This window comes from Microbacterium sp. Leaf320 (assembly GCF_001423485.1).
Taxonomy (GTDB): domain Bacteria; phylum Actinomycetota; class Actinomycetes; order Actinomycetales; family Microbacteriaceae; genus Microbacterium.
In genome coordinates this window covers 571023-685634 of sequence record NZ_LMOD01000001.1, presented here as the reverse complement: position 1 = coordinate 685634, position 114612 = coordinate 571023, and the positions used below count along the sequence as shown (strand labels likewise).

108 protein-coding genes and 1 tRNA gene (2 of these 109 running past the window's edge) are annotated in these 114612 nt (G+C 67.9%); 35 read left to right on the top strand and 74 right to left on the bottom strand.

The window, feature by feature from the left end; all coding sequences use genetic code 11:
- The 3 genes in view from ASF63_RS03190 to ASF63_RS03180 are tightly spaced (each overlapping or abutting the next) and all read right to left on the bottom strand, a layout consistent with a single transcriptional unit that may run on beyond the window.
- Positions 1-141, bottom strand: partial view of an SDR family NAD(P)-dependent oxidoreductase gene (locus ASF63_RS03190; RefSeq protein ID WP_056509464.1) — the start only. 621 nt of this gene lie to the left of the window's left edge; only the first 141 of its 762 coding nucleotides appear in the window; it begins with the start codon at positions 139-141; the stop codon falls past the left edge of the window.
- Positions 141-617 carry a dihydrofolate reductase gene (locus ASF63_RS03185; RefSeq protein ID WP_056509461.1) on the bottom strand — a complete coding sequence of 159 codons (477 nt, stop codon included), beginning with the start codon at positions 615-617 and terminating at the stop codon, positions 141-143. Before ASF63_RS03185 ends, ASF63_RS03190 begins: the two co-directional genes overlap by 1 nt.
- Positions 614-1423 carry a thymidylate synthase gene (locus tag ASF63_RS03180; protein ID WP_056509455.1) on the bottom strand — a complete coding sequence of 270 codons (810 nt, stop codon included), beginning with the start codon at positions 1421-1423 and terminating at the stop codon, positions 614-616. The genes ASF63_RS03185 and ASF63_RS03180 overlap by 4 nt, the downstream gene beginning before the upstream one ends.
- A 96-nt stretch (positions 1424-1519) precedes the next feature.
- On the opposite strand from ASF63_RS03180, the gene ASF63_RS03175 reads away from it, so the two are divergent.
- The 3 genes from ASF63_RS03175 (at position 1520) to ASF63_RS03165 (ending at position 3031) form a co-directional block, all read left to right on the top strand.
- Entirely contained in the window at positions 1520-1933 is a 414-nt protein-coding gene (locus ASF63_RS03175; protein WP_056509452.1) for a thioredoxin family protein, read from the top strand.
- A 22-nt stretch (positions 1934-1955) separates the two neighbouring features.
- The gene (locus ASF63_RS03170; RefSeq protein ID WP_056509448.1) at positions 1956-2522 is read left to right on the top strand and encodes a DUF4395 domain-containing protein; all 567 of its coding nucleotides are present in this window, start codon (positions 1956-1958) and stop codon (positions 2520-2522) included.
- Between the two features lie 83 nt (positions 2523-2605).
- Positions 2606-3031, top strand: a complete 426-nt coding sequence (locus ASF63_RS03165) for an OsmC family peroxiredoxin (protein ID WP_056509444.1) — start codon at positions 2606-2608, stop codon at positions 3029-3031.
- A gap of 6 nt (positions 3032-3037) precedes the next feature.
- Here the strand turns inward: ASF63_RS03165 and ASF63_RS03160 are convergent, their stop codons facing one another.
- From ASF63_RS03160 to ASF63_RS03140, 5 genes are all read right to left on the bottom strand, one after another.
- Positions 3038-3472: a hypothetical protein gene (locus ASF63_RS03160; protein ID WP_056509441.1), complete on the bottom strand. Its 435-nt coding sequence runs from the start codon at positions 3470-3472 to the stop codon at positions 3038-3040.
- Positions 3472-4212, bottom strand: coding sequence for a 4-hydroxy-tetrahydrodipicolinate reductase (dapB, locus tag ASF63_RS03155; RefSeq protein ID WP_056509438.1), 741 nt, complete (start codon positions 4210-4212; stop codon positions 3472-3474). Before dapB ends, ASF63_RS03160 begins: the two co-directional genes overlap by 1 nt.
- 59 nt (positions 4213-4271) lie before the next feature.
- Positions 4272-4874, bottom strand: coding sequence for a histidine phosphatase family protein (locus tag ASF63_RS03150; protein ID WP_056509436.1), 603 nt, complete (start codon positions 4872-4874; stop codon positions 4272-4274).
- Between the two features lie 80 nt (positions 4875-4954).
- On the bottom strand, positions 4955-5983 hold the full coding sequence (locus ASF63_RS03145) for an aldo/keto reductase (protein ID WP_056509433.1): 1029 nt from the start codon (positions 5981-5983) through the stop codon (positions 4955-4957).
- A 217-nt stretch (positions 5984-6200) separates the two neighbouring features.
- Positions 6201-8477 (bottom strand): polyribonucleotide nucleotidyltransferase, encoded by a 2277-nt coding sequence (locus ASF63_RS03140; protein WP_056509429.1) that lies wholly within the window; start codon positions 8475-8477, stop codon positions 6201-6203.
- Between the two features lie 363 nt (positions 8478-8840).
- Here ASF63_RS03140 and ASF63_RS03135 point away from each other — a divergent pair, with 363 nt between their 5' ends.
- Complete coding sequence (locus ASF63_RS03135; protein WP_056509426.1) at positions 8841-10151, top strand: UDP-glucose dehydrogenase family protein; 1311 nt, start codon at positions 8841-8843, stop codon at positions 10149-10151.
- A 72-nt stretch (positions 10152-10223) separates the two neighbouring features.
- On the opposite strand, the gene ASF63_RS03130 is transcribed toward ASF63_RS03135, so the two are convergent.
- Entirely contained in the window at positions 10224-12149 is a 1926-nt protein-coding gene (locus tag ASF63_RS03130; protein WP_235560677.1) for a GDSL-type esterase/lipase family protein, read from the bottom strand.
- Positions 12150-12303: 154 nt separating this feature from the next.
- On the opposite strand from ASF63_RS03130, the gene ASF63_RS03125 reads away from it, so the two are divergent.
- Together ASF63_RS03125 and ASF63_RS19210 are read left to right on the top strand one after the other, a co-directional pair.
- Positions 12304-12873: a DedA family protein gene (locus ASF63_RS03125; RefSeq protein ID WP_235560676.1), complete on the top strand. Its 570-nt coding sequence runs from the start codon at positions 12304-12306 to the stop codon at positions 12871-12873.
- 40 nt (positions 12874-12913) lie between these two features.
- Positions 12914-13090, top strand: a complete 177-nt coding sequence (locus ASF63_RS19210; RefSeq protein WP_091232420.1) for a DUF5302 domain-containing protein — start codon at positions 12914-12916, stop codon at positions 13088-13090.
- A 63-nt stretch (positions 13091-13153) separates the two neighbouring features.
- On the opposite strand, the gene ASF63_RS03120 is transcribed toward ASF63_RS19210, so the two are convergent.
- A complete protein-coding gene (locus ASF63_RS03120) occupies positions 13154-14593 on the bottom strand; it encodes a cation:dicarboxylate symporter family transporter (RefSeq protein ID WP_056510193.1) in 1440 nt (479 codons plus the stop codon).
- Positions 14594-14754: 161 nt separating this feature from the next.
- On the opposite strand from ASF63_RS03120, the gene ASF63_RS03115 reads away from it, so the two are divergent.
- Complete coding sequence (locus ASF63_RS03115; protein ID WP_056510191.1) at positions 14755-16035, top strand: ATP-binding protein; 1281 nt, start codon at positions 14755-14757, stop codon at positions 16033-16035.
- On the top strand, positions 16032-16730 hold the full coding sequence (locus tag ASF63_RS03110) for a response regulator (RefSeq protein WP_056509420.1): 699 nt from the start codon (positions 16032-16034) through the stop codon (positions 16728-16730). Before ASF63_RS03115 ends, ASF63_RS03110 begins: the two co-directional genes overlap by 4 nt.
- A 95-nt stretch (positions 16731-16825) precedes the next feature.
- Here the strand turns inward: ASF63_RS03110 and ASF63_RS03105 are convergent, their stop codons facing one another.
- From ASF63_RS03105 to ASF63_RS03095, 3 genes are all read right to left on the bottom strand, one after another.
- Complete coding sequence (locus tag ASF63_RS03105) at positions 16826-18178, bottom strand: FAD-binding oxidoreductase (protein WP_056509416.1); 1353 nt, start codon at positions 18176-18178, stop codon at positions 16826-16828.
- Between the two features lie 80 nt (positions 18179-18258).
- Entirely contained in the window at positions 18259-18903 is a 645-nt protein-coding gene (locus tag ASF63_RS03100) for an FMN reductase (protein WP_056509413.1), read from the bottom strand.
- Between the two features lies 1 nt (position 18904).
- Positions 18905-20128, bottom strand: coding sequence for an LLM class flavin-dependent oxidoreductase (locus tag ASF63_RS03095; protein ID WP_056308149.1), 1224 nt, complete (start codon positions 20126-20128; stop codon positions 18905-18907).
- A gap of 108 nt (positions 20129-20236) precedes the next feature.
- Between ASF63_RS03095 and ASF63_RS03090 the strand changes: the two genes are divergently transcribed.
- Positions 20237-21394: an acyltransferase family protein gene (locus ASF63_RS03090; RefSeq protein ID WP_082477796.1), complete on the top strand. Its 1158-nt coding sequence runs from the start codon at positions 20237-20239 to the stop codon at positions 21392-21394.
- Positions 21391-22254 (top strand): serine hydrolase domain-containing protein, encoded by an 864-nt coding sequence (locus ASF63_RS03085; protein ID WP_056509411.1) that lies wholly within the window; start codon positions 21391-21393, stop codon positions 22252-22254. The genes ASF63_RS03090 and ASF63_RS03085 overlap by 4 nt, the downstream gene beginning before the upstream one ends.
- A gap of 13 nt (positions 22255-22267) precedes the next feature.
- On the opposite strand, the gene efeB is transcribed toward ASF63_RS03085, so the two are convergent.
- From efeB to efeU, 3 genes are read right to left on the bottom strand one after another with little or no spacing between them, the layout of a single operon-like run.
- A complete protein-coding gene (efeB, locus tag ASF63_RS03080; RefSeq protein ID WP_235560695.1) occupies positions 22268-23557 on the bottom strand; it encodes an iron uptake transporter deferrochelatase/peroxidase subunit in 1290 nt (429 codons plus the stop codon).
- Between the two features lie 46 nt (positions 23558-23603).
- A complete protein-coding gene (gene efeO / locus ASF63_RS03075) occupies positions 23604-24836 on the bottom strand; it encodes an iron uptake system protein EfeO (RefSeq protein WP_056509405.1) in 1233 nt (410 codons plus the stop codon).
- Positions 24833-25783: an iron uptake transporter permease EfeU gene (gene efeU, locus ASF63_RS03070; protein ID WP_056509400.1), complete on the bottom strand. Its 951-nt coding sequence runs from the start codon at positions 25781-25783 to the stop codon at positions 24833-24835. Before efeU ends, efeO begins: the two co-directional genes overlap by 4 nt.
- 156 nt (positions 25784-25939) lie before the next feature.
- Between efeU and ASF63_RS03065 the strand changes: the two genes are divergently transcribed.
- The gene (locus ASF63_RS03065; protein ID WP_056509394.1) at positions 25940-26944 is read left to right on the top strand and encodes an isopenicillin N synthase family dioxygenase; all 1005 of its coding nucleotides are present in this window, start codon (positions 25940-25942) and stop codon (positions 26942-26944) included.
- Positions 26945-26988: 44 nt separating this feature from the next.
- Here the strand turns inward: ASF63_RS03065 and ASF63_RS03060 are convergent, their stop codons facing one another.
- The 3 genes from ASF63_RS03060 to rpsO form a co-directional block, all read right to left on the bottom strand.
- Complete coding sequence (locus ASF63_RS03060; protein WP_235560675.1) at positions 26989-27300, bottom strand: transcriptional regulator; 312 nt, start codon at positions 27298-27300, stop codon at positions 26989-26991.
- A 10-nt stretch (positions 27301-27310) separates the two neighbouring features.
- Complete coding sequence (locus ASF63_RS03055; RefSeq protein WP_056509389.1) at positions 27311-28171, bottom strand: hypothetical protein; 861 nt, start codon at positions 28169-28171, stop codon at positions 27311-27313.
- 155 nt (positions 28172-28326) lie between these two features.
- Entirely contained in the window at positions 28327-28596 is a 270-nt protein-coding gene (gene rpsO, locus ASF63_RS03050; protein WP_017203073.1) for a 30S ribosomal protein S15, read from the bottom strand.
- 185 nt (positions 28597-28781) lie between these two features.
- Here rpsO and ASF63_RS03045 point away from each other — a divergent pair, with 185 nt between their 5' ends.
- The gene (locus ASF63_RS03045) at positions 28782-30074 is read left to right on the top strand and encodes an MFS transporter (protein ID WP_056509386.1); all 1293 of its coding nucleotides are present in this window, start codon (positions 28782-28784) and stop codon (positions 30072-30074) included.
- 30 nt (positions 30075-30104) lie between these two features.
- Here the strand turns inward: ASF63_RS03045 and ASF63_RS03040 are convergent, their stop codons facing one another.
- From ASF63_RS03040 to ASF63_RS03025, 4 genes are all read right to left on the bottom strand, one after another.
- The gene (locus tag ASF63_RS03040; protein ID WP_056308168.1) at positions 30105-30659 is read right to left on the bottom strand and encodes a YceI family protein; all 555 of its coding nucleotides are present in this window, start codon (positions 30657-30659) and stop codon (positions 30105-30107) included.
- A 182-nt stretch (positions 30660-30841) separates the two neighbouring features.
- Positions 30842-31210 carry an FKBP-type peptidyl-prolyl cis-trans isomerase gene (locus tag ASF63_RS03035; protein ID WP_056308170.1) on the bottom strand — a complete coding sequence of 123 codons (369 nt, stop codon included), beginning with the start codon at positions 31208-31210 and terminating at the stop codon, positions 30842-30844.
- A 232-nt stretch (positions 31211-31442) separates the two neighbouring features.
- On the bottom strand, positions 31443-32144 hold the full coding sequence (locus tag ASF63_RS03030) for an alpha/beta fold hydrolase (protein ID WP_056509384.1): 702 nt from the start codon (positions 32142-32144) through the stop codon (positions 31443-31445).
- Positions 32145-32159: 15 nt separating this feature from the next.
- Positions 32160-33617 (bottom strand): PrsW family intramembrane metalloprotease, encoded by a 1458-nt coding sequence (locus tag ASF63_RS03025; protein WP_200933959.1) that lies wholly within the window; start codon positions 33615-33617, stop codon positions 32160-32162.
- Positions 33618-33706: 89 nt separating this feature from the next.
- Here ASF63_RS03025 and ASF63_RS03020 point away from each other — a divergent pair, with 89 nt between their 5' ends.
- Entirely contained in the window at positions 33707-34576 is an 870-nt protein-coding gene (locus ASF63_RS03020; RefSeq protein WP_056509382.1) for a fumarylacetoacetate hydrolase family protein, read from the top strand.
- Positions 34577-34642: 66 nt separating this feature from the next.
- Here ASF63_RS03020 and ASF63_RS03015 read toward each other — a convergent pair whose 3' ends face one another.
- Positions 34643-36103, bottom strand: a complete 1461-nt coding sequence (locus ASF63_RS03015) for an aspartate ammonia-lyase (RefSeq protein WP_056509379.1) — start codon at positions 36101-36103, stop codon at positions 34643-34645.
- 93 nt (positions 36104-36196) lie between these two features.
- A complete protein-coding gene (locus ASF63_RS03010; RefSeq protein ID WP_056509375.1) occupies positions 36197-37111 on the bottom strand; it encodes a metallophosphoesterase in 915 nt (304 codons plus the stop codon).
- A gap of 81 nt (positions 37112-37192) precedes the next feature.
- On the opposite strand from ASF63_RS03010, the gene ASF63_RS03005 reads away from it, so the two are divergent.
- Positions 37193-37759, top strand: a complete 567-nt coding sequence (locus tag ASF63_RS03005) for a TetR/AcrR family transcriptional regulator (RefSeq protein WP_056509372.1) — start codon at positions 37193-37195, stop codon at positions 37757-37759.
- Between the two features lie 24 nt (positions 37760-37783).
- On the opposite strand, the gene ASF63_RS03000 is transcribed toward ASF63_RS03005, so the two are convergent.
- Together ASF63_RS03000 and ASF63_RS02995 are read right to left on the bottom strand one after the other, a co-directional pair.
- Positions 37784-38119, bottom strand: coding sequence for a hypothetical protein (locus ASF63_RS03000; RefSeq protein WP_056509369.1), 336 nt, complete (start codon positions 38117-38119; stop codon positions 37784-37786).
- On the bottom strand, positions 38116-39501 hold the full coding sequence (locus tag ASF63_RS02995) for an inorganic phosphate transporter (protein ID WP_056509366.1): 1386 nt from the start codon (positions 39499-39501) through the stop codon (positions 38116-38118). The genes ASF63_RS03000 and ASF63_RS02995 overlap by 4 nt, the downstream gene beginning before the upstream one ends.
- A gap of 156 nt (positions 39502-39657) precedes the next feature.
- Between ASF63_RS02995 and ASF63_RS02990 the strand changes: the two genes are divergently transcribed.
- Entirely contained in the window at positions 39658-41757 is a 2100-nt protein-coding gene (locus ASF63_RS02990; RefSeq protein ID WP_056510186.1) for a S9 family peptidase, read from the top strand.
- Between the two features lie 73 nt (positions 41758-41830).
- Here ASF63_RS02990 and ASF63_RS02985 read toward each other — a convergent pair whose 3' ends face one another.
- The 6 genes from ASF63_RS02985 to truB all read right to left on the bottom strand — a co-directional run bounded on the left by ASF63_RS02985 (position 41831) and on the right by truB (position 48132).
- Positions 41831-42859 carry an ATP-dependent 6-phosphofructokinase gene (locus ASF63_RS02985; RefSeq protein WP_056509363.1) on the bottom strand — a complete coding sequence of 343 codons (1029 nt, stop codon included), beginning with the start codon at positions 42857-42859 and terminating at the stop codon, positions 41831-41833.
- Between the two features lie 223 nt (positions 42860-43082).
- Positions 43083-45227, bottom strand: coding sequence for a DEAD/DEAH box helicase (locus ASF63_RS02980; RefSeq protein ID WP_056509360.1), 2145 nt, complete (start codon positions 45225-45227; stop codon positions 43083-43085).
- Between the two features lie 208 nt (positions 45228-45435).
- Positions 45436-46389, bottom strand: a complete 954-nt coding sequence (locus ASF63_RS02975) for a bifunctional riboflavin kinase/FAD synthetase (protein WP_056509357.1) — start codon at positions 46387-46389, stop codon at positions 45436-45438.
- A complete protein-coding gene (locus ASF63_RS02970) occupies positions 46386-46832 on the bottom strand; it encodes a hypothetical protein (RefSeq protein ID WP_235560674.1) in 447 nt (148 codons plus the stop codon). The genes ASF63_RS02975 and ASF63_RS02970 overlap by 4 nt, the downstream gene beginning before the upstream one ends.
- A 41-nt stretch (positions 46833-46873) precedes the next feature.
- The gene (locus ASF63_RS02965; RefSeq protein WP_056509350.1) at positions 46874-47242 is read right to left on the bottom strand and encodes a hypothetical protein; all 369 of its coding nucleotides are present in this window, start codon (positions 47240-47242) and stop codon (positions 46874-46876) included.
- Positions 47239-48132, bottom strand: coding sequence for a tRNA pseudouridine(55) synthase TruB (truB, locus tag ASF63_RS02960; protein ID WP_056509346.1), 894 nt, complete (start codon positions 48130-48132; stop codon positions 47239-47241). The genes ASF63_RS02965 and truB overlap by 4 nt, the downstream gene beginning before the upstream one ends.
- 109 nt (positions 48133-48241) lie before the next feature.
- On the opposite strand from truB, the gene ASF63_RS02955 reads away from it, so the two are divergent.
- Positions 48242-49108 (top strand): A/G-specific adenine glycosylase, encoded by an 867-nt coding sequence (locus ASF63_RS02955; protein WP_056509343.1) that lies wholly within the window; start codon positions 48242-48244, stop codon positions 49106-49108.
- 10 nt (positions 49109-49118) lie between these two features.
- On the opposite strand, the gene ASF63_RS02950 is transcribed toward ASF63_RS02955, so the two are convergent.
- The 5 genes from ASF63_RS02950 to nusA form a co-directional block, all read right to left on the bottom strand.
- Entirely contained in the window at positions 49119-51080 is a 1962-nt protein-coding gene (locus ASF63_RS02950) for a helix-turn-helix transcriptional regulator (RefSeq protein ID WP_056509340.1), read from the bottom strand.
- Positions 51081-51384: 304 nt separating this feature from the next.
- Positions 51385-51819 carry a 30S ribosome-binding factor RbfA gene (rbfA, locus tag ASF63_RS02945; protein WP_056308204.1) on the bottom strand — a complete coding sequence of 145 codons (435 nt, stop codon included), beginning with the start codon at positions 51817-51819 and terminating at the stop codon, positions 51385-51387.
- Positions 51820-51894: 75 nt separating this feature from the next.
- Positions 51895-54726, bottom strand: a complete 2832-nt coding sequence (infB, locus tag ASF63_RS02940; RefSeq protein WP_056509335.1) for a translation initiation factor IF-2 — start codon at positions 54724-54726, stop codon at positions 51895-51897.
- Positions 54727-54821: 95 nt separating this feature from the next.
- Positions 54822-55061 (bottom strand): YlxR family protein, encoded by a 240-nt coding sequence (locus tag ASF63_RS18735; protein ID WP_235560694.1) that lies wholly within the window; start codon positions 55059-55061, stop codon positions 54822-54824.
- 74 nt (positions 55062-55135) lie between these two features.
- Positions 55136-56119 (bottom strand): transcription termination factor NusA, encoded by a 984-nt coding sequence (nusA, locus tag ASF63_RS02935; RefSeq protein ID WP_056509334.1) that lies wholly within the window; start codon positions 56117-56119, stop codon positions 55136-55138.
- 131 nt (positions 56120-56250) lie between these two features.
- Here nusA and ASF63_RS02930 point away from each other — a divergent pair, with 131 nt between their 5' ends.
- A complete protein-coding gene (locus ASF63_RS02930) occupies positions 56251-57606 on the top strand; it encodes a flavin monoamine oxidase family protein (RefSeq protein ID WP_082477792.1) in 1356 nt (451 codons plus the stop codon).
- On the opposite strand, the gene ASF63_RS02925 is transcribed toward ASF63_RS02930, so the two are convergent.
- Positions 57575-58615, bottom strand: coding sequence for a TIGR00730 family Rossman fold protein (locus ASF63_RS02925; RefSeq protein WP_056509332.1), 1041 nt, complete (start codon positions 58613-58615; stop codon positions 57575-57577). The genes ASF63_RS02930 and ASF63_RS02925 overlap by 32 nt on opposite strands.
- A 118-nt stretch (positions 58616-58733) precedes the next feature.
- Between ASF63_RS02925 and ASF63_RS02920 the strand changes: the two genes are divergently transcribed.
- A complete protein-coding gene (locus ASF63_RS02920) occupies positions 58734-59237 on the top strand; it encodes a pyridoxamine 5'-phosphate oxidase family protein (RefSeq protein ID WP_056509328.1) in 504 nt (167 codons plus the stop codon).
- A gap of 67 nt (positions 59238-59304) precedes the next feature.
- Here the strand turns inward: ASF63_RS02920 and ASF63_RS02915 are convergent, their stop codons facing one another.
- Both ASF63_RS02915 and ASF63_RS02910 read right to left on the bottom strand, forming a co-directional pair.
- A complete protein-coding gene (locus ASF63_RS02915; RefSeq protein ID WP_056509326.1) occupies positions 59305-61062 on the bottom strand; it encodes a proline--tRNA ligase in 1758 nt (585 codons plus the stop codon).
- 43 nt (positions 61063-61105) lie between these two features.
- Entirely contained in the window at positions 61106-61876 is a 771-nt protein-coding gene (locus ASF63_RS02910; protein ID WP_056509323.1) for an isocitrate lyase/PEP mutase family protein, read from the bottom strand.
- 218 nt (positions 61877-62094) lie between these two features.
- Between ASF63_RS02910 and ASF63_RS02905 the strand changes: the two genes are divergently transcribed.
- The 4 genes from ASF63_RS02905 (at position 62095) to ASF63_RS02885 (ending at position 66657) form a co-directional block, all read left to right on the top strand.
- Complete coding sequence (locus ASF63_RS02905) at positions 62095-63402, top strand: HNH endonuclease signature motif containing protein (protein ID WP_056509321.1); 1308 nt, start codon at positions 62095-62097, stop codon at positions 63400-63402.
- A gap of 170 nt (positions 63403-63572) precedes the next feature.
- Positions 63573-64988: an RNB domain-containing ribonuclease gene (locus ASF63_RS02900; RefSeq protein ID WP_056509318.1), complete on the top strand. Its 1416-nt coding sequence runs from the start codon at positions 63573-63575 to the stop codon at positions 64986-64988.
- Positions 64989-65006: 18 nt separating this feature from the next.
- Entirely contained in the window at positions 65007-65915 is a 909-nt protein-coding gene (locus ASF63_RS19275) for an NUDIX domain-containing protein (protein WP_200933958.1), read from the top strand.
- 49 nt (positions 65916-65964) lie between these two features.
- Positions 65965-66657, top strand: coding sequence for a nucleotidyltransferase domain-containing protein (locus ASF63_RS02885; RefSeq protein ID WP_162238868.1), 693 nt, complete (start codon positions 65965-65967; stop codon positions 66655-66657).
- 23 nt (positions 66658-66680) lie between these two features.
- Here the strand turns inward: ASF63_RS02885 and ASF63_RS02880 are convergent, their stop codons facing one another.
- The 3 genes from ASF63_RS02880 to ispG are packed head-to-tail and all read right to left on the bottom strand — an operon-like array spanning position 66681 to position 69115.
- On the bottom strand, positions 66681-67547 hold the full coding sequence (locus ASF63_RS02880; protein WP_056509312.1) for a hypothetical protein: 867 nt from the start codon (positions 67545-67547) through the stop codon (positions 66681-66683).
- A gap of 60 nt (positions 67548-67607) precedes the next feature.
- A complete protein-coding gene (locus tag ASF63_RS02875; RefSeq protein WP_056509309.1) occupies positions 67608-67946 on the bottom strand; it encodes a nuclear transport factor 2 family protein in 339 nt (112 codons plus the stop codon).
- Between the two features lie 17 nt (positions 67947-67963).
- Entirely contained in the window at positions 67964-69115 is a 1152-nt protein-coding gene (gene ispG, locus ASF63_RS02870; protein ID WP_200933957.1) for a flavodoxin-dependent (E)-4-hydroxy-3-methylbut-2-enyl-diphosphate synthase, read from the bottom strand.
- Between the two features lie 230 nt (positions 69116-69345).
- Between ispG and ASF63_RS02865 the strand changes: the two genes are divergently transcribed.
- Positions 69346-71229, top strand: coding sequence for a chorismate-binding protein (locus ASF63_RS02865; RefSeq protein WP_056509303.1), 1884 nt, complete (start codon positions 69346-69348; stop codon positions 71227-71229).
- 56 nt (positions 71230-71285) lie between these two features.
- On the opposite strand, the gene ASF63_RS02860 is transcribed toward ASF63_RS02865, so the two are convergent.
- On the bottom strand, positions 71286-72602 hold the full coding sequence (locus tag ASF63_RS02860; protein ID WP_157534215.1) for a M50 family metallopeptidase: 1317 nt from the start codon (positions 72600-72602) through the stop codon (positions 71286-71288).
- 82 nt (positions 72603-72684) lie between these two features.
- Here ASF63_RS02860 and ASF63_RS02855 point away from each other — a divergent pair, with 82 nt between their 5' ends.
- The 3 genes from ASF63_RS02855 (at position 72685) to ASF63_RS02845 (ending at position 75780) form a co-directional block, all read left to right on the top strand.
- Positions 72685-73257 (top strand): hypothetical protein, encoded by a 573-nt coding sequence (locus ASF63_RS02855; protein ID WP_056509301.1) that lies wholly within the window; start codon positions 72685-72687, stop codon positions 73255-73257.
- Positions 73258-73348: 91 nt separating this feature from the next.
- Entirely contained in the window at positions 73349-74068 is a 720-nt protein-coding gene (locus ASF63_RS02850; RefSeq protein WP_056509298.1) for a YcnI family protein, read from the top strand.
- An 89-nt stretch (positions 74069-74157) separates the two neighbouring features.
- Positions 74158-75780 (top strand): Mur ligase family protein, encoded by a 1623-nt coding sequence (locus tag ASF63_RS02845; RefSeq protein WP_056509295.1) that lies wholly within the window; start codon positions 74158-74160, stop codon positions 75778-75780.
- A 42-nt stretch (positions 75781-75822) separates the two neighbouring features.
- Here ASF63_RS02845 and dxr read toward each other — a convergent pair whose 3' ends face one another.
- Positions 75823-76905 carry a 1-deoxy-D-xylulose-5-phosphate reductoisomerase gene (gene dxr / locus ASF63_RS02840; protein ID WP_056509292.1) on the bottom strand — a complete coding sequence of 361 codons (1083 nt, stop codon included), beginning with the start codon at positions 76903-76905 and terminating at the stop codon, positions 75823-75825.
- 37 nt (positions 76906-76942) lie between these two features.
- Positions 76943-77926, bottom strand: a complete 984-nt coding sequence (locus ASF63_RS02835) for an FKBP-type peptidyl-prolyl cis-trans isomerase (RefSeq protein WP_056509289.1) — start codon at positions 77924-77926, stop codon at positions 76943-76945.
- A 123-nt stretch (positions 77927-78049) separates the two neighbouring features.
- Here ASF63_RS02835 and ASF63_RS02830 point away from each other — a divergent pair, with 123 nt between their 5' ends.
- Positions 78050-78829, top strand: coding sequence for a lysophospholipid acyltransferase family protein (locus ASF63_RS02830; RefSeq protein ID WP_056509287.1), 780 nt, complete (start codon positions 78050-78052; stop codon positions 78827-78829).
- Positions 78830-78916: 87 nt separating this feature from the next.
- Here the strand turns inward: ASF63_RS02830 and ASF63_RS02825 are convergent, their stop codons facing one another.
- Positions 78917-79408 (bottom strand): OsmC family protein, encoded by a 492-nt coding sequence (locus ASF63_RS02825; protein WP_056510178.1) that lies wholly within the window; start codon positions 79406-79408, stop codon positions 78917-78919.
- Positions 79409-79493: 85 nt separating this feature from the next.
- Here ASF63_RS02825 and ASF63_RS02820 point away from each other — a divergent pair, with 85 nt between their 5' ends.
- A complete protein-coding gene (locus ASF63_RS02820; protein ID WP_056509284.1) occupies positions 79494-80489 on the top strand; it encodes an asparaginase in 996 nt (331 codons plus the stop codon).
- Positions 80490-80558: 69 nt separating this feature from the next.
- Here ASF63_RS02820 and ASF63_RS02815 read toward each other — a convergent pair whose 3' ends face one another.
- The 16 genes from ASF63_RS02815 to prmC all read right to left on the bottom strand — a co-directional run bounded on the left by ASF63_RS02815 (position 80559) and on the right by prmC (position 96466).
- The gene (locus ASF63_RS02815) at positions 80559-83324 is read right to left on the bottom strand and encodes an FtsK/SpoIIIE domain-containing protein (protein WP_056509281.1); all 2766 of its coding nucleotides are present in this window, start codon (positions 83322-83324) and stop codon (positions 80559-80561) included.
- Positions 83325-83382: 58 nt separating this feature from the next.
- Positions 83383-84180, bottom strand: a complete 798-nt coding sequence (locus ASF63_RS02810) for a PP2C family protein-serine/threonine phosphatase (protein ID WP_056509278.1) — start codon at positions 84178-84180, stop codon at positions 83383-83385.
- A 248-nt stretch (positions 84181-84428) separates the two neighbouring features.
- Positions 84429-85238, bottom strand: coding sequence for a DUF5684 domain-containing protein (locus tag ASF63_RS02805; protein ID WP_157534214.1), 810 nt, complete (start codon positions 85236-85238; stop codon positions 84429-84431).
- A gap of 116 nt (positions 85239-85354) precedes the next feature.
- Positions 85355-86101 carry a YaaA family protein gene (locus ASF63_RS02800; protein WP_056509276.1) on the bottom strand — a complete coding sequence of 249 codons (747 nt, stop codon included), beginning with the start codon at positions 86099-86101 and terminating at the stop codon, positions 85355-85357.
- Between the two features lie 76 nt (positions 86102-86177).
- Positions 86178-86438: a F0F1 ATP synthase subunit epsilon gene (locus tag ASF63_RS02795; RefSeq protein ID WP_056308253.1), complete on the bottom strand. Its 261-nt coding sequence runs from the start codon at positions 86436-86438 to the stop codon at positions 86178-86180.
- A 2-nt stretch (positions 86439-86440) separates the two neighbouring features.
- Entirely contained in the window at positions 86441-87895 is a 1455-nt protein-coding gene (gene atpD / locus ASF63_RS02790) for a F0F1 ATP synthase subunit beta (RefSeq protein WP_045255375.1), read from the bottom strand.
- Between the two features lie 21 nt (positions 87896-87916).
- Complete coding sequence (locus ASF63_RS02785) at positions 87917-88816, bottom strand: F0F1 ATP synthase subunit gamma (protein ID WP_053095762.1); 900 nt, start codon at positions 88814-88816, stop codon at positions 87917-87919.
- 20 nt (positions 88817-88836) lie between these two features.
- A complete protein-coding gene (atpA, locus tag ASF63_RS02780) occupies positions 88837-90477 on the bottom strand; it encodes a F0F1 ATP synthase subunit alpha (protein WP_056509274.1) in 1641 nt (546 codons plus the stop codon).
- Between the two features lie 47 nt (positions 90478-90524).
- Positions 90525-91313: a F0F1 ATP synthase subunit delta gene (locus tag ASF63_RS02775; protein WP_056509271.1), complete on the bottom strand. Its 789-nt coding sequence runs from the start codon at positions 91311-91313 to the stop codon at positions 90525-90527.
- On the bottom strand, positions 91313-91867 hold the full coding sequence (locus ASF63_RS02770) for a F0F1 ATP synthase subunit B (protein ID WP_056509268.1): 555 nt from the start codon (positions 91865-91867) through the stop codon (positions 91313-91315). The genes ASF63_RS02775 and ASF63_RS02770 overlap by 1 nt, the downstream gene beginning before the upstream one ends.
- Before the next feature lie 27 nt (positions 91868-91894).
- Positions 91895-92131, bottom strand: a complete 237-nt coding sequence (gene atpE / locus ASF63_RS02765; protein ID WP_017203132.1) for an ATP synthase F0 subunit C — start codon at positions 92129-92131, stop codon at positions 91895-91897.
- A 43-nt stretch (positions 92132-92174) separates the two neighbouring features.
- Entirely contained in the window at positions 92175-92963 is a 789-nt protein-coding gene (gene atpB / locus ASF63_RS02760; protein WP_056509265.1) for a F0F1 ATP synthase subunit A, read from the bottom strand.
- 146 nt (positions 92964-93109) lie between these two features.
- A complete protein-coding gene (locus ASF63_RS02755; RefSeq protein ID WP_056509262.1) occupies positions 93110-93685 on the bottom strand; it encodes a hypothetical protein in 576 nt (191 codons plus the stop codon).
- Positions 93682-94854 carry an MraY family glycosyltransferase gene (locus ASF63_RS02750; RefSeq protein WP_056509259.1) on the bottom strand — a complete coding sequence of 391 codons (1173 nt, stop codon included), beginning with the start codon at positions 94852-94854 and terminating at the stop codon, positions 93682-93684. The genes ASF63_RS02755 and ASF63_RS02750 overlap by 4 nt, the downstream gene beginning before the upstream one ends.
- Positions 94851-95558, bottom strand: coding sequence for an L-threonylcarbamoyladenylate synthase (locus tag ASF63_RS02745; protein ID WP_056509255.1), 708 nt, complete (start codon positions 95556-95558; stop codon positions 94851-94853). The genes ASF63_RS02750 and ASF63_RS02745 overlap by 4 nt, the downstream gene beginning before the upstream one ends.
- A 47-nt stretch (positions 95559-95605) precedes the next feature.
- On the bottom strand, positions 95606-96466 hold the full coding sequence (gene prmC / locus ASF63_RS02740; RefSeq protein WP_056510176.1) for a peptide chain release factor N(5)-glutamine methyltransferase: 861 nt from the start codon (positions 96464-96466) through the stop codon (positions 95606-95608).
- 101 nt (positions 96467-96567) lie between these two features.
- Here prmC and cysK point away from each other — a divergent pair, with 101 nt between their 5' ends.
- Together cysK and epsC are read left to right on the top strand one after the other, a co-directional pair.
- Positions 96568-97506 (top strand): cysteine synthase A, encoded by a 939-nt coding sequence (gene cysK / locus ASF63_RS02735; protein ID WP_056509250.1) that lies wholly within the window; start codon positions 96568-96570, stop codon positions 97504-97506.
- A gap of 8 nt (positions 97507-97514) precedes the next feature.
- A complete protein-coding gene (epsC, locus tag ASF63_RS02730; protein WP_056509247.1) occupies positions 97515-98084 on the top strand; it encodes a serine O-acetyltransferase EpsC in 570 nt (189 codons plus the stop codon).
- 28 nt (positions 98085-98112) lie between these two features.
- Here the strand turns inward: epsC and ASF63_RS02725 are convergent, their stop codons facing one another.
- Together ASF63_RS02725 and ASF63_RS02720 are read right to left on the bottom strand one after the other, a co-directional pair.
- Positions 98113-98514 carry a phage holin family protein gene (locus ASF63_RS02725; protein ID WP_056509243.1) on the bottom strand — a complete coding sequence of 134 codons (402 nt, stop codon included), beginning with the start codon at positions 98512-98514 and terminating at the stop codon, positions 98113-98115.
- Positions 98515-98638: 124 nt separating this feature from the next.
- A complete protein-coding gene (locus ASF63_RS02720) occupies positions 98639-100183 on the bottom strand; it encodes a CitMHS family transporter (protein ID WP_056509240.1) in 1545 nt (514 codons plus the stop codon).
- Positions 100184-100328: 145 nt separating this feature from the next.
- Between ASF63_RS02720 and ASF63_RS02715 the strand changes: the two genes are divergently transcribed.
- Both ASF63_RS02715 and ASF63_RS02710 read left to right on the top strand, forming a co-directional pair.
- The gene (locus ASF63_RS02715) at positions 100329-101984 is read left to right on the top strand and encodes a sensor histidine kinase (protein WP_082477789.1); all 1656 of its coding nucleotides are present in this window, start codon (positions 100329-100331) and stop codon (positions 101982-101984) included.
- Positions 101981-102634 (top strand): response regulator, encoded by a 654-nt coding sequence (locus tag ASF63_RS02710; protein ID WP_056509237.1) that lies wholly within the window; start codon positions 101981-101983, stop codon positions 102632-102634. The genes ASF63_RS02715 and ASF63_RS02710 overlap by 4 nt, the downstream gene beginning before the upstream one ends.
- An 80-nt stretch (positions 102635-102714) precedes the next feature.
- Here the strand turns inward: ASF63_RS02710 and prfA are convergent, their stop codons facing one another.
- From prfA to lysA, 5 genes are all read right to left on the bottom strand, one after another.
- A complete protein-coding gene (gene prfA / locus ASF63_RS02705) occupies positions 102715-103794 on the bottom strand; it encodes a peptide chain release factor 1 (RefSeq protein ID WP_056509235.1) in 1080 nt (359 codons plus the stop codon).
- A gap of 11 nt (positions 103795-103805) precedes the next feature.
- A complete protein-coding gene (gene rho / locus ASF63_RS02700) occupies positions 103806-105791 on the bottom strand; it encodes a transcription termination factor Rho (RefSeq protein ID WP_056509232.1) in 1986 nt (661 codons plus the stop codon).
- Between the two features lie 196 nt (positions 105792-105987).
- Positions 105988-106923 (bottom strand): homoserine kinase, encoded by a 936-nt coding sequence (gene thrB, locus ASF63_RS02695; protein WP_056509229.1) that lies wholly within the window; start codon positions 106921-106923, stop codon positions 105988-105990.
- Positions 106920-108227, bottom strand: a complete 1308-nt coding sequence (locus tag ASF63_RS02690) for a homoserine dehydrogenase (protein ID WP_056308286.1) — start codon at positions 108225-108227, stop codon at positions 106920-106922. The genes thrB and ASF63_RS02690 overlap by 4 nt, the downstream gene beginning before the upstream one ends.
- Positions 108228-108291: 64 nt before the next feature.
- A complete protein-coding gene (lysA, locus tag ASF63_RS02685; protein WP_056509226.1) occupies positions 108292-109701 on the bottom strand; it encodes a diaminopimelate decarboxylase in 1410 nt (469 codons plus the stop codon).
- Between the two features lie 149 nt (positions 109702-109850).
- Between lysA and ASF63_RS02680 the strand changes: the two genes are divergently transcribed.
- Entirely contained in the window at positions 109851-110906 is a 1056-nt protein-coding gene (locus ASF63_RS02680) for a YhjD/YihY/BrkB family envelope integrity protein (RefSeq protein WP_056509225.1), read from the top strand.
- 2 nt (positions 110907-110908) lie between these two features.
- Here the strand turns inward: ASF63_RS02680 and ASF63_RS02675 are convergent, their stop codons facing one another.
- Positions 110909-111760 (bottom strand): DUF2993 domain-containing protein, encoded by an 852-nt coding sequence (locus tag ASF63_RS02675; RefSeq protein ID WP_056509222.1) that lies wholly within the window; start codon positions 111758-111760, stop codon positions 110909-110911.
- Between the two features lie 37 nt (positions 111761-111797).
- Positions 111798-113462 (bottom strand): arginine--tRNA ligase, encoded by a 1665-nt coding sequence (argS, locus tag ASF63_RS02670; RefSeq protein ID WP_056509220.1) that lies wholly within the window; start codon positions 113460-113462, stop codon positions 111798-111800.
- 70 nt (positions 113463-113532) lie between these two features.
- On the opposite strand from argS, the gene ASF63_RS02665 reads away from it, so the two are divergent.
- Both ASF63_RS02665 and ASF63_RS02660 read left to right on the top strand, forming a co-directional pair.
- Positions 113533-114342: an SGNH/GDSL hydrolase family protein gene (locus ASF63_RS02665; protein ID WP_056509217.1), complete on the top strand. Its 810-nt coding sequence runs from the start codon at positions 113533-113535 to the stop codon at positions 114340-114342.
- Positions 114343-114358: 16 nt separating this feature from the next.
- Positions 114359-114431, top strand: a tRNA-Arg gene (locus tag ASF63_RS02660).
- A gap of 85 nt (positions 114432-114516) precedes the next feature.
- On the opposite strand, the gene ASF63_RS02655 is transcribed toward ASF63_RS02660, so the two are convergent.
- On the bottom strand, positions 114517-114612 hold the 3' end of the coding sequence (locus ASF63_RS02655; RefSeq protein WP_235560673.1) for a hypothetical protein. Its footprint extends 1284 nt past the window's final position; only the last 96 of its 1380 coding nucleotides appear in the window; the start codon falls outside the window, past its right edge; its stop codon occupies positions 114517-114519.

The window sequence follows — 114612 nt, the reverse complement described above, 5'->3', positions numbered from 1 at the left end:
GCTGCGCAGTTCCGCCGCGACGCTCTCGAGAGCATCCGCCGACCGGGCGACCAGCACGAGGTCGGCGCGACGACGCGCGAGCTGACGCGCGAACTCGACGCCGAGCCCGGCGCTCGCTCCCGTGATGAGTGCGGTGGGCATCAGCGCTCGTATCCCAGGAAGCGGAAGCGGACTCCCGAGCGGGAGGTCTGCCACTCCCCCTCATCGACCAGACGCCACCCGGCCTTCGACGGGGCGTAGGCATCGCCCGCGACGTCGAGGTCGAGCTCGGTGACCTCGAGACGGTCGGCGTCGGCGATCACGAGTCGGAAGATCTCGGCTCCGCCGATGATCCAGACCTTCTCATGGCCCCGCACGGCATCGGTCACCGTTGCGGCTCGTCTGACACCGTCTTCCGCCCAATCCTGCTGGCGCGTGATGACGATGTTCTCGCGGCCGGGGAGCGGGCGGAACCGCTCAGGCAAGGAGTCCCAGGTCTTGCGCCCCATGATCACCGGCGCGCCGAGCGTCTTCTCCTTGAAGTGCGCGAGATCTTCAGGGACGCTCCACGGCATACCGCCTTCGGCGCCGATGACCCCGCCCTGCGCTTCGGCCCAGATCAGGCCGACCCAGGTCACACCGCCACCGCCGCCCGGATCGGGGCGTGGTGCTGGTAGTCCTCGACGATGAAGTCGTCGAAGGCGTAGTCGAAGACCGACTCCGGCTTCCTCGCGAAGCGCAGCGACGGGTAGGGGTACGCATCGCGACTGAGCTGCTCGCGCACCTGGTCGAGGTGGTTGTCATAGATGTGGCAGTCGCCACCCGTCCAGACGAAGTCCCCCGGCTCGAGCCCGACCTGCTGCGCCACCATCAGCGTCAGGAGGGCATAGGACGCGATATTGAACGGGACGCCGAGGAACAGATCTGCGCTGCGCTGGTAGAGCTGGCACGAGAGCTTGCCGTCAGCCACGTAGAACTGGAAGAGCGCATGACACGGGGCGAGTGCCATGTCGGGGATGTCCGCGGGGTTCCACGCCGAGACGATCAGGCGTCGGGAGTCGGGAGCCTTGCGGATCTGATCGATCACGTCGCTCAGCTGGTCGATGCTCTCTCCGTCTGGCGTCGGCCAGGACCGCCACTGCACGCCGTAGACGGGTCCGAGATCGCCCGAGGCATCGGCCCACTCGTCCCAGATCGTGACGCCGTTGTCCTGGAGCCATTTGACGTTGGAGTCGCCCCTGAGGAACCAGAGCAGCTCGTAGGCGATGGACTTGAAGTGCACGCGCTTGGTCGTGATCAGCGGGAAGCCCTGCGAGAGATCGAAGCGGATCTGCCTGCCGAAGACGCTGGTGGTCCCCGTGCCGGTGCGATCCGATTTGTGCGTGCCGGACTCCAGAACGTCGCGGAGCAGGTCTTCATACGGCGTCGGGACGGCTGCGCTCATGTCTGCCAGACTACCCGCCCACGAGGATCGAGAGTCCGTTCGTCACGATGCGACACATCGGCCCAAGCGTGTTGGAGCGGCCCGTATCCTCTATCCATGTCTCCCGGAATCGCCCTCGCCGTGATCGGGGCGCTCCTCGTGATCGCCGCCGTCGTCGGGATCGTGCTTCGACTTCTCGACGGACGGCGTCGAGGAGGAGGGCACCTCCGTTTCGATCCCGCCGATGCGGACGCCGATCGGCTCGGCTCGCGCGCCACGCTCGTGCAGTTCAGCACCGAGATGTGCGCGCGCTGCCCCCAGGTGCGCAGGATGCTGTCGAGCTACGTCGCAGACGCCGACGGCCTGCATCACCTCGAGGTCGACCTCACGCATCGACCCGACCTGTCGGCGCGGTACAAGGTCCTGCAGACCCCGACGACGTTCATCGTGGACGGCTCCGGTGCCGTCCGCGCACGATTCCATGGCGTGCCGCATCGCCACTCACTCACCGAGGCACTGTCCGCCGTCTGAGGCGGGAACGACTGGAGCAGAGATGACCACTCCCGCTGGTATCGACCCCCGTGGGCCGCGTTTCGCCGCGACGATCACGACGGTGCTGCTGCTCGCCGCGACGTTCCTCGGTCTCATCGGCATCTCGACGGCGCGGTCCTTCGGATGGTTCGCCTACCAACCGCTCGCGGCGGCGGGCGCTGCCTCCGACACGTGGGCGATCGTCGCAGCATCGCCGGCCCAGCGCGCACTCGATCCGGGCTTCCTGCTCACGGTCGTGATCGCCCTGCTCTTCTTCTGGAGCGTGATCTCCCCCGCGACGGCTCCGTGGGGCGTCGTGTTCCGGCGGTTCGTCCGGCCACGACTCGCCCCGCCCACCGAGCTGGAGGATCCTCGCCCCCCGCGCTTCGCGCAGGGCGTGGGCCTCTTCGTCGTCACGATCGGACTCGCACTGCACCTGATCGGTGTGCCGTGGGCGCTGCCGATCGCGACGGCCGCCGCATTCATCGCCGCCTTCCTCAACGCCGCGTTCTCGTTCTGCCTCGGCTGCCAGATCTACCTGCTTCTGCAGCGTGCCGGCCTTCTCGGACGGACGCCCTCCGCGGCCTGAGCGCTGTTCCGCCCGACGCGCCCGGTCGATAGGCTGGCTCCACACGCGAGCGCACATCCCGCGGCGCGAGAACCGGAGGAATCATGCCCGTCACCAGTGAAGCCACCACCACCTGGACCGGATCCCTCGCGGAGGGCTCGGGCACTGTCGCATTCTCCTCGTCGAAGCTCGGCACCTTCCCGATCAACTGGAAGGCCCGCAGCGAGGGCAGCGACACCACCACCACCCCGGAGGAGCTGATCGCCGCGGCTCACGCCTCGTGCTTCAGCATGGCCCTCTCGCACGCTCTCTCCGAGAACGGCACCCCGCCGGAGCGCGTCAACACCAGCGCGTCGGTCACCTTCAAACCGGGCGTCGGAATCACCGGAAGCCACCTCAACGTCAACGCGGTCGTTCCCGGCCTCACACCCGAGGCGTTCCAGACGATCGCGGCCGAGGCCAAGGTCGGCTGCCCCGTGTCTCAGGCTCTCGCCGGCATCGAGATCACTCTCGAGGCCACCCTCGCCTGAGTCGGATCAGCCCCGCGCGATGCGGATCGCCTCACGGATGCTGGCGCGGGCGTCCTTGCGACGCCCCGCCGCATCCTGCACGACACCCAAGCGGTAGCGTGCCCGCCAGTCCCCCGGCGCCGAATCCGCAGCCGCGGTGTACCGCTGGATCATCGGATCGGCGTCCGCGCGGGCGATCCTCCCGCTGGGCGTGAGCTCGGTCTCAGCCTCCGGCATGCCGCCCTCGGCATCCAGCTCGCGCCCCAGCCGATCGGCCGCGAACCCGAACTGCATCTCGCGCACGAGAGCCCACGCGCCGATCGGGGCGAGCACGATGAGCGCGATCCCCATCCCGATCGATACTGGCGTTCCGACCGCGAAGAACATCACGGCCAACCAGATCGCGACGGCCAGATAGACGAGAAGAGCCGCGCCCATCAGGCCTACGCCGATTCGCGACATCACGAACGGACGCCGATGTCGATCATGCTCTCGAGACCGACGAAGACGCCGGTGGCACTCGCTGCGAAAGGGACGGCGAGACGGATGCCCGGAGCGTAAGCGAGGGCGGGGTCCACGGTGTCGTGCGTGAACGTCAGCGACTCTCCGGGCCCGGAGAGGATGACCTCCTGCTTGGCGATGACGCCGGGGCGACGAAGGGAATGGATCGGCACGCTGCCGACCTGCTGGCCCCGGGCACGCTGGTCCGCATGCGGGGCACTGACCGGTCCCTGCTCGGTGCGTGCAGCCGCGATCAACTCAGCGGTGCGGACCGCCGTGCCGCTCGGTGAATCGACCTTGGCCTCGTGGTGCGCCTCGACGATCTCGGCGGATCCGAAGAACGGTGCCGCCGCAGCGGCGAGAGCGGAGCCGAGCACGGACCCCAGCGAGAAGTTCGGGATGAAGACGATGCCGGTGCCGGCATTCTCGACGAGCGGCCGCACGAGGGCGATGCGCTCCGATGACCAGCCGGAGGTGGCCACGAGGACATTGATCTGTCGTTCGACTGCTGCCCGCACCACATCGACGCTCACCTGAGGCGTGGTCGCATCGATCACCAGCGCCGCGCCATCCAGTTCGGCGAGGTCGCTTCTGGAGGTGAGCACGCGACTCACCTCGAAACCCTCGAGCTCATCGATCACCGCGTGGATGATAGAGCCGAGCTTTCCGGTGCCGCCGACGAGTGCTACCTGCGTGGTCATGCCTTCAGTCTATTTCGCAGGTGCTCGCCGACCTTCGCGGCGGGCCGCCTATTGCCCAATCAGACCGGCATGGTATCGGGGATGCCCGTTCTGAGCTCGACCGGGAGGTGCCCGGTGTCGTTGTGGGTGAGCAGGGTCCACGGACGCCCCTGCTTCTGCGCGATGACGGTCAGACCGCAGTGCGCCTGATTGAGGGTCATCCACCGCCACTCGGGAGCGCCGAGCACCTCGCGGACGAACCACGAGATCACGAAGTTGTGTGTGATGAGCACCTCGTGCACGTCACCCGGCTTGCGCACGAGGAACTCGTTGACGGCGTCGAACATCTGGGCGCGACCCGCATCGAGCTCCGCCTCGGTGATCGAGCCGAAGAACGGTTCGTAGGCTGCTGGGGTCTCATCGGTCATACCGGTGGGCACGCAGTCGAACAGCAGGGCGGTCGGCGCGGGGTCGACGGACGGGAGCCGGGCGGCGATCGCTCGCGCCGTCTCGTTCGCACGCAGCAGAGGCGAATGCCAGACCGCATCGAGAGGGAGCCCGGAGAGCCGGTCCGCGATCAGCTCTGCCTGACGCTGGCCCCGTGGCGACAGGGGTCCGTCAGCGAGACCGTGCTCGGCGTCCTGATGTTCACCATGTCGGACCAGATATATGTAATGCGTCACAAACTCGCTCGCTTCATCGACAGCGCTTGCCGGGATTCACTCCACCCTATGCCAGGTCTCTGACAGGGGCGTTACGACGCTCAGTTGCCGGCGCGAGTGAGTTCGGCGACCTGTGTGCGCGAGAGCGAGACGCCCGCACCCTGCATGAGTTCATCGACATGATCGGTCGCGAACGTGTTGACGATCGGCGCCGCGATGGTGCGCTGAGCGAGCAGCCAGGCGATCGAGACGGCGGCGACCGGCACCTCGAGCTCGGTGGCCACCTGGTCGAGAGCTCGGAGGATCTTGGTCCCCCGACGGTTGAGATGACCGCGGAGCTGCTCGCCGCGCACGCCTCTCGAGGTCAGTGCCTTGCTGCGATGCCGTCCGGAGAGGAACCCGTGCTCGAGGGCATGCGACGGAGTGACGGCAAGGCTCTGCGCACCCGCCACGAGTCTCAGATCGCCCTCGAACGGCTGCCGACGGATGAGGTTGTACGGAGAGTCGATCACCTCGATGCGCGGGTATCCGGCGGAGGCGAGGATGCGCGCCTCGACGAGTCGCTCGGGTGCGAATCCGAACGCACCGAGGGCGCCGATCTTGCCTGCATCGACCATCCACTCGACGGTCGCGAGCGTGTCTTCGAGGTTCGTCGTCTTGTCGAGGGTCGCGTCGAGGTAGAGCACATCGATGCGATCGACTCCCAGCCGCGTCAGCGACCCCTCGACCGCGCGCACGAGGTTGACGGAGCCGAGACCGGGGTTGTCGGCGTGCGCGCCGATGCGGACACTGAGCACGGCGCGTTCGCGCTGTCCGCGCGACTGCAGCCACTGGCCGATGATGTGCTCGCTGCGTCCGCCCGAGAAGCCATCTGCCGTGTGGATCGCGTTGCCGCCGAACTCCACGTAGCGGTCGAGGATCCCATGACTCGTCTCGAGATCGACGTTCCAGCCGAACTCCGCCGCGCCGAGCATGAGCGGGAAGGTGTCGAGGCCGGTCTCTCCGAGCGGGACGCGGATGCTCTCCCCTATTCCGGGTCCGACGATCGGGATGGGAGCGGACGGGTGCTCTGCCGCGCCCTGCTGCGCGCGTTCGGGCGACGTACCTGCGCCTACGCTGAACAACCGCATATCCTCACCCCCGCGTCAGTCGGTGCGTACCGACCTGCGTCACTGCCTGTAATTGCACCCCCCGGTGCGTACTTCGAGAGTAAGCGACATCCGCCAACTCCCCGACCAATCCGTGGAACGGCGCAAGAACTTCCCATAACGGTTTGGTCACATCGGATACGACGAAGCCCGGGCCATCCCTGAGGACAGACCCGGGCCTCGTATCGAAGCGCTCCGATTACTCGGCTGCGGCCTCTTCAGCAGGAGCTGCGTCCGCGGCGGGAGCGTCGTCGAGCACGGGCTCGAGCGAGAGCTTGCCGCGGTCGTCGATCTTCGTGATCTTCACGAGGATCTTCTGACCGACAGACAGCACGTCGTCGACGTTCTCGACACGCTTGCCACCGGCGAGCTTGCGCACCTCGGTGACGTGCAGCAGGCCGTCCTTGCCCGGGAGCAGCGAGACGAACGCACCGAACGTCGCGATCTTCACGACGGTTCCGAGGAACTGCTCGCCCACCTCGGGGTTGGTCGGGTTGGCGATCGCGTTGACCTGGGCACGTGCGGCCTCGGCCGAGGGGCCGTCGGTCGCGCCGATGTAGACGGTGCCGTCCTCCTCGATGGAGATCTGAGCGCCGGTCTCGTCCTGGATCGCGTTGATCGTCTTGCCCTTCGGGCCGATCAGCTCACCGATCTTGTCGACCGGGATCTGCACGCTGATGACGCGAGGCGCAGTCGGCGCCATCTCGTCAGGAGCGTCGATCGCGGCGTTCAGGACGTTGAGGATCGTCAGACGCGCGTCGCGGGCCTGGGTCAGCGCGCCTGCGAGCACCGACGACGGAATGCCGTCGAGCTTCGTGTCGAGCTGGATCGCCGTGACGAATTCGTTGGTACCGGCGACCTTGAAGTCCATGTCACCGAGCGCGTCCTCGGCGCCGAGGATGTCGGTGAGGGCGGCGTAGCGCGTCTCACCGTTGACCTCGTCGGAGACGAGACCCATCGCGATACCGGCGACGGCTGCGCGCAGCGGCACACCCGCGTTCAGGAGCGACAGGGTCGACGCGCAGACGGAGCCCATCGACGTCGAGCCGTTGGAGCTCAGCGCCTCGGAGACCTGGCGGATCGCGTACGGGAACTCCTCGCGGCTCGGCAGCACCGGCACGAGTGCGCGCTCGGCGAGGAAGCCGTGCCCGATCTCGCGACGCTTCGGCGAACCGACTCGGCCGGTCTCACCGGTCGAGTAAGGCGGGAAGTTGTAGTGGTGCATGTAGCGCTTGCTCGTCGTGGGCGACAGCGAGTCGATCTGCTGCTCCATCTTGAGCATGTTCAGCGTCGTGATGCCCATGATCTGGGTCTCGCCGCGCTGGAAGATCGCCGAGCCGTGGACGCGCGGGATGACCTGCACCTCTGCATCCAGGGGACGGATGTCCGCGAGACCACGGCCGTCCATGCGCACGCTCTCCGTGAGGATGCGGCCGCGGACGATCTTCTTCGTGACGGACTTGTACGCCGCGGAGAACTCGAGCGGGGCTCCAGCCGGCAGGTTGCCGGCCTCGACTGCTTCGATGAGCTGCGCCTTGACGCGGTCCTTGACCTCGTCGTCCTTGCCCTGACGCTCCAGCTTGTCGGCGATCTGGTAGACGTTCACCAGGTCGTCGTAGGAGCGCTCGGCCACGAAGTCGTAGACCTCGCTGGAGTACGGCGGGAAGACCGGGTAGACACCCGGCTCCTTCGCAGCGGTGGCTGCGAGCTCCGCCTGAGCCTTGACGAGCTGGGCGATGAAGGGCTTCGACGCCTCGAGCCCCTGGGCGACGACCGCCTCGTCAGGCTTCGTGGCGCCGGCCTTGATCAGGTTCCAGCTGCCCTCGGTCGCTTCAGCCTCGACCATCATGATCGCGACGTCTTCGGTGCCGTCAGCCTTGGTGACGACACGACCGGCGACGATCAGGTCGAACACGGCCTCGCTGACCTGCTCGGCGGTCGGGAACGCGACCCACTGGTCGGCGTGATCGCCGTGACCCGGGATGAACGCCAGGCGCACACCGGCGACGGGGCCCGAGAACGGAAGGCCCGAGATCTGCGTCGACGCGGAGGCCGCGTTGATCGCGAGAGCGTCGTAGAACTCGCCCGGAGCGATCGAGAGCACCGTGATGACGATCTGGACCTCGTTGCGCAGGCCGTCGACGAACGACGGACGCAGCGGACGGTCGATCAGACGGCAGACGAGGATCGCCTCGGTCGAGGGACGACCCTCACGACGGAAGAACGATCCGGGGATCTTGCCTGCTGCGTACGAACGCTCTTCGACGTCGACCGTCAGCGGGAAGAAATCGAAGCCCTCGCGCGGGTGCTTGCCTGCGCTCGTGGCCGAGAGGAGCATGGTCTCGCCGTCGAGGTAGGCGGCGACTGCGCCCTGTGCCTGCTGCGCGAGGCGGCCGGTCTCGAAGCGGATGGTGCGGGTGCCGAAGCGGCCGTTGTCGAGAACGGCCTCGGTGGCGGTGATTTCAGGACCTTCCAAGAGGTCTCTCCTTCTTTGTTTAGACTCGCGAATCCGTATGACGCGCGAGCGTATTCGTGAAGGAGCGGATGCAGCCGGATACGGGCGCGCGGGCAATCCCGCGAATCTCACCTGCGCTGGCCACCAGTAGAAAGCCACCCGACGACCCGCCGAGGAACCCACCACAGGGGACCAGCTCTCCGCCGATCGCTCCATGAGTCGATATGAAGTTGTGCAGCCGACAGACGTCGACCTCGTCCAGCCTACCAGCGGCACCCCGAAAACCCCCGCGACCGCGCCATCAGGTCGTTCGGACACGCGTCGTCCACGCGTCGTTCACCGATCGGATGCCGGCTCGTGAGGAGCATCCGCTGTCCTTGCACCATGCGCATGTCAGTGATCGGATGCGGGTACCTCGGTGCCGTGCACGCCGCAGCGATGGCCTCGATCGGACACGACGTCGTCGGTATCGACGTCGACGCGCAGAAGGTCGCGGCTCTCGCGAACGGCACCGCACCGTTCTTCGAACCGCAGCTCGGTGAGCTCCTGCAGGAGGGCCTCACCTCAGGGCGACTGAGATTCAGCACCGAGATGTCGGAAGCGAGCGGAGCGGCGATCCACTTCATCGCCGTCGGCACCCCGCAGATCGCGGGCGGGCATGCCGCAGATCTGCGGTTCGTCGACGCCGCAGTGGCCGCGCTGCTCCCCCACCTGCACCCAGGCGACGTTGTGGCCGGCAAGTCGACGGTGCCCGTGGGGACGGCCGAGCGCCTGAGCGCAGCGGTCGCGGGCACCGGCGCGACCCTCGTGTGGAACCCCGAGTTCCTCCGCGAGGGTTGGGCCGTGCACGACACGATCTCGCCCGACCGCCTCGTGCTGGGTGTGCCGTCCGGAAGCGACGGCGAGCGTGCCGCGGAAGCGCTGCGCGAGGCCTACCGCCCCGCTGTGGATGCCGGCACGCCGTTCCTCGTGACGGATCTGGCGACGGCCGAGCTCGTGAAGGGAGCGGCCAACGCCTTCCTCGCCACCAAGATCTCCTTCATCAACGCGATGGCCGAGATCGCCGAGGCGTCGGGCGCCGACGTCGCGCTCCTCGCGGACGCCCTCGGGCACGACACCCGCATCGGACGACGGTATCTGGGCTCGGGCATCGGGTTCGGCGGCGGCTGTCTCCCGAAGGACATCCGCGCCTTCGCAGCCCGCGCCGAGGAGCTCGGGCGCGGAGAGGCCGTGGGGTTCCTCCGTGAGGTCGACTCGATCAACATCCGGCGACGCGACAGAGCCGTGCAGCTCGTCGTCGACGCACTGGGGGGTCTGGTATTCGGACGCCGCATCGCGGTGCTCGGTGCCGCGTTCAAGCCGTTCAGCGACGACATCCGCGACTCCCCCGCCCTCGACGTCGCCGTGCGGTTGCGCGGTTTGGGAGCGGACGTGGTCGTCACCGACCCGGCCGCCCTCGAGAACGCCGCGGCGGCGCACCCCCAGCTCGGCTACGCGACCGAACGCGACGACGCCCTCCGCGACGCGGACGCCGTGGTGATCGTCACGGAGTGGGACCTCTACCGTCGCGAGATGACACCAGAGCACGCCGGGTCACTCGTCGCAGGTCGGGTCATCATCGACGGTCGGAACTGCCTCGATTCCGCCGCCTGGCGAGCTGCGGGCTGGACGTACCACGGCATGGGACGCCGCTGATCGAGCCGCATCGCACGGTCGGGAGAGCCGCCCGGCCCGGGTGAACCGCGCAGCGCGTCTACCGCGGTCGCTTCAGCTCACCCGCACCCCGCTGCGCGACGTCGACCGCCCCAGGTACACGTAGTCGTCGTGCTTCGCACTGCGCCCGTCGCCGGCGGCGCGGCCGTGCATCCGACGCCATACCCACGGCAGCGCATGTCTCCGCCACCACAGACCCGCACCGATCGGCTCGTTCTCGTGCAGCGCGGCATCGAGAGCGCCGAGCGTGTCCGCATGCGGCACCGCCAGCACCTCGCCCGCTCGGTACGCGAGAAAGCGGTGACCGCGACTGCTGAGATGCACGAGATCCTCGCCCCAGTTCGGTCGGTCGGGAAGAGAGGGATGCAGATCGGTGTCGATCAGGATCGCGCCCGTGCGGGCGGCGATGCCCGCGAGCGCCGTCGCGAAGGCCGCGAACCGGCGGGAGTAGATCGCAGCCGCCCGTCGGCGAGGGAGGAACGGCGTGACCAGAACGACATCCGCCCCGATGCTGCGGAGTCGCCGCACCGCGCCTTCGACTTCTGCGGCGAGCGCGGGCACGTCGACGGTCGGCTTCACCAGGTCGTTCGCGCCGATGAGGATCGATACGAGGTCCGGCTCGAGCTCGAGGGCGCGAGGGAGCTGGATCTCACAGACGTCCCGGACCCGCTTCGACCTGATCGCGAGGTTCGCGTAGTGCAGTCCACCGCGCGCAGCGAGCAGCAGTGCGAGGCGGTCCGCCCATCCGCGCAGGGCTCCGTCCGGCGCCGGATCGCACAGTCCTTCCGTGAGGGAGTCGCCCATCGCGACGTACCGGTGCCAGCGACGCGTGTCGACGGGAGCCGCGAACTCGGGGCGGGTGAGGCGGCGCGTGCGGACCCCTGAGTCCACGGCGCGGAGAGTCCGTGCTTCATCGAAGTGGCCGAGCAGCTGGTCGCACACGCTCGACCAGCTGCGCCCCTGGACTGCCTGGTGCCCTGCTTCGCCGAATGCCCTGCGCTTGCGCCCGTCTCCGGCGAGGTCGGCGACTCTCATCCGCAGGTCCGCCAGGTCTCCGGGACGGTACAGCCATCCGTCGATCCCCATCCGCACGAGATCCAGGGGGCCACCGCGTCCGGTGGCGACGACCGGGACTCCGCTCGCATGGGCCTCCTGCAGGGTCTGACCGAACGTCTCGCTCTCCCCCGGGTGCACGAACACGTCGAACGATGCGGTCGCTGCGGCGAGCGCTTCTCCGTCGAGATGGCCGAGAAAGAGGGCCTGGGGCATCAGGGCGGTCAGCTTCATCCGGCTGGGCCCGTCCCCGACGATCACGAGTCTTGCTCCGGGGATGCTCTGCAGCACCGCGAGGTCCTCGACCTGCTTCTCGGGCGCGAGGCGGCCGACGTATCCGATCACGACATCACCGCCCCACTCCGCTCGCAGCGTCTCGCTGCGTCGGGAGGGCTGGAACCGTTCGGCGTCCACCCCCCTGCCCCACCGGCGAACCCGATCGACTCCGAGGGAGGCGAGGCGCTGGGCGGAGTCGGCGGACGGCGCGAGCGACAGGGTCGCCCGACGATGGAGGCGAGCGATGTGCGTGTGCGCGATACCGGTCGTCGCGGGCACCCGGTATCGCTCCGTGTACGCGGCGACGTCGGTCTGGTAGGCGGCGACCGCGGCGATGTCGAGACGGTCTGCGGCGAGCGCTCCCCGCCAGCCCAATGCGAAGGGCGAGGCGAGGTGCACGACGTCCGGTTGGAAGCGACGGAGGGATGCGGCGACGCGGTGGGCGGGCGAGGTGCCCACCCGCACATTGCGGTACCCGGGGAGCGGGACGCTCGGGATGGGCTCGATGACGGCACCGTCGATCGCGGTGGGCATGCCGACGGCGTCCGGCGCGATCGCGTGCGCCTCGTGGCCCGTGCGCTCGAGGTGCCTCAGGATCTGCAGGACGGATCCGGTGACACCGTTCATGTGCGGAAGGAAGGACTCTGTCACGATCGCGACTCTCACATGCCCAGGATGCCGTCGACGACGGGTGCCGACTGCGCGAAACCCCTCAGCGCACCAGAAGTTCACCGGATGCTGGATCGCGCGTCACCGGCTATCCGGTCGTTGGTTCCCGTTCACCTGCGCGGAGCACTCTGGAGCCGTGCCCGATCTGCTCGCCGGCCCCTGGGCCCTCGCCGTCATGAGCCTCCTGGTCCTCGGCGATTCGTTCTTCGTCGTCGTACCAGGGGAGATCGCTGTCACCGCTCTCGGGGCGATCTCCTCATCGTCGGGAGCGCCACCCCTGTGGACGGTCATCGTCTGCGCGGGAGTCGCGGCTGCCGCGGGAGACACCGCCTGCTATCTGATCGGTCGCACGGTCGGGACGGAACGGTGGCGGTGGATGCGGGTGCCTCGCGTGCGCCTGGCTCTCGCCTGGGCACGACGCCGACTCGACGGCGGAACGGCCACCGTGCTGTTCACCGCCCGCTTCGTACCGTTCGCACGGCTGGCGATCAACCTCGTCGCCGGCGCCTCTCGCATACATCCCGGTCGGTATCTGTGCCTGATGAGTGTGGCGGCGTTCGGATGGGCGGCCTACCAGGCGTCCGTGGGCGCCATCGTCGCCGCTCTCGTCCCCGGTGGCCCGGTCGTGGCCGTCGTGGTGTCCGTCGCGTTCGCACTCGGCCTCGGTGCGGTCGTCGACCTCGTCTCCCGCAGAGCGCGGCGGTGATTCCTCCCGCCCGTCCGAGGCGTGCTCTAGGCTGGCGAACATGAGCACCGAAGAAGGCGCATCCTCCAGCGAGGAAATGAAGCGCAAGTTCAAGGAAGCGCTCGAGAAGAAGAACGCGCACCACAGGCAGGGCGAGGCCCACCTGGACGGCGACTCCGCCGTCCACGGCGCACCCGCCCCGCAGACGCGGCGCGAGTTCCGACGCAAGAGCGGTTGACCACACGGATGCGGGAGCCGGCGACTGCCGACTCCCGCATCATTCTTCTTCCCGGTCCGAGGCTCAGTTCTGTGCGGCGCGGAGACGCGCCCGCTCCTCTTTCGCCGCCATCTCGTCGAGGGCGGACTCCTTGAGGCCCTGGACATCGACGGCCTTCCGCTCATCGACCATCCCATGCTCGTCGACCCCGTCGAGCTGCGACTCCTCGAACGGAAGCGCGCCGCTGAGCACCTGCTGAACCCGATCACGATCGATCTGACGCGTCCACGTGCCGATCAGCAGCGTGGCGACCGCGTTGCCGGTGAAGTTGGTGAGCGCTCGCCCCTCGGACATGAACCGATCGATACCCACGATCACGCCGACACCGTCGACCAGATCGGGACGGTATGCCTGCAATCCACCGGCGAGCGTCGCGAGTCCCGCGCCTGTCACGCCGGCGGCTCCCTTGCTCGCGATGATCATGAACACCAGCAGCCCGATCTGCTCGCCGATCGACATCGGCTGCCCCATCCCCGTGGCGATGAACAGCGATGCCATGGTCAGGTAGATCGCCGTGCCGTCGAGGTTGAACGAGTACCCCGTCGGCACCGTGATGCCGACGACCGGCTTCGAGACTCCGATGTGCTCCATCTTCGCGATCAGGCGCGGGAGCGCGGACTCCGACGACGAGGTGCCGACGATGAGCAGGTACTCACGTGCCAGGTATTTGACGAGGCTGAAGATGTTCACCCTGGTTACGGCGAAGAGCAGCGTCCCGAGCACCACGACGATGAACAGGAGGCAGGTGATGTAGAACGCGATCATGAGCACGCCGAGGCTCCAGATCGCCGCGATGCCCGTCTTGCCAACCACTGCTGCGATCGCTCCGAATGCACCGAGAGGGGCGAGCCACAGGATCATGCCGAGGATGCGGAACACCAGCTTCTGGAGGTTCTTGACCGCATCCATGATCGGGGCGCCCTTCTCACCGAGCCCCTGGAGGGCGAAGCCCACGAGCAGGGCGATGAACAGCACCTGCAGGACGCTCTCACCCGTGAAGGCCGAGAAGAACGTCGTCGGGATGATCCCGAGGATGAACTCGGTGGTGGTCTTCGCCTCGGTCTCTGTCGCGTCGTAGCTCGAGTTCGCCATGTCGAGGCCTGCACCCGGGTGGATGATGTTGCCGACGACCAGGCCGATCGCGAGCGCGAACGTGGACATGACCATGAAGTAGAGCAGCGCCAGGCCGCCGATCTTGCCGACGGTCGCCGCCTTCGCGATGGACCCGACGCCGACGACGATCGTGCAGAAGATGATCGGCGCGATCATCATCTTGATCAGCGACACGAAGCCCTTGCCGATCGGCTCGAGACTCTGACCGACCTCGGGCCAGATGAGGCCGACGGCCGCGCCCAGCACGACGGCGATGATCACCGAGACATACAGCCAGGTGTGCCTGTCCCACGCCTGCTTGCCCCGTCGCCAATGGAAACCGGGAAGGGAGAACCCCGTCGTGATGGCCATGTTTTCCTCCTTGATCATGAACGTCTTCGTCTCATGCCCGCAGGCGCCCTCGCCTTCGGTAAGCTCACCGTCGCGGACTTCCCCCGGCAGCACCATTTGTGGTCGTATTGGTCACCACCGATATCCCGGACTCCGCGATCACCGACGATCGGAAGGACGCGATGAGACACGCGCGCGACACGAGGAGCATCGCTTCCCGGGTCTTCCTGGTGCTCCTGGCGGCCGCAGTGGTGGTCGGTGCACTGGTGGCCGTCTTCCTCGTCGTGGATGCCCAGCGCGCCACGCATGCGGAGGCGGAGCGGGTCACGGCGGCGACAGCGGTGACGCTCGCATCGTCCCCCCTCGTCATCGAGACTCTCGCTACAGAGGACCAGACAGACGCGACCCGCACGCTCGAGCCCTACACTCTCGATGTCATCGCGAACGCCGATCTCGATTTCGTGACGATCATGACGCCCGAGGGCACGCGCCTCACGCATCCCGATGTCGACCAGATCGGCGGGGTGTACCTCGGCACCATCCCCGACTCGCCGCGCACACTCACCGAGGTCTTCACCGGTACCCTCGGCCCCTCGGTGAGGACCATCGTGCCGGTGGTCGCATCCAGCGGTGAACTGCTCGGCTGGGTGTCATCGGGCGTGACCATCGAGTCCATCTCCGAGACCCTCGTTCGCCGACTTCCGCTCTCGATCGGCATCACCGTCGGGCTCATCGGTCTCGGCGCCCTCGGCGCGTGGATCGCTCGTCGGTTCACACGCGGCATCGCAGGAGACCTGCCACCGGGGCAGGTGCGGGACGCCGTGTCGTCATACGAATCCCTGCGCACCCTGGGCGATGCGCTGCGCGCTCAGACGCACGAACACGGGAACCGCATGCACACGGCCGTTGCGCTTCTCGAGTTGGGACGCAGCGAGGAGGCGATCGAGATCCTGACCGAGACCTCGCGCCAGAGTCAATCGCTCGTCGATCAGGTCACTGCGCGACAGGCCGGCGACCCCGCCGTCGGTGCCCTGCTTCTCGGCAAGGCGTCGCAGGCCAGAGAGCGCGGGATCGACTGGCGGGTGAGCATCGCTCCGGACACCCCCGCCTCCCCGCTCTCCCCCGTCGACAGCGTCGCCGTGCTCGGCAACCTGATCGACAATGCCATGGATGCCGCCGCCACCGGCGCCGAACGCTGGGTAGAGGTCTCGCTGCGCCCCTCGACGCAGGGCGGAATCGTCCTCGACGTGTCGGACGGCGGCGACGGCATTCCGTCTGAGCTGCGTGAGCGGGTGTTCACCCAGGGCTTCTCGACGAAACCGTCAGGGGGCCACGGCCGGGGAGTCGGCCTCGCTCTCGTCCGCGCTGTGGTGGCCGGTGTGGGCGGCACGGTGGAGGTCTCCGCTCATCCGACGACCTTCACCGTCATACTTCCGCCGGTGAAAGGACGCAGGAGCCCATGATCCGCACGCTGATCGTCGATGACGACGCTCTGACACTCGAGCTCCACCGCTCGTACCTCGAGAGGATCGACGGGTTCGTCGTGGGCGGCGAGTGCACCGGCGCCCGGGCAGCGCTCGCCGCGGTGCTCGATCACCCCCATGACAAGCCGTTGGATCTCGTGCTTCTCGACATCACGATGCCCGACGGCTCGGGCATCGATGTGCTGCGCGGGCTCCGCGCCCGAGGCGCGGCCGTGGACGTCATCGCGATCACCGGCGTGCGCGACGCGGACACCGTCCGGCAGATGGCCGCTCTGGGCGTCTACCAGTACCTCGTCAAGCCGTTCCCCTTCGCAGTGTTCCACGAGCGCCTCACTGCCTACCGCACCCATCGGGAGCAGGCGCGGTCGACGGCAGGAGAGGCGACCCAGGCGGAGATCGACGCGCTTCTCGGGCGCACGACCGGGACGATCCCGATTCCCAAGGGGCTGTCGGCCGCGACGCTGCAGAAGGTGACGGCAGAGCTGCGCTCCTCCGGTGCCGCTGTCTCGGCGAGCGAGGCGGCTGCGCGGCTCGGGATCTCACGCGTGTCCGTGCGGAGGTATCTGGAGCACCTCACCGATTCGGGCATGATCACCCGCAGCGCCCGCTACGGTGCACGTGGACGACCCGAGACGGAGTATCGCTGGATCCGACACGTCGACGGAGACGACTGACGCCGGCGCGGCACCCGCGTACGTCCCGATCATTCGGACGACGCGGGTCGTCTGCGGTGGATGCAGCCCGGTGTCAGGCCCGTGTCGGACCGGTCTCAGCGCGGGAGCCGCCCCTCGTGAATGAGCGAGTCAGGGTCGGCGGCGGCCCTGATGGCGCGCAGGCGATCGATCGCCCCCGGACCACCGCACCGCTCGACGGTCTCGCCCGGCCCGAGGAACGTCGGGACCGTATGCGGAGCGATCGCGTGCGCCAGCACCTCGCGGAAGCCCGCCATGCTCGCATCGCCCGGTTCGCTCGGCGCCCCGGGGAAGACGGGCACCAGCGCGTGGAGCAGCCAGCCGACGCCCTGAAGCGTCGCGAACCCCGCGCGTCGAGGTTCGTTCAGCGCGCCACCGAGCATCCGGATGTCGATGCCCATGATCGGCCACTGCTCCGGCAGCTCGCGGAACCGGAAGAGATCGTCGATCGTCGCGTCATCGAGCGACGACAGCGCAGCAGACACGCCCTTGCCCGGCGTCGGTTCGGTCGGCTCCCCGCTCGACGCCGCGACCGTCTTAGGCGATGTGGCCCCCGACGCCTCACGACGAACCGTGCCGGCTCGCCGCACCTGTTCGATCAGCCCATCAGCGGCTCCGATGGTGGACAGCGCCTGCACGGTGAGGAAGCTGCGTCCTCGGATCTCTTCGGGAAGCTGCGGAGCGTCGGGCATGCGCATCGAGTTCACGAACACATTGAGCGAAGCCGGGGCCTCTGCGGACAGGTCTCGCACCGCCCGCATCACCGACCCGGCATCCGCGGCGTCGAAAGTGAGCTCGGTACCCCACAGCGTCGGTGCGGGAACCAGGTCGATCTCGAGGGCCGTCACGATTCCGACGATGCCGCCCACTCCGCGAAGTGCCCACATCAGCTCGGGGTCGCTCTCGTCGTCGACCCGCTCGTGGGTACCGTCGCTGCGCAGCACCCACACGGCCCTGAGATTGTCGGACCCGAGTCCCGCCGTGCGACTGAACCAGGAATGCCCGCCGCCCAGGGTGTACCCCGCGACGGCGACGACCGGGCTCGTGCCGGCAGGAGCCACCCAGCCTGTTCCTTCGAGCGCTTCGACCACGGCGCCCCAGCGGACTCCGCTGCCCACACGGACCACGCCGGAGCCGAGGTCGACGGACAGCTCGTCGAATGCGTCCATACGGACGATGACGGCGCCGGCCAGGTCGCCGCCGGCACCGTGCCCTGTGGGTTGCACCGCGAGCGTCACGTCCGCGTCGCGCGCGGCGTCGAGAAGAGCGCGCAGGTCGCGCAGGTCGGCCGGTGCGGCCACACCCGCCGGATGCTGTTCGATCGCCAGGTTCCACGGACGACGCGCCGCATCGAAGGAATCATCACCGGGGAGGATGAGGGCGCCGCGCAGGGAATGCCGCGCGGATTCGAGCACAGAACGAAGGGCCATGAGGTCACCGTACGACGCCCTTCGGACATCGTCTACGGCCTCATGGCCCTGCACTCTTTCCCGGTCTAGCCGGGGATCGATCATTCTCCGGCGAGACCACCGAGCATGTGACCGAACGATCGCCCTTCACCGAGGTACGTGGCCGGATCGTACGGATCTGCGACCGCGGTCGTCTCGCGCCGCGCGATGGCCTCGGCGAGCTCTCGTGCGCCCTTCTCGACCCGCTTCGCGAGCGGCGCGACGTCGTCTCCGGCCCCACCCCAGTCGCTGGACGCCGCGAAAACGCCCGTGGAGACGGCCTCGGCGTGCAGGTACGCGAACAGCGGGCGGATCGCATAGTCGATGGCCAGCGAGTGCCTCGCCGTGCCGGCGTTGGCTCCGATCAGCACCGGCTTGCCGGTGAGCGCGTCGGGGTCGAGCACGTCGATGAACGACTTGAACAGTCCGTTGTAGCTCGTCGAGAAGATCGGAGTGACGGCGATCAGGGCGTCCGCCGACACGACCGTGTTGATCGCGGTCTCCAGCGCGGGCGGAGCGAACCCCGTCAGCAGGTTGTTCGTGATGTCATGCGCGTAATCGCGCAGCTCGATCACGTCGACGCTGGCGTCGATGTCGTGCCCGGCGAGCGCCTTCACGGTCTCAGCCGCAAGACGATCCGCGAGCATCCGCGTCGACGAGGGGTTCGAGAGCCCCGCAGAGACGACGGCGATCCGGCGAGTGGCCATCTCAGGCCTCCTTCCGGCTGAGCCCGAAGGCGGCACCGGCCGGAGCCGGGGTGTCCTGGTAGGGAGAGTCGCCCGTCAGGTTGTCGCCGCGGTTCGCGCCGGGGCGTGCCTGACGCGTGGGACCGTCGCCGAACTCGGCCTTCACCCGCGACGCGTGGGTCGGGGCATCCGGCACGCTCGCCGGGCGATCCTTCGCGAGCTCCTTGCGGAGCACCGGAACGACCTCGGAGCCAAGGATGTCGAGCTGCTCGAGCACCGTCTTCAGGGGAAGGCCCGCGTGGTCGATCAGGAACAGCTGGCGCTGGTAGTCGCCGTAGTGCTCGCGCATCGCGGCGTACCGGTCGATGACCTGCTGAGGTGAGCCCACCGTGAGCGGGGTCATCTCGGTGAAGTCCTCCATGCTCGGACCATGTCCGTAGACCGGGGCGTTGTCGAAGTACGGGCGGAACTGGTTCACGGCGTCCTGCGACTTCGCCGCCATGAACACCTGACCGCCGAGACCGACGATGGCCTGCTCCGGCGTGCCGTGTCCGTAGTGCGCGTAGCGCTGCCGGTAGAGCTCGATCAGGCGCTGGTAGTGCTCCTTGGGCCAGAAGATGTTGTTCGCGAAGAAGCCGTCGCCGTAGTAAGCGGCCTGCTCGGCGATCTCCGGCGTACGGATCGATCCGTGCCAGACGAACGGAGCGACGCCGTCGAGCGGGCGGGGAGTGGAGGTGAAGCCCTGCAGCGGGGTGCGGAACTTGCCCTCCCAGTCGACGACGTCCTCACGCCACAGCTTGTGCAGCAGCGCGTAGTTCTCGATCGCGAGCGGAAGCCCCTGACGGATGTCCTGCCCGAACCAGGGGTAGACCGGCCCGGTGTTGCCGCGGCCGAGCATGAGGTCCATACGTCCGTCCGAGACGTGCTGCAGCATCGCGTACTCCTCGGCGATGCGCACGGGGTCGTTCGTGGTGATCAGCGTCGTCGAGGTCGACACGATGAGTCGCTCGGTCTGGGCGGCGAGCGCCGCGAGGAACGTCGTGGGGCTCGAGGACCAGAACGGAGGGTTGTGGTGCTCGCCGATCGCGAAGACGTCGAGGCCGACCTCTTCGCTGTGCTTGGCGATCGCCAGCGTCGCCTTGATCCGCTCCTGCTCACTCGGCGTGACGCCTGTGGTGGGGTCGCGGGTGATGTCGCTGACCGACATGATGCCGAACTGCACCGGGACGCCTGCCTGCTCACTCATGATTGCTCCGTCTTCTCCGAACCGATGCCCTGCATCCGGTTCTATTCATTTGAATGTATCTGAGTCAACGCGATGCGAGCAACTTTATTCCCCGAGTAGCCTCGGAGGATGAACACCGCCGGAGCCGACATGACGAACCCCGCCGCCGGATCCGTCCCGAAGCCCCGCAGGCGCGTGCCGTTCTGGGACAACGCACGCTACGCGTGCATCGTGCTCGTCGTCCTCGGGCACGCGATCCAGCGTCTCACCTACGACTCCGACATCGCCCTCGCGGCCTACCTGGCGCTGTACGCCTTCCATATGCCGGCGTTCGCGATCATCTCCGGGTACTTCTCGAAGTCGGGCTCCCCCACCCGCGTGCAGATGGCCCGTGTCATCACCGACATCCTCCTCCCCTACGTCATCTTCGAGTTCCTCTGGACCCTCACGAAGTGGCTGGTCGAAGGACAGGCCGACCCGAACTTCACCAAGCCGTCGTGGACGCTCTGGTTCCTGCTGGCCCTCGGCATCTTCCGTCTCGTCCTCCCCTACCTGGCGCTGCTGCGCTGGCCTCTGCTGTGGACCGTCATCATCTCGATCGGAGTGGGATACCTCCCGAACGTCGACAGCACGTTCTCGCTGTCACGGACGCTCGGTCTGCTGCCGTTCTTCGCGCTCGGCTGGTGGCTGCGCGAGCGCGACACCGTCAACCGATTCCGTCTCCTCGACGTCCGCCCGTGGTGGATCCGTGCGGTCAGCCTCCTGCTGCTCGGTGCAGCCGGATTCGTCGCCTGGCGCTGGATCGATGTCTGGGAGAAGATCGACCTGCGCCACTGGCTGTTCTACGAGGACGCGTACGCGGACCTCGGCGGAGAGCAGTGGTGGGCCGGCGGCGTGCGTGTCGCGCTGATGCTGCTGGCGGTGATCCTGAGTGCCGCGTTCTTCGCTCTGATCCCCCGAGGCACACACTGGTGGACGCGATTCGGTCAATACACGATGTACGTGTTCCTGCTGCACTCGTTCGTGCTCTACCCGTTCCGCGAGACCGGGGTGCTGCGCGACCTCGACCCGACATGGCTGTGGCTGCCGCTCGTGACTCTGCTGTCGGTGGTGCTGGCCCTGGCGCTCGCCACCAAGCCCGTGCGCTGGCTGTTCCGACCTCTCGTCGAGCCTCGCCCCCGGTGGCTCTTCCGGGATCCGGAGCTCGCGAGCCGCGAGGGGCACCGCAGCGATCCCACCGGCTCCCGTCGGCCGCGCCAGACGGCAGCCGCTAGCCTGAAGGAGTGACCCGAGCCCAGCAGATCCGCGACCGGATCGTGGATCATGCGGATGCATCGGGCTTCGGTGCCCACGGGCTTCATGTCCGCGTCGGCAACGATGTCGCAGAGCACCGGTGGACCCCCGATGTCCGGGAGGAGATCCACTCGGTCGCGAAGGGCGTGTCCGTGCTCGCTGCAGGTCTCGCCGCCGACGAGGGCCTGATCTCGCTGGATGAACCGGTGGCCGAGCACCTGCCGGACTTCGCCCTCGGTGACGGCGTCGATCAGGTCACGCTCCGACACCTGCTGTCCATGTCGAGCGGCATCGACCTCCCCTGGTCCGAGACCCTGATGACCGACTGGCCGGATCTGGCGCGGGAGTTCCTCTCACGCCCGTCGCGCGGGCGCGTCTTCCAGTACTCCAACGCCAGCACCTACACGGCGATGACCGTGCTCGCCGCGCGGGTCGGCGACATCGTCGACTTCCTGACCCCGAGGCTGCTCGAACCACTCGGAATCGATGACATCGAGTGGGAGCGCTGCCCTCGGGGACGAATCGTCGCGGGGAGTGGCATCGCCCTGCGCACCGAGGAGCTCGCGCTCCTCGGACGACTCATCCGCGACCGCGGCGAGTGGGAGGGGCGACGCCTCGTCCCTGCATCGGTGATCGACGAGATGCACTCCGACTGGGTGGTGGCGGGCGCGAACCCCGCCTACGAGCGCTACGCGCTGTCGGGGTGGGACGGCCCAGGCACTGCGTGGCGCCTGCACGGCGCCTACGGGCAGCTGCTGATCTTCTGCGATGACGCGGTCGTCACCATCACGGCGGACGACCACTTCGGCGCGGACGCGATGTCCGTGTTCGTGGTCGACGCCCTCGGCGCCTGACTGCGATCTCGCGTCAGGAGAAGAGCTCGGCGCCGACGTACGACCCCGGCGTCGCACCGGCCGGGATCGCCCAGATCCCCGAGCCCACGTGCCTGATGTACTCGTTCATGAGATCCGTCGACAGCCGTCGCTGCAGGGTGATGAACTGCGCCGGATCGCGCTGATACGACAGGAAGAACAGCCCGGCATCGAGGCGCCCGAGGTCGTTGTTGCCGTTGACGTAGTTGAACCCGCGGCGGAGGATGCGGGTTCCGTCGTTCTGATCGGGGTGCGCCAGGCGAACGTGCGCGTTGGCGTCGATGGCCGAGGTGCCGAAGTCGGGTGCGGTGAACTCGTCACCACCCGACAGCGGGGCCCCCGCGCCCTTGTCCCGTCCGACGATCGCATCCTGCTCGGAGAGCCGTACGCGATCCCACGTCTCGATCAGCATCGCGATCTTGCGGGCGACCAGGTACGAGCCGCCCGTCATCCATGCGGGCTCGTCGGACGCCCCCACCCAGACGTTCTCGTCGAGAGCGGCGGAGTCGTCGGCGAGGATGTTCGCGGTGCCGTCCTTGAACCCGAAGAGGTTTCGCGGGGTCGCCTGATCCGATGTCGTGCGGGAGGTCTTGCCGAAGCCGAGCTGCGACCAGCGCAGCTTCGCACGCCCGAAGGCGATGCGGCTGAGGTTGCGGATCGCGTGAACGGCGACCTGAGGATCATCCGCGCAGGCTTGGATGCAGAGATCGCCGTGGGACGTCTGCGGATCCAGGTCGTCGCCGAGGAAGGCGGGCAGACGCTCGAGGGCGGCCGGACGGCCGGACGCGATGCCGTACCGGTCGCCGTCCTCGTTCTCGAACAGTCCGGGGCCGAAGCCGATCGTGATGGTCAGACCTGCCGCGGGCAGCCCGAGCGCCTCTCCCGTGTCGTCAGGCGGCACCTCAGCATCGCCGCCGACCGCACCGGTCGCGCTCACCTCGAGACCCTGGGTCATCCGGGAGGCGGCGTACGTCCAGTCCTGCAGCAGTGTGATCAGGTCATCGCGATCGGTGCGGGGCATCATGTCGAACGATGCGAAGTGCAGATGCTCCTGCACGGGGGTGGTGATGCCGGCCTGATGCGCACCGAAGAAGTCGTATGCGTGTTCGGCATCGGCATGAGCCCTGGCACGGCCGAGAGCGACTCCGCCGGTAAGCCCGGCTCCTACTCCGACCGCGAGAGAGGCCACCCCGCCGCCGAGCGCCAGACCGAGGAGTCCTCGTCTGCTGAGACCTGTCGGCGCGGTCGCCGCGGCTGCCTCCTCCGTCACGGAGTCGGCGGCCAGAGCATCGTTCGAGCGTTCGTCCACCTGCGAGATCGTACCCGTCGTATCAGTCGAGGACCGTGCCGGTGAGCTGCGACAGCGGCTCGGCGAGGGCGTTGATGAGGTCGGTGAACTCACGCTTGTCGGCATCCGTCAGCGCGGCGTATCCGACGAAGCCGTCGGCCAGCGAACCGTGAGCCGCCAGGGACGCCTCGAGAGCCGCGTACCCGTCCTCGATCTCGGTGACGAGCGTCTCGCCGTCATCGCCCTGCGCGGCGGCGAAGTCCTGCACGAGCGAGAACGCCATCTTGGAGCCTTCGACGTTGGCCGCGAAGTCGTAGAGGTCGGTGCCGGACCACCAGTCCTCCTCGCCGGAGATCTTTCCGGTCGCGACCTCGTCGAGCAGCGCGATCGCGCCGTTCGAGATGCCGCCGATGCCCTGGTCGTCGAGCGCCGTGGTGAAGTCGTCGGAGTGCACGTAGTCGTACAGCTCCTGCACGTCGGCGAGCAGCTGGTCGCCGTACTCGGCCCGCTCCTCGGTGGTGGACGGCGCCCAGTCCTGCCAGGCAGGCGTCTCGCCGTCGGCGTTGAGCGCGTCCTGTGCTGGCACCCAGAGGTCCTTCTCGATGCGGTGGAAGCCCGTCCAGTCGAGTCCCTCGGCCACGGCATCCACCTCGCGGTAGTCGATTCGCGGGTCGAGTGTGCCGAGAGCCTCGGCGACGGGCTCGATCCGCTCGTAGAAGGCTCGTGTCTGCGGGAAGAGGGCGCGTGCCGTCTCGTCGTCGCCCGATTCGTAGGCGGCGACGAGCTCGTCGACCGACGGGACGAGCTGCCCGACCTGGTCCTTCACGAACGCGGCGTACAGATCGACGGCCTGCTGCTTCTGCTCGGCATCCTCGCCTGCGACGGCGACCCGGTCGCCCGTCACGGTGAACTCCGACTTGCCGACGCCCTCGCCGATCATGCCCGGCTTGCAGAGCGTGAAATACTTCCCCGGCTGGGCCACGACTGTCAGGGTCCGCGACGCGGAGGGGGCGATGTTCTCGACCTCTCCGACGATGCGCAGTCCGTCGTCCGCGAGCAGATAGAACTCGGACGTCTGACCGCTGTCGTTCGTGACGTCGAACGTGAGCGTTCCGCTCTTCGCGGTCGCGCCCGACACGGCGCACTCCGAGTCGGTCGACGAGACGTCGAAGGCCGCGCCGGCCGCGACGTCGCTCTTGGCGACACAGCCGCTCAGGAGAAGTGCGGCAGCTCCGGCGGCTGCGACGGCACCGAGGATTCGGCGAGAGGTGGTCATGCTGCTCCTTGCTGGGTGAGAGTGGATGCCGACGCGTCCTCGTCTGCGGAGGTCGGCGGACGAGGCGTGACGGCCCGACGGGTGCGGAGCCCCCGGACGAAGAAGAATCCGACGACGACGAGATACATCGCCCACGCGGTGACCTGGAGCCAGGTCATACGCGGCATGAATCCGACGGTCGCCTGCAGGATCGTCGCCCAGACGCTGTCGGGGGCGATGACGCTAGTGACATCGAACGCCCAGCCGAACGGGAAGGCCGCCCACCCGAGGGCGACGGCACCTGTCGCGGCATCGATCGGGGCGACGGCGGTGAAGGGACCTGGCAGCGCGCCGGCATCCTGCAGGTCCATGATCGCGTAGGCGAGCACGCCCGCCGCGACGATGACGAGGAAGCCGCTCGTCCAGGTGAAGAAGCGACGCAGATCCAACCGCACGGCGCCACGCGCGAGCAGCCATCCGATCAGGACCGCGGCGAGAAGACCCAGCACGGCGCCGAGCAGCGCCGAGGGAGCATCTCCGAAGGACTGGACCATCGACCACAGCAGAAGCGTCGTCTCGATTCCCTCCCTCGCGACCGAGACGAAGCCGATCGCGATCAGGGCCCAGATGCCGCCCTGCGTGAGAGCGCGGTCGAGCCCGCCTTCGAGCGTCGCCTTCATCGTGCGGCCGGCCTTCTGCATCCAGAAGATCATCCACGTGACCATGCCTACGGCGAGCAGCGAGAGCATCCCGCCGATGAGCTCCTGCGCCTCGAACGTCAGCGAGTACGCGCCGAAGGTGAGCACCGCTCCGATTCCCAGAGCGAGGGCGATCGCAAGCACCACACCGGCCCAGAGCCGGGGCAACGCGTCACCTCGACCGAGGCGACGGAGGTAGGCGACGAGGATGCCGACGACGAGCGCGGCTTCAAGGCCTTCGCGGAGACCGATGAGGAAAGTGGCGAGCACGGAGGGAGACTCTCTGGGAAAGTATGAGGTAAGGCATCCCTTACCTAAGAGAGATTAGCACTCCGTCGGCGGTGGCATTTCACCCACTCGCGCGACCGGTGGTAATTCGGCGCAATACTCGACCGCACTCCCCCGCAGCCGATCTACGCTCGATGAATGGCTGATCTCTCGCTCCCCATCCTCGACCTGTCCCAGCTCGATGCCGGCCCCGAGGCCGCGGCACGGTTCCGCGACGACCTGCGGGCAGCCACCCACGACGTGGGTTTCTTCTACCTCACCGGCACGGGAATCTCGCCGGAGCTCGAAGCGCGCCTGCATCGGGCCGCGCTCGATTTCTTCGCTCTGCCGGAGGAGGACAAGCTCGCGATCGAGAACGTCAACAGCCCGCACTTCCGCGGGTACACCCGCATCGGCGGCGAGCGGACCCAAGGCAAGGTCGACTGGCGCGAGCAGATCGACATCGGCCCCGAACGCGAACCCGTCGACGGCGGACCGGCGTTCAACCGCCTGGTGGGCCCCAACCTGTGGCCGGCAGCGCAGCCCGAACTCAAGGCGGTCGTCACCGAATGGCACGACACACTGACCGAGATCGCACAGAAGCTGCTGCGCGCCTGGGCCACGACCCTCGGCGCCGAGGAGACGTACTTCGACGAGCCGTTCCGCGACCCGTCGACCCTGATCAAGATCGTCCGCTACCCGGGCACCCATGAGCCGGAGCCCCAGCAGGGCGTCGGTGCGCACAAGGACTCCGGCGTGTTGACCCTCCTCTGGGTCGAGCCGGGCAAGGGCGGACTACAGGTGGAGCGGAACGGCGAGTGGGTGTCGGCTCCCCCGGTGCCCGGAGCGTTCGTCGTCAACATCGGCGAACTGCTGGAGTACGCCACCGGCGGCTACCTCAAAGCGACGAATCACCGCGTGATCTCCCCCCGGGCGCCGGAGGAGCGCATCTCGATCCCGTTCTTCTTCAACCCGGCTCTCGACCAGCAGCTGCCGCTCCTCGAACTGCCGGCGGACTTGGCCGCCGAGGCGACCGGCATCACCGAGGATCCGAGCAACCCGATCCACGCCACCTACGGCGAGAACGCCATGAAGTCGCGGCTGCGTGCGCATCCCGACGTGGCTGCGATCCACCACCCCGATCTGGTCGGCACGAACGCCTGACCCCGGTCACAACGCCGGACCCCGGCCACAGCGCCGGACCGCGGTCACAGCGCCGGACCGCCCCCGAGCGCGACGATCTCGCGCAGAGCCTGGAGATGTCCGGCGAAGGCCGCGCGTCCGGCCGCCGTCGAATGCACCCACGTGCGAGGGCGACTGCCGAGGCTGCCCTTGCGCGCCACGACGTACCCCGCGGCCTGAAGATGCGAGATGGCCTTGCTCAGCGGCGAATCACCGCACTGGAGGATCTCACGGAGCGTCGCGAAGTCGAGCTCGACGCCGTCGCCGAGCGACGCGAGGAGCGAGAAACGGATCGGCGACGCGAAGTTGTCGTCGAGCCGGGTCCGCGGGTGCGGCACCGATGGAGTGTCAGTCACGGAGATCACGACCGGGGACGAACGACACGGCGACGAACAGCGCGATGATGCCCAGGCCGCCCACGAATCCGAGGCCGATCGGAACGCCGTCGAGCAGCACGAGCACAGTCATCGCACCGGCAGCCGCGGCGAAAGCGAGCAGGTGCGGCCAGCGCCACGAGGCACCGACGGCGGGAAGGCCCATCTCACTGCGAGCGGCCACGAGCCATACGAAGGCCATGAGCACGACGAGCAGAAGGAGCGTGCTCGCGAGCACCCCGTCCGGCGCGGAGCCGAGCATGGCCATCGCTCCGAGCACGACTCCCACGCAGATTGTTCCCCACCGCATCGCCCGCGGAAGCGGCTTAGGCATGGATCGCGGGGGGCGCGGGTCACCCGATGCCCGAGCGAGCTGCACTGCGCCGTAGCCACCGAATCCGACCAGCACGAGGACGGACGGGATCCACACGCCGATGGCTGGGAACCCCGGATCGAAGATCGCGAAGCCGAACACGACGAGCGCCGCGACCGCCGGCACACCAACGGCCAGGAGTGCGGGCCAGCGCGACCAGGTCAGACGCAGCTGCATCCCGCTCCGCTGAGCCATGCCTGTCGAGAGCTGCCCCCACAGGAGAAAGCTGAAGACGAAGATCTGCGGCGTCAGACCGCCGTGACCACGTATCGCCGTGACCAGAGCCACGAGATACACCGCGGTGACGGCCGCACCGGCGATCTGCAGCCACGCCAGCGCCCGCCGGTCGACGACGCGCCCACGTCGGTGCACCACGGCTTCCGCCTCGTCGAGGTAGCGCTGCGCGATGTCCGCGCTGGGCGGCGCGATCGCCTCGTGCCCCTGGACCGGCTTCTGCTCCATCGCGTGACCCCCTTCGCTTTCCATTGGGAAAGCTCACTACTTTCCTAATGGAAAGCGTGCGCGAGATCAACCCCCGAACATGACGAAGGCCGCCCCACACCTGGGGCGGCCTTCTCAAGAATGTTCTGCGCGATTGTACGCTGGCTCGCTCCGCGTTATCGGCGGAGACCCAGGCGTGCGATCAGCGAGCGGTAACGCTCGATGTCGACGCTCTGGAGGTAGCCGAGCAGACGACGGCGCTGACCCACGAGCAGGAACAGGCCACGACGCGAGTGGTGGTCGTGCTTGTGCTCCTTCAGGTGCTCGGTGAGGTCCTTGATGCGCTGCGTCAGCATCGCGGCCTGCACCTCGGGGGATCCGGTGTCACCGGGGTGCGTCGCGTACTCTTCGATGATCGCCTTCTTGACGTCTGCTTCCAGTGCCATAGATTCGATCCCCTCTCTGCTTGTTGCGCGGTGCCCGACGCCTGATGCGTGAGCTCTCTTTATCCGCGGCCGATCAAACGGCAACCTGAAGAGTCTACCAGGACTCCGTGGCGTCGCGTGACCGCCGCCGACCTCCGCTCCGCGCACCTCGGATACGCTCGGATCATGCACGACAGGCACGCGGCGTGAGCACGGCTCGCAGTCATCTGATCGATCTCAGTCCACTGAAGGCCAGCCCGGCGTTCGCCCGCATGTGGACCGGCTCCGTGCTCGCCGGCATCGGCGGTCAGCTCACGATCGTGACCGTCATGCTGCACGTGTTCGCGCTCACCGGAAGCACCTTCGCGGTCTCGATGATCGCCGTGGCGGGGCTCGTGCCGATGATCCTCGCCGGCCTCTACGGCGGGATGCTCGCCGATGCGTTCGACCGGCGCCGCGTCGCGCTGATCGCGGCGACCGTGACCTTCGCGTCGACAGCGCTCCTCGCCGCGCTCACCTGGACGGGTGCTGAGACGATCTGGTGGCTGTACATCCTGAGCATCGTGAACTCGGCTGCGAACTCCGTCGGGATGGCGACACGCACCGCCATCGTTCCGCGCCTCATCCCCCGGGACCTGCTCGCCGCGGCATCCGCTCTCAACGGCGTCGCCTTCGGTCTCACCGTGATGGCGGGGCCCGCACTGGCCGGCATTCTCGTCGCCCTCACCGGATACGGGTGGACCTACACGATCGACGTCGTCCTGATGCTCTCGATGTTCCTCGGCCTCTGGACTCTGCCGTCGTTGCGGCCCGAGGGCGACATCGTGCGTCCGGGACTCGCATCCCTCGTCGACGGGTGGAGGTTCCTGAAGCGGGCCGGCAACATCCGCACGCAGTACGTCATCGACATCATCGCGATGACATTCGGCCAGCCGCTCGTGCTGTTCCCGGCCCTCGGCACCGTGCTGCTCGGCGGCGGCGCGGTGACCACGGGCATCCTCACGGCGGCGGTCGCCGTGGGGACGTTCGGGTCGAGCCTGTTCTCGGGGCGTGTGGTGCAGTACCGCTGGCATGGCAGAGGCATCGAGCGAGCGGTCGAGGCGTACGGCGCATCGATTCTCGCCTTCGGTGTGGTGCTGCTGATCGGCGCGTTCTCCGATCCGGCGACGGAGAGGCTCCCGAACGTCGCACTGATCGTCGCCGCGTGCATCGCCCTCGCCCTGTCGGGGGCGTCCGACAACGTCAGCTCGATCTACCGGAACACCATGATGCAGGCGGCCGTGCCGGACACCATGCGCGGGCGACTGCAGGGCGTGTTCATCATCGTCGTCGCGGGAGGGCCGCGGATCGGCGCACTGTACGCGGGAACACTCGCGTCGATCACGACGCTGTGGTTCCCGCCGCTGCTCGGCGGAATCCTGGTGATCGCCCTCGTCGCGCTGCTCGCACGACGCAGTTCCCGGTTCCGGGCCTACGACGCAGAGAACCCCGAGCCCTAGGGGCCCGGGGTTCTCGAGATCACGCGATGATCAGTCCTGCTGCAGAGCGCCCTGCAGGTCGAGGCTGATCGTGACGTCCTTGCCGACGAGCACGCCGCCGGTCTCGAGCGCCGCGTTCCAGGTCAGGCCGAAGTCCTCGCGGTTGATGACGGTCTTCGCCGAGGCGCCGGCCTTGTAGTTGCCCCACGGGTCGGAGCCGAAGCCGCCGAAGTCGAGCTCGAAGCTGACCGGCTTGGTGATGCCGCGGATGGTCAGGTCGCCGTCGACGAAGAGCTCGCCACCCTCGGCGCGGGCACCGGTGGAGACGAACTCCATCGTCGGGAAGTTCTCGGTGTCGAAGAAGTCGCCCGAGCGGAGGTGCGTGTCGCGACCCTCGTCCTTCGTGTCGATCGAGGTGACGTCGACGCTCGCCTCGACGCGGGCCTCGAGCGGGTTCTCGGGAGCCACGAGGGTCGCGCTCTTCACGCCGAAGGTGCCTCGCACCTTGGAGATCATCATGTGGCGCACGCTGAAGGTGACCTCGCTGTGCGACGGGTCGAGCACCCAGGTGCCTGCGCGGTAACCGGGAATGTCGATGCTGGTCATGGTTTCTCCTCTGGAGACATCAGCCGCACTGTGCGGCAACGGATGAGGGGCCGTGTTCACGGCGTCACGGGTTACAACTTACATGCAGATGCATGTATTCCCCCGAATGCCGAAGTTCTTCGGCGACATACGACGAAGGCGCCGGACCCTGACGGGTGCGGCGCCTTCCTGTGTCGAGCGAGTCAGCCGACGGCGACGAGGTCGATGATGAAGATGAGCGTCTTGCCGGACAGGAAGTGTCCGCCTCCGACGGGCCCATAGGCCAGGTGCGGCGGGATGACGAGCTCGCGGCGTCCGCCGACCTTCATGCCGGGGATGCCGTCCTGCCAGCCCTGGATCAGGCCGCGAAGCGGGAACTGGATGGTCTCGCCGCGACCCCACGAAGAGTCGAACTCCTCGCCGGATTCGAACTCGACACCGGCGTAGTGCACGGTCACGGTGTCGCCGGGCTTCGCCTCGGTGCCGTCTCCTTCGATGATGTCGCGGATCACGAGCTCCGCGGGAGCGGGACCGGTGGGGGCGTCGAACTCAGGCTTTGTGCGATCAGTCATGGTTCCATCCAACCCGAGTCTTCGGGCACCGGTCAACGCGGTGACGACTGCTCAGAGCGAACACGAGGCTCACCCGGGAAAGCCGGAGTCGACCAGCGGCTTCCCCGAAGGTCTTGACAGTCGCGGATGCCGGGTGCACCCTGATTACAGATCAACTCAGCGCCCGGTAGACATGCAGGCATCGCCGCAGCACCGGGCGCTGAGTCTGTCACGAAGCGGCGCAGCTGCCTCGTCAGATTCCGGAGGGATCGACCTCGTTCGCATACCCGATGAGGATCGACGCGAGCGCCTCCGGCCGACTCAGCGCGACGCAGTGGCTCGCCCTGATCTCATCCGCGACGACGCCGAGGCGTGTCCGCGCGAGATCACGCAGGAAGTCCGGCGGGAAGAACCTGTCCTCGGTGCACACGACGACACGTGTGGGCACGCTCGGCCATGACGACAACGGCCACCCAGCGGCCATCGCCGCTGCGGAGGGATGCGCACGCTCTCGCCGCATCGCCTCCTCGGCCAACGGGCGCGGAACGTCGTGATAGAACGCCACGAACGAATCGGCACTTCCGGTGAGTCCGCCGTCCAGAACGGCCTGCGCGTCGGCAGCCGCGCCGAAACCGGTGTTCCGCCACCACTCATCAGGCGACTCCCCCGGTGCGGGGATCATCGCCGCGAGCATCACGAGGGCGTCAGCTGAGAGCCTCTCGGCCACGATGGGTGCCGTGAAGCCGCCGAACGAGTGGCCGACCACGATCCCGCCGCGGAGACCGTCCACAGCCGCCACCACGGCGTCCGCATAGTCGTCGAGTGTCAGCGCCTCGTGATCGCCGGGCAGGTCGGGGGCGAAGACCTGGTGCCCGCTCCCGCGGAGAGCCGCTGCGACCAGGTGCCATGACCACCCTGTGTCTCCTGCACCGTGCACGAGGACGAAGGTGGCCATGGTGGATCTCCCGGCTCAGTAGGCCAGCAGCGCAGCTCTCGTGGCCCGCGTCCGGGCGAGCAGAGCCTGCTCGTCTGCCGGAGCCATCGGGTCGCGTCCGGTGATGGCGCGCTGGCGGACGGATGCGAGCGTCGTCGCGTCCTTGATGAACTCCCGCATGAGCGGGCGCCGATCTCCTCGCAACTGCGAGGCCCAGCCGAGCCCGGTCTTGCGCCCGGCCGGCGTCGCCAGCATGGTGACCTCTTCGGGGCTGAACCACCCGGCAGCGGCATAGTCGCCGAGACGCGCCTTGGTGAGGCGAGACTCCTCGCGTCGGAGAGCGATGATCCCGAGGATGAATCCGACGAACAGCGGCACCTGGAGCACGAAGTACAGCAGGAAGAAGTTGGCGAACGACGAGCCGTTCCAGAGACCGTGCAGGAACATCGCACCGAGCATCCCGAGCAGACCGAAGCCGAGCACCGCCCCCGTGGACGCGTGACGTCGGGCTGCCAGACCGATCGCGAGCCCCGTGAGCGACGTGAACATGGCATGGGCGAACGGCGACATGATCGCGCGCAGGATGAAGGTCACGGTCAGCTGCTCGCCGCCGCCCTCGATGAGACTGATCGCGAAGTACTGGATGTTCTCGGTGAATGCGAACCCCGCACCCACAAGCGCGCCGTAGACGACGCCGTCGACCGGACCGTCGAAGGCGCGACGGGCGATGAGGAAGATGAGGAAGACGCCGAAGCCCTTCCAGAACTCCTCGACGATGGGCGCCTGGATGACGGCACCGGCGACCTCTCCCCTGAACCCGAGGACCGCGGTCAGCCCGAGATCGACGAGGAGCGTGAGTCCCACGGCGGCGATCGCCCCCCACGCGATCGCGAAGAACACGAGAGACTTGGGCTCGGGTTCCCACCGGTCGATCATCCGCACGACGAAGAAGACGATCGCGAGCGGAACGAGAGCCAGAACCAGGCCGATGATCGATGCGAGCGGGCCGAGGAAGAGCCCGAAGTACGCGATCAGAGCGAGCAGCAGCAGTCCGAGGAAGCCGAACAGCGAGTAGAGGGCGATGCGTCCGCCTCGACGGGCAGCGGGCAGCGCGGGCAGCCCCTGCGCCGGGGAGGGGGCCGCGGGTGCCGGCGGAGAGTAGGGAGTCGGCTGAGCGAGCACGGACGCATACGCCGGACGCTGGGCGAACTGCGAGGGCGTGTAGTTCGACTGCGCGTACTGCTGGGCGGAGTACTGCTGCGGAGCCGGCGGCTGATATCCCGGCTGCTGCTGCGGGTACCCCTGCTGCTGCTGCGGGTACCCCTGCTGCTGGGGGTACCCCTGCTGCTGCTGCTGCGGGTACCCCTGCTGCTGGGGATACGGCTGCGACGCGGCGGGAGGCTGCCCCGGCGTCGGCGCCTGCTGGGCCGGAGGCTGCTGCGGCGCGGGCGGCGGCGTGTACGGCGATGGCTGGGACGGTCCTCCGGAACTCATAGGCAAAAGCATATGGGGAACAACCAACTTCCCCACGGTCTGGCGACTTCCTCCAGCAATTCCCTCGCGCCACCGGATAGCGTAGGAGCATGCGGTTCGCTCATCTGCGTCGTGCCGACTCCCCTGCTGCGCATCTCGCAGTCGTGGAGGGTGCCGAAGCCATCCTCGTCTCCGATCTCCTTCCCGACCCCCCTGCTTCTCTGCAGCAACTGATCGAGGGCGGAGAGCAGACGCTCGCCGCGCTGCGATCGGCTGTCGCAGGAAGCGACGCCCCTCGGCATCCGCTCGACGGCTGGGAGTTCGCCTCCGCGGTCATCGCTCCCCCCGCCGTCCTCGCGGTCGGCCTCAACTATGCGGCTCACTCGAGCGAGCTCGGTCTGAAGACCGACGCGGCTCCGACCGTCTTCACCCTGTGGCCCAACTCGCTCACAGGCCACGAGCAGACCACCTCGTGGCCGCGCGCACTGAGCGAGGCCGTGGACTACGAAGCCGAGCTCGGCGTCCTCATCGGCACGCCCGCCAAGGACGTCACCGAAGCTGAGGCGCTCTCGCACGTCTGGGGCTACACGGTCGTCAACGACATCACCGCAAGAAACGTCCAGTTCTCCGAAGCGCAGTGGTCTCGCTGCAAGTCGTTCGACGGATTCACGCCGACGGGGCCGTTCGCCGTCACGGCCGACGAGATCGCCGACCCGCAGGATCTGCACATCTGGGCCGTCGTCGACGGCCAGACCGTGCAGGACGCGAGCACGGATCAGATGGTGCGATCGGTCGCGAAGCTCATCGCCCACCTCTCGCAGTCGCTGACGCTGCTGCCGGGCACGCTGATCTCGACGGGAAGCCCCGGAGGTGCCGGCTACTCCCGTGATCCGCAGATCTTCCTCCGCGATCGTTCGACGGTGACCGTCGGCATCGACGGCATCGGAGAGCTGACCACCCACTGCCGCGTCCTGGGCTGAAACCTCGCACGCAGACAGCGAAGGGGCCCCGGCGGACATCCGCCGGGGCCCCTTCTGCATATCTGGTCAGATCTCGATGAGATCCTCGGGGGCGATGACCGGGATCGCCGCCGTGATCGCCTCGAGGCCGGAGAGGCGCGCGGGTGACAGCTGCTTGATGACCTCATCACGCGACATCAGACCGGCCTCGACGACCAGGTCGGCCACGTTGCGGTTGGTGAGAAGCGCGGTCTTGGCCAGCGCAGCCGCCGCCGCGTAACCGATGAACGGGGTGAGCGCGGTGATGACGCCGACCGATGCTCCGACCATCGCCCCGAGCCGGTCGCGATTGGCGGTGATTCCGTCGACGCAGTTCACGCGCAGCGTCCACATCGCCTGGCGCATCCAGGTGATCGACTGGAAGATCGAATGCGCGATGACCGGCTCGAAGGCGTTGAGCTGCAGCTGACCGGCCTCGGCCGCCATCGTGACGGTCATGTCCGCACCGGCGACGGCGAAGGCGACCTGGTTGACGACCTCGGGGATCACCGGGTTGACCTTGCCGGGCATGATGCTCGAGCCTGCCTGCATCGCGGGAAGGTTGATCTCGCCGAAACCGGCCTGCGGCCCCGACGACAGCAGACGCAGGTCGTTGCAGATCTTCGAGAGCTTCATCGCGTTGCGCTTCAGCGTCGACGAGAACGACATGAACGAGCCGGTGTCGCTGGTGGCTTCGACGAGGTCGGCGGAGGTGACGAGGTCGAGCGACGTGATCTCGCGCAGATGCTTCAGCACGGCTGGCGCGTAGTCCACGTGGGTCGTGATGCCGGTGCCGATCGCCGTTGCGCCCATGTTGATCTCGAACATGAGCGAGGCGTTCTCGGTGAGACGCGTGTGGTCGAAGCCGAGCGTCGATGCGAAACCGTGGAACTCCTGGCCGAGCGTCATGGGCACGGCATCCTGCAGCTGCGTGCGGCCGACCTTGAGCACGTCGTGGAACTCGTGCGACTTGTTGAGGAACGACACGCGCAGCAGATCGAGTTCCTCGAGCAGCGAGCGCAGGGTCAGCGACAGGCCGATCTTCACGGCGGTCGGGTACACGTCGTTGGTGGACTGGCTGCGGTTGGTGTGGTCGATCGGCGACAGGAACGCGTAGTCGCCCTTCTCATGGCCAGCGAGCTCGAGGGCGATGTTGGTGATGACCTCGTTGGCGTTCATGTTCGTCGAGGTTCCGGCACCGCCCTGGATGACCCCGACCGTGAACTGGTCGTGGAACTCCCCGTCGATCACGCGCTGCGCCGCACGGTCGATCAGGTCGGCCCGCTCGGCATCGAGGACGCCGATCTCGCGGTTTGCCCGGGCACTGGCCTGCTTGACCATGGCGAGTGCGACGATCAGGTCGGGGTAGACCGAGATCGGACGCTTGGTGATCGGGAAGTTCGCGTCGGCGCGAGCGGTGTGGATCCCCCAGTACGCGTCGGCGGGAATCTCCATGCTCCCGAGCGAATCGGTCTCGGTACGGGTGAGGGCAGGCGCGGCAGAAGCCATGTCACATCCTTGTGGGTAGTGGCGAGTGTGTGATGCGGGGGATGCACCCATTCTACGCCCGCCCGCATGCGCCGCCAGGGATACGACGGCGCGTCAGCGTTTGCGCGAGAAGGCCTCGAGGCGCTCTTGCGGGCTGAGCCTCGACATCCGCTCCAGCCACGCGGGTGAGAAATGGTCGCCGGTCGGGGCATCGGTCACCGGAACCACGGTGTGCGTGATCGAGCCTGGCCGCACATGCACGATCTGGAACGCCTGAGCCGCGTCCATCCCGTTCACGTCGGCTGCCGGACGGGCGACGTTCATCGTGTAACACGTCGCCGACGCGACGCTCACCGGAACCCCGGCGAAGGTTCCATGAGCCGAGTAATGCAGGTGTCCGGCGAGGATGCCGCGCACGTCGCTCCCCCGGATGACCTCGGCGAGTTCGTCCTGATGCTGCAGCTCCAGGATGTCGAACAGCGGGACGTGGCTCGGGAGGGGCGGGTGATGCATCGCGAGCAGCGTGCCGTGCGGTGCAGGTTCGCGGAGGATGTCGGCGAGCCACGCGAGCTGCCCGTCGTCGAGGTCGCCGTGATGCCAGCCGGGCACGCTCGTGTCGAGAGCGACCAGCCGGAGCCCGTCGAGATCCCAGACACCGGTGATCGGCTGCTGCGTCGGCGCCTGGTCGAGTAGTCCTTCGCGCATCGCCGGACGCTCGTCGTGGTTCCCCGCGACCCAGACCACGGGTGCACCGAGTTCCCGGGCCACCGGCTCGACGGCCGCGCGCAGGCGCCGATAGGCGTCGGGCTCCCCGAGATCCGTGAGGTCGCCCGTGATGACGATCGCCGCGGGATGCGGATGCACAGCCCTGATCGCGTCGAGCGTGCGAGCGAAATTCGACTCGACGTCGTAGCGATCACCGAGCTTCGCACCGCCGGCGAGGAAGTGCGGGTCGCTCACGTGGATGATCACGTGAGACGCCGGCCGGTGACGGCCGAAGACGAACTCGGAGTCGGAGTGCGCTGACATGATCTCAGCCTAGGCGCGACGACGACACCGGCACGAGGAGCGGCACCACATCAGTTGTAGTAGTCGAGATAGGGTTCCTGCATGGCGAAGAACGAGACCAGACGACGACTGATCGCGGATGCCGGGCTCACGGTCCTCGCGACGGACGGTTCACGCGGACTCACGCATCGGGCCGTCGACCTCGTCGCCGGCGTCCCCGTGGGCACGACGTCGAACTACTTCCGGAGCCGCGATGCCCTGGTGGAAGGACTCGTCGAGCGCATCGGCGAGCGTCTGGCTCCGAGCGAGGAAGATCTTGCTCGACGGTCATCGGAGACTCCGAGCAGAGAGCTCTTCGCCGACTACATCCGCGACATCGTCCGACGCCTGACCGACGATCGCGACGTGACGCTCGCGCTCTTCGAGTTGCGTCTCGAGAGCAGCCGACGCCCCGAGGTCGCTGCGCTGCTGGGAGCGTGGCAGCGAGCCGGATTCGCCGGAGACGTCGAGTTCAACTCGTCTGCGGGCCTGCCGGGCGGTCGACGTGAGATCGCGCTGTTCCACTACGCGATCGACGGCCTGCTGCTCGATCGGCTGACGACTCCGATCGACCCTGACACCTCGACGGACGACATCGTCGACGACCTCGTGGCAGGGCTGCTGAGCTGAGAACACCCGACTCTCGGCGCCGAGTCAGTGTCCGACGACGATGATGAGGATGCCGGCCACGACTGCCACCGCGCACAGTGCGAAGCAGCCGTAGGCGCCGAAGAGTGCAACGCGCCGCTGCCCGTCTGTCAGAGGGCTCTTTTTCGCAGCCTTCGAAGCCTGCTTCGCGGCGCGCTTGAGCTCCTTCTCGGTGATCACCGTGATCGCATCGGTGAACTCGGCAGGGCTCACGACGGGCGCACGACCGCTGCGGACCAGCAGACGGAGCCCGAAAGCGTAGAACGTCACCACGGCGCAGGCGCCGACGAGCGCTGCGAGGAACACCTGGACGAATGCGATCCAGTCGATGTCGACGCTCACTTCGACTCCTCCCTGCTCGCCGTATCGGCATCCTCGATCGTCTTCGCGGGCTCCCCGCTCTTCGCCGCCTTCTTGGCGGCCTTCGCCTTCGCGTCGGCCTTCGCCTCAGCCTTGGCCTTGGCCTCGGCCTTCGCCTGGACCTTTACCTGCTCCCGCGCCTCCGCGCGAACCTTCGCCTCCGCCTTCGCATCGGCGATTCGCTGCTGACGGCGGGTGAGCGGCGTCGTGTCGGGCTGCTCGATCGCGAGACCCGATTCCGCCACATCGCTCATCGCGTTGGCGTGCGTCACCGCGTCCTTGCGCGAACGCAGGAAGAGGCCGATGATGACCGCCAGAGCAAGCACCGTGTCGATCGCGATGCCCCAGTTGCCGAGCCACGTGATCAGGAGCGCCGCGAGAGCTCCTACGGCGCCGGCGGCTGGAAGGGTCAGCAGCCACCCGATCGCGATGCGTCCGGCAGTGCGCCAGCGCACGGTCGAACCGCGACGGCCGAGACCGGAGCCGATGACGGATCCCGACGCGACCTGCGTGGTCGAGAGGGCGAAACCGAAGGCGCTGGATGCGAGGATCGTCGCAGCCGTCGAGCTCTCCGCCGAGAAGCCCTGTGCGGGCTTGACGTCGGTGAGCCCCTTGCCGAGGGTACGGATGATGCGCCAGCCGCCGAGATAGGTGCCGAGCGCGATCGTGACCGCACACGCGATGATCACCCAGAGGTACGGATCGGCCTGTTCGCTGTTCTGCCACCCGACCGTGATCAGCGCCAGGGTGATGACACCCATCGTCTTCTGGGCGTCGTTCGTGCCGTGCGCGAGCGCGACCAGCGAGGAGGTGAAGATCTGCCCCCACCGGAAGCCGTCGCGCCCGTCGGGCTTGCCGTCGTATCGCCGCGTGATCGAGTACGCGAGCTTGGTCGCCGCGAACGCGATGATTCCTGCGGTCAGCGGGGCGATGAGCGCCGGGAGGATGATCTTCGACAGCACCATCCCGAAGTCGATTCCGCCTACACCGACTCCGACCAGCGTGGCCCCGATGAGTCCGCCGAACAGCGCGTGCGAGGAGCTCGAGGGCAGACCGAGCAGCCAGGTGAGCATGTTCCACGTGATCGCGCCGATGAGACCCGCGAAGATCATCGGCAGGAACACATCGCCTTGGATGGTGTCCTCGCGGATGATCCCGTGCGACACGGTCTTGGAGACCTCTGTCGAGAGGAACGCACCGACCAGGTTCAGGACTGCTGCGAGAAGCACCGCGGTCTTGGGCTTGAGCGCACCCGTCGCGATGGGCGTGGCCATCGCGTTCGCAGTGTCGTGAAACCCGTTGGTGAAGTCGAAGAAGAGTGCCAGCAGGATAACCAGCACGACGATGAGGGCTGCGGTTTCCACCGTTCGCTTTCGGTCGTTGAGGAAGAGGGAGGTGTCGACGAGATCGACGTGACGAACGAAGAGTTCACCGTGGGTTTGACTTCCGTTAACCGGCCCCGGGTAATCCTCCCACCCTGTCGGGTGCCGGTCAACTCGACCTGAGCTAGCGTGGGAGGCGTGACTGATGCCCCGATCGCAGACCGCCGCTCGACACTCCGCACTCATCACGGAGACACCTTCGACGACCCGTATGAATGGCTGCGTGAGAAGGACTCCCCCGAGGTGATCGCGCATCTCGAAGCGGAGAACGCGCACACGGAGTCCGAGCTCGCCCACCTCGCCGAACTGCGCGAGACACTCTTCCAGGAGATCAAGGGTCGAGTGCAGGAGACGGATCTCTCCGTGCCGACTCGACGTGGAGACTGGTGGTACTACAGCCGCACCGAGGAGGGATCCCAGTACGGCATCCACTGCCGCACCGCCGCCGCCGAGGGCGACTGGACTCCCCCGATGCTCGAACCGGGCGTGCCCGTGCCGGGCGAGACCGTACTGCTCGACGGCAATGTCGAGGCCGAGGGCCACGAGTTCTTCTCACTCGGTGCCTTCGACACCTCGGACGACGCCACCATGCTGCTCTGGGCTACGGATTTCGAGGGTGACGAGCTCTACACCGTGCATGTCCGCGACCTCGTCACCGGAGAGACTCTCGCCGACGAGATCCCCGATACGGGAGGCGCGTTCTTCACCCCGGACGGCACCGGGATCCTGTATACGACGAGGGACGACGCCTGGCGCCCCGACACCCTCTGGCTGCACCGCCTCGGCACGCCGGTGGCCGAGGACGTGAAGCTCTTCCACGAACCCGATGAGAAGTACTGGCTGGGCGCCGGCATCACCCGCAGTCGCAGGTACCTGGTGATCGCCGTCGGCTCCAGCATCACGAGCGAGGAATACCTCGTCGATCTCTCGGGAGATCTGACTGCGCCGCCCGAGATCGTCTGGCCTCGACGCGAGGGGGTCGAGTACTCGCTCGAGCACGCGGTCGTCGACGGGGAGGATCGCCTGTACATCCTCCACAACGACGGCGCGCTGGACTTCGAGCTCGTCTCGGTCTCCGCATCCGCCCCGCAAGGCGAGCGTCGGGTCGTCCTGGCGCACGAACCGGGCCGTCGGCTGCTCGGCATGGACGCGTTCCGCGATTTCGCCACGGTCGAGTACCGCCGTGAGGGTCTCGAGCGCGTCGGGCTCCTCGACTACTCGACGGATGCCGTGGAGGACATCGTCTTCGACGAACCGCTGTACTCGGCCGGTGTCAGCGGCAACCCGGAATGGCACTCGCCGTACCTGCGCCTCGGCTACACCTCGTTCGTCACTCCCGGCACCGTGTACGAATTCGACCTCGCGACGCGCGAGCTCGAACTCCGCAAGCAGGTCGCGGTCCTCGGCGGCTACGACCCGCTCGATTACGGCCAGCAGCGCGCCTGGGCCACGGCAACCGACGGCACCAGAGTGCCGATCTCGCTCGTCTGGAAGCGCTCGTTCGGAGACCCGGGCTCCGCGGCGCGTCCCGTGCATCTCTATGGCTACGGGTCGTACGAGCACTCGATCGATCCCGGTTTCTCGGTCGCCCGGCTGTCCGAGCTCGACCGAGGAATCGTCTTCGCCGTCGCACACGTGCGTGGCGGCGGCGAGATGGGGCGACAGTGGTACGAAGACGGCAAGCTGCTGAGCAAACGCAACACGTTCACCGACTTCGTCGCGTGTGCCGAGCACCTTGTCGAGCAGGGCATCACGACGCCCGAGACTCTCGTCGCAGAGGGCGGCAGCGCCGGCGGACTGCTGATGGGTGCCGTCACGAACCTCGCCCCCGAACTCTTCGCCGGCGTTCTGGCCGCCGTGCCGTTCGTCGACGCGCTGACGACCATCCTCGACCCCTCGCTCCCTCTGACGGTGATCGAATGGGACGAGTGGGGAGACCCGCTGCACGGGGCTGACGTCTACGAGTACATGAAGTCGTACTCACCGTATGAGAACGTGCGCGAGGGCGTCGAGTATCCGCGCATCCTGGCGGTCACTTCCCTCAACGACACCAGAGTGCTCTATGTGGAACCGGCCAAGTGGATCGCGGCGCTGCGAGTCGCAGGAGCCTCGGACGCGCTCCTCAAGTGCGAGATGGTCGCCGGGCACGGTGGAGTGAGTGGACGTTACAACTCGTGGAAGGAACGTGCCTTCGAACTGGCGTGGATCCTCGACACGGTCGGGCTCGCCTCGCGCTGACCGCGCCTACGCCGAGAACGGGCCGATCCGGTGAGGATCGGCCCGTTCGCGTGCGGGGTGTCTGGCTGACGGCTCAGCCGAACAGTGCGGCAGCCTCGTCGTAGCGGCTGCGGGGAACGGTGTTCAGCTCGCCCAGTGCCTCGGCGAACGGCACACGCACGATGTCGGTCCCCTGCATGGCGACCATCTGGCCCCACGCGCCGTCGACCAGGGCGTCGGCGGCGTGCAGGCCGAGTCGCGTGGCGAGCACGCGGTCGAACGCCGAGGGCGACCCGCCGCGCTGGATGTGACCGAGGATCGTGGCGCGAGTCTCGATTCCGGTGATCCGCTCGATCGCCGGCGCGAGCTGGTCGCCGATGCCGCCCAGACGGGGGCGGTTGAATGCGTCCAGCCCCTTGTCGCTGTATGCCTCATCCATGCCGAGCAGCTTGAATCCTTCGGAGACCACGACGAGCGGCGCGCGGCCGCGATCGTGGGCGCTCGAGACGAGCGCGGTGATGTCGTCGATCGACATCGGGACCTCGGGGATGCAGATGGCGTGCGCGCCCGCCGCCATCCCGGCGTGCAGTGCGATCCAACCGACGTGGCGCCCCATGACCTCGGCCACCATGCAGCGCTGGTGCGAGTCTCCGGTGGTGCGCAGACGGTCCATCGCGTCCGTGGCGATGTTGACGGCCGTGTCGAAGCCGAACGAGTAGTCGGTGGCGCGGAGGTCATTGTCGATGGTCTTCGGTACGCCGATGACGTTGATGCCGTCCTTCGCGAGGCGGTCGGCTGCGGCGAGGGTGCCCTCGCCGCCGATCGCGATGATGCCGTCGATCTTGTGGCCGTAGAGCGTCTTGGCGATGTTCTCCGCACCGCCGCGCTCACCCTCGTAGGGGTTCGTGCGGCTGGTTCCGAGGATCGTTCCGCCGACCTTCGACAGGCCCTTCACCTCGTGCCGGGTGAGGGGGAAGAAGTCTCCGTCGACGACGCCTCGCCAGCCGTCGCGGATGCCGACGAACTCGAGGTCGTAGGTCGTGGTGCCCTTGAGCACGATTCCGCGGATCACCGCGTTGAGTCCGGGGCAGTCGCCACCGCTCGTCAGAATGCCGATCTTCATGCTTGCCTCAGACGGGTTCAGGGGAAGGGGGGAAAAGGCGACGCTGCCTGCGATCGACACTAGTGCCCCGATGCGCGCACGCGCCATTCGAGGCGTCGAAAACCGGGGATCTTGCGCCCGCCGCGGGACGATTCGTAAGAAATGCCTCGACTCAGCGATGAGAAAGAGAAATCGGCGCCAAGAATCGCGATTCTTAACACCGATCTCTCGAGAGTCCCTCTCGTCAGGCCGCTCCGAGAGCCTCCCGCAGAAGATGCATGAGCGCCCCGAGCTGCACGGGCTCCGCCGCCGCGTCATCGACGGCCTCACCGTCGAGCGCGCGCGCCGCGAGACCCTGCTTCTGGTCGATGAGCTCGGCGATCTTCGCATCGACGGTATGCGCCGCGATGATCCGCCACGCCGTGACCGGCTCGTCCTGACCGATGCGATGCACGCGGTCGATGGCCTGCGTCTGCTCCGCAGCAGTCCACGAGAGCTCTGCGAGGACGACGTTCGATGCCGCCTGCATGTTGAGGCCCACGCCCGCTGCAGTCAGTGAGCACACCGCGATGCCGACATCCGGATCGCTGTTGAAGTCGTCGATCGCCTGCTGACGCGCGGTCGAGGTCTGGTCGCCACGGATCGACACGGAACGGATGCCGGCCGACGCGAAGTGCGCCTCAGCCTGATCCATCACGTCGATGTGCTTGGCGAAGAACACGACCTTGCCCACCGAGCGCTGCAGCTGCGCCGCGTAGTCGGCTGCGAGCTGCGCCTTCGCCTGCCCGATGCGACGCACCATGGTGAAGACGTTGTCGCCTCCGGTTCCTGCAGCCTTCGACTCCTCGAGCTCGTTCTGAGCGACGAGGCGAACGATGTCCTCGTCGATCTCGCCCGGTGCGAGTCCGCGATCCCCGCGTGCCTCGATGATGCGGCGGTAGCGAGCGGCGAGACGCTCCCCGAGTTCGCGCTCCGCCTGACGGATGCTGCGCCCGAAGTCGTCGTCGAGCTGCACGGGCAGATCGGCGATGAGCTTGTCGGGGAGGTCGGCGGCGACGTCCTTCTTCTTTCGGCGGACGATGCCCATCGAGATGACCGCTTCACGGGCCTCGGGATAGAACGCCTTGTCTGCGGGTGTGAACCCCGTCGCGTCGAGCTTCTCCATCAGTTCAGGGCCGGGCTTCTCGCCCGTCGTCCAGCCGAGGAAGCGCCAGATCGCGTCGAAGTCCTCGACGTCGTTGATCAAAGGCGTTCCCGTGAGTGCGAGCATCAGCGGGTTGCCGCCCGGTGTGCGCTCGCGCACCCGGTTGGCGAGCGAGAGCACGTTCTGGGATCGCTGGGAGCTGAGGTTCTTGATGAAGTGCGCCTCGTCGACGACCATTCCCCGAAGTCCGATCGACGCGAGCCACGACATGTGACGATCGAGGATCTCGTAGTTCACGATGAAGATGTCGGCGAACGCGTCGATGTCGGCGCCATCGCCCTGGATGACCGTCGCTCGGCGCTGCGGCGTCCATCGCTCGACCTCGCGCGCCCAGTTCATCTTCACGACGTTGGGCACCACAACGAGAAGCGGGTAGGCGCCGGCGACGGACGCGGCGAGCACGGACTGAGCCGTCTTGCCGAGGCCGGGCTCGTCGGCGAGGAGGAAGCTCCTGTGCCCCTCGCGCACAGATTCGAGGAAGCGCGACTGGTGCACCATCACCTCGAGGCCCTTCGGCGAGAGGTGGTCGTACTCGGGTGCGGGCGGGAGATCCATGCTCGCCGCGCCACCCCCGGCACCCGTCTCGAACGCCTTGTACAGGGGGCCCATGAGCTCCCAGCCGTCGAGGCGACGACGGGGGGTGGTGCTTGCTCGCGGAGTGAGATCCGGAGCGAGGAACGGGTTCGCGAGCTGGCGCGATTCGACCGACGGGGGCGTCACCTGACGTTCGGCGATCGCGGCGGACACGACGGACGTCTGCACGGGCGCGATGTCGGCGATGATGAGCTCTTCGGGCGCGAGTTCCGCGCCGGACTCGAGCAGCCAGTCGCGACGCATGCGTTTCGCCACCGGCGATGTCGCCTGATCGGCTTCGAGCAGCTGGATCAGCGATGTGTCGCGTGCGGCGGTCTTGGCGAGGATCGTCGCGACGCCGTCGAGCCGCTTGAGCAGCTCCGCGCGGGCAGCATCTGCGATCTCGGTGTCCGCCTTCACCCTGGCACGCTCTTCGCGCACGAGGAACGCGATCACCTGGAACTTCACCCGGTTCGTCGGGCCCAGCTTTCCGCGCTGCGACTTCGCCTCGATCTCGCGCACCTTGCGCGCGAGGATCGGGATGAGGGGCGCCTCATCGTCGCGACGAGACGTCTTCTTGCGCCGCGTTGCGGCAGTCGCCGTGGTCGGCATGCTCCTCCTGAGCGTGAAGGCCGAGCATCCACAGGATGCGGCAGCCGTTCTCGATGTCCGCGTGTGGCGTGAGCCAGGACCGTACGAACAGTAGTTCCGGTGGTCATCGACGCGCGACTCAGTCGCGAGATTCGTCGACCACCGAGGCCCATTCTACGCCATGCCGACCACCGGACCGAGATCACGTCACGGAGAGTTGTCGCGGAGTTCAGCTTCTCGAAGCTGCGAGCACCCGTTCGGCGTCCGTGACGTCGGTGGCCATCTGCGACTTGAGCTTCTCGATGCCCTCGAAAGCGACCATGCCACGCAGACGCTCGACGAACTCGACGGTGACATCGTGCCCGTACAGATCGAGATCGGTCTCGCCGAGCACGTGCGCCTCGACCTGGCGCTCGAGGACGTCGTCGAAGGTCGGGTTGGTGCCCACCGAGATCGCCGCTCGGTGACGGATCCCGGTTTCGTGGTCGACCAGCCATCCGGCGTAGACCCCGTCGCCCGGGACGAAGGAGTCGACCGAGGCCGAGAGGTTCGCGGTCGGGAACCCGAGTTCCCGGCCTCGCTTGAGGCCGTGCACGACCTCGCCGCGCACGTCGACGTTACGGTCGAGAACTCGTGCGGCAGTGGTGACGTCGCCGTCCATGAGCAGCTCCCGGATCCACGTGGACGAGACTCGTCGATCCGAGCCGCCCAGGAAGACGTCGTCGACGACTTCGACGGTGAACCCGTGCTTCGGCCCCAGCTCGCGCAGCAACGCCGGCGTTCCCACTCCCCCGCGCCCGAACCGGAAGTCTTCGCCCACGAGCACCGTCGACACACCGAGCGCTCCGACCAGGATGCTCGTGACGAACTCCTCGGCGCTGCGCGCGGCGAACTCGGCGTCGAAGGTCAGCAGCAGCGTCGCGTCGAGCTCGAGCTCGCTCAGCAGCTCGAGTTTGCGCTCGACGGTGACGACATTCTCGGGGCAGCGATCGGGTCGCAGCACGGCAAGGGGATTGCGATCGAACGTCACGGCCACTGTGCGGAGGCCGGATTCTTCCGCGACCTGCTTGAGCCGACGGATGACCGCCCGGTGCCCGGCGTGGACACCGTCGAACTTGCCGATCGCGACTACGGAGTGACCGAAGTCCTCCGGGACCTCCTGCGGATCGCGGAAGACGATCATGCGGACACCTCAGCGGCGGGTGCCTCCTGCACAGCACGTGCCGGGCGGTGAGTGCGCAGCCACCAGATCCCGAAGATCGGAAGCACCAGCGGGATGAACACATAGCCACGCCCGAACATCGACCAGACGGTGTCATGAGGGAAGAGGTCGGGGAAGAAGACGCTGAGCGTGCCGATCACCAAGACGCCGGTGAGCTCGAACACGATCGCGACCCATGCCATGACGTACCAGCCGCGGCGGTCGGCGAGCACGAGCGCCAGGGTCGCGAGGATGTAGACGACGGCAGCCAGCGCCGAGAGCGAGTACGCCAGGGGCGCCTCGTCGAACTGCCGGAAGATCTGCACGAAACTTCGACCGGTCGCCGCCAGCGCCATGACGGCGTAGACGATCACGAGGACACGGCCGATGCCGGTCATGCGGGAGGTGGGGACGGTGGTGCTCATAGCTCCCCCCATTCTAGGTCGGGGCCGGGGATCCCGGACGCTCAGGCGATCTGGATCGTCCAGATGACGTGCATCCGCCAGACCATGATCGCGACGGCGAGCCCGGCGACTCCGAGGATGACCGTGCTCCACCTGCTTCTCTCCATGAGCGCCCACAGCACCGCGCCGATCGGCAGCAGCACAGCGGAGACGAGATAGACCCAGTACTCGAGCAGATCGCCGGTCGGGGGGTTGCCGACGAGGGGCGCCACGATCGCCACGACGACCTGGACGATCAGGAGCAGCTCGACGAGAGCGAGGGCCCCGACGGAGAAGTCGCTCGGACGCCGCCCGGCGAGACCGAGGATGATGCAGAACAGTCCGGCGGCGGTCGCGACTGCGACCTGGGCGATCGTCAGCCACAGGATCACCGGGTCACCTCGGGCATGTTCATCGCGCTCTTCAGGTCTGCTCCCCGTCGCTCGACGACGCCGACGAGCACGCCGTCCTCGTCGATCGCGGCGGCCAGAACACCGCTCAGTCGAGAGGCCTGGTCTGTGAGCCGTTTGCCGTGCCGGAGGTCCCTGGCGTCCGCGGCCGAGACAGGGAGCGGATCGAGCACCCGCACCGCCGCAGCGGCCGGAGTCAGAAGTGCCGTCTCGACGATGTCCTCGATCATCAGGGCATCCGCGACGTCGAAGTCGCCGACGTGCGTGCGTCGTAGAGCCGTGAGGTGTCCTCCGACACCGAGATCTGCACCGAGATCGCGGGCCAGTGAACGGATGTAGGTGCCGGACGAGCAGTCGACCACGACGTCGAGATCCAGGAAACCCTCGCCCGAGCGCTCGGCGACGATCTCGAACCGGGAGACCGTGACATCGCGCGCTGCGAGCACGACCTCCTCCCCCGCCCGCACCCGGTCATAGGCACGTCGGCCGTCGACCTTGATCGCCGACACCGAGCTCGGCACCTGCGAGATCTCCCCTGTCAGCGCGGCGACCCCCGCCGCGACCCGCTCGGGTGTCACCGCATCCCATGCCTGCTCGGGCGCACGGGTGAGGATCTCGCCGTCGGCGTCGTCCGTGCCGGTCGTCTGCCCGAGCCGGATCGTCGCCTCGTACGTCTTGTCCGCGCCGACGATGTAGGTCAGCAGACGCGTAGCGCCCTCGACGCCGATCACGAGCAGGCCGGTGGCCATCGGATCGAGGGTTCCCGCGTGCCCGACCTTGCGGGTTCCGAGCGCACGACGGGTGCGCGCGACCACATCGTGGCTGGTCAGTCCAGCGGGCTTGTCGACGAGGAGGATGCCGGGCGAGACCATCCATCAAGCCTACGGTGCGAAGACATGCTCAGCGTCCCGCCTCCGGTGTGCGCTTCTGTTCGCCTAGGCTGTCGAGGTGCCTTCGACGTCTCATCCAGCCGCTGCGACGATGGCGCCTCTGGCTGCATGGTACCGAGATGCCGCGCGAGATCTGCCGTGGCGACGCGACGAGTTCCACGAGGAGTTCGGAGCCTGGGGAACACTCGTCAGCGAGTTCATGCTGCAGCAGACGCCGGTGGCCAGGGTGATCCCACACCTGGAGGCGTGGCTCTCCCGATGGCCCACTCCCCGGGCGCTTGCAGAGGCCACCCCTGCGGAGGTCGTGCAGCAGTGGGCGAACCTCGGCTATCCCCGGCGTGCTCTATGGCTGCACCGGGCAGCGATCGAGATCACCGATCGTCACGATGGAGTCGTCCCCAGGGACGTCGAGCCGCTTCTGCTCCTCTCGGGCATCGGCGATTACACCGCCAGGGCTGTCGCCGTCTTCGCGTACGGCGACCGGCATCCCGTCGTCGACACGAACACGCGTCGGGTACTCGCGCGGGCGGTGCTCGGACAGGCGCAGCCCGGCTCGCCGTCTCGCCGGGACCTTGACCTCATGGATTCGCTGCTCCCCACAGGCGACGCCGAGTCCACCGTGTTCAACGCGGCCGCGATGGAGCTCGGCGCCACCGTCTGCACGTCGCGCTCTCCTCGCTGCGAGATCTGTCCGCTGATCGACGACTGCGCCTGGGTCGCGGCCGGGCGCCCAGACACCGGTGACACCCGGCGGCGCCAGGCGGCCTTCGAGGGCTCGGACCGTCAGGCCAGAGGAGCGGTCCTGCGAGTTCTTCGCGCAGCCGCCCCGGACCCGGTGCTGTTGCAGGGCGTGCTCCCCGACTGGCCGGATCCGCTGCAGCGCGACAGGGCGATCGATTCGCTCATCGCCGACGGGCTCGCCGAAGCAGACGGCGAGACGCTCTCCCTCCCCCGCTGACGCCGCCCGCTCAGACGAACTGACCGATGCGGTGAGCCATCACCGTGAGCTCGACACGGGTGCGCACCGCGAGCTTGGCGAACACACGCCCGAGATGCACCTCCACCGTGCGCACCGAGACGTGCAGCGCCGCTGCGATGTCACGGTTCGACGAGCCTTCCACGACCAGCATGGCCACTTCCAGCTCGCGGACGGTGAGGAGCGGTTCCCACACTCGCCGGCAGGGCGCGAGCGGTTCTGCCGAGCGCACCGACAGGTGCTCTCCGGCATCCAGGCGGTCCAACCTGACGCTGACGGCGCGCGCCCACGCCGTCGCCCCCGACAGCTCCAGCAGACTCAGTGCGGTGGTGAGATGCTCGCGACCGATCTCCATGTCTCCCCGGATGAGCGACCGCGTGCCGATCATGGCCTCGACGCGTCCTCGTGAGAACGGCGATGCGAGAGCCTTCGTCTCCGCCGCCACCTGTGCTCTGTCCGTGCGCCAGTCCTCGTCAGAGCATTTCGTGATCCGCAGGCGGAGCTGCTGGGCGAGCGCGATCTCAGGCGGTTCGATCCGTCGCGGGTGGCGCGGGGCCGGCTCCGCGAGGACGATGGCCTCTTCCAGCCCGGGCACGGAGAGTGTCGACTGCGGCGCGCCTCGTTCGCGCCAGAGCCGCATGAAGGACACCGCTTCGTCCGTCGACCCGGCCAAGAACGCTTCGATGGCCCGGTCGACGAGCTGATCGAAGCGGGCGGGCGCGGGTAACGCCGCGGTGAGAGCACGGGAGAACGGCCCGAGCCGCCCGAGAACCGCCAGATCGAGACGACGGGCGATGACGACGCCGAGACCGGCGAAGGGCACCGCCACGGGGAGTTCGAGGGACGCCCGCAGCATTCGGTCTCGGGCCGCACCGATGTCGCCTCGCCACATCAGCAGCAGCACTTCGACGATCGCCCGATACGCGCTGACGAGAGGGCTGCGCTCGAAACCCGCGACGAACGGATCGACTTCTATGCCGATACCGGAGTCCGCGACGGCGAGCAGCCGCAGTCCACGGTCGACGTCGCCCTCCATGGCCGCGCGCAGAGCCTGGAGCATCCCTCCGGTGAGGGGCCCGGTTCCTCGCACATCCTCGAGGTCACGATCACCCAGAACGAGCCAGGCCAGTGCGACGACCGGGTCACGGAGATCATTCTCCGCGCTCACCCTCGCGCTCCCTTCCCGCAGGGCATCCAGCCACGATCGCATCCCCTGACGATCGCCGCGCTCCGCGCAGAGGACGGCAGCGAACGCTGACGCGCGCGCCCACGAATACCAATGCTCGGGATCGCCGCTCCGAGGCTTCAACACCTCCGCATCGACCTCGGGAACGGTGCCTCGCAGATGCGCCTGCGCGACGAACAGTCCACCGAGCCCCTGCAACCGGTACCGTTCGTCGCCCGTGGGGAACAGGCCGGAGAGCTGGTTGACAGCCTCCACGGCATAGCCCGCGGATATCGCCGCGACGCCCGCCACTACGGTGGCCTCGTCTTTGCGGACTCCGCTGGTGTGTGATGCGGCTTCTGCCGCGAGATGGAACGCGCGCTCGCTCAGACCGGACTCCGAGTGCTCTCTCGCGATGCGCGTCAACTCCCCGGCGGTGTCCGGGTCGCCGTAGAGAGATGCGCGTGCACGATGCCAATCCGCGTCGACCCACTCGCCCCGGCTCCGGAAGATGACGTGCAGGCGATCGTGCACGGCTGCCGCCGCCGATGATGACGTCGTCGCTCGAAGCCAGATGGCCAGGCGTGGGTCGGCGAGGCGCACCCGCCCCGCGTGGATGTCGAGCAACGGAGCGAGCGTGCCCACCGCGAGGTCGTCGGCTGAGCGCCCCACGAAGTCGAGAAGCGGTTCGAGCCTGTCGTCGAGGCGCAGAGAGACCGCGACGAGGATCTCACGATCGCGCGGATCGAGCACGAGGTGCGCGTACAGCGCTTCGATCGCTTCCACCATCGGCACCGGGGTCGGGAGGGGCCTTAACCCCTGCCGCTGCGCAGCATCCAATCGTGCGGCGACCGCTCTGACTATCGATCGATCCGCGGTGACTTCAGAGATGAGCCGCGCGACGACGTGTGGCGCGCAACTCAGATCGTTCTCGAGAAGATCGTCGAGAATCTCCTCGATCACCGCGGAGGCGACCGAAGCCGCCCCATGCGCACTCAAAACGTCGATGCCGAACCCCCCAGCCCGTACGAGCATCCACTCGCTCAGCCGAGGTTAGCAACGCAGGCACGCCCACAGAGGAGCGTGCCGATATTCAGGACTGCGTGTCGTCGTCGTCCTGGCGGATGTAGGGGTCTGCGTCGCCTGCGTGCGATGCCGAGGACGCGAGCTTCGCCACGTCGGCGTCCCGCTGCTGAGCCTCACGGAGGAGGGCCGAGATGTGGTCGGCGTTCTCCGGAAGCGCGTCGGGGATGAACTCGAGCGTCGGGACGAGCCGGGTGCTCAGCTGCTTGCCTACCTCGCTGCGCAGCATCCCGGTCGCCGACGTCAGAGCCGCCCCGCTGGAGAGACGCTCCTCTTCGGTGCCGAGCACCGTGTAGAACACCGATGCGTGCTGCAGGTCGCCGCTCACGCGGACGTCGGTGATCGTCACGAAGCCGAGGCGCGGGTCTCGCAGCCCCTTCTCGAGTCGCTCAGCGAGGATCACACGAATGCGATCGGCCAGACGTGCCTGTCGTTCACCAGCCATTGTTCTCTCCCTCTACGTACCCTTCGGGCGAGGATGCATGACGCATCCTCGCCCGAAGACATATATCTGACGTGATCAGCCGCGAGGCTTCTCGACCAGCTCAGTGGTCTCGATCTCGTCACCGATCTGGATGTCGTTGAACTTGCCGAGGCCGATACCGGCCTCGTAGTCCGTGCGCACCTCGGTGACGTCGTCCTTGAAGCGACGCAGCGACTCGATGGCGAGGCCATCGGCGATCACCACACCGTCGCGGATGACACGAGCCTTGGCGTTTCGCGTGATCGTTCCCGACCGCACGATGACACCGGCGATGTTGCCGAACTTCGAGGAGCGGAACACCTCGCGGATCTCGGCCACACCCGACTGGATCTCTTCGTACTCCGGCTTGAGCATGCCCTTGAGCGAGCTCTCGATCTCGTCGATCGCGTTGTAGATCACCGAGTAGAACCGGATGTCCACGCCTTCACGCTGAGCGCGCTCGCGCGCCTTCGTGTCGGGACGGACGTTGAAGCCCACGATGATCGCGTTGTCGATCGTCGCCAGGTTGACATCGGACTCCGTGATCGCACCGACACCGCGGTGGATGATGCGGAGCTGAACCGAGTCGTCGACCTCGATCTTGAGGAGCGACTCCTCGAGTGCCTCGACAGCACCGGAGACGTCACCCTTGATGATGAGGTTGAGCGACTCGACCTTGCCGTCTTCGAGAGCACGCGTGAAGTCCTCGAGCGAGATGCGCTTGCGGGCCTTGGCCAGCTGAGCGTTGCGCTCGACCGCTTCACGCTTCTCAGCGATCTGGCGAGCCATGCGGTCCTCTTCGGTGACGATGAAGACGTCGCCGGCGCGGGGCACGGAGTTGAGGCCCTGCACCTGCACGGGGCGCGACGGGTAGGCCTCGAGGACCTGCTCGCCGTTCTCATCCGCCATCGCACGCACGCGGCCATAGGCCGTACCTGCGACGATCGCGTCTCCGACGCGAAGCGTTCCGGACTGGATCAGCACCGTGGCGACCGAACCGCGACCCTTGTCGAGCTTCGCCTCGATCGCGACACCACGGGCGCCCTTGTTCGGGTTGGCCGTGAGGTCGAGACCGGCATCAGCCGTGAGCAGCACTGCATCCAGAAGCTCCTGGATGCCGGTGTTGGCACGAGCGGACACGTCGACGAACAGGACGTCTCCGCCGTACTCCTCGGCGACCAGACCGTATTCGGTGAGCTGCTGACGAACCTTGGCCGGGTTGGCGTCGGGCTTGTCGACCTTGTTCACCGCGACCACGATCGGCACGTTCGCCGCCTGGGCGTGGTTCAGCGCCTCGACCGTCTGCGGCATGATGCCGTCGTCGGCTGCGACCACGAGGATCGCGAGGTCGGTGACCTGCGCTCCACGTGCACGCATGGCCGTGAAGGCCTCGTGACCCGGGGTGTCGATGAAGGTGATGGCACGCTCGATGCCCTCGTGCTCCGTCCACACCTGGTACGCACCGATGTGCTGGGTGATGCCGCCTGCTTCGCCCTCGATGACATTGGTCTGTCGGATCGCGTCGAGAAGTCGCGTCTTACCGTGGTCGACGTGACCCATGACGGTGACCACCGGAGGACGGATCTCGAGGTCGTCCTCGCTCTCCTCCTCGAGCTCCTGCTCGAGGTTGAGACCGAAGCCCTCGAGGAGCTCCTTGTCCTCGTCCTCGGGCGAGACCATCTGGATCTTGTAGCCGAGCTCGGCACCCAGGACCTCGAACGTCGCCTCGTCCAGCGACTCGGTGGCCGTGGCCATCTCGCCGAGGTTGAAGAGGATCGTCACGAGGGTTCCGGGCTGGACCGTGTAACCGGTCAGCGTCTCGATCTTGTCGGCGAAGTCCGCGATGGACGCGCCACGACGCATGCGGATGGTCTCCCCGTTACCGCGGGTGACGTTGACGCCACCGACGACCGGGGCGCTCCGCATCTCGAATTCCTGCCGCTTCGCCCGCCGCGACTTGCGCTGCTTGCTCTTGCCGCCGCCCTTGCCGAAGGCACCTGCGGTACCTCCGCCGGGGCCACGACCGCGACCGCCACCGCCACCGGGACGGCCTGCGAAGCCACCACCGGGACGAGCACCGGGACCCGCACCGGGTCCACCGGCACCGCCGGGACGACCGGGTCCACCCGGACGCTGCTGGAACGGTGCACCACCGGGACGACCACCCTGACCACCGCGCGGAGCGCCGGGACGGGGCGAACCGGGACGCGGTGCACCCGGACGCGGTGCGCCGGGACGCGGAGCCTGCGGACGCGGGATGTTACCCGGCGTCGGGCGCTGGCCCATTCCCTGCGCCGAAGCGAAGGGGTTGTTCCCGGGACGCGGACCGGTGGGACGCTGTCCCATGCCCTGCGCGGAGGAGAACGGATTGTTGCCGGGACGAGGGGCGCCGGGCTTCGGAGCTCCGCCGTCGTTCGACTTCGGGGCCGCGGGGCCGGGGGTCGCCGCTGCCGGAGCAGCAGTCTCGGCCGGAGCTTCGGCTGCCGGAGCAGCAACGGGCGCTTCCGGCGCGGGGGCCGGCTTGGGCCCGGGCTTGGGACCGGGAGTCGGCGCACCGGAACCGGGCTTCGCAGCACCGGGCGTCGCAGCGTCGGGCGTTGCCTCTGCCGACTTCGCAGCGGACTTGGCAGCACCGGGCTTGGCGGCACCGGGCTTGGCAGCACCCGGCTTGGCAGCGGGCTTCGCTGCAGCAGCGGGTGCGGCGTCGCCGGACGACTTCAGGGAAGCGTCCGACTCGATGGCAGCGCGCAGCTTGCGCGCCACCGGAGGTTCGATGGTCGAAGAGGGGCTCTTGACGAACTCTCCGAGTTCCTTGAGCTTTGCAAGTGCGATCTTGCTGTCGACGCCGAGTTCGGCGGCGATCTCGTGTACGCGTGGTTTACCAGCCACAATTCTCCTGTCTGGGGTCGGTCCACCCAGACAGGGCAGACCACTAGTCGCGGACGGGTCTCATTTCGAGCCGTTCACTTTGTTTCCATAGCCGTTCAGCCTTTGTTTCTTGGTGGGTGCTGTTCGATGTTCCGCGTGTCCAGATCGCTGGAGACGCGCAGTGCTCTTCCGAAAGCCCGACGCCGCAGAGCGACATCGATGCATTCCGGTGTCGGATGAACCCACGCGCCTCGCCCCGGCAGGACAGCACGCTCATCGATGATGAGCGTCTCGTTCTGGGACACCACTCTGAGAAGAGCGGCGCGGGGAGCACGCGTGCGACAGCCGACGCACATTCGTACGGGTTCCATCTTACACCTGTGTTCCCGTCCGACTCACGCGAAAGGCGCGAGTCGGACGTGACGAGCGGTCAGTCCAGGACGCTGTCGGGCTGAATGTCGATCTTCGCGCCGGTGAGCTTGGCGGCGAGGCGGGCGTTCTGCCCCTCCTTGCCGATCGCGAGCGAGAGCTGGTAGTCGGGAACCAGGGCGCGCACCGCCTTGGTGTTCGCGTCCAGGATGAAGGCACTGGTCACCTTGGCCGGCGAGAGGGCGTTCGCGACGAAGGGCGCGAGTTCCGGATCGAAGTCGACGATGTCGATCTTCTCCCCCGCGAGCTCTTCGGTGACGGCACGCACGCGACGGCCCATCTCACCGATGCAGGCACCCTTGGCGTTGATGGCCGGGTCGTTCGCACGGACCGCGATCTTCGTGCGGTGGCCGGCCTCGCGGGCCAGTGAGACGATCTCGACGAGTCCGGCGGCGATCTCGGGGACCTCCAGTGCGAACAGCTTGCGCACGAGCCCGGGGTGCGTGCGCGAGACGGTGATCTGCGGCCCCTTGAGACCCTTCGCGACGCTGGTCACGTACACCCGGAGGCGCGACCCGTGGGTGTACTCCTCACCCGGCACCTGCTCCTCGGGAGGAAGGATCGCCTCGACGGCTCCGAGGTCGACGTGGATCATGCGGGGATTAGGCCCCTGCTGGATCACTCCGGCGACGATGTCGCCTTCCTTGTCCTTGAAGTCGCCGAGCACGACGTCGTCCGCGATGTCCCGCAGACGCTGGCTGATGACCTGCTTGGCGGCGAAGGCCGCGATGCGTCCGAAATCGTCGGGCGTGGCATCCTCTTCGCCGACGATCGCGCCCTCTTCGTCCTTGACGACCTGCAGCACGGCGACGTGCCCGGTCCGACGGTCGAGTTCGACGCGAACACCCTCGGGAGTGGCTCCGTCTGCGGAGACGTGCTTCGAGTACGCGGTCAGGATGGCCTGTTCGATGATCGAGACGAGTTCATCGAAGGGAATCGCCTTCTCCTTCTCGATCCCACGCAGCAGACTCAGTTCGATATCCATGACGACTCCCTATTCAGCTCTCGTCGCGCGGGTGTGCTCGCACGACATCCGTACCACGATACCCTGTGCCCACCGCCCCATGCCACGGCGGCCGCCGCAGCGCCGCGGCGCCAAGACCGCAGGAGGACCCAGTGACCACGTACGACACCATCGTCATCGGAGCCGGGATGTCGGGAGTGACGGCCGCACGCATGCTCGCCGATGCCGGCCAGCGGGTCCTGGTGCTCGAGGCTCGCGATCGCGTCGGCGGTCGGATGAACACCGACCGGACCGCCGGTTTCCCCGTCGATCTCGGAGCATCCTGGGTGCACGGCATCGAGGGGTCTCGTCTGTGGGACCTCGTCCAGGTCCTGGACATCCCCACCATCGAGTACACGGTCGGCAGCTTCCAGGCCGGTGGCCGTCCCATCGAGAACTTCGACGGGGACGGCACGCCGATGGATGCCGCGAGCACGGCACAGTGGATCGAAGACGTCGCGACGGCCGACCGTCTGCTGGTCGAGGAGATCGCCGCGTCCTCCCCCGGAGACACGTACCTCGACGTGACCGAGCGGGCGCTCGACCGCTGCGGGTTCGATCCGGAGCGCATCGACGAGATCCGCGAGTTCTTCCGACACCGTGTCGAGGAGCAGTGCGGAGCATGGATCGGCGACCTCGACGCGCACGGACTCGACGAGGACGCGATCGACGGCGACGAGGTGATCTTCCCGCGCGGTTACGACGAAATCCCCCGCCGCATCGCCGCCGGACTCGACATCCGGCTCGAGCACATCGTGACGCGGGTCGCTCGGACGCCCGACGGAGTGGTCGTCTCGACCGACGCCGGCGACTTCTCCGCCCGCAGCGGGCTGGTCACGGTGCCGCTCGGCGTGCTCAAGGGCGGTTCGATCGACTTCGCCCCTCCCCTGCCCGACGTCGTCGCGGGCCCCGTCGAGCGTCTGGGAATGGGGACCTTCAACAAGGTCTTCATCCAGTTCCCGGAACGCTTCTGGGACGAGAGCAGCTATGTCATTCGTGCGCTCGGCGAGGCCGGCGAGCACTGGCACTCCTGGTACGACGTGTCGGCGGTCAGCGGACTGCCGACCCTTCTGACCTTCGCCGCAGGCCCGTTCGGACGTCGGATGCAGGAACTCGCCGACGAGGAGATCGTCGCGGACGTGGTCGCCGCGCTGCACACGCTGTACGGCGACGCAGTCGGAGCGTCGACCGCGCACTGGATCACCCGATGGGGACACGATCCCTTCTCGAACGGGTCGTACTCGCACCTGGCTGTCGGGTCATCGCATCACGATCACGACGATGCGGCCGGCCCCGTCGACGGCGTGCTGCATTTCGCGGGTGAGGCCACCTGGGGCGATGAGCCCGCCACAGTGGGTGCCGCCTACTACTCAGGCCACCGAGCCGCCGAGCGCATCCTCGGGCACGAGGTCAACCTCGCCTCGTTCGCGGCAGGGATCAGAGCGCGGGAGCAGAATCCAGCGAGTTGATCGCACCGATCAGACGGAACAGGTTGCCGACCTGGCGCTGGTCGAGGTGAAGGGCTAGCCGCGGCAGGTGCAGCACGTCGTCGTCCGCGACCTCGGGTGACCGCGGCGCAGATCGCTCGATACGGCCGCTCACCAGCATCCCCGCGAACTGCTCGTTGAGCCGTTCGAGCTCGGCATCCGTCGGTTCGGCGCGGAGGCGGAGCACGAGGGTGTCCCCCACCCAGCGCAGTGAATCGTAGTTGCGCCAGAATCCGGCGATCACCGCGGCCGCCGACTCGACCGAGTCCGTGATGACGACGCGGTCGAAGTCACCTTCGGAGATCACACCCGTCGGCGCGAGATCCTCATCGATGAAACGCTTGAGCCCGTTCCAGAACGTGCCGCCTGGTTCGTCGAGCAGCACGATGGGAGTCGGTTCGGCCTTGCCCGTCTGCTGCAGGGTCAGGAGCTCGAACATCTCGTCCAGAGTGCCGAATCCGCCAGGAAGGCAGATGAAGCCGATGGACTCCTTGATGAGCATGAGCTTGCGGGTGAAGAAGTACTTCATCGCGACCACGTGGTCGCTTCCCGCGACGAGGCTGTTCGCCTTCTCCTCGAACGGCAGGCGGATCGACACGCCCAGCGAGAGCGCGGGACCCGCCCCTTCGGCAGCCGCCTGCATGATCCCGGGCCCGGCGCCCGTCACGACCATCCAACCGTCCGCGGCCAGGGCCTCGGCGATGGCTCGCGCCTGGACGTAGAGCGGGTCATCCTGCCGTGTGCGAGCAGACCCGAAGACGGTGACCTTGGGCACTCCCTCGAAGGGCGCGAAGAGTCGGAAGGCGTCGCGCATCTCGGCCAGAGCCGCGGATGCGATCTTCAGGTCGAGCCGGTTGGTGCCGTCCTCACCGAGCAGGATCGCGGTGCGCATCATGCGCATCACCAGACGCCGACCGGTCTTGACCCCGGCTTCGTCCAGCACGGCGTTGATCTCGGAGCTGAGCGATTCCGGCAGCGGTTCCTCGGTCATGTCTCCAGACTGTCATGCGCGATCGGCCCCGTGTGCGGCGCAACGCCGCCCGCGATCATGTGGTGGTCTTCCTGTCAATCCCCGTGCCTCCCCGTCGCACCCGTACGAAGCTGTCGACATGACAGAGATCACCGGACCTGAAGCCCTGGCACGTGTCGCCGAGCTCGTGGAGGACATCGACTTCACGATGCTGACGACGACCGACGATGACGGCAACCTCGTGAGCAGACCCATGTCGACGCGGCAGATGGACGACGCCGGCGACATCTGGTTCTTCACCGCGGAAGACACCGAGAAGGTCGACGAAGCGCGCAAGCACCACGACGTCGGGCTGTCGTACTGCGACGCCAAGGGAATGCGCTACGTCTCGGTCGCCGGCAAGGCGACGCTCGTGCACGACCGCGCCAAGATGGAGGAGCTCTACTCCCCCTCTCTGGAGATCTGGTTCGCCGACGGCCTCGACACCCCCGGCATCGCCCTTCTTAGGGTGACGCCCACCGTGACCGAGTTCTGGGAGCCCGCGAAGGGGAAGATCGCCATGGCAGCGGGGGCGCTGAAGTCGCTGGTCACCCGCGACACACCGGATGACGACATCATGAACCACGGTCGCATCGTCCGCTGAGCTCGACCCACGAAGGAGAATGCCGCGCACCCCTGGATGGGGATGCGCGGCATTCTCATGAGCACGGTCAGCGGTTGCTGAGCCTTTCGATCGCCTCGGCCACCGAGACAGCGTCGCGCTCACCCGTGCCGCGATCCCACAGCTCGACCTGGCCTTCGGCGGCGCCGCGGCCCACGATGACGATCTTCGGGACACCCACGAGTTCAGCGTCGCCGAACTTGACTCCCGGCGAGACCTTGGGGCGGTCGTCGTAGAGCACGTCGAGTCCGGCCGACTCGAGCTGTGCCGACAGGTCGGCGGCCACATCGAACGCGACCTGATCGCGACCCGCGGCGACGACCTGCACGTCGAACGGCGCGACGGACGCGGGCCAGATGAGGCCCTTCTCGTCGTTGTTCAGTTCGGCGATGATCGCGAGGATGCGGGTCACGCCGATGCCGTACGACCCCATCGTGACCGTGACGAGCTTGCCGTTCTCGTTCAGAACCTTGAGCCCGAGGGCCTCGGCGTACTTGCGTCCGAGCTGGAACACGTGGCCGATCTCCATGCCGCGTGCGAGCTCGACCGGACCGGAGCCGTCAGGAGCCGGATCGCCCGCACGGACGTTCGCGATCTCGACGATGCCGTCCGCGAAGAAGTCGCGACCGGCGACGACCGAGTGCGCGTGCTTCTCGTCGAGGTTCGCACCGGTGATCCAGCTCGTGCCCTCGCTGACGCGGGGATCGACCAGATACCGGATGCCGGTCGCCGATTCCTCACCGAGAACAGCACCCGTGGGCGACCAGGGGCCGATGTAGCCCTTGACGAGCAGCGGGTTCTTCTCGAAGTCGTCTGCCGTGGCCGTCTCGACCTCTGCGGGTGCGAACGCCACCTCGGCGCGCTTCTCGTCGACCTCGCGGTCGCCCGGGATGCCGACGACGACGAGCTCACGGGTGCCGTCGAGGTGCGTGAGCGCGAGCACGACGTTCTTCAGCGTGTCCGCAGCGGTGTAGTCGCCATCCAGATGCGCGTTCGAGTGAGCGACGAGCGTCTCGATCGTGGGGGTGTTCGGGGAGTCGAAGACCACCGGTGCCGCATCCGCGTCGAACGCGATCGCGTCGGGGACCGCCGTCGTGAAAGCCTCCACGTTGGCGGCGTAGCCCCCGGCGCTGCGGACGAACGTGTCTTCGCCGACGGGAGTCGGGTGCAGGAATTCCTCGCTCCGCGAGCCGCCCATCGCTCCGGCATCCGCCTGGACGATGACGTACTCGAGCCCCAGGCGCTGGAAGATGCGCTCGTAGGCATCGCGCTGAGCCTGGTAGCTCACGTCGAGGCCCTCGTCCGACGAGTCGAACGAGTAGGCGTCCTTCATCGTGAACTCGCGCCCACGGAGCAGTCCGGCACGGGGACGCGCCTCGTCGCGGTACTTGTCCTGGATCTGATAGATCGTGAGGGGAAGATCCTTGTACGACGAGTACAGGTCCTTCACGAGCAATGTGAAGGCCTCCTCGTGCGTCGGGGCGAGCAGGTAGTCGCCGCCCTTGCGGTCCTGGAGACGGAACAGCAGGTCACCGTACTCGTCCCAGCGGCCGGTCGCCTCATACGACTCGCGGGGCATCAGGGCCGGGAAGTGCACCTCCTGGGCGCCCGCGGCGGCCATCTCCTCGCGGACGACGGTCTCGATCTTGGCCTTCACGCGGAGTCCGAGCGGGAGCCACGCGAAGATGCCGGCAGCCTGCGGTCGGATGTACCCGGCGCGGATCAGCAGCTTGTGGCTCGCGACCTCTGCGCCTGCAGGGTCTTCACGGAGCGTGCGGAGGAAGAAGTTCGAAAGACGAGTGACCACGGGCCAAGTCTACTGACCGGTGGTCACTCGTTTTCGCGATGCGTCAGTTGAGAGCGGGGAGTCCGTTCGGGATCACGCCGCCGGCGTAGAGGCTCGCCGCGAGCTCCTGGACGGCGGTGAGCGCCACTCGCTGCGGGAGGGGGCCGTAGGAGATGCGGGCGACGCCGAGCTTCTCGTACTCCGACGCCGCGAGGGTGCCGGGCAGGCCGATCACGCTGAGCTTGCCCTCTCCGAGACCCTCGACGAGCTGACGCGTGATGTTGGCGTCGAGCATGCCGGGGACGAAGACAGCAGTAGCTCCGGCGTCGAGGAACGCACGGCCGCGCTGGATCGCGTCGGCGACGCTCTCGGCCACCGGTCGGTGACCTGCGCGCACGAATGCGTCGGTGCGGGCGTTGAGAGCGAACGGAACGCCCTCCGCCTCGGCCGCCTTGACGATGGCCTCCACCACGGCAACGGACTCGTCGAAGGGCTTGAGGCGGTCCTCGACGTTGGCGCCGACGACACCCGCGCCGATCGCGAGACGTGTGGTTTCTCCTGCGTCTCCGTAGCCGTCATCGAGGTCGGCGGTCACCGGGACGGAGACGGATGCCGCGATGCGTCCGACCATGTCGATCATGATGTCGCGGGTGATGGTGCCGTCCTCGAATCCGAACGACGCGGCGATGCCGTGTCCGGCGGTGGCGATCGCCTTGGTCTCCGGGAGCTTCGCGACAGCTCGGGCGGATACGACGTCCCACACATTGACGACGCGGAGGATCTCCGGGGCTTCGTAGAGTCCGATCAGGGTCTGGGCTTTCGCAGCAGTGGTCATGCCCCCACGCTAACGCCCAGTATTCCGGTCGGGGCCGGACGGACACGCGAATCACAGGTTACTGATGGTGCGTTGATGCTCCTCCACCCGGCGCCTGCGGTGTTTCTCCTGCTGCGAACCGTTGTCGTGTTCCGGCATGTCGATGTTCTCGATCTGGCGGCGATTTTTCTTCCGTGATCGGGGCCGGGAATGTCGGTGGTCGGTGATGTGATGCAGGCATGACGGCACTGATGGACGCGACGGTGGAGCAGCTGGGTGCGCTCGGCGCTGTCACCGAGATGCTCGTCGAGGTCGATCGCACGATCGGGTCGTTGCTGGCCGCACGTGACGGACTCCTCGCTCTCGGGTCGCGGATCGCCGTCGAGGCGGCCGGGCAGGTCGAGGAGGCGACGGCAGACGGAGTCGATCTGGCTGCGCGGGCGGTCGCGGCGGAATTCGGCGCCGCTCTGCGGGTCAGCGATCGCACTGTTCAACGACGCATGCTCGATGCCGAGGTCATGGTGTCGCGGTTCCCGCGGGTGTGGCGGGCGCAGGGTGCAGGTCTCATCAGCGCCGCATATGCGCGGGTCATCGTCGATGCGGGCCAGCACCTTGACGATCCTGCCGCGCGCGATGCGTATGCCGCGCAGCTGGTCGCGTTCGCACAGACCGAATCCCCGAACCGGGTGGGTCGGATGGCGAGGCGGGTCGCGGACCGGTTGCAGCCGCGCAGCTTCGACGCCCGTCACGCCGATGCCCGTAAGGAGCGTCGCGTGTGGATGAAGAACCGTGCCGATGGGATGGCGGAGCTGAGCGTCTTCGGCCCGGCCGCGCTCGTGCGCGGCGCGTTCGAGCGGGTCACTGCGATGGCGAAAGCGGCCCTGGCTGATTCGTCGAGCGGATCCAGTTCTCGTTCATCCCGCGACGCGTCATCCCGCGACGAGCGCACTCTCGGACAGGCCCGCTGTGACGTCGCCCTCGACCTCCTGCTCACCGGCGCACCGGCCGGACACGACACAGCCGAGGGTGCTCTCGGAGCCATCCGAGCGACCGTGTCGATCACCGTCCCCGTGATGTCGCTGATCGGGGTGAGCACTGTCCCGGCCGAACTCGACGGGTGCGTCCCCATCGACATTCGCACCGCGCGGCTACTCGCCGGCACCGCGGTGGGGTGGGATCGGGTCCTGACCCATCCGATCACCGGGGCCCTGCTCGCGGTCGACCGTTACCGGCCCTCCGTCGCTGTGAGACGACACCTCACCGCGCGAGACCAGCGATGCAGGTTTCCGACCTGCGGGTACTCCGCCCGAGACTGCGACATCGACCACACGCGAGACCACGCCGCAGGCGGAGCCACCGACACCGACAACCTCGGCGAGCTGTGCCGACGCCACCACTCCCTCAAACACCGCACGCCCTGGCATGTCGAACACCTCGGTGACGGTGTCTTCGCCTGGACCAGCCCGACCGGGCAGACGTATGTCGACAAACCCCCGGTGCAGAACAGCACCACGGTCACGGAAGACGACACACCACCACCCTTCTGAGAGTTTCGGTCCGACACCACAGGCTCTGGGAGGTGCTCGTCGGCGCGCCGGCGGCCCTGCGAGGTCACGTCGCGACGTCCGCGCTGCGCTGCGCTGCGCTGGCAGCATCTCCCGTAGACACCCACCCGCCCGCGACACGTCCCTCGTAGCGGGCGACATAGTGTGGGGTCATGCCTCAGCGCCGATCCCACGTTGCTCCGTCCGCCGCGCAGACGGAACTCTCCGCGGCTCTCGCCGCTCTCCAGGAGTCTCTGGAGGCCCCCGCAGATTTCCCCGCCGCGGTACTTGCCGAGGCGGCGGCTTCGGATGCTGCGACTCCGGAACTCGACCTGCGGGACATCCCGTTCGCGACGCTCGATCCACTCGGGTCTCGCGATCTCGACCAGGCCTTCCACCTCGAGCGGCGGGACTCCGGATACACCGTTCGCTATGCGATCGCCGATGTGCCCGGATTCGTGACTCCCGGCGGTGCGGTGGACGAGGAGGCCCGCCGTCGAGGACAGACCCTGTACGCGGCGGAGGGAACTGTCCCCCTGCATCCGAAGGTGCTGAGCGAGGATCGCGCATCGCTACTGGCGGATGTGGATCGCCCCGCGCTGGTCTGGACTTTCGCCCTCGATTCTGCGGGAGTGGTCGAGGACTTCCGGCTAGAGCGGGCCCTGATCCGCTCGCGCGCGCAGCTCGACTACGTCAGCACCCAGGCGGCGCTCGACCGGGGCGAGGAAGGCCCCGCCACGCTGCTCCCGGAGATCGGTGCTCTGCGGATCGCGCAGGAGAAGCTCCGCGGCGGCGCAAGCCTGAACCTCCCGGACGAAGAGGTCGTGCGAGGACTCGACGGAACCTATTCGATCGAACGTCGGCACCCGCTTCCCGTCGAGGAATGGAACGCTCAGCTGTCCCTCCTGACGGGTATGGCGGCAGCTTCCCTGATGATCGAGGCCGGCATCGGCATCCTGCGCACGATGCCCCAGCCCGACGAGAAGTCCTTCGATGCGTTCCGTCATCAGACCGAGGCGCTCGGTCGCCCCTGGACGACGGGCCGGTACGGCGACTACCTGCGCGAGCTGGATCGCGCAGACCCCATGACCCTCCCGATCCTCGAGGCGGCAGCGTCGCTCTTCCGCGGAGCGGGCTACGTGACCTTCGACGGCTCGGTGCCGTCCGACACCGAGCAGGCGGCGATCGCCGCACCGTACGCGCACGCCACCGCGCCTCTGCGTCGTCTCGTCGATCGCTGGTCGCTCGCGATCTGCCTCGCCGTGTCCGAGGGGCGCGAGGTGCCGGTCTGGGTCCGCGAGTCCCTCGCTGATCTCCCGGCACTGATGCAGGAGTCCGGTCAGCGCGCGTCCAAGCTCGATTCCGCAACGATCAACTGCGTCGAGGCTGCGCTGATGACTCCCCTGGTCGGCTCGACGATCGATGCGACCGTGATCGAGATCCGCGGCGAGCGGGCGACGGTCCAGATCGCCGATCCTGCCGTCACCGCCTCAGCCCCGGTTCCGGACGGTGCGACCCCCGGAGCCGTCGTGCAGCTCCACGTCGTGCGCGCGGACATCACCCGCGGCGAGATCGAGTTCACGGTCTGACCGCCTAGGCTCTGGGCCATGCCGATATCGCCGTACCTGAGCGACCTGCGCAAGATCGTGGGGCATGATCTCCTTCTGCTCCCCGCCGTCACTGCGGTGATCCGGCGGAACGATCGATTTCTGCTGTGCCGGCAACCGCACTCGGGCGAGTGGGGACTTCTCGGCGGCGGAATCGAGCCGCTCGAGAAGCCGGAGGATGCACTGCTCCGGGAGGTGCACGAGGAGATCGGAGTCGCCGCCACCGTCCACGGGATCGTGGGGGCGTACGGAGGTGAGGATCTGCTCGTGGACTACCCGAACGGCGATCGTGTCGGATACACGACGATCGCCTACTCGTGTTCGATTCCGGTCGACGCCGAGTTTCTGTTCACAGACGGTGAGCTCATCGAGACGGGGTGGTTCACGACGACGGAGATCGCCCGACTTCCGCGCGATCGATGGGTGGACAGGATCATCGGCGATGCCGGCCGTCTGGGCGAGACAGCCGTTGCGCATCGGATCAACGTTGTCGAGAAAGCCGTGTGCTACGTCATCGCGGAGGATCGCCTGCTCGTCTTCACGCACGACGACACCGACATACTCGCCACCGGTGTTCAGGTTCCCGCGGGCACCGTGCGCGACGACGAGAGTGCTGCTCGGGCCGCTGAGAGAGAGCTGTTCGAGGAGACCGGGCTCCGCGGCACGGTGACGCGCAGCCTCGGCGCCGAGTTCTACGACCTCGCCCCGTTGCGCGATGAAGTGGCGCTCCGACACTTCTTCCGGTTGGAGGTCGTCGATCCCGAGGTCTCCGCGGTCTGGCAGGCCGGCGAAGCCGATCCGGCGACCGGCGACTCGCCCGTCTCGTGGACATGCCGGTGGATTCCGCTCGCTCAGGCACATGTGCTCGCCGGTGGCCTCGGCACTCGACTCGGTGCAGCGCTTCGCTGAGCGCTCCACTGACGCCGGAACGCGCACGGACGGACGTTACGCTTGCGGCGTGTACCACCTCGCTGCCGCTGAACGATTCGTCGCCGCCCGCTACCCCGGTGCAGACGTCGCCATCGTGGCTGGCAGCACCGCACGCAGCGAGCGCACCCCGACGAGCGACATCGACCTGCTGCTCATCGGAGACGGGCTCTTCGACGCCGAAGACCAGACGAGCGAGGCCTCGACTCACGAGTTCGAGGGCGAGATCTTCGAGGTGTTCGCGTACACGCCGGCAGGTTTCGACGAGTGGGCCGACCGAGGCGTCGCACAGCACCGCCCGGTGACCGTGCACATGCTCGTCGAAGGCACAGCGATCCGAGACGACGGCCGCCTCGCCGCTCTCCGCCGTCGATGGCAGACGGTCCTCGAGACGGGCCCCGCACTCAGCGCGCAGGAGTCCGCGTTTCGCCGCTACGTCATCACCGACGTGCTCGACGACCTCCGAGATGCCGCAGACCCCCTCGAGCAACAGGTCGAGGCCGCCATCCTTTTCGAGAGGATCGCAGAGCTCATGCTTCTCAGGGAGGGACGCTGGATCGCGACGGGCAAATGGCTTCCGAGGCGGCTCCGGAACCTCAGCAATGAGCGCACCGAGCTGCTGAGCACCCCACTGCTCGACCGCGACTACGCGACGTTCGCCGCCTGTGTCGAAGACGAGCTCGACCGTGCAGGCGGCCGGGTGCAGAGCGGCTTCGTGCGCTGAACGACCGCGTGCGCTGACCTGCGTCAGGAAGCGGGCACAGCCCGCGTCGTCATGACCAGCAGCTGCGGATCCGTCAGGTCGAGCGTCACCGAGATCGAGACGAACTCGGCGAGGGATGCCACGTGCGTGCCGCCGCAGAGGATCTCCGCCGCACCGTCGGGAAGCTCGCAGTGCCAGCTTCGACGGTCCACGATCGTCGGGCCTTCCGTCACCACTCGGCTCGACGCACCCGACGCGACCCAGTCGGCCAGCCGTGCGTTGATCGACGCCTCACGATCCGCGATTGTCGCCGCGAAGGTCTCGGTGTCGAATCCGGCCCTGCGCAGGCTCTTGCCCAGGCGGTACTCGTCGACCGCGCCGTCCGCATGGATGCGGCTCGACTGATTGGCCTTGCCCTCGAAGTTCGGGGTGCCCAGAGCATCCTCGCCCGGATCCTTGCGCCACAGATCCGCAAGAGCGAGATCGAGCGCCAGAGACGCCAGGTGGCAGGCGGTGTGTCCTCGGCTGAGACCGGCCCGCCGAGACGAATCGACCGACAGCTCCACGCGTGCGCCCTCCACCAGCCAGGACGGGGTCTCGCCATCGAGCGGATGCCCGACGAGCCAGGTCCACCCCTCAGCACCGCGCTTCACGGGGATCTCCGAGCCCACCGCGAACTCGCCCTCGTCGGACACCGCGGCCATCAGTGCCTCGGTGATGCGGACGGCGGACCCCTCGAAAGCGATCTCGCCGCTGTCGCCCGGCTGATCCGGCCAGGTGTGATCGACCGGGTGGAACGGCGTCGCGTCCACGACGACGACCGCGCCCGCGGACGTCGATTCGACCCGGGCGACAGTGCTCGATCCCGAGACATCGCCGCCGGCGAAGGACACGACGGTTGACGAGGACATGGGGCTCCTTGAGAGGTTCATGACGAGCGCCGCCCCCGCAGGAGGGGTCGTGCGATCGAATCAGTGGGACGGCGGGATGGTGAAGCTCGCGAGCCTGTCCCCGTCGACGACGAGGATCCCATCGGATTCTCCGGTGAAGACTCTGCTGGTCCACTCGAATCGGATGCGGGTGGTGTCGCCCTCCGTCGTCGCGGACAGGACCTTCATCCGGGCTCCGGCGCCGATCGCGTCGGTGTCGGCCCAGCTGCGCACGCCGTCGCGCCCCGCTTTGACGGTGCCCCAGTCGCTCACGAAGCCCTCTTCAGTGAAGGCACCGACGAAGGCATCGGTGTCGGCTGCGTTGATCGCATCGACAAGCGCCTGGACGGGGGCTGGTACGGCCGGCTTCGGCGACGTCATCTCACGCGTCCCGACACTCAGACCGTGATGACCTGCGCGGTGCCGAGCGGCGCCTCCGGTCCCATGTCCGCGGCGATCCGGTTGGCCTCTTCGATCAGTGTCGCGACGATGTCGGCCTCAGGCACGGTCTTGATGACCTCGCCCTTGACGAAGATCTGGCCCTTGCCGTTGCCGGAAGCGACCCCGAGGTCTGCCTCGCGAGCCTCGCCAGGTCCGTTCACGACGCAGCCCATGACCGCGACGCGCAGCGGCACCGTCATGTCCTTGAGGCCCTCGGTCACGTTCTCGGCGAGCGTGTACACGTCGACCTGCGCGCGTCCGCACGACGGGCACGAGACGATCTCGAGCTTGCGCTCGCGGAGGTTCAGCGACTGCAGGATCTGGTGCCCGACCTTGACCTCTTCGGCGGGCGGCGCCGAGAGGGACACGCGGATCGTGTCGCCGATGCCCTCGCCGAGAAGAATGCCGAACGCCGTGGCGCTCTTGATCGTGCCCTGGAACGCCGGTCCTGCCTCGGTCACACCGAGGTGCAGCGGCCAGTCGCCCCGCTCGGCGAGAAGGCGGTAGGCCTTCACCATGACGATCGGGTCATTGTGCTTGACCGAGATCTTGAAGTCGTGGAAGTCGTGCTCCTCGAACAGCGAGGCCTCCCAGACGGCGCTCTCGACGAGGGCCTCGGCCGTCGCCTTGCCGTACTTGGTGAGGATCCGGCGGTCGAGCGATCCGGCGTTCACGCCGATGCGCAGCGATACGCCGGCGGCCTTGGCGGCCTCGGCGATCTTGCCGACGTTGCCGTCGAACTCGCGGATGTTGCCCGGGTTCACGCGCACGGCACCGCATCCGGCGTCGATCGCGGTGTAGATGTAGCGCGGCTGGAAGTGGATGTCAGCGATCACCGGGATCTGACTCTTCATCGCGATGATCTTCAGCGCGTCGGCGTCATCCTGATGGGGGACGGCGACACGGACGATCTCGCATCCGGATGCGGTCAGCTCGGCGATCTGCTGGAGAGTCGCGTTGATGTCCGTCGTCTTCGTGGTCGTCATGGACTGCACGGTGACGGGGGCGTCACCGCCCACGAGCACCTTGCCCACCTTGATCTGGCGAGACTTGCGGCGAGGGGCGAGGACTTCGGGGATCTTCGGCATCCCAAGATTCACGGCTGGCACAAACCCCAGCCTACGCCGCCTGGATGCACGCAGGCTGGATGTCGCGCGGCTCGGACGCGCGTCATCCGGCCGGGGCGACAGTGCGCGGTGTGATAGTTTTCAGCCCATGCTCGCGAACTTCACCTGGTGGCCCGCCTCTTAGGCGGTGTGTTCGCGTTCCCACGAATCCAGACCGCCTCCGGGGCGGTCTTTTCGTTGAGCCGAGCCGGAGCCACGCACAGGAGACACCGATGACCCTCTCACGTCTTGCCGAGCTCACCGCAGATCCCACTGCGTCGTTCGTGCTGATCGCGCGCGACGGCGCCGACACCGTCGAGCTGCTCACGGGTGAGGTCGTCGACGTCGATCTGCTCGCCGACATCCCGCTCACGATCGACGGGACTCCGCGCGAGATCTTCGCCATGGTGCCCTACCGTCAGGTGCGCGAGCGAGGATTCGTCGCCCAGGATGACGGGGCGCCGCTGCGCTGCATCGTGGTCGACGAGCACCTGCACCTGCCTGCTCCTGAACTGGTCGCCGAGCTGCCGTCGTCCGCCGTCCCCCTCCGCGCCGGCGGATTCGACATCGCCGATGAGGAGTACGCCGCGATCGTCGAGACCGTGATCGCCGAAGAGATCGGTCGGGGCGAAGGCGCCAACTTCGTCATCCGCCGCGACTTCACCGCAGAGATCGACGTCGACGACCGCACGGCCGCCCTGACGTGGTTCCGCGCGCTGCTCACGCACGAGCGCGGCGCCTACTGGACATTCGCAGTCGTCACCCCCGGGCACATCGCCGTCGGCGCGAGCCCCGAGGCGCACGTCGTCGCCCGCGGCGGCGTCGTCACGATGAACCCGATCTCGGGCACCTTCCGGCACCCCGCCGGCGGTGCCACGAAGGAGACGCTGGTCGACTTCCTCTCCTCCACGAAGGAGACCGAGGAGCTGTTCATGGTCGTCGACGAGGAGCTCAAGATGATGAGCGCCGTCTGCTCCGACGGCGGTCGCATCACCGGGCCGCACCTCAAGGAGATGTCGCGCCTCACGCACACCGAGTACATGCTCCGCGGGCGCAGCGCGCTCGACCCCCGCGACATCCTCCGCGAGACCATGTTCGCGCCCACCGTCACCGGCTCGCCGATGCAGAACGCGTGCGCGGTCATCCGCCGCCACGAGAAGAAGCCGCGCGGGTACTACTCCGGCGTCGCAGCGCTGTTCACTCCGAACGCCGAAGGCGGGCACGATCTCGACGCCCCGATCCTCATCCGCACGGTCTATCTGAAAGACGGCTCGCTCAGCGTGCCCGTCGGAGCGACGCTCGTGCGGCACTCCGATCCCCACGGCGAGGTGTCGGAGACCCACGGCAAGGCGGCCGGAGTGCTCGGTGCGATCGGCGCGATCGACCGAGACAGCGCCGCTGAGGCCCGCGAGGACGCGGATGCGCCGGGCGCCCCGCAGTCCCTCGCCGCTGACCCCACGGTCGCGGCACTGCTCTCTTCGCGCAATGCGCGACTCGCGGACTTCTGGCTGAACCCCCAGGGCGACGACCTCACCGGCCCGTTCGCGGGGAAGACGTCGATCGTGGTCGACGCCGAGGACCGCTTCACGACGATGCTCGCCCACCAGCTCCGTCACCTGGGGCTGGACGTCACCATCCGGGCATGGGGCGAGGTGACTGACGCGGAGCTCGACTCCGCAGACCTCGTCGTCGCGGGCCCCGGCCCCGGTGACCCTCGCGACACCGACAGCGATCGCATCGCCCGGATGCGACAGGTCGTCTCGCACCGCGTCGATGAAGGCGCGCCGCTGCTCGCGGTCTGCCTGAGCCATCAGATCCTCAGCGACAGCCTCGGCATCGGCCTCGCCCCGCTCAGTGCGCCGCACCAGGGGTTGCAGAAGGCTGTGCCCGTGTTCGGCGAGGATGCGTCGATCGGCTTCTACAACACGTTCACCGCCAGGGTCGCACCGGGTACCACATCCGCGGGCGCCGCCGAGGTGTCCGCAGACCCGGTGTCAGGAGACGTCTACGCACTCCGTGGCGAGCACTTCGCATCGGTGCAGGGCCACCTCGAGTCGATCCTCTCGCGGGACGGCATCCGCACTCTGGAGCGTCTGGTTTCGCACGCGCTCGCCTGAGCGGCGCTGCGGCTGGTCCGCTCAGTCCCCGAATCAGCATCAGCTGCCGACCAGGATCAGCCCCCGAAGATGTTCACCGGGTTGAACACATCGGCGAGCAGCAGCACGGCGCCCATCGCGATGAGCAGCGTGGCGACGACGACGGTGAGCGGCACGAGCCGGGTGGCGTCGACGGGCGCGGGCGGCGGCCGACGGAAGAGCTTGGCCCACGCGCGCCGGATGCCGTCCCAGAGCGCCACGACGACGTGGCCTCCGTCGAGCGGCAGCAACGGGATGAGGTTGAAGACGAAGAGCGCGACGTTCAGCGAGCCGAGCAGGCCGAGCAGCACGGAGAAGCGGTTGAGGACCGGCGCATCCGTGGCTGCGACCTCGCCGGCGATACGACCGACGCCCACGACGCTCAGCGGTCCGTTCGGATCGCGCTCGCTGCCTGTCACCAGGGACACACCCGTCTCCCAGATGCGGACGGGGAGCGTCAGGATCATCGAGCCGACGCGAGCCACGGTGTCACCGGCCATCTGCGGGCCGGCTGACAACGGCTGCTGCACGAAGCCCATCTGCGCGGCCATGCCGACGTAACCGACCTCCTTGACCACGGGCTGGCCGTCGTCGCCGATGACAGGCTGGCCGCTCGCATCCGTGATGGTGCGCTCAGCCTCGATCGGCGTGATGCTCAGCGTCTTCTCTGCGCCGTCGCGGAGGACGACAAGATCGAGAGTCTCGCCCGGAGCCGCCTGCACGATCGCCGTCGCCTCTGCGAAGGTCGACACCGGCTGACCACCCACCGACACCAGCACGTCGCGAGGCTTGATCCCCGCCTCCGCGGCCGGCGTCGCCGGATCATCGGCCGAGCACTCCGTCGCCGTGGACCCGGCCGGAAGCACGCACTCGCTGACGGATGCGATCGTCGTCGTTCCCTGCTGCACGCCGATACCCGACACCAGGACGGTGAAGATGACGATTGCGAGGAGGAGGTTCATCAGCGGGCCGCCGAGCATCACGATGACGCGCTTCCACACGGGCAGGCGGTAGAAGACGCGGTCCTCGGCACCCTCCGCGATCGTCTCGTCGTTCGCGGATCGTGCGTCCTGCACGAGAGCCCGGAAGATGCCCTTCGCGGGTCCCGACGCGGTGGATGCCGGATACATCCCCGACATCGAGATGAAGCCGCCCAGCGGCAGGAGCTTGAAGCCGTACTCCGTCTCACCGATGCGCTTGGACCAGAGCCTCGGCCCGAAGCCGATCATGTACTGGCCGACACGAACGCCGAACAGCTTCGCGGGCAGGAGGTGGCCGACCTCGTGCAGGCCGATCGAGAGGCCGAGGCCGATCAGCATGAACACGATGCCACCCAGATAGAGCAGTGCTTCCACTCCCCCAAGCTAGTGCTCGCAGCCTAGGAATAAGCCCCACGCCGCGACGGGGCCCGCCGAGCACGCCCAGTAGGCTTGTCGGGTGACCTCCCGCCAGCTGCGACTCCTGCGCGCGGCTTCGGCATCGGCGGTCGCCACTCTCCTCGCGGCGACGTCCCACACGGTCGCCGGGGGCGCAGCGCCTCATCCGCTGCTGGTCATCTCGGTCATGACGCTCGTCGTCCCGATCGCCGCTCTGATCATCGGCGGGCGCGCCTCACGGCTTCGAGTCGCGGCGACTGTGCTGGTCAGCCAGGCAGCCTTCCACGTCGTGTTCCAGCTGCTGGGCACTCCGACCGGGACCACCGTGCTCTCGGGGCACCAGCATCACCTCGATCTCTCAGCCCTCAGCCCGATGGCTGCGGCGACTGCTCCCGACCTGCTCATGGTGAACGGCCACCTGGGCGCCGCGGTCATCACGACTGCGCTCGTCTGGCATGGCGAATCGATGGTGCGTGCGGTCGCCGGGTGGGTGAAGGCGCGGCTGCGCCGCGCGGCCACCGCGTTCCGCCCGAGTCACCGACTTCCGGCCCCTCCCGTCGTCGCGCTGCCTCTGCTGGTGGATCGCGCCCTCTCCACCTCCCTGTCACGTCGAGGACCCCCGGCGATCGCCTGATCACCCCGTCGCCTCATCGAGGCGTTTCCTCACCCCGCGGATGCCGCGCTCATCTCTGCGCGCCCGTATGACAGCAATCAGGAGTTCCACCATGCGTTCCACCACCCGCCGCACCCTCACCGCCCGCCGCACCCTCACCGCCCGCCGCACCCTCACCGCCGGACTCGTCGGAGGCGCCGTGCTCGCCCTCGCGATCCCCGCGATGGCCAGTGCACACGTGAGCGTCAGCCCCGACGAGCTCACCGCGGGCGACCACGGCGTGCTCACCTTCTCGTTCGCCCACGGATGCGACAACTCGCCGACCACCTCGCTGAAGGTGACGATGCCGGAGGGCCTCTCCTCGGTCGCCCCCACGATGGACAGCGACTGGACGATCGGCATCGAGAAGGGCGATGACGGCCTCGTCAGCGCCGTGACCTACACCGCCGTGACACCGGTGCCGAACGAGCTGCGCGGCGCCGTCAGCATGTCGGTCGGTCTCGATGAGAACACCCCCGAATCCCTCGCGTTCCCCGTGATCCAGACCTGTGTGGACGGCAGCACCGAATGGACGCAGCTCGCAGAGGACGGCGAGGACCCCCACAGCCTCGACGCGCCCGCTCCCGTGGTCGAGGTCGCCGCCGCGGCCACTGACAGCCACGGCGAGCACAGCGCTGCGGAGGACGCCGGAGACCCGGGCGACGCCGATTCCGCTGCCGCCGATGACTCAGGGGCCTCGAACGCGCTCGGCACGACGCTGGGCGCAGGCGGCCTTGTCGCGGGCGTCGCCGCGCTCATCGTCTCCGTGCTGGCCTACCGCCGCAAGGTGTGACGTCCCGGCGCGTCTCCTCGGCTCGATGGGGCCGAGGAGACGTGCCGCACCCCGTGATCTCTCCGGAGCCGTGAGATCATGGATGCGACATGTCGATTGAACAACAACCGAGCCTGCCTCCCGTGCTCCGCCCCGCGAACCCGCCCCGGCGTGAGCTGTCCGAACTCGCCTCTCGATTCGCGCGCGACGTCCGCGGGGAGGTGAGCGGTGTCACCCTGTCGGGGATCACGCTCGCCACCGCCGACCTCCGCCCCGGCGAGGCCTTCGTCGCGATCCGAGGCGTGAACCGCCACGGCGCCGAATTCGCGGTCACCGCCGCCGAGAAGGGCGCCGTCGCGATCATCACCGACGAGGCCGGCGCCGAGATCGCGGAGCCCGCGGGCCTGCCCGTGCTCATCGTCGATGACCCGCGCGCGATTCTCGGCGCGCTGAGCGCCTGGGTCTACGGCACCGGAGCAGGCGAGCCGCTCCCTCTGCTCTTCGCGACCACCGGGACGAACGGCAAGACGAGCGTCTCGCACCTCCTCGAGGGCATCCTCGAACAGCTGGGCGTCGTCACAGGACTCTCCTCGACCGCCGAGCGGCACATCGCCGGCGAGGTCATCGTCTCGAGGCTCACGACCCCCGAGGCATCCGAGATGCACGCGCTGCTCGCGCTGATGCGCGAGCGTGAGGTCGAAGCCGTGGCGGTCGAGGTCAGCGCGCAGGCGCTCTCTCGGCACCGGGTCGACGGCATCCGCTTCGATGTCGCAGGGTTCACGAACCTCAGCCACGACCACCTCGACGACTATGCCGACATGCAGGAGTACTTCGAGGCGAAGCTCCCGCTCTTCCGACCCGACCGCGCGACGCGTGGCGTGGTCTGCCTCGACTCCGCCAACGGGGCGATCGTGGTGGAGCGCGCGGAGATCCCGGTCGTCACCGTCGGGACCCCGTCCATCGCGGCCGACCCCGATGCCGCAGCTCGCGCCGACTGGGTCGTCGAGATCGACGACGAACGCGCGTCGGGAACCACCTTCACGCTGACGGGTCCCTCCGGATCCCTCACGACCACCGTCCCGGTGATAGGCCCTCACATGGCCGCGAACGCCGCTCTGGCGATCGTCATGCTGCTCGAGGGCGGCTACGCGTGGGACCGCATCGTCACAGCCCTCGACCGCGACGGCGGCATCGACGCCCACCTCCCCGGTCGCACGCAGCTGGTTTCGGGCGACACTGGCCCCGTCGTCTTCGTGGACTTCGGGCACTCCCCCGACGCCTTTGAGAAGACTCTCGCCGCCGTGCGCCGCGTGACCCCCGGCAAGGTGCTCATGCTCTTCGGCGCAGACGGCGATCGCGACGCCAGCAAGCGCTACGACATGGCTCGCACGGCCGTCGAAGGCAGCGACATCCTCGTCGTCACAGACCACCACCCGCGATTCGAGGATGCGGAATCGATCAGGGCCACTCTGGTCGCCGGAGCCCGCGCAGCACGCCCAGACGCCGAGATCCACGAGTACTCGCCGCCCGAGGCGGCCATCGTCGCCGCCGTCGGCCTCGTCGGCGAAGGCGACTCGATCCTGTGGGCAGGCCCCGGACATCAGGATTACCGCGACATCCGCGGAGTGCGCACCCCCTACTCGGCGCGCGAGCTCGCACGACGCGCTCTCCGTGCAGCGGGATGGCCCGTGCCGGACTCCCACTGGCCCGTGCCCTACCCAGACGAGGACTGATCACGATCAGTGGCCGCAGCGAACGCTGCGGCCACTGTCGTCTCAGGCTGTGGCGATCAGCTGATCCGCCTTCCGGCGCGCCCACTCCTCGGCCTCCGCCAGAGATTCGACCGTCAGCGTCTGCGGCGGCTCGTGTGCATCGACCACTCGCGAGATCGTGTCGACGATCCCGAGGAACGGCAGCCGTCCTTCGTGGAACGCGTCGACCGCCTGTTCGTTCGCGGCGTTGTAGACGGCGGGGAACGTGGCTCCCGCACGGCCCACGGCCTTGGCGAGGGCGACCGAGGGGAAGGCTCTGTGATCGAGGGGCTCGAAGGTCCAGGACGTCGCCTGGGTCCAGTCGAGTGGGCGCCCCACGCCGCCGACGCGATTCGGCCAGTCGAGTCCGAGCGAGATCGGCAGACGCATGTCGGGCGGAGACGCCTGGGCGATCGTCGATCCGTCGACGAACTCGACCATCGAGTGCACGATCGACTGCGGATGCACGACGACCTCGATGTCGTCGTAGGCGACGTCGAACAACAGGTGGGCCTCGATGACCTCGAGCCCCTTGTTCACGAGCGTCGAGGAGTTCGTGGTGACCATCCGGCCCATGTCCCAGGTGGGATGGGCGAGGGCCTCCTGCGGAGTCACGTCGAGCATCTCATCGCGCGAACGTCCGCGGAACGGCCCACCGGATGCTGTCACGACGAGACGTCGTACCTCGGCATGGGTTCCGCTGCGCAGCGCCTGTGCGATCGCGGAGTGCTCCGAGTCGACCGGGACGATCTGATCGGGAGCCGCAGCCGCGAGAACGAGCTCGCCGCCGACGATGAGCGACTCCTTGTTCGCGAGAGCGAGAGTCCGCCCCGCCTTGAGCGCCGCGAGAGTGGAACCGAGTCCGATGGATCCGGTGATCGCGTTGAGCACGACGTCCGCCTCGACGTCGCGCACCAGCTGTTCGGCCTCGGCGGCGCCCAACGCCGTGCTCTCGACCTGGAACGTCTGCGCTTGTTCGGCCAGCATCTCCGCGTTCGAACCGGCAGCGAGGCCGACGAGTTCGAAGCGACGGGGATTGGCGCGGATGACGTCGAGCGCCTGCGTGCCGATGGAACCTGTGGAGCCGAGGACGATGATGCGACGCATGCCGCCAGCCTATGGCAAGCCCTCGGCTCCTCCGCCGTTACGGGGCCTGCTCGATGGGCGTGGTCGCGAGGATGTCGACGACGAAGACCAGGGTCTCGTTCTGCAGCTCGTTGCCCTCGGATGCGCCGTACCCGTCCTTCGGGGGCATGGCGACGACGACCTGGGATCCGACCTGCTGGCCTTCGAGCGCCATCTTGAAGCCGGTCACGACACCGCTCGTCTGGAACTGGGAGGGCTCTGCGTCGCGGCTCCAGCTCGAGTCGAACTCACTGCCGTCCGACCACTTGACTCCGCGGTACTGCACGGTGACCAGGTCACCGGCGCCGACGACGGCTCCGTCGCCCTGCTTGAGGACGGCGACCTCTGTCTCGGTGGGTGCGTCCGATTCCGGGATGGTGATGGTGGGAGAGCCGGCCTCGTCGAGCTCGACGGTGGGCATGCCCTCGGTCGCATCGACATCCGAGCCGGAGGCGGTCTTGGGAAGCTGCTCGATGGTCTCGACATAGAGGACGCTCGGGTTCATGCCCTCCTGGGCGGCCGGCAGCGTCAGCACGACGCTCGAGCCGATCGGGAGGCACTCCGCGGCGACGGTGAAGACGGTCGACTGCGTGGGGTCCACGATCTGCTGCGGCTGCTGCACCGCGAGAAGTGCGGAAAGCACACCGTCGGGGCCGCGCTCCGAGGTGCTGAGCACCTCGTTGGTCGTGGCATCCACGAGCTGGTAGCGCAGGGAGACGAGATCTCCGGGCATGACGTCGTCGCCGTCACCCTCGACCACGACGGAGCGCTGGGCTTCGGCGAGATCGGCATCCGCGGGAACCGTGACCTTCGCGTCGGCGCCGGTGCCCTCGACGGACACGGCGTCGGAGCCTGCGCCGGAGGCGAGGTCGGCGAGGCAGGAGCTCTGCGCCGACGGATCGGGCGTTCCTGTCGATTCCGGTGCCGCATCACCGGAGCACCCGGCAAGGAACAGGGTCGCCGCAGCGACGGTGGACAGGACGATGAGCGGACGCTTGCGCACAGTGGGACCTCAAGATCGCGGGCGGGACACCTCATCATCCCCCATACCCCTTTGTCGATGCTGGGAGGCGCGCTCTGGCGCTTCATTCCCACCGCGGCATGGATCCGGGGGTAATCTGCTCTGATGACGTCAGAGCAGTCCGTGGAGCCCGAATCCTCGCCCGCAGAGACTGAGAAGCCTCGTCACGCCGGCTTCGCCTATGCGCTCGGACGCAGCCTCATCACTCCGCTCGCGCGCACGATCTACCGACCGCGCATCGAGGGCAGGGAGAACGTGCCGAAGGACGGCCCTGTCATCTTCGCGAGCAATCACCTGTCCTTCATCGACTCGATCGCGATTCCGGTCGCGGCGCCGCGCCCCGTGCACTTCCTCGCGAAGTCGAGCTACTTCGAAGGTCCGGGACTCAAAGGCTGGTTCAGCAAGACCTTCTTCGAGTCCATCGGCGCGATCTCGGTGCGCCGCGGCGCAGGCAAGGCAGCTCTCGATGCACTCGACGTACAGCGTCAGCTGCTCGACGAGGGGCTCGCGGTCGCGCTCTACCCCGAGGGAACGCGCTCGACCGACGGACGTCTGTACAAGGGACGCACAGGGGTCGCCTTCCTCGCGCTGCAGACCGGCGCACCGGTCGTCCCCGTGGGGCTGATCGGCACCGACAAGGTGATGCCGGTCGGCGCCAAGGTGCCCACCCTCAAGGAGCGCATCACCGTGAGGTTCGGTCAACCGCTGGACCTCTCCCCTCACGGCCCGGCGACGAGCGGTCGCGCACGTCGGCTCGCGACCGACGAGATCATGGCGGCGATACACGCGCTGTCCGGCCAGGAGCTCGCCGACGCGTACAACGAGGCGCCGGCCCAGGGCACGATCGAGAAGATCAAGCAGGCACTCCCGCACGAGCGCCGCTGAGGCCCCGGACCTCCGGATCAGCCGGAACAGGCGGTCGCGCGGCGTCGTCGCCGATCATCCGATCGAGGCCCGCACCCTGGCGAGGGATCATTCTTCAGCGCGCACCGTCGCTTCGTGACGCACCGGGAAGTTCATGGAGTTCGCGATGAAGCACCATGCGTTGGCCTGTGCGTGTGCACGCTCGGCGGCGTCGATCATGGATGCATCCGCGACCACGACCTCGGGCCGCAGCATCACCTCGACGAAGGCACCGCCACCGGCGCCGTCCTCGCGCATCATGCCCGAGGCGGTGTCGCGGTAGGAGACGACCACCACGCCGGCGGTGACGCAGGCGTGCAGATACGAGAGCAGATGACACTCGGAGAGCGAGGCGAGCAGGAGGTCCTCGGGATTCCAGCGCGTGGGATCACCGCGGAACGGCTTGTCGGCGGATGCCAGGACGTCTGGCTTGCCCTCCACCTCGAGCGTGACGTCGCGGCGGTAGTCGCGATAACCGCTGGTCCCCGTGCCGGAGTTCCCGGTCCAGGTCGACGTGAGTGTGTAGCGGTGCTCGCCGAGAGGCGCGGGACGATCTGCCATGCCGACAGTCTGCCAGCCGCATCGGAACCAGGGGACCACGCCGCCCTGGCACGGCCCCATACCGAACCGACGATATCCTGGGGAGGTGCTGGAGACTCTCACCGTTCAGGATGCCGTAGAACTCGCCGTTGTCGAACGGAGCGGGTTCGTCGAATCCCGCCACGCCGGAGCGGCGGTGGTTCTCTCCCCCGACGGCGACGTCATCGCGCGTCACGGCAATGCGGATGCCCTGATCCTGCCTCGATCGAGCCTCAAGCCGCTCCAGGCTGTGGCATGCATCACGGCCGGCGCCTCTCTCGAAGGTGAGCAGCTCGCCATGTCGACCGCGAGCCACAGCGGCACGGACCGGCATGCGTCCGTCGTGCGCGATGTCCTCACCGAGGGCGGACTCACCGAAGACCACCTCGCCTGCCCGCCGGCCTGGCCCGGAGACACGTCCGCTCGCGACGAGCTGGTGCGCGAGCACGGGGCGCAGACCCGGATCCGCATGAACTGCTCCGGGAAGCACGCGGCGATGCTGCGAGCCTGCGTCGCCACGGGCTGGCCCACCGACGGGTACCTCGATCCTGCGCATCCGCTTCAGGCGCACATCCGCGACGTCATCGAGCGCCTGACGGGCGAGAAGGTCGCACACACGGCGATCGACGGATGCGGCGCTCCGGTGTACGCGCTCACCTTGACGGGCCTCGCCCGGTCGATCCATCGGATCGGGACAGCCTCCGACCGCTCCCCCTTCGCTCTGCACCGTGTCGCGGGCTCGCTGGTGCGCGCAGTCCGCGAACACCCCTGGACGATCGACGGTCCGGGTCGCCCTGACACGATCGCCATCGAGACGCTCGGTGTGTTCGCGAAGGGCGGCGCCGAGGGCGTCATGGTCATGGTCGCTCCGAACGGCACCACAGTCGCCCTGAAGATGCTCGACGGCGGTGCCCGCGCCTCCACGATCGTCGCTGCGACCCTCCTCGCACGAGCGGGCGGACTGACCGACGCCGACGTCGCGACGCTCGGTGCCGCGCTCTCGCTCGAGGTGCTCGGCGGGGGCGAGGAGGTCGGCGTCATCCGCCCCGGCAGCGGCATCTGACGCCGCATAACCGGCAGGCGCGTGCTTCGTGTCCCAGGGCGCGTCCGACCGTCCTCCTGCGAGGCGAGGTCACCGCCGGTCCGCAAGCGCCGGAATGACCACGCGTCGCGGCGCAGAATCTCCCGACAGCGACCAGGCACGTCCGGCGTGCGGCTTCGCGTATGGCGGGATCTCACGTACACCAGCCAGTTGCCGCAGGTCCGTTGCACTCTCGGCTCTCACGAGCACCTCGCCCTCACCGCGAATCCGCTGCCACAGGGCCCAGTGGCGCTGCCACGCGTCCGACTCTCCGATCAGGATCCTCGGACGACCGGAGTCGGGAAGTGCGGGCGGCTCGCCCGAGAGCGACACGACCTCGCATTCGGGATATGCGCGAGCCATGACCTCGGCGACCACAGAGGAACCCGGTGTGACGAGCGCGGTCGCCGCTGACCGTGGACTCCATGCGAGCCGCTCCGCCGACTGAGGCGCCCGAACCACCCCCGTCGAGCGGAGCCGCTCCTCGGGAACCCACACGATCTGCACCTCACGATCCCCCAGCCGCAGGCGGCCGGGTGGGCGATCGCGGTCGTATCCGTCGGAATCACCGCCGGCCGCCAGGTGATCGATTCGGCTCGGCATACGCAGCAGGCCGCGCCTCGGCAACGAATCGAGCAGCCTGCCCACCTGCCCTGCAGCCCGCGTCGCCGTCACCACGAAGGTGGTACCCGTGCCACTGCGCAGGATCTGCTCCCACAGCTGGGCGAGGTGCTGGCCGTACTCGATCGGCAGCTCGTTGATCTGGGCATCGATGTCGTCGCACAGCACGAGTCCCGGCCTCGGTGCGCCACCCGACGCGAGCGAGACGACCGCGTCCCAGGCCAGCTCCGGATCACGAGACACCCATACCGAATCCGAGTGCTGCCCCGCCAGTGCACGCAGAGCCGAGGTGCGGCCGGAACCGGGAGCGCCGATCAGCGCGATACCGCGATCCGACCCCACGGAGAGAACCTCGAGCGGCTGACGCTGGTGATCCGGGTCGTCGGCGCGCCCCAGCACCAGGTCTCCATGCGCCATCTCCGCACGACTCAGCTCGGCGAGCGGAATGACCGACGGCAGCGCAGGAAACCACGGACTCTGCGGCGCCTTCGCCCCGGCCCAGGTCATCGAGACGGCCCGGAGGTCTGCGGCGCCCGTGAGCGCGACCCTCAGCGGCACCGGTTCGGTGTCCTGTGGGCGACGCGCGAGGGCGAGCCCCCTGGACTCCACGCCACCGGGCAGGTCGGCCGCCGCATCCGTGCCGATCACCGCACGACTGTCAGCGGCCTCACCGACACGCAGACTCAGTCGAAGCGGACAGTTGGCTGCGAGAGCGTCGCGAATCACTCCGGATGCGCGCTGGGTTCCGAGGATGAGGTGCATGCCGAGCGCTCTGCCACGCGCTGCGATGTCCGTGAACACGACGCCGAGGTCGGTGTGCTCCTGCAGCAGTGCGGCGAACTCGTCGACGACGATCACCAGCCTCGGCATTCCGACCTCTCCGATGTCGCGTGCCCCGGCTGCCGCGAGGACGGTCTCGCGTCGTCGCAGCTCCGCCGTCAGACTCGATACTCCGCGCCGGGCACCGTGCTCGTCGAGGTCGGTGATCACCGCCGCGACCTGCGGGAGGATCCGCAGCGGCTCGAAGGCGGTCCCGCCCTTGAAGTCCGCGAGCACGAAGATCACGCGCTCCGGACCGTGTGCGCTTGCGATGGCCGTCACCCAGGACACCAGGAGTTCGCTCTTCCCGCTGCCTGTGGTTCCCGTGACGATGGCATGAGGCCCGTCATCGACGATGTCGAGGATCAGATCATCACGCTCACCCCGACCTATCGCGGCCGACAGCCCGGTCTGCGACACCGGTTGGACGAGATCTTCTAGCCGTACCCCCGTGGGCAACGCGTCGAGCTCCTCGGCGTCGTCGGCGCGAGACTCGGCGACCACGACCGTCTGCGCGCGAGACAGGCACTCGACTGCGACCTCGACGATGCCCTCGGGGGTACGGACCGTCGCGCGATGCGGCTCGACGACATCGATCACCGTGGTGATCCCCTCGGGTACCTCGTCGTCGCGCGCGAGCAGCCAGATCGTCCCATCCGTCGCCTTTCTCGCGTCACCGCCCCGAGCCATTCCCAGGCGGAACGACCCGCGGCGCGCGGCCCGGGCGTGAGGGAAGCCCGACACGCCCCATTCTTCGAGGTGATCCCCGATGAGCGTGAGTTGGGCGGTCCCGAACCGCAGACACATCTGCACTGTCAGTGCTCGTGCGGCGGCTTCGACGATCGGACGAGCCCCGCGCAACGCGACGCCACTGCCGAGAGCCACGGTGATCGGCACGTTCTCGAGCCGCCCGCATCTCGAGCGGAACTCGCGCTCACGCTCCCCGTCTCCTCCCATCGCTCTCACTCCGCTTCGCGCCGTCCCGCTGCCCACGACGATCTCGGTACCGACTTCGGGCGCGTCCGGTCCACGCAGCGGGGACTGGACCAGACACGACGCAGCGTCGGGTCGCCGGTGCCAGTGGATCTGACGCTCGTCATCGTGAAGCTGTGCGAGCAGGGCTTCAGCCGACGACCAGGCCATGGCGTTCTCCGCCTCCGCGAGCCGGTGCGCCCTGCGTCGGGATCGCGCACCGTCTATCAGCGACGCGAAGATCATCAGCGGTCCGAGCGCTGCGAAGCACAAGGAGTACAGCGAGCCGGTCACGAGCCAGAGGACCACGCCGGCGACCACCGGCACGAGTGCAGCGACGAACGGTGTCGGCGGTCGGCGCGGCGGTGCGGGCTCAGCAGGGATTGCGATCGGGAGGGAGTCCATGCCGCTCAGTGGACACCACCGGAAGCATGTGAAGGGCGTACTCCACAGCCGAGGAGAGCTATTCCGCGGGAGCGTCCGATGTGGAGGACGACTCGTCCGCGACCTGCACGACGACGAGGGTCACGTTGTCGCGCCCACCGTTCTCGAGGGCAGCGGAGAGCATCGCATCCACCGCCGCCGCCGGGTCGGCGTTCTCACGGAGGAAGTGCTGGATCCCGTAGTCCGTCAGCTCCTTCGTGAGTCCGTCCGAGCAGATCACGAAGCGGTCGCCTGCGCGCACGTCGAGAGTGACGTAGTCGGGAGCAGTCAACTCGCTCGCCCCGACGGCACGAGTGATGACGTTGCTGTAGGGGTGCCCTTCGGCTTCCTCAGGGCTGATCTTGCCCGCGGCGATCAGCTCCTGGACGACCGAGTGGTCGGTGGTCACCTGGACGAGGCGGTCGTCGCGAAGAAGATAGACCCGCGAATCACCGATGTTGAGTGCGGCCCAATGCGGCTCGTCGTTCTCGAACTCCAGGAACACTCCGGTGAGCGTGGTTCCCGTGCCCTCGTCGGTCGTCTCCGGGTGGTCGGCGATGTCGCCGACGGCCAGCTCGAGCGCGCCTTCGATGGAGCCGCGCTCGACGGACCCCGAAGCGACGACGGCCTCGAGCCTCTTGACCGTGCTGTGGCTCGCGATCTCGCCACCGGCATGACCGCCCATGCCGTCTGCGACGATGAACAAGGGGTAATCCGCGAAGAATGCGTCCTGATTCGTCTCGCGTCTCCGGCCGACGTCGGTGACGCCCGCCCAGGAGAGCAGCAGCGGGCGCTGCGCAACCGTGACGCTGCGCGTCTTCGTCGTCGTGTCAGACACTCGTCGCCTCCGAAATTCCTGCGGGTCGGGCCTCGCCGGGATACTCACACATCGTAGTGGACACCGAGACGCTCGAACTCGCGCGCACGGGTCTCGGCAACACGAGCAGAGCGGCGGCGCCGACCCGGCGTTGCGAAGTGAGCATTCCCCCACGCTATCGCCTCGACCCGATGCACCTGGAATCGGCGACCGCTTTCGGCGTACACGACAGAACCCCCGACCGGAGTCGGGGGTTCTGCGTCACGTCATCAGGCCGGAGGCTGCGTGGGGTTGGTCGGCGGCACGGGCGGTGCTGCCGGCGGTGCCGGCGGGACCTGCGGAGAGGCAGGGGGTGCCGACGGTGCTGCCGGAGGCACGCCAGGAGCTGCCGGAGCCGACGGTGCTGCGGGCGGCGCGTAGCCGGGCTGAGCGGGCGGCGCGTAACCGGGCTGAGCCGGGGGCGCGTAGCCCTGAGGAGCGGGAGGTGCGTACCCCTGAGGAGCACCGTAGCCCTGCGGGGCGCCGTAGCCGGGGCCGGCCGCCGGACGCGGCTGCACGGGGATGCCCTGCCAGACGGTGCGGTCGGCGAGGAAGCCGTTGTTCGCCCACGATGCCGGAGCGATGTTCGGGTTCCAGCGCGACTTGTCGAAGGCGTTGATTCCGAGCCACACGAGAGAGAGGAAGACGTACAGGATGACCCAGACGGAGTCCTTCTGGAGCTTGAGACCGACGCGCCACGCGGCGAGGACCGCGACGACCGCGAATCCGATGGCGACCAGCCAGCCGAGAACCGGGATCCAGGTCAGCAGGCTGGCGAAGACGAGCCACGGGCTCACATCGCCGAGCTTGAAGAAGATCATGAGGTTGTAGAACGGAACCCAGGCTCGCCACTTGCCCTCGACGCCGGCCTTCTCGAAGATCTTCATGAGGAAGAGAGAACTGAGCACGTAGCCGCCGACGCTGAGCACCAGGATGAAGATGAGGTAGATCGCCCAGAAGGCGGCCGCTGCGGCCCCGCCTCCGTCGTAGTTATACGATGACGCGATCGCCGCGCTTACGTCGCCGATAAATGAGAACATGAACCCCTCCGGATCCGATGGAGCAGACGCCTTGCGCGCCGCGACACCCACCATAGCGGGGTCGCGATATATGGGGCAACGACACACGCAGGAGAGCCCTCCTGCGTGACGCTGTGTCACTCGGCGACGACGAACTCCAGGATCCCGGGCTCCGGCGCGTCTCGGAGCACGATACCCCGCGACTCGGCCCAGGTACGCAGGGTGCGCACCGACCGTACTCGCGGGCGGTCTTCGGCCAGCGCCCGGGTCAGCAGCCCTTTGGACTTCTTGTTGAAATGGTTGAGCGCGCGTCCATGCTCGGTCACCACCCGCACGTACGCGGAGGGGACGGAAGCAGGCACAGGCCCGAGCGCGACGTAGGCCTCGCTTCGCAGGTCGAGGACGAATGCCGGGTCATCCTCCGCTATCGCCTCGGTCGTCGCGTCTGCCCAGTGACGGCGCAGCGCCGACAGCCCGGGCAGCGACGTGCCGGCCGCCAGCCGGTAAGGCGGGATGGCGTCGAGCGCGCCGATGGGGCCGAGCGGCGCCGAATGGATCCACGCATGCGATCCGAGCCAACGCCGGGACGCCGACGAGAGCGTCTGCGCGTCGAGCGCGTCGTAGAGCACTCCCGTGTAGCGATCCACAGCGGGCATCGTCGCGGCGGAGTGCAGCATCCGGTTGTGGACGATGTCACCCGCCTGCCTCGGGCTCAGCTTGAGCACCTTGAGCGCAGCCGCCTCGTCGGCTGCGAGGTCGACGAGCGCGTCGATCACGGCATGACGCTCGCCGTGCAGACCGGGAAGCGCCAGTGCGCTGACATCGAGGGGTGCACCGTTCCCGCCGGGGCGCTTCGTCTCTGACGGGGGAAGCAGGATCTTCATGGGACCTCGGGAATGCAGACGCGTCCGCCTCGGCTCCCACTGGGGGCGTCGAGGCGGACGCGGTGAACTGAACTGATCAGGCGATGAGAGCCGCGTTGCCCGCCACGATCGTCAGGACGTCGCTCTCCATCGAGAGGAAGCCGTCCTGTGCGTTGGCGAGCACCTTGGTGCCGTCCGTCTGCGTGATGCGGACCTCGCCCTGGGCGAGGATCGCCAGAACCGGCTCGTGGCCGGTCATGAAGCCGATCTCACCTTCGACGGTCTTGGCGACCACGAGGCTCGCCTCTCCCGTCCAGACCTCCGCGTCCGCGGAGACGAGGCTGACATGCAGCGCCATGGTCAGCCGTTCTCCTTCTGGATCTTCGCCCACTGCTCTTCGACGTCGGAGATGCCACCGACGTTGAAGAAGGCCTGCTCGGCGACGTGGTCGAAGTCACCGCGCGTGATCGCATCGAAGGACTCGATGGTCTCCTTGAGCGGGACGGTCGAACCCTCGACACCCGTGAACTTCTTGGCCATGTAGGTGTTCTGCGAGAGGAACTGCTGGATGCGACGTGCACGCGACACGACGATCTTGTCCTCTTCGGAGAGCTCATCGACACCGAGGATGGCAATGATCTCCTGCAGTTCCTTGTTCTTCTGGAGGATCTGCTTGACCGTGGTGGCGACGCGGTAGTGGTCCTCGCCCAAGTAGCGGGGGTCCATGATGCGCGACGTCGAGGTCAGCGGGTCGATGGCAGGGTACAGACCCTTCGACGCGATCTCACGCGAGAGCTCCGTGGTGGCGTCGAGGTGGGCGAACGTCGTCGCCGGGGCCGGGTCGGTGTAGTCATCGGCGGGCACGTAGATCGCCTGCAGAGAGGTGATCGAGTGACCACGGGTCGAGGTGATGCGCTCCTGGAGGAGGCCCATCTCGTCGGCGAGGTTCGGCTGGTAACCCACGGCGGAGGGCATGCGGCCCAGCAGCGTGGAGACCTCGGAACCGGCCTGCGTGAAGCGGAAGATGTTGTCGATGAAGAGCAGCACGTCCTGCTTCTGCACGTCACGGAAGTACTCCGCCATCGTCAGAGCCGAGAGGGCGACGCGCAGACGCGTTCCCGGCGGCTCGTCCATCTGGCCGAACACGAGGGCCGTCTTGTCGAAGACACCCGCCTCTTCCATCTCGTGGATGAGGTCGTTGCCCTCACGGGTGCGCTCACCGACACCGGCGAACACCGACACACCACCGTGGTCCTGCGCGACGCGCTGGATCATCTCCTGGATGAGGACGGTCTTTCCGACACCGGCGCCACCGAACAGACCGATCTTTCCACCGAGCACGTACGGCGTCAGGAGGTCGATCGACTTGATGCCGGTCTCGAACATGGTGGTCTTCGACTCGAGCTGGTCGAAGTTCGGAGCCTTGCGGTGGATCGGCCAGCGCTCGGTGACTTCGATCGTCTCGCCGGGCTCGAGGTTCAGGACCTCGCCGATCACGTTGAAGACCTTGCCCTTGGTGACGTCGCCGACGGGGACCGAGATGGCCTCACCGGAGTCGCGCACCTCCTGGCCGCGGACGATGCCGTCGGTCGGCTTCAGTGCGATGGCGCGAACGAGGTCGTCGCCGAGGTGCTGAGCGACCTCGAGCGTGATCTCGACGGACTCGTCGCCGATCGTGATCGTGGTCTTCAGTGCGTTGTAGATGTCGGGGATCGAGTCGTGCGGGAACTCGATGTCGACAACCGGACCGTTGACGCGTGCGACGCGCCCGACGACCGCGGTCGCCGGCTGGTCAGCCGTGGCGGTGGTGGTCATTTTCGTCTCTTTCCTGATGGTCTATTTGCTCGACGAGAGTGCGTCGGCGCCGCCGACGATCTCCGCGATCTGCTGCGTGATCTCCGCCTGACGCGCGTTGTTGCGCAGACGGGTGTAGTCGGTGATGAGCTTGTCGGCGTTGTCGCTGGCCGACTTCATCGCCTTCTGCGTCGCAGCCTGCTTGGCAGCAGACGACTGCAGGAGAGCGTTGAAGACGCGGCTCTGGATGTACACCGGCAGGATCGCGTCGAGGACTGTCTCGGCATCCGGCTCGAACTCGTACAGCGGGTAGACGGCGCTTCCCGCTTCCGAGTCATCGGCTTCCGCGATCTCCAGCGGAAGCAGGCGCACGGATTCCGGCGACTGCGTCATCATGCTGACGAAGCGGTTGTACACGAGGTGGATCTCGTCGACGCCGCCCTCGTCAGCACCGCGGGAGAAGTCCTCGAGCAGCGTGGCCGAGATCTCCTCCGCCGTGTGGAACGACGGGGTGTCGGTGTCGCCGGTCCACTCCGCGGCCGCCGCGATGCGACGGAACTGGAAGTAGCCGACGGCCTTGCGACCGACGAGGTAGAACACCGGCTCCTTGCCCTGCCCGCGCAGGAGCTCCGCCACCTCGAGACCCTCACGGAGGATCTGCGAGTTGAAGGCTCCGGCAAGACCGCGGTCCGACGAGAAAATCACGACCGCGGAGCGGCGGATCGTCTCGGGCTCGCGGGTGAGCGGGTGGTCGACGTTCGAGTGCGTCGCGACGGCGGACACGGCCCTCGTCACGGCTCGCGCGAAGGGGCTGGACGCCTTGACGCGTGCCATCGCCTTCTGGATGCGCGAAGCCGCGATGAGTTCCATCGCCTTCGTGATCTTCTTGGTCGTCTGAGCAGAAGAGATCTTCTGCTTGTAGACCCTGAGTTGAGCGCCCATGAAATCAGTTCCTCACGCGATTACGCGCGACGACCCTTGACGATCTTCTCCTGGTTGACGTCCTCAGCCTCGGCTGCAGCGTGCTCCTCGTGACCGGGAGCGCCGATGGCCTGCCCCTTGCCACCCTGGAACTCCAGGAGGAAAGCGTCGGTGTGCTTCTCGAGCTCAGCCACGGTGTCGTCGTCCAGGACGTTGGTCTCGCGCAGGGTGTCGAGGACCTTCGTGTTGCGACGGAGGTAGTCGAGCAGCTCGCGCTCGAAGCGCAGCACGTCCGAGACCTCGATCGTGTCGAGCTTGCCCTTCGTTCCGGCCCAGATCGAGACGACCTGCTCCTCGACGGGGTACGGCGAGTACTGCGGCTGCTTGAGCAGCTCGGTCAGACGCGCACCACGGGAGAGCTGACGACGTGACGCCTGGTCGAGGTCGGACGCGAACATCGCGAAGGCCTCGAGCGAGCGGTACTGAGCGAGTTCGAGCTTGAGCGTTCCCGAGACCTTCTTGATCGACTTGACCTGAGCGTCACCGCCGACTCGCGACACCGAGATACCCACGTCGACCGCAGGACGCTGGTTGGCGTTGAAGAGGTCGGACTGCAGGAAGATCTGGCCGTCGGTGATCGAGATCACGTTGGTCGGGATGTAGGCCGAGACGTCGTTGGCCTTGGTCTCGATGATCGGAAGACCGGTCATCGACCCTGCGCCGAGCTCGTCGGAGAGCTTCGCGCAACGCTCCAGCAGACGGGAGTGCAGGTAGAAGACGTCACCCGGGTATGCCTCGCGGCCCGGCGGACGACGCAGCAGCAGCGAAACGGCGCGGTAGGCCTCGGCCTGCTTCGACAGGTCGTCGAAGATGATCAGGACGTGCTTGCCGCCGTACATCCAGTGCTGGCCGATGGCCGAACCGGTGTAGGGAGCCAGGTACTTGAAGCCGGCGGGGTCGGAGGCGGGAGCTGCCACGATCGTGGTGTACTCCAGGGCGCCGGCCTCTTCGAGCGCGCCCTTCACCGAAGCGATGGTCGAGCCCTTCTGGCCGATGGCGACGTAGATGCAGCGCACCTGCTTGTTGACGTCGCCGGACTCCCAGTTGTCCTTCTGGTTGATGATCGTGTCGATCGCGATCGCGGTCTTGCCGGTCTGGCGGTCGCCGATGATCAGCTGACGCTGGCCGCGACCGACGGGGATCATGGCGTCGATCGCCTTGATACCGGTCTGCATCGGCTCGTGCACCGACTTGCGCTGCATGACGCCGGGCGCCTGCAGCTCGAGCTCACGCGAGCCCTCGGTGGCGATCGAGCCGAGGCCGTCGATCGGGTTTCCGAGCGGGTCGACGACGCGACCCAGGTAGCCGTCACCCACGGGAACCGAGAGGACCTCACCCGTGCGGGTGACTTCCTGTCCTGCTTCGACACCGGTGAAGTCGCCGAGGACGACCACACCGATCTGGTCCTGGTCGAGGCTCAGCGCGAGGCCCTTGGTGCCGTTCGCGAAGGCCACGAGCTCGTTGGCCATGACGCCGGGCAGGCCCTCGACGTGCGCGATTCCATCCGCTGCGTCGATGACTGTGCCGACCTCGGTCGCCGCTGCCCCGGTGGGCTCGTAGGCGGCGGCGAAGTCCTTCAGCGCGTCACGGATGACGTCGGGGCTGATCGATAGTTCTGCCATTGTCTTCCCTTTGTATCTGGGTGCGCGGTTCCCCGCGCGAAGTCGTGTTAGCCCGCGAGCTTCTGGCGAAGGTCGGCGAGTCGAGCGGAGATGCTGCCGTCGATGACGTCATCGGCGATCTGCACGCGCAGGCCTCCGACGACGGCGGGGTCGAAGACCTCGTTGAGGGATACGTTGCCGTCGTAGCGGCGCGAGAGTGCGGCGCTCAGGCGGGTGCGCTGCGCGTCGGTCAGCGGCTTCGCGGTGTGCACCGTCGCCACCACCCGATCGCCCTGGTCGGCGACGATGCGGGTCGCCCGCGACAGCATCTGCCGGATGCGACGCTCACGCGGCTGGCGGACCAGCGACGAGACGATCAGCGCGGCGGCGTCGCTGACGCCCCCGGCCAGAAGCCTCTCGACGAGAGCACCCTTGGCGTCCTCTCCCCCGAGGCGGGTTCCGAGCGCGAGCTCGAGATCCGCGTTCGCGGCGATGACCCGGGAGAAGCCGAACAGCTCTCTCCCGATGTCGGCCTGGGGAGTGGAGATCGCCGCGGCACGGATGGCCAGTTCCTCGACGCCGTCGACGAGCTGCGACGTGGAGGACCAGCGCTGAGCCACGACGGTCTTCAGGACGTTCTGCACGTCCTGAGAGAATCCGCCGAAGACCGCCGACACGACGTTCTGTCGCGCCTCTGCCGGAGCCGAGGGATCGGTGAGCGCGCCGCTCAGCTGAGACGACTCCGCCACGGTCCTGGCAGCTGCGAACAGCTCCCTGGCCGAGTCGAGAGTGACGTCCTTCGCTGCGGCAAGCGCCTGAGTGGATGCCGCGAGTGCCTGAGTGGTCGCGCTGCCCATTACTGAGCCGCCTTCTCGGATGCTTCGAGGTCGGCGAGGAAGCGGTCGACGACCGCCGTCGCGCGAGCATCGTCCGAGAGCGTCTCGCCGACCACGCCACCGGCGAGGTCGATGGCGAGCGAGCCCACCTCGCTGCGCAGTGACACGAGAGCGGTCTGACGCTCCGCCTCGATCTGCGTGTGCGCGGTCGCCGTGATGCGAGCAGCCTCACTCGACGCGGTCTCCTTGGCCTCGGAGACGATCTTCTTGCCGTCCTCGCGGGCGGCCTCACGGATCTCTCCGGCCTCGGTGCGCGCCTCGGCGAGCTGCCGGGTGTACTCCTCGAGAGCGGCCTCAGCCTGCTTCTGGGCCTCGTCGGCCTTGGCGATGTTGCCCTCGATGGCGGCGGACCGCTTGTCGAGCATCGCCGTGAACTTCGGAAGGGCGACCTTCCACACGACGACGAGGATGACGAGGAACCACAGGCCCGACCAGATGATGTCGTACCACGCAGGGATCAGCGGGTTGGGTGTTTCACCCTCTGCTGCGAGGTTCGTGACAAGAGCGTTCAGCATCCTGTCTCCTTCAGAAGTCGGTAGAGATTACGGGAAGGGGATGAATCCGACGGCGATGCCGACGAACGCAAGCGCCTCGGTGAAGGCGATACCGATCCACATGAGGACCTGGAGGCGGCCGGCCAGCTCGGGCTGACGAGCGACACCCTCGATGGTCTTGCCGACGACGATGCCCACACCGATAGCCGGGCCGATCGCGGCGAGGCCGTAGCCGACCGAAGCGAGGTGACCGTTGATTTCAGCGAGAACCGTAGTAGCGTCCACGGGTTTTTCCTTTCGTTGGGTGGGACGGCAGTTGCCGACCCGCTCAGTGCTCTTCTGCGACCGCGAGCTGGATGTAGACCGCGGTGAGGACGGTGAAGACGTATGCCTGGAGAACGGCGACCAGAATCTCGAAGAGAGTGAAGGCGCCGCCGAAGGCGAGGGTTCCGACACCGAGAGCGGCCCAGCCGCCACCTGCGGTGAAGAAGAAGAACTGGGTGGCCGCGAAGCACAGCACCAGGAGCATGTGACCGACGACCATGTTCATCAGAAGTCGGAGCATGAGTGTGACGGGCCGGATGATGAAGGTCGAGAGGAACTCGATCGGCGTCACGATGATGTAGACCGGCCACGGCACGCCCGCCGGGAACAGCGCGTTCTTGAAGAAGCCGAGAGGGCTCTTCTTGATACCCGCGTAGATGAAGGTGATGTAGCTCACCAGCGCGAGCGTCAGCGGCACCGCCGCGATGCTCGTTCCGGCGATGTTCAGGAACGGGATGATTCCCGTGATGTTCATGAACAGCACCATGAAGAAGATCGTGGTGAGGATCGGCAGGAATCGGTTTCCGTCCTTGCGTCCGAGCAGGTCGTGCGCGATGTTGGAGCGGACGAAGTCCAGCCCCATCTCGACGACGCTCTGGAAGCGGCCGGGAACGATCTTCATCCGTCGGGTTCCGAGAACCAGGATCAGCACGACCACCACGACGGCGAGGAACTGAACCAGGTGGATCCGGTGAACGGGAATGACCCCGAACGCGTTGAACAGGATCTCCGGGAAGAACTCGTCGATCGAAGGTCCGTGGAACTCGCCGTCAGAGGACGCGAGTTTGGGCATCAGGGTCGCAGCAAGATTGAACAGCGCGGGCTCCAGCTTCGGGGCACCGGTCAGAACCGGGGCGACGATGGTCGGTGTGCTTCAAGCGCAAGCGCTCGCGGGCGAGCGGCGGGCACTTGTCAACACTATCAGAATAAGAGGGTTGCCTAAGACCGCTGGGCGTCCTCGCCCGGGCTTTCCGGCGCGAGGGACTCGGGCACGATGTGGTGACGTCCGGGCGCGCGATCCTCGGGCACGACGGTCGGCAGATGCACGCCGGGAGCATGGTCGGTCGGCGCCTCCGTGGGCAGGGATGCGTCGCTCACGTTCGGCAGCCGCATCTTCGTGATGACGATCACGTCGATGATCAGGGTCGCGACGACGCCCGTGACGATCGACAGGAAGAACACCATCGGACTGACCCACGGCTGACCGCTCAGGACGATCATGATTACCACGAACAGCCCGAGCTTGAGCAGCCAGCCGCCCAGGACGATCGCGAAGAACAGCTGCACGTAGAGCGGGTCGCCGAACCAGCGGTTGGCGATCAGGATGCTGAGCGCAGTGATCCCGAGGAACAGCATGGCGAGCACGACCCCGAGCAGGCCGCTCACGAGCCCCTCCACGCCGTCGACGAGAAGACCGATCCCGCCGGCCACGAGCGCGAGGACCACCATCGAGAGGGCAGACCAGAGCAGCGTCCTCCGCAGGATCGGATTGCTGGAAACGGGGCTCGGGCTCACGGGGACTCCACGGGTGTCGGGTCGGGTTCGGCAGACGCCGCGGACTTCCGCCGGCGCAGAGGATTCAAGGTGATGACGAGGCAGGCGGCGATGCCGACCACTCCGAAGGCGACTCCGGGGATGTACTGGCCGGGCCAGTCCTCACGGGCGCCGACGTACATCAGGAGGACGGCGAGGGAGATCACGGCCGTCCAGGCGTAGAAGATCAGGACGGCATCGCGGTCTCGGTGTCCGAGGTCGAGCATGCGGTGGTGCAGATGCTTGCGGTCGGGAGAGAACGGCGACTTCCCGGCGTTCATGCGGCGGAGCACCGCGAGGCCGAAGTCGAGAAGCGGCAGCAGCACGACCAGCAGCGGCAGAAGGATCGGGATGAAGGCACCGAGGAGCTGGGAGCGTCCGAGTCTCTCCGGGTCGAGCGCCGACGGCTCGAGCTGACCGGTCACCGCGATCGCGGAGGTGGCCATCAGGAGTCCGAGCACCAGAGCACCGGAGTCTCCCATGAACAGCTTCGCCGGGCTCCAGTTGAACGGCAGGAATCCGAGGCATGCGCCGATCAGGACCGCCGCGAGGAAGGAGGCGAGGTTGAAGTAGCTGGAGGCACCGGTGTCACGGGTCAGGATGTAGGAGTACGCGAAGAAGACCCCGTTCGCGATCAGGCACACACCGGCGACGAGGCCGTCCAGACCGTCGATGAAGTTGACCGCGTTCATCACGATGACGATCGCGAACATCGTGATCGTGATGCTCAGCCAGCTGGAGAACACGATCAGGTCGCCGAACGGCAGAGACAGGATCTGCAGCCCGCCACCCACCGTGATGATCCCGGCGGCGAGGAACTGCGCGCCGAGCTTGATCATCCAGTCGAGATCCCAGAGGTCGTCGACCACGCCGATGATCGCGATCAGCAGCGACGCGGCGAGGATCGACCACATGGTCTGGGGCGGCATCCACATGTTCGCGAAGAACGGGTTCGCCGCAGAGACCCCGATCGCCGCCGCGATGCCGAGGAAGATGGCGACGCCACCCAGACGCGGGGTCGGCGTGGTGTGCACATCCCGCTCGCGGATGCTCGGGTAGAGCTTGAACCGCAGGCTCAGCCGCCAGACCGCCCACGTCAGCGCGAACGTGATCGCGGCGGTCAGGATGATCGTGAAGAGATACTGCTTCACGAATCCCCGTCCGATTCCGCAGGCTCCTCAGCGGGCTCGAGCAGATCGCCGAGCACCTCCTCGAGCCGCTCACGGCTGACAGCGCCGGCGCGGAGGATGCGCACGCCGCCCGCAGTCGGTTCGGCTCCTCGAGGGACGAGTGATGTGGCATCGACGATGGTCGATGCGATGCCGTCGCGGCTCACGCCGTCGGCGAGGTAGACGGAGACGCTGTCACCGAGCATCCGCTCGGCATCGAACGCCGAGATCGCCGCATCGCGACCGGTGAGGTTCGCGCTCGACACCGCGAGCGGACCGGTCTCGGCGAGCAGCTCGAGCGCGACACGCCCTTCGGGCATGCGGACGGCGACGGTGCCCTGGGTCTCGCCCAGGTCCCAGACGAGCGACGGCTGCGCCGGCAGCACGATCGTCAGGCCACCGGGCCAGAACGCGTCGACGAGTCGTTGCACGGGCTCCGGCACCGACTCCGCGAGAGCGTGCAGGGTCTCTTTGGTGCCGACGAGGACGGGCGGTGGCTGATCTCGTCCGCGGCCCTTCGCATCGAGGAGTCGCTGCACCGCGGCGGGCGAGAAGGCATCGGCGGCGACGCCGTAGACGGTGTCGGTGGGCATCACGATGAGTTCGCCGCGGGCTATGGCCTGGCGGGCGTGGCGCATGCCGGCGAGGAGCTGGGACTCGTCGCCGCAATCGAAGATGGAGGACATGACGATCCGATTCTAGTTGGGCATGCCTGAGCGGTTCGTGTCCGCTCTCAGGGGCGCAGAGCGGTCGTGGCCCGATCACGCAGGGTCAGGTCGCGATGTGTCGCCGCTGCACGCCATCCGTCGCGGGTGAGGATGCTGCGGATCTCCTCCCCCTGCAGCTCCCCGTGCTCGATGACGAGCAGCCCGCCAGGATGCAGGAGCTCGAGGGCGCGGACGCTGAGGACACGCACGATGTCGAGGCCGTCCTCTCCCCCGTACAGAGCCATCGACGGGTCGAACAGTCGCACCTCGGGGTCGCGGGGCACGGCAGCGTCCGGCACGTACGGAGGGTTCGAGATCACCACGGACGCCGTGCCGTCGAGATCACCGAAGGCGTGGGCGAGGTCCTCGTTGACGAGCGTCAGGTTGTCGACCCCTGCGGTGTTCCTCGCCGCCCACGGATAGGCATCAGCAGACAGCTCCGTCGCGAAGATCCGAGAGTGGGGCACCTCGGTCGCCATGGCCAGTGCGATCGCCCCGCTTCCGGTGCCGAGGTCGACGCCGATGGGCTCGGGCGACGCCGATCCGAGCAGCGCGTCGATCGCGTACTGCACCACGGTCTCGGTCTCGGGCCGGGGGACGAAGACACCTGGGCCGACCGCGAGCTCGAGGTGCCGGAACGGCGCCGTCCCGGTGATGTGCTGCAGCGGCTCCCTCGCGGAGCGGCGGGTGACGAGCGCGTCGAAGGCGACCGCAGCGTCGTCGGGGATCACGTCGCCCCTGATCACGGCAGCCTGCACCTCGCCTCGCCGCGCGCCGAGGATGTGCCCGGCCAGGAGCTCCGCATCGACGAGCGGATCCGAGACGCCGGCCTCCGCGAGTCGTCGGGCGGCGGCGTGCACCGCGGATGCGAGGGAGATATCAGGCATGAGCACAAGCGTAGAGCGCGGGAAGGTGTCATATTGCCCGACCCCCGAGGGTGCTCGCCTAGGCTGGAGCCGCAGTCACCCCGCACAGGAAGGCTCTCCCCATGCCCGGTATCCATTCCGACATCACCAGCGCGTTCGGCAACACTCCCCTGGTTCGCCTCAACCGGGTCACCGAGGGTCTCGGCGCGACCGTGCTCGCCAAGCTCGAGTTCTACAATCCGGCGTCGAGCGTCAAGGACCGGCTCGGCATCGCGATCGTCGACGCTGCTGAGGCATCCGGCGAGCTGAAGCCCGGGGGCACGATCATCGAGGCGACGAGCGGCAACACCGGTATCGCGCTGGCGATGGTCGGTGCGGCGCGCGGCTACAAGGTGATCCTCACGATGCCCGCGTCGATGTCGAAGGAGCGGCGCATGCTTCTCAAGGCTTTCGGCGCCGAGCTCGTCCTCACCGACCCCACGAAGGGCATGACGCACGCGATCTCCGAGGCTGAGGCCATCGCCGCCCGGACCCCGGGTGCCGTGCTGGCGAAGCAGTTCGCCAATGAGGCGAACCCCGCCATCCACCGCCGGACCACGGCCGAGGAGATCCTCCGTGACACCGAGGGCTCCGTCGATTACCTCGTCGCGGGCATCGGCACCGGCGGAACGATCACCGGGGTCGGCCAGGTGCTGAAGGAGCGGGTCCCGGGCGTTCAGATCGTCGCCGTCGAGCCCAAGGACTCCCCCATCCTGACCGAGGGACACCCCGGACCGCACAAGATCCAGGGCATCGGACCGAACTTCGTGCCGCCGATCCTCGACCGTGACGTCCTCGATGAGGTCATCGACGTCACCTTCGACGATGCCATCCGGGTCGCACGGGAGACAGCGAGCCGTGAGGGCATCCTCGTGGGCATGTCGAGCGGTGCCGCGATCTGGGCCGCGCTGCAGGTCGCGCAGCGCCCGGAGGCCGCAGGGAAGACCATCGTCGTCATCATCCCCTCGTTCGGCGAGCGCTACCTCTCGACCGCCCTGTACGAGCACCTGCGCGAATCCTGATCCGTCCGATGGGCATGATCGGCCGAATGCGCGAGGACATCGCGGCAGCTCGACTTCGCGACCCCGCTGCTCGCAGCGCAGCAGAGGTGGCACTCCTCTATCCCGGACTGCACGCCATCTGGGCGCACCGCGTCTCGCATGCGCTCTGGCGTAGGCGCCTTCGCCTGCTCGCACGCGCGACGTCGCAGGTCTCTCGCTGGCTGACGGGCATCGAGATCCACCCCGGCGCGCAGATCGGTCGGCGGTTCTTCATCGATCACGGCATGGGCGTGGTCATCGGAGAGACCGCCGAAGTCGGCGACGACGTGATGCTGTATCACGGAGTCACGCTCGGCGGCCGGACCAGGGATTCCGGCAAACGGCATCCGACCCTCGGCGACGGCGTCGCCGTGGGTGCGGGGGCGAAGATCCTCGGACCGATCACGATCGGCGAGGGATCGGTGGTCGGTGCGAACGCCGTGGTCACCCGCGATGCCCCTGCCGACAGCATCCTGGTCGGGATCCCGGCGAAGGCTCGGGCGCGCATCCTCGGCGAGGACACCAAAGCGATGCTCACCGCGCCCGACTACTCCATCTGAGAGTGCGTCCGGCGTCTGAACGGACGCCTCAGCGAGCCCGCGACTTGTCGACCTTCTTGCGCAGGAAGATCAGCGGCAGCAGCACGCTGCCGAGCGCCGTGACGAGCCACACGATCACGGCTCCGAGCAGCCAGCCGGTGAGATCGACGATGCGCAGGCCGCCGATCGGCAGCAGCACGACGACGACGAGGGCGATCAGAGTCGACACGATCCCGATGCCCCCCATCAGCACCGGCGCATAGCGGTCGGCGATCTTGCTGACCCAGGGAGCGAGCACGCTCTGCACGATCGCGAAGATCAGGATGCAGATGACGAAGCCCCACCACTTGTCCCACTGGATCTGGAAGCCGTCGAGCACGAGATCGGCGACGATGAGGCCGAGACCTGCGGACACGACGTACAGGAGCGCGCGGAAGAGGAACGTGATCACGGCCCGAGCCTAGCGCCACCGCACGGAGCCACCGGGAACCGCAGTGTGATCGTGACGATCGCGCGGAATCCCTCAGATCACTGCCGCGGGGAGCCGGAGCATCCGGCTCCCCGCCGCCTCCCTGTCACTGCGCCACGAAGAAGGGGATGGCACCGGACAGGATCCCGACTCCGAGCATGACCAGCGACACGACCGTCGCACGCCACAGGACCTTCCGGTGATGATCGCCGAGGTTGACGCTCGCCAGCGAGACGAGCAGCAGGATCGCCGGCACGAGCGGGCTCTGCAGGTGCACGGGCTGGCCGATGATCGACGCGCGCGCCATCTCTACCGGGTCGATCCCGAACGCCGCGGCGCTCTGGGACAGTACAGGGAGGATGCCGAAGTAGAACGCGTCGTTCGACATGAAGAACGTGAACGGGATCGACAGGAGACCCGTGATGGGCGCGAGGAACGGTCCGAGCGCCGGAGGGAGAACGTCGGTGATCCATGTCGCCATGGCGTCGACCATGCCGGTACCGGAGAGGACCCCGACCAGCACGCCCGCGGCGATCACCATCGACACGACCCCCACGATGCTCGGCGCGTGAGCGACGATCTCGGACGCCTGATCCTTGATCCCGCGGAAGTTGACGAGGAGGGCGACGGCGGCGCCGACCATGAAGACGTACGGGAGCGGCATGATGTCGAGCACGAGCAGCACCATCACGGCGACGGTGAGCGCCAGGTTGAACCAGATCAGCTGGGGTCGGAGAGTAGGCCGGGCAGGGTCGAGCATGGTGTCGGCCATCGCCGTGTCCGCGAGGTCGACGCTCGCGGCGGCGACGGGGCCGCGTCCGCCGGAAACCACGACGATGTTGCCGGTGCGCAGCGCAGCGCGGGCACCGGGTGTCGCATCGGATCCGCGGAAGAGCTTCGGAAGCGTCGAGAGCGCCCCTCCGTCAGCTCCGGTGAGCCGCCCGTCGGAGTCGAGCCGTCCGAGCCGTCTGCGCTCCTGCAGTCCGAGCATCCACGCGAAGCCCAGCGTCACCAGAATGCCGACGCCGAGGGCGGGGAGCATCGGCACGAAAATCTCGGTGGGCTGCAACCCGAGGGCTGTCGCCGCGCGCACCGTCGGGCCGCCCCACGGCACGATGTTCAGCGTGCCGTTCATGAGTCCGGCCACGCAGGTGAGCACCACGGGGCTCATGCCGAGCCGCAGGTAGATCGGGAGCATGGCTGAGGTCGTGATGATGAACGTCGTCGATCCGTCCCCGTCGAGGGAGACCGCGCCGGCGAGGATCGCCGTGCCGAGCACGACCTTCGCGGGGTCGTCGCCCAGCAGGCGCGTGATCATCCGGATGAGCGGATCGAACAGGCCGACGTCGATCATAATGCCGAAGAACATGATCGCGAACATCAGCAGCGCGGCGGTCGGCGCCATGGTCGCGATCGAGTCCAGGATCATGTCCCCGAGGCCGAGGCCTGCACCGGCGAAGAGGCCAAAGACGGTGGGGACGAGGATCAGCGCCACCATGGGCGTCAGACGCTTCGTCATGATGAGCGTCATGAACGCCAGCACCATGGTGAAGCCGAGGAGGACGAGAACCCACTCCGGCGGCACGAACGCCACGTCGTACGTGGGCGCCTCTTCTGCGGCCGCGGGCAGGCCGATGAGCATGTCGGGCATACGGTGACTCCTTCGTCGTCGCTCCGTCATCTGCGACGGATCCTGACGAGACTAGGCAATACGTCGACTGCAGGTGCGGTATCCCGCATTCCCGGACGTTGTGCGCGTAGCGTGGGTTCTGCGCATATTGCGCGAAGGGAGAGCCGTGTCGAGAAATACGACGATCAGGCCGCGGTTCGCCACGCGCACGCTCCTGCTGCACCTCGCCACCATCGCGCTCGTGGTCGCGCTGTGCACGGGCGTGTACCTCGCTGTCGCCGTCCAGCAGCTGCGCGCCGAGGCCGAGTCGACCGCTCTCGGCATCGCCAGGACGCTGGCGGAGGATCCGCAGGTCCGGGCAGAGGTCGCGCTCATCTCCGCAGCGAACGACGCACCGGATGCCGAGTCGCTCAGAGACGGAGACCTGCAGCGCATCGCGATGGGCGTGTCGGCCCGCACCGATGCACTGTTCGTCGTGATCACCGATGAGGACGGCATCCGCCTCGCCCATCCGATCAGCTCGCGCATCGGCGAAGTCGTCAGCACGCCGTTCGAAGAGGTCCTCGAAGGCAATGAGGTCGTCGATTGGCAGACCGGCACGCTCGGCGAGTCCGCGCGTGCGAAGGTCCCAGTCCGCGACGACGCAGGGATTCCCGTGGGCGAGATCAGCGTCGGCTTCGAACGGACAGGGGTCTTCGACGACCTGCCCCCGCTGCTCGCCGTGATCGGCGTCACCGCGCTCGGCGCACTCGCACTGGCCGTCCTCGCATTCCTCCTCCTCCGCCGGCGCTGGGAACGCCTCACCCTCGGCGTCCAGCCGGAGGAGCTCGTCGCGCTCGTGCAGAACCAGACGGCGGTCCTGAACGGCGTCGACGACGGCGTGCTGGCGGTCGATGCCACCGGGATCGTCAGGGTGAGCAACGACGCCGCAGATCGGATGCTGGGGCTCGACGCCCCCGTCGGCCGCCCGTTCGCCGACCTCGGACTCCCTGCTGCCGTGCTCGAGACCGTGACGGGTGACCGAGCACGATCCAGCGCCGTCGTCGACGACCGCGTGCTCTACCTCGACTCGAGACCCGTCGTGCGTGACGGACGGGCCCTGGGCGATGTGCTGATCGTCCGCGATCGCACCGACCTCATCGCTCTGACCGAGCGGCTGGAGACGGTGCGCACCATGACCGCCGCGCTGCGCGTGCAGCGGCACGAGTTCGCCAACCGCATGCACGTCGCCGCAGGGCTCATCGACGCGGAGCGGGTCGATGATGCCCGGGCCTTCCTCGGTGAGCTGGTCGAGCGCGGCTCCGTTGCCTTCCCCGTCGCCGGACTCGACCTGCTGGGCGACTCCTTCCTGCATTCGTTCCTCGGCGCCAAGGGAGTCGAGGCGGGCGAGCGCGGCGTCGCGCTCCGCATCGCAGACGAGACGCAGCTGATCGGCAGCGTGGCAGCACCGGAGGACGTCGCGGCCGTGCTGGGCAATCTGGTCGACAACGCCGTGACCGCCGCCGTCGCGGGCGAGCGGTCTCCCCGCTGGGTCGAGGTCGCCGTGCTCGGTGACGGCGATGCACTCGTGGTCACGGTCGCGGACTCGGGAGCGGGTCTCGGAGGCGTCGATCCCCTGTCGCCACGACCTTCAGCCGATGCCGCGGACGACCGGGTGCACGGTCACGGCATCGGACTTCCGCTGGCCCGCGAGATCGCACGGCGGAGCGGCGGGGAGCTCTGGATCATCGACCCCGGAGGAGAGCAGCACGGCGCCGTGTTCGCCGCGCGCCTCAGTGGTGCCGTCTCCCCCGTCGCGACAGCCCAGAAGGAGAACTCATGACAGATCCCATGCGCGTCCTCATCCTCGACGACGACTTCCGTGTCGGACAGCTGCATCGGGGAATCATCGACGAGCAACCCGGTTTCACCGCTCTCGAGCCCGTACGATCGATCGCCGAAGCACGGGACAGCATGCGCTCCTCTCGTCCCGATCTGCTGTTGGCCGACGTCTTCCTGCCGGATGGAGACGGTATCGCACTCGTGCAGGATGCCGGGGTCGATGCCATCCTCATCTCAGCGGCAGACGACACCCCGACAGTACGCCGCGCACTGAGATCGGGCGCCGTGGGGTACCTGCTCAAGCCGTTCGATCGACGCGCACTCACCGGACTTCTCGACCGGTACGCGCGCTATCGCAACCTCCTCGCCGGAGACCGTCCTCTGCGGCAGGAGGACGTCGATCGGGCGCTGGCGATCCTGCACGGCTCGGGAGAGCCCGTCTCGGTCTCGCGGTCGGCCACCGAGCAGCTGGTGCTCGCCGCGCTCGGCGACGGAGAGGCGTCAGCGGCGGAGGTCGGAGAGCGCGTCGGAATATCCCGCGCCACGGCGCAGCGCCATCTCGCCGCGCTCGCTGCGCGGACCGTGGTCGAGGTGAGCCTGCGATACGGCGCCACCGGGCGACCCGAGCATCGTTACGCGGCGCGGATCTGAGGACGCGAGAGAGATCCGAGGGCCGGAGGCGGAGCAGGCCGCCCGTCCGACTCCGGGCGGAACGCCGGTCAGGAGCCCGGTCAGGACTCCGAGCCGACGGCGGCGAGACGCGCCTCTTCGTCGGCCTGGATCGCGCTCTCGATGATCGGCTCGAGCGCGCCGTCCATCACCTGATCGAGGTTGTAGGCCTTGAATCCGGTGCGGTGGTCGGCGATGCGGTTCTCGGGGAAGTTGTACGTGCGGATGCGTTCGGAGCGGTCCATGCCGCGGATCTGCGACTTGCGCGCGTCGGATGCCGCGGCATCCAGCTCCTCCTGCTGCTTCGCCAGCAGTCGTGCACGCAGCACGCGCATCGCGGCCTCGCGGTTCTGCAGCTGCGACTTCTCGTTCTGCATCGACACGACGATGCCGCTGGGAAGGTGCGTGATGCGCACGGCAGAGTCGGTCGTGTTCACCGATTGGCCGCCGGGGCCCGACGAGCGGAAGACGTCGATCTTGAGATCGTTCTGATTGATCGCGATCTCGTCGGGCTCATCCACCTCGGGGAACACCAGAACACCGGTGGTCGAGGTGTGGATGCGGCCCTGCGACTCGGTCGCTGGTACGCGCTGCACACGGTGCACGCCGCCCTCGTACTTGAGATGGGCCCAGACACCCTGAGCAGGGTCGGTGGACGATCCCTTGATCGCGACCTGGACGTCCTTGTAACCGCCGAGATCGGATTCGTTGCGCTCGAGGAGCTCGGTCTTCCACCCCTTCGACGCCGCGTACTGGATGTACATGCGAAGCAGGTCAGCGGCGAACAGTGCAGACTCGGCGCCGCCCTCCCCCGCCTTGATCTCCATGATCACGTCGCGCGCGTCATCCGGATCCCTCGGGATCAGCAGGCGCCGGAGCTTCTCCTGCGCGGCCTGAACGCTCGCTTCGAGACCGGGGACCTCATCGGCGAACGCATCGTCCTCGCGGGCGAGTTCGCGCGCCGCGTCCAGATCGTCGGATGCCGCCACCCAGGCCTCGTGGGCGGCGACGATCCTGGACAGCTCGGCGTAGCGGCGATTGACGCGCTTCGCTCGAGCAGCATCGGCGTGCACCGCCGGGTCGGAGAGTTCCTCCTGCACCCGGCGATGCTCGTCGATCAGAGTCTGGACGGACTCGAACACAGCGGCTCCGCTCAGCGGATGTTGTTGTCGTGACCGTGCGCACCCGAGGGGAGCGTCGGAATCGACTTCTGCATCTGCACCAGGAACTCGACGTTCGAGTGGGTCTCCTTGAGCTTGCCCAGGACGACCTCGAGAGCCTGCTGCTGGTCGAGGCCCGCAAGAGCGCGACGCAGCTTCCAGGTGATCTTGACCTCGTCGGCCGACAGCAGCATCTCTTCACGGCGGGTGCTCGACGCGTTGACGTCGACCGCGGGGAAGATGCGCTTGTCGGCGAGCTGACGGGAAAGCCGCAGCTCGCTGTTGCCGGTGCCCTTGAACTCCTCGAAGATGACCTCGTCCATCTTGGAGCCGGTCTCGACGAGAGCCGTGGCGAGGATCGTGAGGGATCCGCCGTTCTCGATGTTTCGAGCCGCACCGAAGAAGCGCTTCGGCGGGTACAGCGCCGACGCGTCGACGCCGCCCGACAGCACGCGTCCGGATGCCGGTGCCGCGAGGTTGTACGCACGACCGAGGCGGGTGATCGAGTCGAGCAGCACGACGACGTCGCGGCCCAGCTCGACGAGACGCTTGGCGCGCTCGATCGCGAGTTCAGCCACAGTGGTGTGGTCCTCCGCCGGTCGGTCGAAGGTCGAGGCGATGACCTCGCCCTTGACCGTGCGCTCCATGTCGGTGACCTCTTCGGGGCGCTCGTCGACGAGCACGACCATGAGGTGGACCTCGGGGTTGTTCTGGGCGATCGCGTTGGCGATCTGCTGCAGGACGATCGTCTTGCCGGCCTTCGGCGGCGCGACGATGAGACCGCGCTGACCCTTGCCGACAGGCGCGACGAGGTCGATGATGCGCTGGGTCAGCTTCTCAGGTGCCGTCTCGAGACGCAGGCGCTCCTGCGGGTAGAGCGGGGTGAGCTTGCCGAACTCGACGCGGGTGGCCGCGTCGTCGATGGACAGGCCGTTGATCGAGTCGACCTTGACCAGGGCGTTGTACTTCTGACGGCCCTGCTGCTCGCCCTCGCGAGGCTGCTTGATCGAGCCGACGATCGCGTCGCCCTTGCGCAGGTTGTACTTCTTGACCTGTCCGAGCGAGACGTAGACGTCGCTGGGGCCGGCGAGGTAGCCGGTCGTGCGGACGAAGGCGTAGTTGTCGAGCACGTCGAGGATTCCGGCGATCGGGATCAGGACGTCGTCCTCGCCGATCTCGGTGTCGAACTCGTCGGTCGGCGCTCCGCCGCGGCGCTTGTTGCGCTGACGGTTGCGGCCGTTGCCGCCCTCGTCATCGGAGGCGTTCTGCTGCTGCTGCTGCGACGGCTGCTGCTGCGCCTGCTGCTGCTCGCCGGCCTGGCCGTTGCCGTTCTGGCCGCGTCCGCGGTTGCGGCTGCGGTTGCGGTTGCGACCGCGACCACCCTGCTCGTCGCCGCCGTCAGCGGAGTCGGAGGAGGAATCGGCGGCGGGAGCGGAGTCTGCCGGGGCGGACTCGGCAGGCTTCTCGGCGGCCGGGGCCTCGGCGTCGGCTGCCGGCTTCTTGGCGGTGCGGCGGCCGCGACCGGTGGTCTTCGCAGGCGTGTCGGACGAGTCGGCGGCAGGAGCCGCATCGGCGGCCGGAGCGGCGTCAGCGGCCGGAGCAGCAGACGACTCGGCTGCGGGCGCCTCGGCTGCGGGCTCGGCGTCGGCCTTCTTCGCGCGGCTTCGACGAGGAGCCTTCGCCTTGGGTGCGGCATCGGCGGCCGGAGCGTCGGCAGCAGGCGCCTCGGACTTCGCAGGCGCCTCGGACTTCGCGGGCGCCTCGGACTTCGCCGATGCGCTGTCGGAGGCGGCATCGGCTGCCGCGGCCTTCTCCGCCTTGGCGGACGCCGTCGCGGTGGTCGCGCGGCGCGGTGCACGCTTGCGGGCCGGAGCCACTTCGGTCGCAGCGGTGGTCGCGGCGTCGGAGCTCGCGGCCTTGGCCGGAGCAGCGGCGGCGGGTGCCGCCTGGTCGTTCTGGGTCTCGGAGAAATTCTCCACGAGTACTCCCTCTTTGGTCTCGGAGACGTGAGCGGTACGCGCACAACGGGTGCTGCGCGCGGTCGCACGGGCTGACGCTCGGCGTCAGCCAGCCTCGGCACTGGGTTCTCGAAAAGAACGAGTTCTCGGTGAGAGCAGTGCCACAGGGGTTTGCGTGCGGGTCTTGCAGAGTTGCAATGGGGCCAGATTCACGCAGTTACGTGGAGCCCTCCGCTCGATTCCCCACTGTACCACCACGCACGTCGACCGCGAGCAGCAGCGCTTCCCACGGGGTGTCGGTGGTGGATTCGGCGAGTTCCACGGCGTCCTGACGGCTGCCGGGCCCGTCGGCGAGCACGAGCACACTGGGTCCGGCGCCGGACACCACAGCGGCGAAGCCTGCAGCGCGCAGAGCCTGAACGAGACGCTGCGTCTCGGGCATCGCCTCGGCGCGGTAGTCCTGATGAAGGCGATCAGCCGTCGCGTCGAGCAGCAGCTCGGGGCTCTGGGTGAGAGCCGCGATGAGCAGCGCCGAGCGCGAGAGGTTGAAGACGGCATCCGCGGTCGAGACCTGAGGCGGCTGGAGCGAACGGGCCTTCGAGGTCGACATCGTGTACGACGGCACGAGCACGAGAGGGGAGACACCGCGGTGCACGAGCAGCTTCTTGTGCTGCGCGCCCCGCTCGCCCATCCACGCGATCGTGAGTCCGCCGAAGAGGGCGGGAGCCACGTTGTCGGGGTGCCCTTCGATCTCGGTCGCGAGGCGCAGCATGTCGGCGTCGCTGATCTCGACGTCGCCCTCGAGCAGGCCCTTGGCCGCAAGGATGCCCGCGGCCACCGCCGCTCCGGAGGAGCCGAGACCTCGGCCGTGCGGAACGCCGTTCTCCGCGACGATCCGCAGCCCGGGAAGCGCACGATCGACGTCGGCGTAGACATGCGCGATCGTCCGGACGATCAGGTTCGATGCGTCGCGCGGGATCTCGGCCGAGCCGGAACCCGACACCTCGATCTCGAGCTCACCGGCGGGCAACTCCGTGACCATGAGGGTGTCGTAGACGCTCAGCGCGAGCCCGAGCGTGTCGAAGCCGGGGCCCAGGTTCGCGCTGGTGGCGGGTACGGTCACCTCGACCGTGCGCGCTGATGCCACCGTCATTCGCCTTCCACACGCAGCACCGAAACGACGCGCTCGACGACCGAGCTGTCGGCGAGTGCGTCGACGGTCGCGCTGAGAGCCGCATCGGTGGCCCGGTGCGTGCCGATGACGAGGCGGGCGGTGGGCTCGTCTTCGCCCTCGACCGTCTGGACGACCGTGGCGACCGAGACGTCGCCGTCGCTCAGGATGCCGGCGACGGTCGCGAGGACGCCGGGGGCGTCTGAGACCTCGAGAGTGATCTGGTAGCGCGTGGTGACGTGGCCGATCGGCACGACCGGCAGGTTCGCCCTGGTGGACTCCCCCACGCCGACGCCGCCGGCGATGTGGCGGCGGGCCGCCGAGACGACATCGCCGAGGACGGCGGATGCCGTCTGGACACCGCCCGCGCCTGCGCCGTAGAACATGAGCGAGCCTGCCGCCTCTGCCTCGACGAACACCGCGTTGTTCGCACCGTGTACCGACGCGAGCGGGTGGGTCTTCGGGACGAGCGCCGGGTAGACGCGCACCGAGATCGACTCCGCGCCGTTGGCCTCGATGCGCTCGCAGACCGCGAGCAGCTTGATCACGAATCCGGCCGCGCGAGCCTCGTCGATCATCGATGCGGTGATCGAGGTGATGCCCTCGCGGTAGACGGCGTCGAGCGGGACAGCCGTGTGGAAGGCGAGGCTCGCGAGGATCGCAGCCTTCTGCGCGGCGTCGTACCCCTCGACGTCGGCCGTGGGGTCGGCCTCCGCGTAGCCGAGTCGCTGGGCGTCGGCGAGCACGTCGGCGAAGTCGGCACCCTCGGTGTCCATGCGGTCGAGGATGTAGTTGGTGGTGCCGTTCACGATGCCCATGATGCGGACGACCCGGTCGCCGGCGAGCGAGTCGCGCAGCGGGCGGATGATCGGGATCGCACCGGCGGCAGCGGCCTCGTAGTAGACGGAGGCGCCGACGCGGTCGGCAGCCTCGAACAGCTCGGGGCCGTGCGTGGCGAGCAGCGCCTTGTTGGCGGTGACGACGTCTGCGCCGGAGCCGATCGCCTGCAGGATGCTCGTGCGCGCCGGCTCGATGCCGCCGATCAGCTCGATCACGATGTCGGAGCCGAGGATCAGCGACTCCGCGTCGGTCGTGAACAGCTCCTTGGGCAGGTCCGTCTCACGGGGCGCGTCGAGGTTGCGCACGGCGATGCCCGCCAGTTCGAGCGAGGCTCCCGCGCGGTCGGCGAGCTCGTCGCCGTGACGCAGCAGCAGGTCGGCCACCTGGGAGCCGACCGCGCCGGCGCCCAGAAGCGCCACCCGAAGTCGTCGGTACTCAGTCGTCATTGCTACTCCTTAGGAGGGTGGATCAGTCGTGTGTCGTCGGCTGCCGCATCGTGTGACGCGCGGCTCACCGGTGGTTCTGGGACGCTTCGATGCCCGCATCCCGAGAGAGGACGTCGGCGATCGTCTCGCCGCGGACGATGATCGTCGACCGACCGTCGCGGACGGCGACGATCGGAGGGCGGGGAACATGGTTGTAGTTGCTCGCGAGAGGCGCGCAGTAGGCACCCGTCGCCGGCACCGCCAGGAGATCGCCGGGCGTGACGTCGGCCGGGAGGAACTCATGATCGACGACGATGTCGCCCGACTCGCAGTGCTTGCCGACGACGCGGCTCAGCTGCGGAACGCCCACGCCGACTCGTGAGGCCAGCCGGGCCGAGAACTGGGCTCCGTAGAGTGCAGGACGGGCGTTGTCGCTCATGCCACCGTCGACGCTGATGTACCGACGGGTGGCACCTGACTCCAGTGCCACGTCCTTCGTCGTCCCGACCTCGTAGATCGTCACGCCGGCGGTGCCGACGATGGCTCGGCCGGGTTCGAACGACAGCGCCGGAACAGCGATACCGCGTGCCGCACAGCCTTCGGCGACCGCTGTCACGATCTCGCCTGCAAGCGTCTCGATCGGCGTCGGGTCGTCGACGCTCGTGTAGGCGATGCCGAAGCCGCCGCCCAGATTGAGCTGCGGGACGGGTCCGCCCTCGAGGAGTGCGGCATGGAGTTCGAGCACGCGGGACGCGGATTCCCGGAAGCCGGCGACGCCGAAGATCTGCGAGCCGATGTGGCAGTGCAGACCCGCGAAGTCGATGCCGGGGATCTCACGGATGCGCGCGACTGCCCGCTCCGCCTCGGGCAGCGGGAAACCGAACTTCTGGTCTTCGTGGGCGGTCGCGAGGAAGTCGTGCGTCTCGGCGTGCACGCCGCTGATGACCCGAACCAGCACGCGCTGGGTCGCGCCGGTGCGAGCGGTGATCGCCGCCAGCCGCTCGATCTCGATATCGCTGTCGACGATGATCGTCCCGACACCCACCTCGACGGCGCGTTCGAGCTCGGCGACCGACTTGTTGTTCCCGTGGAAACCCATCGATGCGGGTGCGACTCCTGCTGCGAGAGCGACCGCGAGCTCTCCCCCGGTGCACACGTCGATGCGGAGTCCCTCATCGACCACCCACCGGGCGATCGTCGTGGTCAGCAGCGCCTTGCCCGCGTAGTAGACCTGAGCGGTCGTGCCGTGCTCGGCAGCAGCCTCGTCGAAGGCGAGTCTGAACGCCCGTGCACGGGTGCGCACCTCGTCTTCATCGATCACGAGGAGCGGTGTGCCGTAGGTCTGGGCGAGTTCGGTGGCGGCGATTCCGGCCAGCTGGACGACCCCGTCGGAGTCGCGGATCGTGGACGCAGGCCACACGGCGGTCGGGAGATCGTTCGCATCGTCGGGCTCGACGAGCCATTCCGGGGCGAGCGAATCGGCAGGGGAAAGCAAGGAACACCAATCGTGGGACGGGTCTCGGGCGGGAACGCGCACTGCGAGGATGACCCCGATTCTAGGGCACCCTCCATGCCGCATCCGTCATGGTGACGCCCGACGTCAACCCCCTGAAAGCACTTGTCGGCCACTCGTAAGGTGGTGGCATGAGCACCGACTCCGCAGCACCCGACGCCGACCGTCCCGGCCTGATCGCGCGCGTGAGCGCTGCCGCCATCCGCTGGGCGCTCACACGGCGGCCGGTCCGCGCCTTCCTGCTGTACTCGGAGCGCCGAGGCCCGATGCTCGCCGACAGTGTGACGTACCGGGCACTGTTCAGCGTGTTCGCGGGCGTCCTGCTCGGGTTCTCGATTGCGGCGCTGTGGCTCGCAGGCAACCCAGACGCATGGAAGGCGATCATCGCCGCGGTGCAGTCGGTCGTCCCCGGTCTCATCGGCGACGGCGGGATCATCGACCCGTCCGACCTCGAGGCCCCGGTCTCGCTCTCGATCGCCGGTGCGATCTCGGTCATCGCGCTCACCGGTTCGGCTCTCGCCGCCGTCGGCTCCCTCCGCACCGCCGTGCGGCTCCTCGCGGGCACGGCCCAGGCCGACATCCTCTTCATCTGGGTGATGCTGCGCAACCTCCTGCTCGCGATCGGCATCGGCCTCGCATTCGTGGCCGCAGCCGCGGTCACCTTCATCGGCCGCATCGGCATCACCTGGATCGCCGGACTGCTCGGCATCGCCGACGATTCCGCCCCAGCTACCTGGAGCATCCGCATCGTGTCGCTCGTCGTCGTGCTCGCGCTCGACACCGCCCTGATCGCCGGTGTCTTCCGGCTGCTCTCGGGCACGCGTCCGTCGGCGCGGTCGCTGTGGACCGGCGCGTTGCTGGGTGGAATCGGACTCCTCGTGCTCCAGGAGCTGTCGGGTCTCTTCATCGGAGGCGCCACGAGCAATCCGCTGCTCGCGTCGTTCGCCTCTCTGCTGGCCCTGCTGATCTGGCTCAACCTGTCGACCCAGGTGATCCTGATCTCCTGCGCGTACATCGTCACGTCGGAGGAGGAGCGTCATGACCGCGTGCACGCCCGATTCGGTGCGACGACGTTCCCGCAGCGGCGCGTACAGCGCGCTGAGGCAGAGGTCGCGCTCGCGACCGACGAGCTGCGCGCCGCGCAGAAGGCCGAGAAGGAGTTCCGTACCGGCTCGACCGCCGACTGACCTCAGCTCTGGGGGCACACACCCTTGTCGAGCAGACTCGCGTCGGTCGCGATCGCACCGTCGACATCCACGTCGATCACAGCCTCCGTGCCGTCGATCTCGAGCCCCGTCAGGGTGATGCCGGCGGGGAGCTGGTCGGCGATGCACACACGCTGCGTCTCGGTGAGGCGATCACCCAGGGATCCGAGAGAGGATCCGACCTGATCCGCGTCGACCTCGAGGCCGCCGATCGTGAGCCCCACGGGGGTCAGCTCCAGGTCGCCCTCGGCGATTCCGGGTGTCACCGTGAGCGAGACGGGGATCGCGATGCCGAGGACGCTCACCGTTCCGGCGACGGTCGCGTTCGGAGCCTCGAGCGTCACGGTGTCGACGGGAAGATCGGTGCCGGCGAGCAGAGTGGTGAACTGCGACTCGTCGATCCGGATCGTCCCGGTCGCCCCGCTCAGGTCGCCGCCACGCAACGGCACCCCGGTCGCGGTGACGTCGACCGCGCCGGTGATCCCCTGCAATGTCACGGAATCCGTCGAGAGATGAAGGGTGTCGAGCGTTCCGCCGATCAGCTGCGGGATCAGGATGCCGTCAGCCTGCACCTCGAGCTCCTGGTCGGCGGGCAGATCGAGCTGATCGATCACGATTCCGCGCACGATCCCGGGAAGGACCGAACGCACCACGAGCTCCGCTGCGACGGCCAGCAGTGCCAGCACGACCACGATGATGAGCAGCACCCACGGCCACCTCTTGCGCTTGCGCTTCGCGGGCGCGGCGGCGACAGCATCCTTCTCCCCCGGGATCACAAGCGTCGGATGCTCGGAATCAGCGGCGGGGTAAGGGAGGGTGTGGTTGTCGTCGCTCATGCTGCCATCCTGCCCTACGGTGCGGACGGCGGCCGAGTCACATCCGCTCGGGAGCGGACACGCCGAGGAGGTCGAGACCGTTGCGGAAGACCTGCCCCGCGGCATCGTTGAGCCACAGGCGCGTGCGGTGCACGGTCTCGATCGGGTCGTCGCCCTGGGGGATCACGCGGCAGTTGTCGTACCAGCGGTGATACAGGCCGGCGAGCTCCTCGAGGTAGCGCGCGACACGGTGCGGTTCGCGGACCTCGGCGGCGTAGGCGACGATGCGCGGGAACTCCTGCAGAGCACCGAGCAGCGCGCCCTCCGTCTCGTGCGTGAGCGTCTCGGGAGCGAACTCCGAGCGGTCGACACCGGAATCGGCCGCGTTGCGCCCCACGTTATGCGTGCGGGCGTGCGCGTACTGGACGTAGAACACCGGATTGTCGTTCGTGCGCTTCTGCAGGACGTCGAGATCGATGTCGAGGTTGGAGTCGGTCGAGCTCCGGGTCAGCGCGTAGCGCGCCGCATCCACGCCGACGATCTCGACGAGGTCCTCGAGCGTCACCACGGTGCCCGCGCGCTTGGACATGCGCATCGGCTGACCGTCGCGCACCAGGTTGACCATCTGCCCGATGAGGATCTGCAGGTTGACGTTGGGCTCGTCACCGAATGCCGCGCACATCGCCATGAGGCGCTGCACGTAGCCGTGATGATCGGCACCCAGCATGATGATGCATCGGTTGAAGCCGCGCTCGCGCTTGTCGAGGTAGTACGCCAGGTCGCCGGAGATGTACGCCGGCTGTCCGTCGGACTTCACGACCACGCGATCCTTGTCGTCGCCGAACTCCGTCGTGCGCAGCCACAGCGCGCCATCGGCCTCGAACATGTGGCCGAGCTCCTGGAGCCGCGAGATGGCGCGCTCGACAGCCCCCGACTCATGCAGGTCGTTCTCATGGAAGTAGACGTCGAAGTCGACGCCGAACTCATGCAGGCTTGCCTTGATCTCGTCGAACATCAGGTTCACGCCGTTCGCGCGGAAGGCCTCCTGCAGGTCTTCCGGCGACAGGGTCGACAGGTCGCCGTCGTAGGCGAGTTCGACGCGCTTCGCGATGTCGAGGATGTAACCGCCGCCGTAGCCGTCTTCGGGGGTCGGCTCACCCAGGTGAGCGGCGACCAGACTGCGTGCGAAGCGATCGATCTGTCCGCCGTGATCGTTGAAGTAGTACTCGCGGGTGACCTTCGCTCCCTGAGAGGCGAGCATGCGGGCGAGCGAATCACCGACCGCGGCCCAGCGGGTGCCACCGAGGTGGATCGGTCCTGTCGGGTTCGCCGACACGAACTCGAGGTTGATCACCTCGTCGGAGCGCGAGTCGTTGTGGCCGTACTCGACTCCCGCGTCGACGATCAGCTTCGCCAGCGCGCCGGCGGCCGCCGCGTCGAGACGGATGTTGATGAACCCGGGGCCTGCGACCTCGGTGCTCGCGATGCCGTCGACCTTCGCAAGTCCGTCGGCGATCTGCTGTGCGAGTTCGCGGGGGTTGGTGCCGAACGGCTTCGCCAGACGCATCGCGATGTTCGAGGCCCAGTCGCCGTGGTCGCGGTTGCGCGGACGGTCGAGCACGATGTCGGATACGGCGAGCGCGAGCGGCTCGCCCGGACGTCGTTCCTCGGCGATCGGTGCGAGGACGGCGAGGATGGCTGAGGCGAGCGTTTCAGGGTTCATAGGCCTCCCAGTTTACGGCGCGTCACGCGCCCGAATTTGCGAGGGCCGGATCGTGATCTACAGTCATGCCATGAAGGCCGCATCCGTCCGCCACCGCCTGCCCGTCGCAGGCCTCGCCGTCGCCGTGATCCTGGCTCTCGCCGCGGTCGTCCTCGGCGTGTGGCGTCCGTGGGTTCCGGTGCCGTCTTCCGCCCCTGCCGGCGCCGCTGCGGCCGCCGACGAAGCAGTCGCGATCGCCCCCGTGCCACTGTTGCTCCCCGAGCACCCGACCGTCCTTGTGTTCGGGGATTCCTGGACCTACGGATCTGCCGCGACCGAGCCGACGCTCGGCTACGCCTACGTGCTCGCCGGATTGATCGACGGCGAGACGATCGTCGACGGAGTTCGAGGCAGCGGGTATCTGCGGCCCGGACTCGACGGTCCCGCCTTCGGCGAGCGCATCGCCGCTCTGGACCCCGCGCTCGCGCCCGATTTGATCATCATGCAGGGTTCCATAAACGACCGGCGTGACGGCGAAGCCGGTTACCGCGAGGCCGTGACCGCAGCGTGGGATGCGATGTCCGCGAAGTACCCCGGCGCGACGATCGTCATTCTCGGCCCGGCACCGCATGAGCTCCCCGTCGGAGCAGAGACCGCCCGGATCGATATCGATCTCGGAGAACTCGCCGCAGCCCGAGGGTGGTGGTACATCTCCCCCATCGCCCAAGACTGGATCACCGACCAGAACTATCTGTCCGTGATCGACGTCGAGGTCGGACGCATGCACCCGTCCACCGACGGACACCGTTACCTGGCGGAGAAGCTCGCCGCGGCGCTCGCGGAACTCGGCGACGCGCCGGTGACCGAGGCCGGAGGGTCGGAGACCACGCCCGAGCAGTGATATTGTCGACCGGTACGCCTCCGTAGCTCAGTGGATAGAGCGCCGGTTTCCGGTACCGTAGGTCGCTGGTTCGATTCCAGTCGGGGGCACGCACGCATCGCGAGAGGGACCATCCGCAAGGATGGTCCCTCTCGCTGTCTCTCGGGCGCGGTGCGGAACGCCCTCGTGCGTTCGTCAACTCGTCGCGTCGGTGATCCCCTCCGGCTCCGACCGGGGCTGCGCCGCTTCTGCAGAAGCCCCGATCAGCACCGAGTCCGCCTCCGGCTTCTC

Coding starts and splice junctions, on each gene's coding strand:
- ASF63_RS03180 (WP_056509455.1), bottom strand. CDS start 1,423: ATGAGCGCAGCCGTCCCGACGCCGTATGAAGACCTGCTCCGCGACGTT.
- ASF63_RS03175 (WP_056509452.1), top strand. CDS start 1,520: ATGTCTCCCGGAATCGCCCTCGCCGTGATCGGGGCGCTCCTCGTGATC.
- ASF63_RS03170 (WP_056509448.1), top strand. CDS start 1,956: ATGACCACTCCCGCTGGTATCGACCCCCGTGGGCCGCGTTTCGCCGCG.
- ASF63_RS03165 (WP_056509444.1), top strand. CDS start 2,606: ATGCCCGTCACCAGTGAAGCCACCACCACCTGGACCGGATCCCTCGCG.
- ASF63_RS03160 (WP_056509441.1), bottom strand. CDS start 3,472: ATGTCGCGAATCGGCGTAGGCCTGATGGGCGCGGCTCTTCTCGTCTAT.
- dapB (WP_056509438.1), bottom strand. CDS start 4,212: ATGACCACGCAGGTAGCACTCGTCGGCGGCACCGGAAAGCTCGGCTCT.
- ASF63_RS03145 (WP_056509433.1), bottom strand. CDS start 5,983: ATGCGGTTGTTCAGCGTAGGCGCAGGTACGTCGCCCGAACGCGCGCAG.
- ASF63_RS03135 (WP_056509426.1), top strand. CDS start 8,841: ATGCGCATGTCAGTGATCGGATGCGGGTACCTCGGTGCCGTGCACGCC.
- ASF63_RS19210 (WP_091232420.1), top strand. CDS start 12,914: ATGAGCACCGAAGAAGGCGCATCCTCCAGCGAGGAAATGAAGCGCAAG.
- ASF63_RS03120 (WP_056510193.1), bottom strand. CDS start 14,593: ATGGCCATCACGACGGGGTTCTCCCTTCCCGGTTTCCATTGGCGACGG.
- ASF63_RS03115 (WP_056510191.1), top strand. CDS start 14,755: ATGAGACACGCGCGCGACACGAGGAGCATCGCTTCCCGGGTCTTCCTG.
- ASF63_RS03110 (WP_056509420.1), top strand. CDS start 16,032: ATGATCCGCACGCTGATCGTCGATGACGACGCTCTGACACTCGAGCTC.
- ASF63_RS03105 (WP_056509416.1), bottom strand. CDS start 18,178: ATGGCCCTTCGTTCTGTGCTCGAATCCGCGCGGCATTCCCTGCGCGGC.
- ASF63_RS03100 (WP_056509413.1), bottom strand. CDS start 18,903: ATGGCCACTCGCCGGATCGCCGTCGTCTCTGCGGGGCTCTCGAACCCC.
- ASF63_RS03095 (WP_056308149.1), bottom strand. CDS start 20,128: ATGAGTGAGCAGGCAGGCGTCCCGGTGCAGTTCGGCATCATGTCGGTC.
- ASF63_RS03090 (WP_082477796.1), top strand. CDS start 20,237: ATGAACACCGCCGGAGCCGACATGACGAACCCCGCCGCCGGATCCGTC.
- efeO (WP_056509405.1), bottom strand. CDS start 24,836: ATGACCACCTCTCGCCGAATCCTCGGTGCCGTCGCAGCCGCCGGAGCT.
- ASF63_RS03065 (WP_056509394.1), top strand. CDS start 25,940: ATGGCTGATCTCTCGCTCCCCATCCTCGACCTGTCCCAGCTCGATGCC.
- ASF63_RS03055 (WP_056509389.1), bottom strand. CDS start 28,171: ATGGAGCAGAAGCCGGTCCAGGGGCACGAGGCGATCGCGCCGCCCAGC.
- rpsO (WP_017203073.1), bottom strand. CDS start 28,596: ATGGCACTGGAAGCAGACGTCAAGAAGGCGATCATCGAAGAGTACGCG.
- ASF63_RS03040 (WP_056308168.1), bottom strand. CDS start 30,659: ATGACCAGCATCGACATTCCCGGTTACCGCGCAGGCACCTGGGTGCTC.
- ASF63_RS03035 (WP_056308170.1), bottom strand. CDS start 31,210: ATGACTGATCGCACAAAGCCTGAGTTCGACGCCCCCACCGGTCCCGCT.
- ASF63_RS03030 (WP_056509384.1), bottom strand. CDS start 32,144: ATGGCCACCTTCGTCCTCGTGCACGGTGCAGGAGACACAGGGTGGTCA.
- ASF63_RS03025 (WP_200933959.1), bottom strand. CDS start 33,617: ATGAGTTCCGGAGGACCGTCCCAGCCATCGCCGTACACGCCGCCGCCC.
- ASF63_RS03020 (WP_056509382.1), top strand. CDS start 33,707: ATGCGGTTCGCTCATCTGCGTCGTGCCGACTCCCCTGCTGCGCATCTC.
- ASF63_RS03015 (WP_056509379.1), bottom strand. CDS start 36,103: ATGGCTTCTGCCGCGCCTGCCCTCACCCGTACCGAGACCGATTCGCTC.
- ASF63_RS03010 (WP_056509375.1), bottom strand. CDS start 37,111: ATGTCAGCGCACTCCGACTCCGAGTTCGTCTTCGGCCGTCACCGGCCG.
- ASF63_RS03005 (WP_056509372.1), top strand. CDS start 37,193: ATGGCGAAGAACGAGACCAGACGACGACTGATCGCGGATGCCGGGCTC.
- ASF63_RS02985 (WP_056509363.1), bottom strand. CDS start 42,859: ATGAAGATCGGCATTCTGACGAGCGGTGGCGACTGCCCCGGACTCAAC.
- ASF63_RS02980 (WP_056509360.1), bottom strand. CDS start 45,227: ATGCCGACCACGGCGACTGCCGCAACGCGGCGCAAGAAGACGTCTCGT.
- ASF63_RS02975 (WP_056509357.1), bottom strand. CDS start 46,389: ATGATCGTCTTCCGCGATCCGCAGGAGGTCCCGGAGGACTTCGGTCAC.
- ASF63_RS02970 (WP_235560674.1), bottom strand. CDS start 46,832: ATGAGCACCACCGTCCCCACCTCCCGCATGACCGGCATCGGCCGTGTC.
- truB (WP_056509346.1), bottom strand. CDS start 48,132: ATGGTCTCGCCCGGCATCCTCCTCGTCGACAAGCCCGCTGGACTGACC.
- ASF63_RS02955 (WP_056509343.1), top strand. CDS start 48,242: ATGGCGCCTCTGGCTGCATGGTACCGAGATGCCGCGCGAGATCTGCCG.
- ASF63_RS02950 (WP_056509340.1), bottom strand. CDS start 51,080: ATGGTGGAAGCGATCGAAGCGCTGTACGCGCACCTCGTGCTCGATCCG.
- rbfA (WP_056308204.1), bottom strand. CDS start 51,819: ATGGCTGGTGAACGACAGGCACGTCTGGCCGATCGCATTCGTGTGATC.
- ASF63_RS18735 (WP_235560694.1), bottom strand. CDS start 55,061: ATGTGCGTCGGCTGTCGCACGCGTGCTCCCCGCGCCGCTCTTCTCAGA.
- nusA (WP_056509334.1), bottom strand. CDS start 56,119: ATGGATATCGAACTGAGTCTGCTGCGTGGGATCGAGAAGGAGAAGGCG.
- ASF63_RS02925 (WP_056509332.1), bottom strand. CDS start 58,615: ATGACCGAGGAACCGCTGCCGGAATCGCTCAGCTCCGAGATCAACGCC.
- ASF63_RS02920 (WP_056509328.1), top strand. CDS start 58,734: ATGACAGAGATCACCGGACCTGAAGCCCTGGCACGTGTCGCCGAGCTC.
- ASF63_RS02910 (WP_056509323.1), bottom strand. CDS start 61,876: ATGACCACTGCTGCGAAAGCCCAGACCCTGATCGGACTCTACGAAGCC.
- ASF63_RS02905 (WP_056509321.1), top strand. CDS start 62,095: ATGACGGCACTGATGGACGCGACGGTGGAGCAGCTGGGTGCGCTCGGC.
- ASF63_RS02900 (WP_056509318.1), top strand. CDS start 63,573: ATGCCTCAGCGCCGATCCCACGTTGCTCCGTCCGCCGCGCAGACGGAA.
- ASF63_RS19275 (WP_200933958.1), top strand. CDS start 65,007: ATGCCGATATCGCCGTACCTGAGCGACCTGCGCAAGATCGTGGGGCAT.
- ASF63_RS02880 (WP_056509312.1), bottom strand. CDS start 67,547: ATGTCCTCGTCAACCGTCGTGTCCTTCGCCGGCGGCGATGTCTCGGGA.
- ASF63_RS02875 (WP_056509309.1), bottom strand. CDS start 67,946: ATGACGTCGCCGAAGCCGGCCGTACCAGCCCCCGTCCAGGCGCTTGTC.
- ASF63_RS02865 (WP_056509303.1), top strand. CDS start 69,346: ATGACCCTCTCACGTCTTGCCGAGCTCACCGCAGATCCCACTGCGTCG.
- ASF63_RS02850 (WP_056509298.1), top strand. CDS start 73,349: ATGCGTTCCACCACCCGCCGCACCCTCACCGCCCGCCGCACCCTCACC.
- ASF63_RS02845 (WP_056509295.1), top strand. CDS start 74,158: ATGTCGATTGAACAACAACCGAGCCTGCCTCCCGTGCTCCGCCCCGCG.
- dxr (WP_056509292.1), bottom strand. CDS start 76,905: ATGCGTCGCATCATCGTCCTCGGCTCCACAGGTTCCATCGGCACGCAG.
- ASF63_RS02830 (WP_056509287.1), top strand. CDS start 78,050: ATGACGTCAGAGCAGTCCGTGGAGCCCGAATCCTCGCCCGCAGAGACT.
- ASF63_RS02825 (WP_056510178.1), bottom strand. CDS start 79,408: ATGGCAGATCGTCCCGCGCCTCTCGGCGAGCACCGCTACACACTCACG.
- ASF63_RS02815 (WP_056509281.1), bottom strand. CDS start 83,324: ATGGACTCCCTCCCGATCGCAATCCCTGCTGAGCCCGCACCGCCGCGC.
- ASF63_RS02805 (WP_157534214.1), bottom strand. CDS start 85,238: ATGTTCTCATTTATCGGCGACGTAAGCGCGGCGATCGCGTCATCGTAT.
- ASF63_RS02800 (WP_056509276.1), bottom strand. CDS start 86,101: ATGAAGATCCTGCTTCCCCCGTCAGAGACGAAGCGCCCCGGCGGGAAC.
- ASF63_RS02795 (WP_056308253.1), bottom strand. CDS start 86,438: ATGGCGCTGCATGTCAGCCTCGTCTCCGCGGACGCGGAGGTCTGGACG.
- atpD (WP_045255375.1), bottom strand. CDS start 87,895: ATGACCACCACCGCCACGGCTGACCAGCCGGCGACCGCGGTCGTCGGG.
- ASF63_RS02785 (WP_053095762.1), bottom strand. CDS start 88,816: ATGGGCGCTCAACTCAGGGTCTACAAGCAGAAGATCTCTTCTGCTCAG.
- atpA (WP_056509274.1), bottom strand. CDS start 90,477: ATGGCAGAACTATCGATCAGCCCCGACGTCATCCGTGACGCGCTGAAG.
- ASF63_RS02775 (WP_056509271.1), bottom strand. CDS start 91,313: ATGGGCAGCGCGACCACTCAGGCACTCGCGGCATCCACTCAGGCGCTT.
- ASF63_RS02770 (WP_056509268.1), bottom strand. CDS start 91,867: ATGCTGAACGCTCTTGTCACGAACCTCGCAGCAGAGGGTGAAACACCC.
- atpB (WP_056509265.1), bottom strand. CDS start 92,963: ATGCCCAAACTCGCGTCCTCTGACGGCGAGTTCCACGGACCTTCGATC.
- ASF63_RS02745 (WP_056509255.1), bottom strand. CDS start 95,558: ATGTCCTCCATCTTCGATTGCGGCGACGAGTCCCAGCTCCTCGCCGGC.
- prmC (WP_056510176.1), bottom strand. CDS start 96,466: ATGCCTGATATCTCCCTCGCATCCGCGGTGCACGCCGCCGCCCGACGA.
- cysK (WP_056509250.1), top strand. CDS start 96,568: ATGCCCGGTATCCATTCCGACATCACCAGCGCGTTCGGCAACACTCCC.
- epsC (WP_056509247.1), top strand. CDS start 97,515: ATGGGCATGATCGGCCGAATGCGCGAGGACATCGCGGCAGCTCGACTT.
- ASF63_RS02720 (WP_056509240.1), bottom strand. CDS start 100,183: ATGCCCGACATGCTCATCGGCCTGCCCGCGGCCGCAGAAGAGGCGCCC.
- ASF63_RS02710 (WP_056509237.1), top strand. CDS start 101,981: ATGACAGATCCCATGCGCGTCCTCATCCTCGACGACGACTTCCGTGTC.
- thrB (WP_056509229.1), bottom strand. CDS start 106,923: ATGACGGTGGCATCAGCGCGCACGGTCGAGGTGACCGTACCCGCCACC.
- ASF63_RS02690 (WP_056308286.1), bottom strand. CDS start 108,227: ATGACGACTGAGTACCGACGACTTCGGGTGGCGCTTCTGGGCGCCGGC.
- ASF63_RS02680 (WP_056509225.1), top strand. CDS start 109,851: ATGAGCACCGACTCCGCAGCACCCGACGCCGACCGTCCCGGCCTGATC.
- ASF63_RS02675 (WP_056509222.1), bottom strand. CDS start 111,760: ATGAGCGACGACAACCACACCCTCCCTTACCCCGCCGCTGATTCCGAG.
- argS (WP_056509220.1), bottom strand. CDS start 113,462: ATGAACCCTGAAACGCTCGCCTCAGCCATCCTCGCCGTCCTCGCACCG.
- ASF63_RS02665 (WP_056509217.1), top strand. CDS start 113,533: ATGAAGGCCGCATCCGTCCGCCACCGCCTGCCCGTCGCAGGCCTCGCC.